This is a genomic window from Pontimicrobium sp. MEBiC06410, from assembly GCF_053601615.1.
Genome location: NZ_JBSHNT010000149.1, coordinates 57,672 through 173,014 on the forward strand (window position 1 = coordinate 57,672; position 115,343 = coordinate 173,014).

Annotated in this window: 94 protein-coding genes, 2 tRNA genes and 1 pseudogene (1 of these 97 only partly in view); 48 read left to right on the plus strand and 49 right to left on the minus strand. The window is 31.8% G+C overall.

Annotated elements, in window-relative coordinates; translation table 11 throughout:
* The 4 genes and pseudogenes from arsS to ACVC08_RS08760 form a co-directional block, all read right to left on the minus strand.
* On the minus strand, positions 1-489 hold the beginning of the coding sequence (gene arsS / locus ACVC08_RS08745) for an arsenosugar biosynthesis radical SAM (seleno)protein ArsS (protein ID WP_452601757.1). 576 nt of this gene lie to the left of the window's left edge; the window shows 489 of its 1,065 coding nt (coding positions 1-489); the start codon lies at positions 487-489; its stop codon lies off the left edge, out of view.
* The gene (locus ACVC08_RS08750; RefSeq protein ID WP_087492697.1) at positions 482-817 is read right to left on the minus strand and encodes an arsenosugar biosynthesis-associated peroxidase-like protein; all 336 of its coding nucleotides are present in this window, start codon (positions 815-817) and stop codon (positions 482-484) included. Before ACVC08_RS08750 ends, arsS begins: the two co-directional genes overlap by 8 nt.
* A 114-nt stretch (positions 818-931) precedes the next feature.
* On the minus strand, positions 932-1,327 hold the full coding sequence (locus ACVC08_RS08755; protein ID WP_452601758.1) for a helix-turn-helix domain-containing protein: 396 nt from the start codon (positions 1,325-1,327) through the stop codon (positions 932-934).
* Between the two features lie 252 nt (positions 1,328-1,579).
* A pseudogene (locus ACVC08_RS08760) lies at positions 1,580-1,708 on the minus strand (AraC family ligand binding domain-containing protein); the annotation flags it as partial.
* Between the two features lie 241 nt (positions 1,709-1,949).
* On the opposite strand from ACVC08_RS08760, the gene ACVC08_RS08765 reads away from it, so the two are divergent.
* Positions 1,950-2,327 (plus strand): DUF983 domain-containing protein, encoded by a 378-nt coding sequence (locus ACVC08_RS08765; protein ID WP_452601759.1) that lies wholly within the window; start codon positions 1,950-1,952, stop codon positions 2,325-2,327.
* A gap of 74 nt (positions 2,328-2,401) precedes the next feature.
* Here ACVC08_RS08765 and ACVC08_RS08770 read toward each other — a convergent pair whose 3' ends face one another.
* Positions 2,402-2,944, minus strand: a complete 543-nt coding sequence (locus tag ACVC08_RS08770) for a PepSY-associated TM helix domain-containing protein (RefSeq protein ID WP_452598879.1) — start codon at positions 2,942-2,944, stop codon at positions 2,402-2,404.
* Positions 2,945-3,078: 134 nt separating this feature from the next.
* Positions 3,079-3,648, minus strand: coding sequence for a YceI family protein (locus ACVC08_RS08775; protein WP_452598878.1), 570 nt, complete (start codon positions 3,646-3,648; stop codon positions 3,079-3,081).
* A gap of 124 nt (positions 3,649-3,772) precedes the next feature.
* Between ACVC08_RS08775 and ACVC08_RS08780 the strand changes: the two genes are divergently transcribed.
* The 4 genes from ACVC08_RS08780 (at position 3,773) to ACVC08_RS08795 (ending at position 13,235) form a co-directional block, all read left to right on the plus strand.
* Entirely contained in the window at positions 3,773-4,582 is an 810-nt protein-coding gene (locus tag ACVC08_RS08780) for an AraC family transcriptional regulator (protein WP_452598877.1), read from the plus strand.
* Positions 4,583-4,899: 317 nt separating this feature from the next.
* The gene (locus ACVC08_RS08785) at positions 4,900-6,906 is read left to right on the plus strand and encodes an MGH1-like glycoside hydrolase domain-containing protein (RefSeq protein ID WP_452601760.1); all 2,007 of its coding nucleotides are present in this window, start codon (positions 4,900-4,902) and stop codon (positions 6,904-6,906) included.
* Positions 6,899-10,195 carry a glycoside hydrolase family 2 TIM barrel-domain containing protein gene (locus ACVC08_RS08790; protein WP_452601761.1) on the plus strand — a complete coding sequence of 1,099 codons (3,297 nt, stop codon included), beginning with the start codon at positions 6,899-6,901 and terminating at the stop codon, positions 10,193-10,195. Before ACVC08_RS08785 ends, ACVC08_RS08790 begins: the two co-directional genes overlap by 8 nt.
* 13 nt (positions 10,196-10,208) lie before the next feature.
* Complete coding sequence (locus ACVC08_RS08795) at positions 10,209-13,235, plus strand: aminotransferase class III-fold pyridoxal phosphate-dependent enzyme (protein WP_452601762.1); 3,027 nt, start codon at positions 10,209-10,211, stop codon at positions 13,233-13,235.
* Positions 13,236-13,467: 232 nt separating this feature from the next.
* Here the strand turns inward: ACVC08_RS08795 and ACVC08_RS08800 are convergent, their stop codons facing one another.
* From ACVC08_RS08800 to ACVC08_RS08830, 7 genes are all read right to left on the minus strand, one after another.
* The gene (locus tag ACVC08_RS08800; protein WP_452601763.1) at positions 13,468-13,761 is read right to left on the minus strand and encodes a hypothetical protein; all 294 of its coding nucleotides are present in this window, start codon (positions 13,759-13,761) and stop codon (positions 13,468-13,470) included.
* 84 nt (positions 13,762-13,845) lie between these two features.
* A complete protein-coding gene (locus ACVC08_RS08805) occupies positions 13,846-14,115 on the minus strand; it encodes a hypothetical protein (RefSeq protein WP_452601764.1) in 270 nt (89 codons plus the stop codon).
* 4 nt (positions 14,116-14,119) lie between these two features.
* Positions 14,120-14,434: a hypothetical protein gene (locus ACVC08_RS08810; protein WP_452601765.1), complete on the minus strand. Its 315-nt coding sequence runs from the start codon at positions 14,432-14,434 to the stop codon at positions 14,120-14,122.
* A 2-nt stretch (positions 14,435-14,436) separates the two neighbouring features.
* The gene (locus tag ACVC08_RS08815) at positions 14,437-14,706 is read right to left on the minus strand and encodes a hypothetical protein (protein WP_452601766.1); all 270 of its coding nucleotides are present in this window, start codon (positions 14,704-14,706) and stop codon (positions 14,437-14,439) included.
* 1 nt (position 14,707) lies between these two features.
* Positions 14,708-17,317, minus strand: coding sequence for a zincin-like metallopeptidase toxin domain-containing protein (locus tag ACVC08_RS08820; RefSeq protein WP_452601767.1), 2,610 nt, complete (start codon positions 17,315-17,317; stop codon positions 14,708-14,710).
* A gap of 57 nt (positions 17,318-17,374) precedes the next feature.
* Positions 17,375-21,031 (minus strand): hypothetical protein, encoded by a 3,657-nt coding sequence (locus tag ACVC08_RS08825; RefSeq protein WP_452601768.1) that lies wholly within the window; start codon positions 21,029-21,031, stop codon positions 17,375-17,377.
* Positions 21,032-21,896: 865 nt separating this feature from the next.
* A tRNA-Phe gene (locus tag ACVC08_RS08830) sits at positions 21,897-21,972 on the minus strand.
* A gap of 100 nt (positions 21,973-22,072) precedes the next feature.
* Here ACVC08_RS08830 and ACVC08_RS08835 point away from each other — a divergent pair.
* The 6 genes from ACVC08_RS08835 to ACVC08_RS08860 all read left to right on the plus strand — a co-directional run bounded on the left by ACVC08_RS08835 (position 22,073) and on the right by ACVC08_RS08860 (position 29,904).
* Positions 22,073-22,801, plus strand: a complete 729-nt coding sequence (locus ACVC08_RS08835; protein WP_452598873.1) for a type III pantothenate kinase — start codon at positions 22,073-22,075, stop codon at positions 22,799-22,801.
* Positions 22,801-24,108, plus strand: coding sequence for a hypothetical protein (locus ACVC08_RS08840; RefSeq protein WP_452601769.1), 1,308 nt, complete (start codon positions 22,801-22,803; stop codon positions 24,106-24,108). The genes ACVC08_RS08835 and ACVC08_RS08840 overlap by 1 nt, the downstream gene beginning before the upstream one ends.
* A 29-nt stretch (positions 24,109-24,137) precedes the next feature.
* Positions 24,138-25,493: a tetratricopeptide repeat protein gene (locus tag ACVC08_RS08845; protein WP_452598871.1), complete on the plus strand. Its 1,356-nt coding sequence runs from the start codon at positions 24,138-24,140 to the stop codon at positions 25,491-25,493.
* Positions 25,493-26,047, plus strand: coding sequence for an LPS export ABC transporter periplasmic protein LptC (lptC, locus tag ACVC08_RS08850; protein ID WP_452598870.1), 555 nt, complete (start codon positions 25,493-25,495; stop codon positions 26,045-26,047). The genes ACVC08_RS08845 and lptC overlap by 1 nt, the downstream gene beginning before the upstream one ends.
* A 287-nt stretch (positions 26,048-26,334) precedes the next feature.
* Positions 26,335-27,633 carry a hemolysin family protein gene (locus ACVC08_RS08855; protein ID WP_452601770.1) on the plus strand — a complete coding sequence of 433 codons (1,299 nt, stop codon included), beginning with the start codon at positions 26,335-26,337 and terminating at the stop codon, positions 27,631-27,633.
* A gap of 147 nt (positions 27,634-27,780) precedes the next feature.
* Positions 27,781-29,904 (plus strand): peptidylprolyl isomerase, encoded by a 2,124-nt coding sequence (locus tag ACVC08_RS08860; protein WP_452601771.1) that lies wholly within the window; start codon positions 27,781-27,783, stop codon positions 29,902-29,904.
* 57 nt (positions 29,905-29,961) lie between these two features.
* Here ACVC08_RS08860 and ACVC08_RS08865 read toward each other — a convergent pair whose 3' ends face one another.
* On the minus strand, positions 29,962-30,876 hold the full coding sequence (locus ACVC08_RS08865; protein WP_452601772.1) for a GYDIA family GHMP kinase: 915 nt from the start codon (positions 30,874-30,876) through the stop codon (positions 29,962-29,964).
* 9 nt (positions 30,877-30,885) lie between these two features.
* Positions 30,886-32,184, minus strand: a complete 1,299-nt coding sequence (locus tag ACVC08_RS08870; RefSeq protein ID WP_452601773.1) for a hydroxymethylglutaryl-CoA reductase, degradative — start codon at positions 32,182-32,184, stop codon at positions 30,886-30,888.
* A 235-nt stretch (positions 32,185-32,419) separates the two neighbouring features.
* Between ACVC08_RS08870 and ACVC08_RS08875 the strand changes: the two genes are divergently transcribed.
* The 3 genes from ACVC08_RS08875 (at position 32,420) to ACVC08_RS08885 (ending at position 36,922) form a co-directional block, all read left to right on the plus strand.
* On the plus strand, positions 32,420-34,648 hold the full coding sequence (locus ACVC08_RS08875; RefSeq protein ID WP_452601774.1) for a S9 family peptidase: 2,229 nt from the start codon (positions 32,420-32,422) through the stop codon (positions 34,646-34,648).
* A gap of 31 nt (positions 34,649-34,679) precedes the next feature.
* Positions 34,680-36,269: a peptide MFS transporter gene (locus ACVC08_RS08880; RefSeq protein WP_452598864.1), complete on the plus strand. Its 1,590-nt coding sequence runs from the start codon at positions 34,680-34,682 to the stop codon at positions 36,267-36,269.
* Positions 36,270-36,373: 104 nt separating this feature from the next.
* Positions 36,374-36,922 carry a thioredoxin family protein gene (locus tag ACVC08_RS08885; protein WP_452601775.1) on the plus strand — a complete coding sequence of 183 codons (549 nt, stop codon included), beginning with the start codon at positions 36,374-36,376 and terminating at the stop codon, positions 36,920-36,922.
* Between the two features lie 25 nt (positions 36,923-36,947).
* Here ACVC08_RS08885 and ACVC08_RS08890 read toward each other — a convergent pair whose 3' ends face one another.
* The 5 genes from ACVC08_RS08890 to surE all read right to left on the minus strand — a co-directional run bounded on the left by ACVC08_RS08890 (position 36,948) and on the right by surE (position 41,868).
* On the minus strand, positions 36,948-38,969 hold the full coding sequence (locus tag ACVC08_RS08890; protein ID WP_452601776.1) for a ComEC/Rec2 family competence protein: 2,022 nt from the start codon (positions 38,967-38,969) through the stop codon (positions 36,948-36,950).
* A gap of 107 nt (positions 38,970-39,076) precedes the next feature.
* Entirely contained in the window at positions 39,077-39,646 is a 570-nt protein-coding gene (locus ACVC08_RS08895; protein WP_452601777.1) for a C40 family peptidase, read from the minus strand.
* 6 nt (positions 39,647-39,652) lie between these two features.
* Positions 39,653-40,774, minus strand: a complete 1,122-nt coding sequence (gene lpxB / locus ACVC08_RS08900) for a lipid-A-disaccharide synthase (RefSeq protein WP_452601778.1) — start codon at positions 40,772-40,774, stop codon at positions 39,653-39,655.
* A gap of 37 nt (positions 40,775-40,811) precedes the next feature.
* On the minus strand, positions 40,812-41,099 hold the full coding sequence (locus ACVC08_RS08905) for a hypothetical protein (protein WP_452600070.1): 288 nt from the start codon (positions 41,097-41,099) through the stop codon (positions 40,812-40,814).
* Entirely contained in the window at positions 41,092-41,868 is a 777-nt protein-coding gene (gene surE / locus ACVC08_RS08910) for a 5'/3'-nucleotidase SurE (RefSeq protein WP_452601779.1), read from the minus strand. The genes ACVC08_RS08905 and surE overlap by 8 nt, the downstream gene beginning before the upstream one ends.
* A gap of 215 nt (positions 41,869-42,083) precedes the next feature.
* Here surE and ACVC08_RS08915 point away from each other — a divergent pair, with 215 nt between their 5' ends.
* Complete coding sequence (locus ACVC08_RS08915) at positions 42,084-44,264, plus strand: carboxy terminal-processing peptidase (protein ID WP_452599173.1); 2,181 nt, start codon at positions 42,084-42,086, stop codon at positions 44,262-44,264.
* An 8-nt stretch (positions 44,265-44,272) separates the two neighbouring features.
* The gene (locus ACVC08_RS08920; protein ID WP_452601780.1) at positions 44,273-45,361 is read left to right on the plus strand and encodes an ABC transporter permease; all 1,089 of its coding nucleotides are present in this window, start codon (positions 44,273-44,275) and stop codon (positions 45,359-45,361) included.
* A gap of 11 nt (positions 45,362-45,372) precedes the next feature.
* Here the strand turns inward: ACVC08_RS08920 and ACVC08_RS08925 are convergent, their stop codons facing one another.
* From ACVC08_RS08925 to ACVC08_RS08935, 3 genes are all read right to left on the minus strand, one after another.
* Positions 45,373-45,624 carry a hypothetical protein gene (locus ACVC08_RS08925; RefSeq protein ID WP_452601781.1) on the minus strand — a complete coding sequence of 84 codons (252 nt, stop codon included), beginning with the start codon at positions 45,622-45,624 and terminating at the stop codon, positions 45,373-45,375.
* Positions 45,617-46,222, minus strand: a complete 606-nt coding sequence (gene yihA, locus ACVC08_RS08930) for a ribosome biogenesis GTP-binding protein YihA/YsxC (RefSeq protein WP_452599176.1) — start codon at positions 46,220-46,222, stop codon at positions 45,617-45,619. The genes ACVC08_RS08925 and yihA overlap by 8 nt, the downstream gene beginning before the upstream one ends.
* A 176-nt stretch (positions 46,223-46,398) precedes the next feature.
* The gene (locus ACVC08_RS08935) at positions 46,399-47,163 is read right to left on the minus strand and encodes an alpha/beta fold hydrolase (protein ID WP_452599177.1); all 765 of its coding nucleotides are present in this window, start codon (positions 47,161-47,163) and stop codon (positions 46,399-46,401) included.
* A 298-nt stretch (positions 47,164-47,461) separates the two neighbouring features.
* On the opposite strand from ACVC08_RS08935, the gene mraZ reads away from it, so the two are divergent.
* The 15 genes from mraZ (at position 47,462) to ACVC08_RS09010 (ending at position 64,355) form a co-directional block, all read left to right on the plus strand.
* Positions 47,462-47,932, plus strand: coding sequence for a division/cell wall cluster transcriptional repressor MraZ (gene mraZ, locus ACVC08_RS08940; protein WP_452601782.1), 471 nt, complete (start codon positions 47,462-47,464; stop codon positions 47,930-47,932).
* Positions 47,919-48,815: a 16S rRNA (cytosine(1402)-N(4))-methyltransferase RsmH gene (gene rsmH / locus ACVC08_RS08945; RefSeq protein WP_452601868.1), complete on the plus strand. Its 897-nt coding sequence runs from the start codon at positions 47,919-47,921 to the stop codon at positions 48,813-48,815. The genes mraZ and rsmH overlap by 14 nt, the downstream gene beginning before the upstream one ends.
* A 154-nt stretch (positions 48,816-48,969) precedes the next feature.
* Entirely contained in the window at positions 48,970-49,290 is a 321-nt protein-coding gene (locus ACVC08_RS08950; protein WP_452599179.1) for an FtsL-like putative cell division protein, read from the plus strand.
* 62 nt (positions 49,291-49,352) lie between these two features.
* Positions 49,353-51,302 carry a penicillin-binding protein gene (locus ACVC08_RS08955; RefSeq protein ID WP_452601869.1) on the plus strand — a complete coding sequence of 650 codons (1,950 nt, stop codon included), beginning with the start codon at positions 49,353-49,355 and terminating at the stop codon, positions 51,300-51,302.
* A complete protein-coding gene (locus ACVC08_RS08960) occupies positions 51,299-52,762 on the plus strand; it encodes a UDP-N-acetylmuramoyl-L-alanyl-D-glutamate--2,6-diaminopimelate ligase (RefSeq protein ID WP_452601783.1) in 1,464 nt (487 codons plus the stop codon). Before ACVC08_RS08955 ends, ACVC08_RS08960 begins: the two co-directional genes overlap by 4 nt.
* 4 nt (positions 52,763-52,766) lie before the next feature.
* On the plus strand, positions 52,767-53,999 hold the full coding sequence (gene mraY, locus ACVC08_RS08965; RefSeq protein ID WP_452601784.1) for a phospho-N-acetylmuramoyl-pentapeptide-transferase: 1,233 nt from the start codon (positions 52,767-52,769) through the stop codon (positions 53,997-53,999).
* 147 nt (positions 54,000-54,146) lie between these two features.
* A complete protein-coding gene (gene murD / locus ACVC08_RS08970) occupies positions 54,147-55,487 on the plus strand; it encodes a UDP-N-acetylmuramoyl-L-alanine--D-glutamate ligase (protein WP_452599182.1) in 1,341 nt (446 codons plus the stop codon).
* A 139-nt stretch (positions 55,488-55,626) separates the two neighbouring features.
* A complete protein-coding gene (locus ACVC08_RS08975) occupies positions 55,627-56,832 on the plus strand; it encodes an FtsW/RodA/SpoVE family cell cycle protein (RefSeq protein WP_452599183.1) in 1,206 nt (401 codons plus the stop codon).
* A 2-nt stretch (positions 56,833-56,834) separates the two neighbouring features.
* On the plus strand, positions 56,835-57,944 hold the full coding sequence (murG, locus tag ACVC08_RS08980; protein WP_452601785.1) for an undecaprenyldiphospho-muramoylpentapeptide beta-N-acetylglucosaminyltransferase: 1,110 nt from the start codon (positions 56,835-56,837) through the stop codon (positions 57,942-57,944).
* Between the two features lie 224 nt (positions 57,945-58,168).
* Entirely contained in the window at positions 58,169-59,521 is a 1,353-nt protein-coding gene (gene murC, locus ACVC08_RS08985) for a UDP-N-acetylmuramate--L-alanine ligase (RefSeq protein WP_452601786.1), read from the plus strand.
* The gene (locus tag ACVC08_RS08990) at positions 59,511-60,230 is read left to right on the plus strand and encodes a cell division protein FtsQ/DivIB (RefSeq protein ID WP_452601787.1); all 720 of its coding nucleotides are present in this window, start codon (positions 59,511-59,513) and stop codon (positions 60,228-60,230) included. Before murC ends, ACVC08_RS08990 begins: the two co-directional genes overlap by 11 nt.
* Before the next feature lie 3 nt (positions 60,231-60,233).
* On the plus strand, positions 60,234-61,565 hold the full coding sequence (gene ftsA, locus ACVC08_RS08995) for a cell division protein FtsA (RefSeq protein WP_452599187.1): 1,332 nt from the start codon (positions 60,234-60,236) through the stop codon (positions 61,563-61,565).
* A gap of 49 nt (positions 61,566-61,614) precedes the next feature.
* Entirely contained in the window at positions 61,615-63,618 is a 2,004-nt protein-coding gene (ftsZ, locus tag ACVC08_RS09000; RefSeq protein WP_452601788.1) for a cell division protein FtsZ, read from the plus strand.
* A gap of 157 nt (positions 63,619-63,775) precedes the next feature.
* Entirely contained in the window at positions 63,776-64,225 is a 450-nt protein-coding gene (locus ACVC08_RS09005) for a GatB/YqeY domain-containing protein (protein WP_452601789.1), read from the plus strand.
* Between the two features lie 56 nt (positions 64,226-64,281).
* Positions 64,282-64,355, plus strand: a tRNA-Arg gene (locus tag ACVC08_RS09010).
* 131 nt (positions 64,356-64,486) lie between these two features.
* Here ACVC08_RS09010 and ACVC08_RS09015 read toward each other — a convergent pair.
* The 3 genes from ACVC08_RS09015 to ACVC08_RS09025 all read right to left on the minus strand — a co-directional run bounded on the left by ACVC08_RS09015 (position 64,487) and on the right by ACVC08_RS09025 (position 70,736).
* Entirely contained in the window at positions 64,487-64,990 is a 504-nt protein-coding gene (locus tag ACVC08_RS09015) for a PA14 domain-containing protein (protein WP_452601870.1), read from the minus strand.
* Positions 64,991-65,487: 497 nt separating this feature from the next.
* Positions 65,488-69,036, minus strand: a complete 3,549-nt coding sequence (locus ACVC08_RS09020) for a LodA/GoxA family CTQ-dependent oxidase (RefSeq protein ID WP_452601790.1) — start codon at positions 69,034-69,036, stop codon at positions 65,488-65,490.
* A 32-nt stretch (positions 69,037-69,068) separates the two neighbouring features.
* Complete coding sequence (locus tag ACVC08_RS09025) at positions 69,069-70,736, minus strand: hypothetical protein (RefSeq protein WP_452601791.1); 1,668 nt, start codon at positions 70,734-70,736, stop codon at positions 69,069-69,071.
* 130 nt (positions 70,737-70,866) lie between these two features.
* On the opposite strand from ACVC08_RS09025, the gene ACVC08_RS09030 reads away from it, so the two are divergent.
* Positions 70,867-72,231, plus strand: a complete 1,365-nt coding sequence (locus tag ACVC08_RS09030; protein WP_452601792.1) for a tryptophan 7-halogenase — start codon at positions 70,867-70,869, stop codon at positions 72,229-72,231.
* A 93-nt stretch (positions 72,232-72,324) separates the two neighbouring features.
* Here ACVC08_RS09030 and ACVC08_RS09035 read toward each other — a convergent pair whose 3' ends face one another.
* From ACVC08_RS09035 to ACVC08_RS09060, 6 genes are all read right to left on the minus strand, one after another.
* The gene (locus ACVC08_RS09035) at positions 72,325-72,783 is read right to left on the minus strand and encodes an SRPBCC family protein (RefSeq protein WP_452601793.1); all 459 of its coding nucleotides are present in this window, start codon (positions 72,781-72,783) and stop codon (positions 72,325-72,327) included.
* A 157-nt stretch (positions 72,784-72,940) separates the two neighbouring features.
* Positions 72,941-73,567 (minus strand): carbonic anhydrase family protein, encoded by a 627-nt coding sequence (locus ACVC08_RS09040; RefSeq protein WP_452601794.1) that lies wholly within the window; start codon positions 73,565-73,567, stop codon positions 72,941-72,943.
* A gap of 13 nt (positions 73,568-73,580) precedes the next feature.
* Positions 73,581-74,381, minus strand: a complete 801-nt coding sequence (locus ACVC08_RS09045; protein ID WP_452601795.1) for a universal stress protein — start codon at positions 74,379-74,381, stop codon at positions 73,581-73,583.
* 13 nt (positions 74,382-74,394) lie between these two features.
* Positions 74,395-75,990, minus strand: coding sequence for a SulP family inorganic anion transporter (locus tag ACVC08_RS09050; protein ID WP_452601796.1), 1,596 nt, complete (start codon positions 75,988-75,990; stop codon positions 74,395-74,397).
* A 150-nt stretch (positions 75,991-76,140) separates the two neighbouring features.
* A complete protein-coding gene (locus tag ACVC08_RS09055; protein WP_452601797.1) occupies positions 76,141-76,491 on the minus strand; it encodes a hypothetical protein in 351 nt (116 codons plus the stop codon).
* Positions 76,491-77,159, minus strand: coding sequence for a TetR/AcrR family transcriptional regulator (locus ACVC08_RS09060; protein WP_452599406.1), 669 nt, complete (start codon positions 77,157-77,159; stop codon positions 76,491-76,493). The genes ACVC08_RS09055 and ACVC08_RS09060 overlap by 1 nt, the downstream gene beginning before the upstream one ends.
* Positions 77,160-77,403: 244 nt before the next feature.
* Here ACVC08_RS09060 and ACVC08_RS09065 point away from each other — a divergent pair, with 244 nt between their 5' ends.
* From ACVC08_RS09065 to ACVC08_RS09095, 7 genes are all read left to right on the plus strand, one after another.
* Positions 77,404-78,024, plus strand: coding sequence for a hypothetical protein (locus ACVC08_RS09065; RefSeq protein WP_452601798.1), 621 nt, complete (start codon positions 77,404-77,406; stop codon positions 78,022-78,024).
* Positions 78,025-78,037: 13 nt separating this feature from the next.
* Positions 78,038-80,119 (plus strand): cytochrome P450, encoded by a 2,082-nt coding sequence (locus ACVC08_RS09070; protein WP_452601799.1) that lies wholly within the window; start codon positions 78,038-78,040, stop codon positions 80,117-80,119.
* Positions 80,120-80,134: 15 nt separating this feature from the next.
* Positions 80,135-81,379 carry a hypothetical protein gene (locus ACVC08_RS09075; protein WP_452601800.1) on the plus strand — a complete coding sequence of 415 codons (1,245 nt, stop codon included), beginning with the start codon at positions 80,135-80,137 and terminating at the stop codon, positions 81,377-81,379.
* Positions 81,380-81,404: 25 nt separating this feature from the next.
* Entirely contained in the window at positions 81,405-82,826 is a 1,422-nt protein-coding gene (locus ACVC08_RS09080; RefSeq protein WP_452601801.1) for a Dyp-type peroxidase, read from the plus strand.
* Positions 82,827-82,829: 3 nt separating this feature from the next.
* A complete protein-coding gene (locus ACVC08_RS09085; protein ID WP_452601802.1) occupies positions 82,830-83,711 on the plus strand; it encodes a patatin-like phospholipase family protein in 882 nt (293 codons plus the stop codon).
* Positions 83,701-84,483: a fatty acid desaturase family protein gene (locus ACVC08_RS09090; RefSeq protein ID WP_452601803.1), complete on the plus strand. Its 783-nt coding sequence runs from the start codon at positions 83,701-83,703 to the stop codon at positions 84,481-84,483. The genes ACVC08_RS09085 and ACVC08_RS09090 overlap by 11 nt, the downstream gene beginning before the upstream one ends.
* A gap of 78 nt (positions 84,484-84,561) precedes the next feature.
* Positions 84,562-85,425, plus strand: a complete 864-nt coding sequence (locus tag ACVC08_RS09095) for a zinc-dependent peptidase (RefSeq protein WP_452601804.1) — start codon at positions 84,562-84,564, stop codon at positions 85,423-85,425.
* On the opposite strand, the gene rpe is transcribed toward ACVC08_RS09095, so the two are convergent.
* The 4 genes from rpe to ACVC08_RS09115 all read right to left on the minus strand — a co-directional run bounded on the left by rpe (position 85,422) and on the right by ACVC08_RS09115 (position 88,694).
* Positions 85,422-86,084, minus strand: a complete 663-nt coding sequence (gene rpe, locus ACVC08_RS09100; protein ID WP_452599806.1) for a ribulose-phosphate 3-epimerase — start codon at positions 86,082-86,084, stop codon at positions 85,422-85,424. The two genes, ACVC08_RS09095 and rpe, sit on opposite strands and share 4 nt — an antisense overlap.
* Positions 86,085-86,126: 42 nt before the next feature.
* On the minus strand, positions 86,127-86,549 hold the full coding sequence (locus tag ACVC08_RS09105) for a BLUF domain-containing protein (RefSeq protein WP_452601805.1): 423 nt from the start codon (positions 86,547-86,549) through the stop codon (positions 86,127-86,129).
* Positions 86,550-86,682: 133 nt separating this feature from the next.
* Positions 86,683-87,546 carry a sigma-70 family RNA polymerase sigma factor gene (locus ACVC08_RS09110; RefSeq protein ID WP_055435630.1) on the minus strand — a complete coding sequence of 288 codons (864 nt, stop codon included), beginning with the start codon at positions 87,544-87,546 and terminating at the stop codon, positions 86,683-86,685.
* A 179-nt stretch (positions 87,547-87,725) separates the two neighbouring features.
* Positions 87,726-88,694, minus strand: a complete 969-nt coding sequence (locus tag ACVC08_RS09115) for a hypothetical protein (protein WP_452599808.1) — start codon at positions 88,692-88,694, stop codon at positions 87,726-87,728.
* 119 nt (positions 88,695-88,813) lie between these two features.
* Here ACVC08_RS09115 and ACVC08_RS09120 point away from each other — a divergent pair, with 119 nt between their 5' ends.
* Together ACVC08_RS09120 and ACVC08_RS09125 are read left to right on the plus strand one after the other, a co-directional pair.
* The gene (locus ACVC08_RS09120; RefSeq protein ID WP_452601806.1) at positions 88,814-89,413 is read left to right on the plus strand and encodes a hypothetical protein; all 600 of its coding nucleotides are present in this window, start codon (positions 88,814-88,816) and stop codon (positions 89,411-89,413) included.
* Between the two features lie 10 nt (positions 89,414-89,423).
* Positions 89,424-90,047, plus strand: a complete 624-nt coding sequence (locus tag ACVC08_RS09125; protein WP_452601807.1) for a hypothetical protein — start codon at positions 89,424-89,426, stop codon at positions 90,045-90,047.
* Between the two features lie 30 nt (positions 90,048-90,077).
* Here ACVC08_RS09125 and ACVC08_RS09130 read toward each other — a convergent pair whose 3' ends face one another.
* From ACVC08_RS09130 to tamL, 7 genes are all read right to left on the minus strand, one after another.
* Positions 90,078-91,892 (minus strand): ATP-binding protein, encoded by a 1,815-nt coding sequence (locus tag ACVC08_RS09130; RefSeq protein WP_452601808.1) that lies wholly within the window; start codon positions 91,890-91,892, stop codon positions 90,078-90,080.
* A gap of 564 nt (positions 91,893-92,456) precedes the next feature.
* The gene (locus ACVC08_RS09135; RefSeq protein ID WP_452599812.1) at positions 92,457-94,700 is read right to left on the minus strand and encodes a polyribonucleotide nucleotidyltransferase; all 2,244 of its coding nucleotides are present in this window, start codon (positions 94,698-94,700) and stop codon (positions 92,457-92,459) included.
* Positions 94,701-94,871: 171 nt separating this feature from the next.
* A complete protein-coding gene (gene rpsO / locus ACVC08_RS09140; protein WP_452599813.1) occupies positions 94,872-95,141 on the minus strand; it encodes a 30S ribosomal protein S15 in 270 nt (89 codons plus the stop codon).
* 169 nt (positions 95,142-95,310) lie between these two features.
* The gene (locus tag ACVC08_RS09145; RefSeq protein WP_452601809.1) at positions 95,311-95,925 is read right to left on the minus strand and encodes a hypothetical protein; all 615 of its coding nucleotides are present in this window, start codon (positions 95,923-95,925) and stop codon (positions 95,311-95,313) included.
* A 144-nt stretch (positions 95,926-96,069) separates the two neighbouring features.
* The gene (gene accD, locus ACVC08_RS09150) at positions 96,070-96,927 is read right to left on the minus strand and encodes an acetyl-CoA carboxylase, carboxyltransferase subunit beta (protein WP_452599815.1); all 858 of its coding nucleotides are present in this window, start codon (positions 96,925-96,927) and stop codon (positions 96,070-96,072) included.
* A 170-nt stretch (positions 96,928-97,097) separates the two neighbouring features.
* Positions 97,098-98,165 (minus strand): class II fructose-bisphosphate aldolase, encoded by a 1,068-nt coding sequence (fbaA, locus tag ACVC08_RS09155; protein ID WP_452599816.1) that lies wholly within the window; start codon positions 98,163-98,165, stop codon positions 97,098-97,100.
* A 120-nt stretch (positions 98,166-98,285) separates the two neighbouring features.
* Entirely contained in the window at positions 98,286-100,814 is a 2,529-nt protein-coding gene (tamL, locus tag ACVC08_RS09160; protein ID WP_452601810.1) for a translocation and assembly module lipoprotein TamL, read from the minus strand.
* 90 nt (positions 100,815-100,904) lie between these two features.
* Between tamL and ACVC08_RS09165 the strand changes: the two genes are divergently transcribed.
* Positions 100,905-101,624 carry a TrmH family RNA methyltransferase gene (locus ACVC08_RS09165; RefSeq protein WP_452597520.1) on the plus strand — a complete coding sequence of 240 codons (720 nt, stop codon included), beginning with the start codon at positions 100,905-100,907 and terminating at the stop codon, positions 101,622-101,624.
* A gap of 29 nt (positions 101,625-101,653) precedes the next feature.
* Here the strand turns inward: ACVC08_RS09165 and porT are convergent, their stop codons facing one another.
* Both porT and ubiE read right to left on the minus strand, forming a co-directional pair.
* Positions 101,654-102,370 carry a type IX secretion/gliding motility protein PorT/SprT gene (gene porT, locus ACVC08_RS09170; RefSeq protein ID WP_452601811.1) on the minus strand — a complete coding sequence of 239 codons (717 nt, stop codon included), beginning with the start codon at positions 102,368-102,370 and terminating at the stop codon, positions 101,654-101,656.
* Positions 102,371-102,372: 2 nt separating this feature from the next.
* Positions 102,373-103,101, minus strand: coding sequence for a bifunctional demethylmenaquinone methyltransferase/2-methoxy-6-polyprenyl-1,4-benzoquinol methylase UbiE (gene ubiE, locus ACVC08_RS09175; RefSeq protein ID WP_452597522.1), 729 nt, complete (start codon positions 103,099-103,101; stop codon positions 102,373-102,375).
* Positions 103,102-103,392: 291 nt separating this feature from the next.
* Here ubiE and trkA point away from each other — a divergent pair, with 291 nt between their 5' ends.
* The 5 genes from trkA (at position 103,393) to ACVC08_RS09200 (ending at position 107,362) form a co-directional block, all read left to right on the plus strand.
* On the plus strand, positions 103,393-104,742 hold the full coding sequence (trkA, locus tag ACVC08_RS09180; RefSeq protein ID WP_452601812.1) for a Trk system potassium transporter TrkA: 1,350 nt from the start codon (positions 103,393-103,395) through the stop codon (positions 104,740-104,742).
* Between the two features lie 7 nt (positions 104,743-104,749).
* Positions 104,750-106,255, plus strand: coding sequence for a TrkH family potassium uptake protein (locus ACVC08_RS09185; RefSeq protein ID WP_452601813.1), 1,506 nt, complete (start codon positions 104,750-104,752; stop codon positions 106,253-106,255).
* 139 nt (positions 106,256-106,394) lie between these two features.
* Positions 106,395-106,649 (plus strand): hypothetical protein, encoded by a 255-nt coding sequence (locus ACVC08_RS09190; RefSeq protein WP_452601814.1) that lies wholly within the window; start codon positions 106,395-106,397, stop codon positions 106,647-106,649.
* 179 nt (positions 106,650-106,828) lie between these two features.
* Positions 106,829-107,095 carry a hypothetical protein gene (locus ACVC08_RS09195; RefSeq protein ID WP_452597526.1) on the plus strand — a complete coding sequence of 89 codons (267 nt, stop codon included), beginning with the start codon at positions 106,829-106,831 and terminating at the stop codon, positions 107,093-107,095.
* A 3-nt stretch (positions 107,096-107,098) separates the two neighbouring features.
* Positions 107,099-107,362, plus strand: coding sequence for a hypothetical protein (locus ACVC08_RS09200; RefSeq protein ID WP_452601815.1), 264 nt, complete (start codon positions 107,099-107,101; stop codon positions 107,360-107,362).
* A 60-nt stretch (positions 107,363-107,422) separates the two neighbouring features.
* On the opposite strand, the gene ACVC08_RS09205 is transcribed toward ACVC08_RS09200, so the two are convergent.
* Both ACVC08_RS09205 and ACVC08_RS09210 read right to left on the minus strand, forming a co-directional pair.
* Positions 107,423-108,613: a pyridoxal phosphate-dependent aminotransferase gene (locus ACVC08_RS09205; RefSeq protein ID WP_452601816.1), complete on the minus strand. Its 1,191-nt coding sequence runs from the start codon at positions 108,611-108,613 to the stop codon at positions 107,423-107,425.
* Positions 108,614-108,624: 11 nt separating this feature from the next.
* Positions 108,625-109,725, minus strand: a complete 1,101-nt coding sequence (locus ACVC08_RS09210) for a fatty acid desaturase family protein (protein WP_452597529.1) — start codon at positions 109,723-109,725, stop codon at positions 108,625-108,627.
* Between the two features lie 144 nt (positions 109,726-109,869).
* Between ACVC08_RS09210 and rsmG the strand changes: the two genes are divergently transcribed.
* A complete protein-coding gene (gene rsmG, locus ACVC08_RS09215) occupies positions 109,870-110,499 on the plus strand; it encodes a 16S rRNA (guanine(527)-N(7))-methyltransferase RsmG (RefSeq protein WP_452597530.1) in 630 nt (209 codons plus the stop codon).
* Between the two features lie 43 nt (positions 110,500-110,542).
* Here rsmG and ACVC08_RS09220 read toward each other — a convergent pair whose 3' ends face one another.
* On the minus strand, positions 110,543-113,443 hold the full coding sequence (locus tag ACVC08_RS09220; RefSeq protein ID WP_452601817.1) for an esterase/lipase family protein: 2,901 nt from the start codon (positions 113,441-113,443) through the stop codon (positions 110,543-110,545).
* Between the two features lie 179 nt (positions 113,444-113,622).
* A complete protein-coding gene (pruA, locus tag ACVC08_RS09225; RefSeq protein ID WP_452601818.1) occupies positions 113,623-115,251 on the minus strand; it encodes an L-glutamate gamma-semialdehyde dehydrogenase in 1,629 nt (542 codons plus the stop codon).
* Positions 115,252-115,343: the final 92 nt, after the last annotated feature.

The window sequence follows — 115,343 nt, forward strand, 5'->3', positions numbered from 1 at the left end:
AACATGTACATTATGTTTTTTAAAGAAATCTGGTAAATCGTAATACTTTTTGTTGGCTCTAATAATGGTTAGGTTAGAGCGTACAATAAAATCCTTAATACCTGCTTTAGAAGCCTCTTCAACAAACCAGCGAAATTCTGGATTCATTTCTGGTGCACCACCTGTAAAGTCTAAAGTGTGTGCGCCAGTTTTTTTTATAACATCCAAACATTGTTGCATGGTTTCCCGCGTCATAATTTCCTTTCGGTCTGGTCCTGCATCTACATGGCAGTGTTCGCACACTTGATTACACATGTAACCTAGGTTTATTTGAAGGATTTCTAGTTTTTTAGGGACTAAAGGGAATTGTCCTGTTTCTGCAATTTTATCTTTAAAAGTAGGTAATTCACCATCGGCAAAAATACCGTTAGACAGTATTTCTAATTGTCTATTACTACTTGCTAAATCGCTATCTCTTTTTTGAAGCGATTGTGTTTTTAATTTACCCATCTAATTTATTCACTTTATTCATCATTTGCACACCATGCACTAAGGTCGCTCCACTTTTTATGGCGGCTCCTACGTGTATGGCTTCCATCATTTCTTCTTTGGTTACGCCACGTTGTAAACCATCTTTTGTATAGGCATCTATACAATAAGGACATTGCTCTGTGTGTGCAACTGCTAATGCTATTAACGATTTTTCTCTTGCTGTTAAAGCTCCCTCTTCAAAGACTTTGCCGTAATATTCAAAAAATTTGTTGCCTAAATCTTCACTCCATTCTGTGATTTTTCCAAATTTCCTTAGGTCTGCTGGGTCGTAATATGTTTTTGACATTTTGTTATAACTTTTTTGCTAAGATATAAATCTAAATACTTCAGTCGGAAACTTAGTTATTACTTAACAAGAATTTGTTAAAAATAATATTAAAAAGTATTATTACGGTAGTTGTTAAAGTTGTTGATACTTCTTTTTGAATTGTATAGGAGTTATCTGTGTATGCTTTTTAAAGGTTTTTGAGAAATAGGCGTAGTCTTCATAACCTAATAATTCGGCAATGCTAGATAGAGAATTGTTTGAGTGAACAATTAAACGCTTGGCTTCTAGTAAAACGCGTTCTGTTATGAGTTCGGTTGTTGTTTTGTTTAAAGTAGATTTTGTTATTCTATTTAAATGTTTTGGAGTAATGCTTAATATATTTGCATAAAAAGCAGCCGATTTGCTTTCCTTATAATGGAATTCTATATTTTGTTCTAACTGCCGCAATGTTTTTAAATAACTAGGTGTTATTACGGTTTCAGATGGAGTGCTTTTTGTATAAACACGTGTTAAATCTATATACAGCATGTCTATAAGGCTAATTATTTTTTCTTTTGCATATTCTTTTTTTTGAGAATATTCTAGGTATAATTCTTTAAACTTTAGTTGAATCGTAAAAAGAGTGTCTGTATTTAAAATAATATGTGGTGGATTTTTATAGGAATAATAAAAAGGAAAATGAGTTACTTTTTTATTAGCGAAGTAAAACTCGTAAAAGTCTTGAGAATGAAAGAAAATATAGCCTTGTGGGGTACTATTAAATGTCCAATAATGCGTTTGCCCAGGTTTTAAGAAAAAGACACTGCCTGTTTTAATTGCATAGGTGTTAAAATCTATTTCGTGTTTACCAGTGCCAGAAGTGAATACAACACATAAAAAGAAATTGTGTTTATGCGGTTTGTGTACAATTGCTTTATTTTTTTATAAATGTTTACTTAAGTCGTTACAATAGAAGTCCTGTAAGGATTCCTCCTGCTTAAATTGTTTTATGTTTAAAATAGGTATGGTTTTCAATGTGGTGTAATTATGTCCTAAATGTACAAAAAATGGAGATAAATGTATGAGGTTTATTTACGGGTAAGGTTATAGTTTTGCAGAATGAAATATGTTACATATCGCATTTTGTGATTTGTAAATTAAAATAGAGGTTATGGCATTTTTTAAAAAAACAAAATTGTATAGTATTCTAACGGGTAATTGTCCGGTTTGTCATAATGAGAGTATGTACTCCGAAACTAATCCATATATTTTAAATAAAACATTAAAAATGCAAGAGCGTTGTAGCCATTGTAAAACTAAATACAAGATTGAGCCATCTTTCTTTTTTGGAGCTATGTATGTTAGTTATCCTGTAGGGTTGTTTTTTGCAGGGTTAGTTTTTGTGTTGTCTTACTTAGTTTTTAATTTTAGTTTAACAACTACTTACGTGTTAATTGTTTTATTGATGGTTGCTTTACAGCCTATAATAATGAGATTAGCGAGAAATATATGGATTAACTTTTTTATGAGTTATAAAGAAGGAAATTAATACATGATAGCAATGATATGAATTAAATATATAGCTGGTTTTAGAAAGCCCTGCTTAAATTAGTGCTTAATATTTTATGAAAATAATACAAGAAATATAATAGGGAAGAGCATGCCTGCGACAGCTAGCTTCCACCCTCTGCCTTTAAATCCTTTTTTTCCTAATGGTATTAAAACGCCTGTAATTGCAATGACTAACATTGCTATTCCAAAAATATCTGAATACCATACCCAAAAGCTATTAGTAGATTTATGTAAATACATAGTGTGGCCAATTATTGGCACTTTACGTTTGTATTCTATAGTACCTTTTCCTGTTTTTATATCTCCATCAAAAATGGCATTATTTTTAAAGTATATACGTAGCTTACCATCTCTTACTCTATGCCCATCGTATTCTCCTAAGGTCTCGGTTTTGCTTTTAAGATAATTGTTAGTAAGTTGCTGTTCTTTTAATAGATTTTTAAATTCAAATGGCTTGCTTTCGTATGTATAATTCATAGGATACCAATCTTCTCGATGATTTAATACAATTCCAGATATAGAGAAAGCAATAATTAATCCGACATAGAAAAAAGCCAAGTCTCTGTGTAAGCTTCTATTAGTTATTTTTGCCATTTATGGTCTTTTTAAGTGTTAATCACTTTATATAAGCATGTTTTAAATATGAAATTCCCAAGGCTAGAAATAAGCCTTGAGAAGTTCACTAAAATTAATTAGCTAAGGGGGAATTATGCGTTTTTTTGTGTGTATTATTGGGCATTCATCTCTATGTTTACTGTAACTTCAACTTCTTTCCCTATTGGACTCATACCATTCCCTAAGTTAAACGTTTCACGTTCTATAGTTGTTGTTAGTTTTAGACCAGCTTTATATTTTCCGCTGCGATCATCTTTTATAACTCCATTTAATTTGCCTGTAAAAACAATTGCTTTAGTTATACCATTTATTGTAATATTTCCTTTTGTTTCAAATTTGTTATTTTCTAACTGCTTAAACGAGCTGCTATTAAAGGTAATAGTTGGATGCTTTTCTACATTAAAGAAGTCTGGAGATTTTAAATGGTTATCTCTACTTTGTTGGTTTGTATTAATCGTAGTCGCCTCTATAGAAACCTTAAACATTGGTTTTTCAAATTGCTCATTTGTAGTTGTTGCGTCTATATTAAAAGCTTCAAAGTGCCCTGTTACTTCAGAAATAGCAAAATGAGATACTGAAAATGTAATTGAAGAATGAGAATTATCTACTTTCCAATTAGTTTGTGCATTTACAGATATAATTAGTACCATTAATGCAATACATGTTAAAACGGTTTTTTTCATTTTTTATGTTTAATTTTATAAGAGCAAAGATATTTTCTAACTGTATGTTTGCAGTTATTAAAAAAGGCGTTTTACTTATGAATTTGGGCTTGTGTTGAATAAAGAGAATATACCGTTATATAACTTGAATACCTTGTATGATATTAATATCGAGGATATTTCGCATAAAAATGATTATAATTTTAATGCTATTCATCGTCATAACTATTATGAAATCTTGTTCTTTGAAGAGGGTGGTGGTTTTCAAATTATAGACTTTAAAAAAGTGCCTATTAAGGCGAATAGCTGTTACGTTATTAAGCCTAAACAAATCCATTTGTTAAAACGAGACTCTAATGCAGATGGTTTACTGATTCAGTTTACAGATAAAATGATTTTGCCTGATGTTTTTTTAATGACATTATCTTCTTTAAAATTACACGTAGGAGTAACTTCTGTCTTTGAAGAGCATTTAGAGCACTCACGTTATTTTATGAGTCTATTAAAAACGATTAGAAATTTGCAGAAAAGTAAAGGTAGGTTTTATAAAGAACGATCTATACATTTATTATCTAGTTTTTTATATGCTTTAGAGGATGTTTCCGAAAATCAAAACAAGGAACACCTCTTAACCGATAAAAACATAATAAAGTTTATAGATTTAGTAGAGAAACACTTAAATACATATACAATTAACAGCTATGCAGAGTGTTTAAATATGTCTTCAAAAAAATTAAGCCTAATTGTAAAATCTCAGTTAGGTATGACGCCTTTAAAGTATATTCATAATATTCTATTACTAAATATAAAAAGAGATTTAGTTTTTAAGCAATTGAGTTTTAAAGAAATTGCTTATAACTATAACTTTGACAGTCCTTCAAATTTTAGCATCTTTATAAAGAAGCAGACTGGTAAAACACCTTCGCAACTGCAAGAAATGTTAAACTACTTTTAGTTTTAACCTTTATCTATACTAATTAGTTACAGTTAATACATTTTACATTAACAAGGATAATTCGAAAATAATAAAAGCTACTAGTCTCTACTAGTTTGTTTCGGGTAAAAAAAATACATTTGTTTTATAAGTATAATTCTTATTAAAGAAAATGGTATTACATTAAAAAATAAAATTAGCGACTTAGTTAATGACTTTTCTATAGAAAAGGTGGTGTTTTTTATTATTCCTGGTGACAGAAATTTAATAAGAGTTATAAAAAAGAAAGAATTAAAACTAAAAAGTAGCAAGCGTTCAATGGATAATTCAATTAAAAGATGATAAAAAACACTTATATTTTACTAATAATAACAGTATGTCTTTTTGCAAGCTGTAACGGCAAAAAAAACATTGACAACAATAAAACATCTTTTAAATACTTAGAAACACAAAATAACTTACTTAATTATAAAATAACACCTAAGCATAAGTTCGATAAAAATGGTTTAATGTTCTCCGATCAAGGCGCATGGTTTGCATATAGTTTTCCAGATTCAACAAACATAACGGGTTTTACGGGACCTTTTTTAATGACGCAACAAAATGGAATATGGAGTAGCAGTGCATTAACAAACTTAGTTATAGATAACACAAAATGGATTTCGCATAAAATAAAAAGTTATAACAGTCATTTAGAACAAACATACCACTCAAAAAAAATAGAGTTGCAACAACAACTAGTATTTATTTCGGGGCACACAGCAGCAATAAAAACGATTATAACTAATAAAAGTAAATCTATAATAGACTTAAAATATAGTTTTAGAAATAATAAGCTGTTAGCCGATTCATTAAAACTTTCAAAGCATAAGAATGAATTAATTACAAAATCGTCTAAAACGGAAGCTATTGGGCATGTTGTTTTTCCCGAAGAAATTAATATAAGTGTAACAGGTAGCGGTTATATCTCTAATAAAGTAACCGAAACATTAAAACCTAATACATCAAAAGAGTTTACTGTTTATCAGAGTTTTATTTTCCCAGAGTACTCTTGGCAAAAAGAACAGAAAACGAGTTTAACTCTAGATTTCGACACATTGTTATTAGAAAGGAGAATAGAAAAAAACAACCAGTTAAAAACCCTCATACAAAACAGAAAGAAGCAATTTCAAAATAATGAATACGCCCAAGTGCTATCTAAAGCACACGTAACTTTGCAAAATAATTGGCGTATTCCTACAGGAGAAATTAAATACGAAGGATTATTTCCTAGTTACCATTATACGTGGTTTAATGGTTTTTGGTCGTGGGATTCATGGAAGCATAGTGTGGGGCTATCTTATTACAATACAGATTTAGCAAAACAACAAATTAAATTAATGTTCGAGTTCCAAAACAAAGATGGTTTTGTTGTAGACTGTGTCTATAGAGATACTACTATAGAAGCACATAATTATAGAAATACCAAACCACCATTATCTGCATGGGCGGTTGCTAAAATTTATGAAAAAGATAAGGATATAGCTTTTGTACAAAACATATACCCTAAACTTATTAATTACCATAATTGGTGGTATAATAAGCGAGATCATGACCAAGATGGGCTATGCGAATATGGCTCTACAGATGGAAGCTTAATAGCTGCAAAATGGGAAAGTGGTATGGATAACGCTATTAGATTTGATAATTCTAAAATTCTTAAAAATAGTGAAGAAGCATATTCTCTAGATCAGGAATCTGTTGATTTAAATGCGTACTTATATGCAGAAAAATTGTATTTGGCACAATTAGCAACAGAACTAAAAAAAGAGGAAGAAGCCAAAAGATTAATAAACGAAGCAAGTATTTTAAAAACAAAAATTCAGAAACAATTTTACGATAAAAAAGACGGTTGGTTTTACGATACTAATTTACAAGGAACTCAATTTATAAAAGGAGAAGGAAGTGAAGGTTGGACAGTGCTTTGGGCTAAAGCAGCAACCAAAGAGCAAGCAGCAAAAGTGAGAATTAAAATGATGGATACTACAAAATTTTATACCAAAGTTCCTTTTCAAACAATGAGTGCAGACCATGCAAAATTCGACCCATTAAAAGGGTATTGGCGAGGTCCAAATTGGTTGGATCAAGCCTATTTTGGAGTAAAAGCATTACGTAATTACGGATACAATGAAGATGCAGATAAGGCTACAGTGCAAATTTTAAAAGGAGCAGAAGGACTACTGGAAAAAGGCACTGCTATTCGAGAAAATTACCACCCACTAACAGGAAAAGGATTACACGCGCACAATTTTAGCTGGAGTGCAGCCCATATTATTATGTTATTAATGAACGAAAACAATGGTTAAAACAACAGGATTTGTAATAACTCTTTTTTTATGCTTGATATCATTTAGTCAAGAAAAAGATCCTATAAAAAACTATAGATATTATATAGAAAACGAACAAGTTATTCAAGAAAATAAATTAGACGCTCACGCCTCTTTTAGCTCATATAACTCATACGAAAATCTATTTAATGCTAGACCAGAATATTACCAGATTTTAAACGGTGTTTGGAAATTTAATTGGGTAAGAAACCCCAAAGATAGGCCAACTGCTTTTATAGACCCTAAAATAGATGTCTCACATTGGGATGATATAAAAGTACCTTCAAACTGGGAAGTAGAAGGTTTTGGGATTCCTATTTATGTTAATCATCAATATGAGTTTGCAGACTATAAGGCGCCCGTTGCAGACGATATGGAGTTAGTAGATACCTATTACCCTAAAAAGCCTGGAGATGTGCCAAATAAGTATAACCCTGTAGGCTCTTACAGACGTAACTTTACCATAGATAAAAGTTGGAAAAATAAAGAAACCTTTTTACATATTGGAGCAATGAAATCGGGAGGGTTTGTGTGGCTTAATGGCCAATACATAGGCTACTCTCAAGGTAGTAAATTACCCTCAGAATTTAATATTACAAAAGCTATAAAAGAAGGCGAAAATAGTTTAGCTATTCAAATTTTTAGATGGACAGATGGTTCGTATTTAGAATGTCAAGACTTCTGGAGAATTAGCGGTATTGAACGCTCAGTATACATATATGCACAGCCTAAATTACGTATTCAGGATTTTGAAATAACATCTAGTTTAGATGGAAGCTATAAAAATGGCATTTTTGAACTTTCGGTAGCTTTAAAGAATCATTTGTTAAAAGCGCAAAAAGGAAAACTATCATATAAGTTATTAGACGAAAAACAAAATGAAATAACCTCAGAAGAAAAGAGCTTTTCTGCTAAGAAAAAGAGCAAACAAAGCGTTTCTTTTTTTAATAACATACCTAATGTAAAACAATGGAGTGCCGAGCATCCTAATTTATATACGCTAATTATAGCGTTAAAAGATAAAAACGGACAAGTACTAGAAGTAACAAAAAGAGAAATAGGATTTAGGTCGGTCGATATTAAAAACGGACTGCTTTTAGTAAACGGACAACGCATTACATTAAAAGGCGTAAACACTCAAGAAACAGACCCAGAAACAGGCCATGTAATGTCTGAAGCGCTTATTTTAAAAGACATAAAACTTTGGAAAGAAAATAATATTAATGCAGTACGGCTAAGTCATTACCCAAGAGGACGACGTTTTTACGAATTATGCGATAAATATGGTTTATATGTGGTAGATGAAGCTAATATAGAATCTCATGGCATGTATTATGGTAAATACTCTTTAGCAAAACAACCTAATTGGGAGAAAGCTCATGTAGACAGAATGGTACGTATGGTTAAGCGAGATAGAAATCACCCCTCAGTTATTATTTGGTCTATGGGTAATGAAGCAGGTAATGGTGTTAACTTTTTTAAAGGCTATGATGCTATAAAAGTAAACGATAATACTAAAAGGCCAGTGCAATACGAGCGCCCTTATAAGGATTACGATGGTAGTTTGTACGATATGGATAGTAATACAGATATAATAGTTCCGCAATACCCATCACCAGCAAGATTTAAGGAAATTGGGTGTTCTAAAACCGATCGTCCTTTTATACCTAGCGAATATGCACATGCAATGGGCAACAGCACAGGGAACTTTCAGGATTATTGGGACATTATTGAGCAATACGATAATTTACAAGGAGGCTTTATATGGGATTGGGTAGATCAATCCATTTGGAAAACTAATAAAAAAAGAGAGCGATTCTATGCCTATGGAGGAGATTACGGAAACAATATGCCTACCGATAATACTTTTTTAAATAACGGTATTGTGTTCCCAGACAGAACACCACAACCCGCGTTATACGAAGTTAAAAAGGTGCATGAATTTATTAATTTTAAACAAAAAGGAATTAATAAACATAACGAATTACGTGTGCTAGTAGAAAACTTATACGACTTCACTAATTTAAATCAATTTAACTTTTCTGCGAAAATAAAAGCAGACGGAAAAGTATTGCAGGAAATTAAAATTGAAGATATAAATGTAGAAACACATACAGGTAAACTTATTCGTATACCATTAAAAGCTATAGATTTTAAAGATAATACAGAGTATTTTGTAGAGATTTCAGCAAAAACTAAAAAGAAATGGGGATTACTATTAGAAAATTTTGAAGTAGCCCATGAGCAAATTGCCCTAACATCTAAATTTAAAGAAAAACGAAATAAATTACTTCCAGCAAAACAAGCACTTACTGTAAAAGAAGAAAATGATAACATCATTATTTCTAATGAAGATGTAAATATTGTGTTCTCTAAAAAAACAGGAATAATTAATACATATAAATTTCAAAAAACAGAGATTTTTAAAACGGGAAAAGCTCCCAAACCTAATTTTTGGCGAGCAGTAACAGATAATGATTTTGGTAATGCTATGGATAAAAATAACATAGCATGGAAAGCAGCTTCGCTTAATACTGTACTGGGTAAGCTAGAATATAAATACGATGATGCCTCAAATGTTATTGTGAATGTAATATATAAGCTGCCAGCTGTAGAAACGACATTTCAGTCGAGTTATACTATTCAAGGAAATGGTGTGGTTTATATAGAAAACAAGTTGAATAAAACTAATTATAAAGGAGATATACCTAGAATTGGTATGCGAATGCAAACTCCTAAAAACTACGGAAATTTAAGCTATTTTGGTCGTGGGCCATGGGAGAATTACCAAGACAGAAAAGTGTCTGCCTTTGTAGATCTGTACACTTCTAAAGTAAAAGAGCAATATGTGCCATACATTAGGCCACAAGATAATGGCTATAAAACAGATGTAAGATGGATAGCGGTTTCAAATAATGAAAATAATGGAGTGCTATTTGTAGCAGGCAATACAAACGTATTAAGTTTTAGTGCACTCCACATGGAAAATGAAGATTTTGATACTACTGCTGGACTAGATTATAAAAACTCTAATAAAAGCAAGCACACTACAGATATTAAGGAAAAAGATCTGGTGCAATTAAATATAGATTTAGGGCAGCGAGGTTTGGCGGGAGACGATAGTTGGTATTCTAAACCTCAAGAAAATTACCAGTTTAAAGGAAATAAAACGCATCAATATAGTTTTTACATAATTCCATTTAAAGACAAAACAGAAAAGCACTTTATTCAATTGAGTAAGTTGTACCGTTATAAAACTAAAGAGTAATACCGTATAAGTAATGAATTATAAAAATTTGCAAATAACAACAGCTCAAGCAGAAAATGTTCTTTACGAGCTTTTTAGTATAAAAGGAAAAGCTTTGGAACTTCTAGGAGAAGTAGATTTTAATTTTAGAATAAAAATTGAAAACGGAGACGGTTATATTTTAAAAATATCACGACCAGATGAAAACGAAAATTACCTAAACTTTCAACAACAGTTACTACAATTTGTTGAAAAAAATGGAAAAAAACTAATAGCACCAAAAGTAATAAAAGATAAAAACGGAAATACAATTTCTGAAATTCTGGATCATAAAGGACGTAAGCGAAAAGTTCGTTTATTAACTTGGGTATCAGGAAGGGTTTGGAGTAATGTAAATCCGCAACTAGACGACTTACGTTACAGTTTAGGTGAACAGTGTGGGTTACTTACAAAAGCATTACAAGGATTTAATCACGCAGAAGCACATCGTAATTTTGAGTGGGATATTGCACAATCGTTATGGACAAAAGAATATTTGAATTTATTCTCGCTAGAAGAAAAAAAGATGTTATCCTCTTTTCAAGAACAATTCGAGACAGTACAAGACACTTACTCTAAACTTAGAAAAGCAGTTGTTCATAATGATGCTAATGACAATAATATAATTGTATCTAATACATTAATAAACCCTGTCGTAAAAGCAGCTATAGATTATGGAGATGCTATACATACCCAAATTATAAACGATTTAGCTATTAGTTGTGCTTATTGTGTAATGCACCATAATAATCCGTTGCAAGCAGCACTACCTATTGTAAAAGGCTATCATTCTACTTTTTCATTACAAGAAGAAGAGTTGAAGTATTTATATATAACTATTGCAATGCGATTGGTTATTTCGGTTACAAAATCAGCTATAAATAAACAAAAAGAGCCAGATAACACTTACTTATTAATTTCAGAAAAGCCCGCTTGGGAAGTGTTAAAAAAATGGAGCAGAATACACCCAGAATTTGCAGAATACGCATTTAGAAACGCTTGTGGTTTTACTGCGCATCCAAAAGAAAAACAATTTCAAAAATGGGCGAGTGAGAATCAATTTAAACTTTCAAAACTGTTTCCTACAATTAATAATGATGAAGCTTTTCTTTTAGATTTAAGCGTATCTAGTAAATGGGTAGGACATCAAGAAGACTTTAATGATTTAGAGTTGTTTCAACTTAAAATAAATCAGCTTCAAAAAAAGATACCTAATAAAGTTATTGCAGGTGGTTACCTAGAACCTCGACCACTATACACTTCAACAGAATACGATACAATAGGAAATAATGGAAGAGAGAGTAGATCGATTCATTTAGGTGTAGATTATTGGTTGCCAGAATATACAGCAGTACATGCGCTTTTTGATGGAGAAGTCGTTATAGCAGTAGATAACTCTAAGTATAAAGAATATGGTGGATTGCTAGTTTTAAAACATGATATAGATAATTTAACATTTTATACATTATATGGGCATTTAACTGTAGCAAGCGCAACACAATATCAACTAGGTGACCATGTAAAAAAAGGAAATAAAATAGCTGAGTTGGGTAATACAATAGAAAATGGAAGTTGGGTACCACACTTACACTTTCAAATCATGCTTTCATTGTTTAATTATACAGATGATTATCCAGGTGTAACGTATTTAAGTGAGATAGAAATTTGGAAAAGTATTTGCCCTAACCCAAATCTGTTGTTTAAATTAGAGGCACTTCAACATCAAAAAACAACTAGTAATAAAGAATTAATAACTTACAGAAAACAACACCTAGGTAAGAGTTTAAGTTTACAGTATAAAAAACCAATAAAAATGGTACGAGGTGCTGGACAGTACTTAATGGACCAATATGGAAGAAAATATTTAGACACAGTAAATAATGTTGCACATGTAGGTCATGAACACGCTTCGGTAGTAAAAGCAGGACAGCAGCAAATGGCGCTTATAAATACAAATTCGCGCTATTTACATGAAAATATTAACGAATTAGCCAAAGAACTTATAGAAACCTTGCCGCCAGAACTTAATGTTTTGCATTTTGTTAATTCAGGTAGTGAAGCTAATGAATTAGCCATTAGAATGGTAAAAGCATCAACAGGGCAACGAGATATTATTGCATCAGAGGTAGGTTATCATGGAAATACAAATATGTGTATAGATATATCATCCTATAAATTTGATGGAAAAGGAGGGCAGGGAGCTCCAGAGCATACTCATATTTTTCCATTACCAGATACTTTTAGAGGAAAATATACAGGAGATGATGCTGCGAATAAATACGTAGAAGAAGTACAGAAACAGATAGATATAGTACATGCAAAAGGACGAGGAGTTGGAGCATTTATTATTGAGCCAATTATTTCGTGTGGAGGACAAATAGAACTACCAGAAGGGTTCTTAGCAAAAGCATACAAAAAAATAAGAGCAGTAGGCGGATTGTGTATATCAGACGAAGTGCAAACAGGATGCGGCCGAATGGGGAAAACATTTTGGGGGTTTCAATTGCATAATGTAACTCCAGATATTGTAACAATAGGAAAACCATTAGGAAACGGTCATCCTTTGGCAGCAGTTGCATGCACTAAAGAAGTGGCTAATGCTTTTGCAAACGGAATGGAGTACTTTAATACTTTTGGAGGTAATCCAGTATCTTGTGCCATAGGAACCGAAGTGTTGCGTACAGTAAAACGTGAAAAACTACAAAAGAATGCTTACGAAGTTGGTGAGTTTTTAAAATCTAAATTAAAGCAACTATCAAATGATTTTCCAATTATAGGAGACGTTCGTGGGCAAGGGCTATTTTTAGGAATAGAATTAGTAGACAGTAATAAGAAATCATTAGCATTACAAACAGAATATCTAGCAAATAGAATTAAAGATCATGGTATTTTAATGAGTACAGATGGGCCAGATCATAATGTATTAAAAATAAAACCACCAATTGTATTTACTAAACAAAATGCAGAAGAGTTGTTGTTTTATTTAGAAAAGATTTTAAACGAAGATTTTATGAAAATATAAATATTTTACGTTATAGTACCAGATTAATCATGTTGTTAAATAAAATTAAATATAAATTACTGAACACCTAACCTAAAGAAAATTGCCTAGATGAAATTTTTGATCTTTTTAGCATTGTAGCTATCAAAGTCCAATAGATAAACATTGTTATAGGTATAAGTTTAATAATACTAAAGAAGATAATAAGCAACTTTGGAAGCAAAATAGTAGTAGCTTTTAAATTTATGGAGGACTACTCTAACTGTATTTCAATCTTAATAAATTCTACTAATTCATCTACATTATCAAATTCTTTCTCGTAGGTTAACATACCTTCTGGAAAATAAGTTAACTTAATGTTTGATTCTACTTTTTTAATATAAAAAGGGTTGAAATCTTTAATAGGGATTGATTTATAAGGACTATCATCTACATGTTCTTCTAGGTCAGATGTGTCCTTGGTTTCTATTTGTAACCACTTGTTTTCTCTTTTAACTGATACGTAATACCCTAATTGTTCTAATTTTGATTTAATATTATTAATCATATATTTTTAGTTGCTCAGTCTTTTATAGGGGTACATTTTTTTCGATTCTAGCATAGCTTTTATCATCTAACAGCTCTGATGTATTTATTCACCTATTCTTTCAGTAGATTGAGGTCCTAAAATATAAACTAAATGATGTTTTGTTTCATCGAAATGGGCATAATAGAATCCGTCTCCATCATAAGGTTGGTCAGAAATAGAAACCATATATGAAACTATGTGAAGGTTTCTTATAATGCCTTCTGGAGTTCCTGATTTTCTTAAGGCTTTATATTTAATAGAGCCTTCATAATATTGCCTATTATTTTCTTTTAAAAATTGTTCTAATTGTTGTTCTAATTGTTGTTCTATCATAATTTTAAATTTTTGGTATAGGAATATTTCTTTTTTCTAATTGAAAAACTACATATGTATCAAAATACCCAAAAGCATGCCCAAAAGGAGGAGTTGCTAGTTCTTGTGGGTTTAATTTATAAGCTTTAGCATTTTCTACTAACTTATCATAAACGTATTTTTCTCTTTTATATAATCTAATCCAATTTTCTGGTGTATAGTCATCTATTTCAGTTCCTCTTAACGGAGCATCTTTAAGATACTCAGTTTTACCTATTTTAGACATTTCTTCTGTATGAAACAGTTCATGAGTCATTAAATAATAAAAAAGAAAAGCCACTTTTATTCTTCTATTTTATCCAAAATATTTTTAGATAAAATAAACTCCAATTTACCTGTTTCAACATCTAAAGTTACCATTGTTGGAAAATGTGATAATGAATCATTTTTAGTAGAGTATGAGTCATAAACAACCATATGTAAATCTTTGAATGTTCCATCAGATAATGGTGCATTTTTGCGAATTCCATTATATCGTAATTCTTGATTAGAATAACGGTTGGTAGCTATTAAATAATCTTTTACCTTATTTATTATTTCTGATTCAGTCATTTTATTTTGTGTTTGTTATGTTTATTTTTGAAATGTTTATATTTCTCTTTTCTAATTCTAGTATATAGAAGTAATCTAAATGCATAAAATTATGTTGCAATTCTTCAAGATTAATTCCGTGTCTTTTAGCCTCTTCAATAATTCTGTCGTGTACATATTTTTCTCTCTTATATGAACGAATTAAGTTTAAATCACTATACTCATTTGGAAATTTGACCCCTTCTAAGGCAGCATTATTCACATACTCTGTTTTACCTATTATAGACATTTCTTCTGCATGAAACGATTCATGTAACATAAAATATTCCGTAACATCATCTGTATATCTAATAGTATTCGTATTAGCATCAAATTGCGCTAATATACCTGGTTTATCAAAGTTATCAACTCTCTCTATTTTTGTGCCATATTTTTCTAATAAGTTTTTTGCCCATAAATCTAAATCTGCTTTCGATAATATTTTACCTCCATAGAGTCCTTTACCTTTTATGTTATCTAGTGCTACTTCAACAAGGTCATCTAGATACTTTTCTAAGGTTTTACCTCTAAGCTTTTTTATAGCAGTACTTAACTTTACTCCAACTTCTTTTATTTTACCGCTAACAATTGCGACATTCTTGTAAATAACTGCAACCGTATCATTCCCGCCTTTAGCAAATATAACACCTAATTCTTGTAATTTAATAGCGCCTCTTAACTCAGGGATAGAAGTAAAACCTTTTTTTAATATCTCTAACCCCGTTTTGTTAAAGTTAGATATTTCTATGCTATGTATAGCCTTAGTTGTTAAATCTTTTACCTTTTTATGAAGTTTAAGATCTACAATGGTTTTACCTGTTACTTGTAATAATTCTGCTCCCGAACTTAGCATTTTTGGCCCATAGATTGCCACTGCTTTTATAGCGACAGGACTAAAAGTAACTAAACCGCCTATATTATATATTTGTTCCCAATTATCTAAAAATTCTTTTCCTTTTTTAGATTTCTTTATAGTATCTTTTTCGCTTTGTATTATAATATCGGTAGTTGCTAAACCTAAGTCTGCTATAGTAGCATATAGCATAAGCGAACCAACTCCAGAAGCTAAGGTGGCTACGCCAGCAATAATCATTAATACATCAACTCCTAAGCGAATCCCTTCATTAACTTTCTCCCATTCTTTAACATCTGAAGCATATTTTACAAACAGTACAGGGACATTAATTGTTACGGCTTCACCTTTATCGTTATATTGTGTAAACTTTACAATGTCTAGTGGATTGTAATATTCTGGTATCTCATTATAACCTCTGCGCACATTATATACAGTGCTAACACTACCATCTTGATTAAATGCTTCGCCGTGGTCTTCTATAATTTTCCAATAGTTGGATAATTTTACTTTGTTTTTATTATCTCCAGAGTTGGAAAAGGCAATATTACTATCTAACTTATATTCTAATTCGTAGCTATAGTCATCATGATATCCTTTTGTAATGCCTTGGTGGAAATGTGCTCCAGAAGGTTCAAAAACAGCAATTTCAGAATCACCTTCGTATAATTGGATGTAAGCATTAATAAGTGTTACAAAAAGGTCTCTATTAGTTGGTTCTAATGTATTATTACCTATGCTAAATGTTTCAGACAATTTATAGACTCCAAAGAATTCGTTTATGGGTGTTCTGTCATCTAATCCATTGTACACTTTTATAACCAGAGCTTGGTCTTTTACAAATTTTGTTATACAAAATTTTGGAGTTATAAGCGACATGAGATACATGACATAATAACTTGCATCTTTATATCCTTTATCATAATCGACAAATAGTAAAAAATGCTTCCAGAGTAATTCGTCAGGAAGTTTATGCGGTTTTTTATCTTTATTATCTTCTGTGCTATAACCTTGTTTTATATAGTTAGGTAGGTTTTTATATAAAAACACTAATGTTTCTACATTTTTAGTGTTTTTAAGTTCTTTTATAAACGTATCGTATATAGCATCTTGAATTTTTTTAACTTCTTGTTGTCCATATACTTTTCCTATAAAGAAAGATAATACTGCTACGCTACTTGTTTTTAATAGTATTGCTTTACGTTTAGTACTTTGTTCGGAGGTTTTGTAATATATATTATAGCCATAGGTAATTGTTTTGTCTTTGTAGTCTATATATACTTTATGCTCGTTTTTACGTTTATCATTATCTATATAGCATACTGTTGTATTTAACGATAAGCTTTTAGATAAAATATTATAGTATAGATTTTCTATGGTTTTAGAGAGCTCTTTTTTTGTAACTGATGGTTGCTTTTTAAATATTTTATTTTGAGCAACTACAAGGTTGTCCTTTTTTACAGCTCTAGCTTCTATGATTTCTTCCCTATATTTTTTAGCGATAGCGGCATTATCTCGATAGTTTAACGCTTCGAATTTTTTCTCTTCAAAATAAGCGGAGCTTAAATGGCTTATCAATTTTTTTACATTAATAGGTGTGTTAGAAATAAAACTGTTTACATACTTGCAATCTGGAGTGTTAGACGAAATTCCTAATCTATTAACCTTGTGACTTTCTATATCTACATGATTTTTCTTTAACCCAGAATTAGGCGTTTTATGAAATTTTATAGTTGTCATATCTTATAGAGTTAATAAAAAGGTGGTGTAAAAGACACCACCTTTTTAATGGATTAATTAATTAGAGTTTAGTGTCGTGTCTCCTGTACCAGTAGATGATAACTGTACATCATCTAAAGTAAAAGAGGTTTCTGTTTCTAACAGCTCTGGATTTTCACAATTTTCAGGTTCATTTTCTGGGAATATTGGTAGTGCTTTGTCTACCTCTAATCCTGCGGATTTAGCCTGTAAAATGGTAAGTGTCGTTGGTATTCTAGTAATCCAGTAATTACCTTGTGGTACACCTGTTGGCTCTTGCATCTCTTGTGTAATACTCATGTATAATGGGTCGCCAATTACAGGGGTTTCACCACCAAGCCATACTTTTCCTGTTTCTAAGAAATACTGTACTGCTTCTTCAAAGCCTGGTTTTACAGTAACGACAACTCTAGCCATCCCTGCCTGTAAAAAGCTTCTAAACAAGGGGTCTGTGTTTTCAGATAAATACATGTCTTGCCACTGCTTGCGGTCTGCCCAGAAATAAGGGTAGAATGTATAATCCATAATAGTCCACTCGAAAGCTTGCTCTAAAAATTTGGCTTTGGCAGTATATTCATCTAAGCCTTCGCTAAGATTAACTTTAAAATTAAGCATTTTATCGCCATCTGTAAAGTCTTGTCCTAAGGTGGTTAAATAATTTTGCAATAAGTAAGCAATACAATTATGTTTAATAATATTAGCTTCTGTTATGCGGTAAAAATTACCTAAAGCATCTTTTTGCTCTGCTGCTTTGGCTGCTTGTTCAGCTTCAATTCTAGCTACTTCTTCATTATGTGCATTTAAAGCGGTTTGATACGCTTCAATAATGGTATTAAAGTTTTCTAATTTCCAAGCATTTACTAAAGCTTGAGAGGGTTCGCAATTTAATTTTATAGTAACATTAAAGTTTTTTACATTTCTTCCGCTTACTTTATAGTTGTATGTATTGGCAACATTTAAACCTGTGGTTGTATTTGCTCCGCTTTTAGATCGGTCTTTAGTGTTACTATTAAAGAATCCGCCTTTAAGGTTAGAAAAGTTAAAATGTGCTCGTCTTTTTCTAAAGCCTTTTCTATGTTGTTCTTTACTATAATTCCATTCTAAAATAGCAGATTTACCTGTATAATCTTGTAAAATTTCTATGTCTGCATTATGATGAAAATCATGTTTGTTATGCGGAGCTCCTGGTACATTATGTGTTTGTTGCTTATTTTTAGGTTCTGCTGTTAATTGCACACCATACTTATCTGCCCAATACGCTAACAATTGTTTTGTAGCTGTTGTGGCATTGCTCATGTTGTGTGGAGCAGGTGCTTTTCTAGGATCTACGGGAGCTGTTAGTGTATGTTCTGATGTTGCAACAGCTAAACGATGTAGTTTTGCAGGTTCAGGTATCATAAATTCAAACATGGCACGTTTACCATAGTTGTAAATTTGATTTTTCATTTTTTTATCTACCCATCTATAGACACCTGTAATGTGCTTAGGTGTAACACCTTCCTTACCTCTATTATCGTACTCGTGTACATTAGTTAGAGATACTTCCTGAATAATTTTACTTATTCGCTCTTCAGAAATTTTTGATTGTACACGCTCCATAGCTCTTTCTGTAACTTCTTGCGATTTTGTTACTGCTTGTCTGTTACTTGTGTATTGAGAATTAGTACTTGCATAAGCCGCACCAGTATCAAACCTGTAAACTCCAGAATTGTATGAGAAGTTAGCATGTGCTTGAAAACTACGTTGTTTATCTAATTCCTTAATAACTTCGGATTGCATTTCTGCTCGATTTACTTTAGTGGTGTCTGATACTTTTTCTACTTCTTGAGATTTTGTAGTAGTAAGCGTGTCTTCCGTACGTGTTAATTCGTTAATAGACTTATGTCTTAGCTCACTAGCCATTACGTTTTCTATATTAGAAACTTCTCCGGGTACATAAGCGTGCACACTTTGTGTAACTTTCATATACTCAGCAACACCTAAGCGTTTTAATCCAAAATGTTCTCTAGTACCAGATGCTGGTTCGTTTGGATTATCTGATATTTCAATTGGTTTTAATCTAAGGATTCCTGTGTACGGTCTATTAATTGCAATGGCATTTAATTGTAAGGTTGCTTCTCTACCATTAGAAAAGAAAATCTGAATACTTAGATTGCTAATGCCTTGTATTTTATTTCTAAAAAAACGAGGTAAATTAATCTTGTTATTAATTACGGATACTGCGCTAATATTTTCGGTATGAGAACCTGAACTTGTTGTTCCGGAAATAATAGCGTTAGTTAAAGTCCATGATGTATTTTCTACATGTATTTGAAATGAAACATACCCTCTGTTTAAGCCGAAAAAACCTTGTTTTCTAGCTCTTAATACATAAGACAGGTGTGTTGTTTGCGGATTTGTAGTATTAGATATCGGTACAATAACACCGCCAACATTAACATATTCATTTTCTGAAAGATTGGCTTGGTTTAAAGCAATAGTGGTAAATGTATCTGTCTTGGTATTAATCTCTGAAATAATAGCGTCAAAACTATTGTGTTTAAAAGAAAATGAATTTGTGTCTATAGTTAGTTTACTATCATCTTTTACTTCTACTGTAGACTTGTTAAGATCGATTTCTTTTCTAACGTTCTGTTCTGCATTTGCAAAGTTCTCTAAGAAATATTCTAACGATTCTTCGCTTAACTGCCCATAAATATCGCTCCAGTTTAATTCGTTTTTGTAAGAGAATTCAAAATCTGGGTAATCATAACTATCTAATATTTCGTAAGCCTTTTTTATTTCTTCTTCAGTGGCTTTAGATTCTTCTAGTTCATCAATAATATCTGTCTGGTCGTCATAAGCTTGTATGTTTGCTCCATGCTCTTTTTCATAATTATCTCTTGCGTTTTTAAGTGCTTTCTCGTAATTAGTCCAGTAGTTATTTTTTATAGTTTCTATTTCAGATTTTAACTGTTCAAGGCTTTCGTTTTCTTCTAAAGCATTTTGCTCTTTTTCAAGATGTTCTAATTCTATGTTTAGTAAGCTAGTATCTTTACTTGATAATCGAACACTTGTGTCTGGCAATAGTGTTGAAGTTGATATTCTTTCCGTTTCTGAGCTTTCTCTTGTTGGTGTTACAGTAATAGGCGTTTTTTCTAAAATAGAAGATGGGATAACTATTGTTGCATTTAAGGCAACTTTTATAAAATCATCTCCATTAAGTTGTTTTAATTCTGTGCTTGGTGTTAATGTTTGCACATAGCCTACATGTAACGCTTTTAAAATAAATGCTAATGCTTCTTTAATATAAAAATCGTTTTGGGTAAGGTATTGGTAGATAAAATTGTCCCAAATAGTATTTACCTCAGTAGCGCCTTTATATTTCGTATATATGTCCTTGCAAACAGTTAGTTCTTTAGTAGATAAAGGGGTTTGATTAGAAATAGATTTCCCTATTTTTATTAAACCACTAAAAACACCTTTTTCTAATGTTTCTACCGTCTTTATGGTTGTAGCTTTGAAGCTAGAAGTTTCATTTAACAGCGCTCGTAATTTTGTTTGTGTGCCTGTTACTGTAACTTGGTCGAAAGTACCTTTTAGAGCTTCGTCTCTATGTATAAAAGCAAGATTCGTTTTTTTTGTTTCTGCTAAATTAGGGTTTCTTAAACTTACAAACCTAAATAAGGTTTGTTTGTTGTTGTTTTTTTCATTCATAATTTAAAAATTTAATTGTTAATAGTGTTTTTTACTTTTTATTTAAACTCAACTTGCTTGTAGTTTATTTCCTATATATTGATATATAACAAATAATTAACAGGTGTTGAATTTTGCTTTTATTTAATTGTTTAAAATAAATATAGACCGATACCTAGTGTTTAATCTAGCAACAATGAGTGAACTCTGTATTCTGTTGAGAGAACTACTATTTTTAGTTATTCTGTATTTATCTATATTTCTACTACGAATTAAAACATTTGTTTGCTTTATTCATTTTTTGTGTAATATTACAATGCAAATATAGATAAAATTTAATCATTTGTTTGATTTTGTTATGTTTTTTTACAAAAAAATATGAAAATTGCTGATTTTCAGTAGTATGTGAATAATGCGTGTTTCAGTGTAATTTGTAAAAGCAAAAACTTTCGTTTTCCGTAGCTGAAAATTGATAGGAAAACAAACGTTGTAAAAGAAAATGTTAATGCTTTCATTTATAACGAAAAGATTATGTTTGATTTTTTTAATCAAAAATTTTGCCAAGAATGACTAATTAGAGATTAATTATTCTGTTTAGAGGTGGTTAATTTATAGTAGGTGTATAGCTTGTCTCTTTTTTTGTTATTGAAATGAAAATAAAGGTGGTGTAGTAGAGTTTGTTGAACTGGAAATTGTTCTTTTGTTATTACTTCGGGGATGAAAACTAGCTTTGTTGAGAGTTATTCTATTTCAATACGTCTTTAAAAGCTTGGAGTTTATGAAGTTACAAAGAATTTCAAGGGCATGAAATTTTACAGCTCACTTTCCGTCCTTAAAATAAAAAACCCTTGATAAAACATTGTTTATCAAGGGTTAACAAATTTCTTGGTGGTGCCTCCAGGAATCGAACCAGGGACACAAGGATTTTCAGTCCTTTGCTCTACCAACTGAGCTAAGGCACCAGTGCTAAATGCGGATGCAAATATATAACGTATTTTAGTTTCTGCAAAGGAAAATTAATAAAAAATCGTTTTGTAAATTAGCTTTTTTTAAAATTGAACCATGAATTTAATTATAGATATAGGTAATACGTATACTAAACTAGCTGTTTTTGAGTTGGATAAGATGCAAGAGAAAGTTGTTGTAGAAACTGTAGATATTTTAAAAAAAATTAAAAAAATTAAAAAAAAATATCGTGAAATAGAAAAAGCGATACTTTCATCTGTAGGAAAAATCAACGAAAATGATTTTAAATTTCTTAAAAAGGAGTTTAAATTAGAAGTTTTAAATCATAAAACAAAGGTGCCATTTAAAAATCTATATTCTACGCCAGAGACATTAGGAATAGATAGAATTGCATTGGTTTGTGCATCGGTAGAGAAATATCCAGATCGTAATGTCTTAATAATTGATGCGGGCACATGTATAACATTCGATTTTATTAACTCTAAAAACGAATATTTAGGAGGTGCCATTTCGCCAGGTATAAATATGAGATATAAAGCATTACATAATCAAACAGCTAATTTACCGTTACTAGATATAGAAGTACCAAAAAGCATTATTGGGACATCTACAAATACAGCAATACATTCTGGCGTAATTAATGGTGTTTTAAACGAAATTGAAGGAAATGTTAATGTTTATAGAGAAAAATACCCAGATTTAACAGTTATTTTAACAGGAGGAAATACTAAAATGTTGTCTAAACAATTAAAAAGTAGCATATTTGCCAACTCGAATTTCCTTTTAGAAGGATTAAATTTTATTTTACAATATAATTCATACTAATGATTAAAAAACTTCTATTAGTTTTTATTGCATGTTCTGCAATTCAAAGTTACGCCCAAGAAGGGACAGCATCTCCTTATTCCTTCTTTGGAATAGGTAGTTTAAAATTTAAAGGTACTGTTGAAAACAGAAGTATGGGGGGCTTAAGTATTTATAAAGATAGTATTCATATAAACTTAAGAAATCCAGCAACCTATGGTGGGAATAATATTGCATTTTATCAAAACGAAAGTAGACCTGTAAAATTTTCAGTAGGAGGAAGCCACACAACTACAAAACTTAAAAGTGATAATAGTAGTGATAGAGTACAATCTTCTACATTCGATTATTTAGCACTATCTGTACCTATCGGCAAATTAGGAATAGGTTTTGGGTTATTACCATACACATCTGTAGGATATAAATTAGAAAATAATAATGCAGACGGAAATTTAAATACTCGATTTAATGGAGAAGGAGGCTTAAATAAAGCCTATTTTTCTGTAGGATATCAAATAACTAAAGGGTTAAGTGTTGGTGTAGATGCTAATTATAACTTTGGAAAAATAGAGAATAGTACTATAGAATATAGCTATAATAATGAAGGAGAACTATTACAAACACAATCTAAAGAATCTAATAGGTCAGATTTAAGTGGGTTAAATTTTAATATAGGGCTACATTATCAAACCATGATAAGCGATAAATTAGAATTACAATCTGCTCTTACGTATTCGCCTACCAGTGACATTACGTCTAACAACGAGCGTTTTTTTAATAGTTTAACTATAAATCCTAATACTGGAGCAGAATTTATTGTTAATACAATAGAAGCAGACCTAGAATCATCAGGTTTAGACAGAACAATATTAACATTACCCTCTAAATTTACTATAGGAGCCGGAATAGGACAGCCTAGAAAATGGTTTGCAGGTATAGACTATACCTCTCAAAAAACAAGCGAATTTTCTAATCCACTATATGCAAATCAAGGAGCAACTTACGAAGACGCTTCTACACTATCTATAGGAGGATTTTTTATTCCAAAATACAATTCGTTTACAAGTTATTGGGATAGAGTGGTTTATAGAGCAGGTATGCGCTTTGAAAAGACAGGTTTGAATATAAATAATGAGTCTATTAAAGAGTTTGGCATGTCTTTTGGAGTAGGTATACCAGTTGGAACAGTATTCTCTAATGCTAATCTAGGAGTAGAAATAGGACAAAGAGGTACAACAAACGCAAATTTAATAAAAGAAAACTTTGTTAACTTCCAATTAAGTCTATCTCTAAACGATAGATGGTTTAAAAGAAGAAAATATAACTAACGACAGCTAATAGCACAAATATTAAGATTATGAAGAATAAGATTACATTATTAATAACGGTATTGTTTTTAGGTCTTAACCTAAGTTTTGCCCAGAGTCAAGAGGAATGTTTAACTAAGCTTTCTATAATGAGAGAGTATGCTAAAGCAAAAGATTACGAAGCAGCATATAAGCCATTTATGGAATTAAGAGAAACATGTCCTAAATATAACAGAGCAATTTATTCCGATGGAGAGAAAATTTTAGAAAACAAAATTGAAAAATCTACAGGAGCAGAAAAAATAGCTTTTATAAACGATCTTATTAAAATGTGGGATCAAAGAGCAATGCACTTTGCAAGTAAAACACCAAAAGGAGAGTATGATGCTAAAAAGGCTCAATTAAAATACGATAACAGAAAAGAATTAGGTTTAAGCGACATGCAATTATATGATGCTTTCGATAAGCCTTTTAACGAAGATATTAAGTCTTTTAAAAATGCAAAAAGCTTATACATTTACTTTAAGTTAATGGTAAAGTTGTATGATGCTAAACAAAAAACAGCTCAACAATTATTTGATAAGTATGATGATATTGTAGATAAAATTGAAGTAGAAGTTAAAGATAATTCAGATAAGTTAAATAAACTTTTAGCAAAGGAAGAAGCTGGAACATCATTAACTAAAAAAGAAGCTAGGTATAAAAAATACTACACACAAATATTAGCAGCATTCGATAAAATTTCTGGAAGTGTAGATAGAGAGTTAGGAGATAGAGCAAACTGTTCAAACTTAATACCATTATACCAAAAAGATTTTGAAGCTAACAAAACTAACGAGGTTTGGTTAAGAAGAGCGGCAGGAAAAATGTCTGATAAAGACTGTACAGGAGATCCATTATTCTTTAAATTAGTAAATGCATTACACAAATTAAACCCGTCTGCAAGTTCAGCATATTATTTAGGGATATTAAAGGACAAAGAAGGAGCTACAAATGAAGCGCTTAAATATTATGAGCAATCATTATCATTACAAGAAGACCCTTTTAAGAAAGCTAAATTATACAAAAGAATAGCAAGCAAGCTTAAAAAGAAAGGAAACTATGGTAAAGCAAGAACGTATTTCCAGAATGCGTTACAACTTAACCCATCAGATAAAAGCCCTCACTCTTTTATAGCAGCAATGTATGCTAGTAGTGCTAAAAACTGTGGAGACTCTGCATTTAACAAAAGAGCAGTATACTGGTTAGCAGAAAGCGAAGCTAGAAAAGCAGGAAACACTAAAGCAGTTGCAAGATATAAAGCATTAGCCCCTTCAAAATCTGAAATCTTTACAGCAGGTAATGCTGGAACAACAATTAAAATTGGGTGTTGGATAGGAAGAAGTGTAACAGTACCAAGTATTTAATGCATAAAGTAGTAAAACATATTATAAAAACAGGAGTCATGGCAATAGCCATGACTCTGTTTTTTTCATGTAAAAACAACTTTAAAGAAGTACAAAAAATTGGTATATCTGCAAATGAACCTCAAGGAGAAGCAGAAGGAATCAATGCAAAGCGTACAGATTCAGGAAGAGTTTCGGCCAATTTAATAAGTCCAAAAATGTTAGATTTTGGAAATAGATCCTTTGGTTATTCCGAATTTCCTAAGGGAATTACATTGCATGTCTACGATAATAATAACCAAAAGAGTACTATTGTATCAGACTATGCTATTTTATATACACAAACAGACTTGATTGACTTACAAGGTAATGTGGTTATTTCTACCCCCGCAAAAGATACTTTATATGCAGAACAATTGTATTTCGATCAAAAAAAGAAATGGATGTTCACGAACCTTCCCGTTACTTATAAATCTGAAGGAATTATTACACATGGTGCTGGCTTTGATTCAGATAAAGACTTTACACTTACAGAAGTATTAGAAATAAGTGGGCAATTTGCCGTTTCAGAATAAAATATTTTTTACTTTTTTTAAAAAGAAGTATCGCGTAAACGCTTCAAAAATTTGCATATCTTTACCGTATTAAAATTTTTATAAAGTGAAATACTTAAAATTTACACAGTACATCTACCTAATTGCATCGTTTTATTTTCTTTATGAAGTTATAACGAATTGGAATGCAGATAGAAGTCATGCATACTTATCCTTATTTCTATGCGCATTAGCCGTATTTATGTTTTTTTTTAGAAGAAAATTTCATAAAAAATTTAATGATAGAAACTAATTTAATCTACTAGTAAATGTCAATAACACTTATTGTAATCATAATTATAGTATCGTTATTGCTTTCTGCTTTTTTTTCGGGAATGGAAATTGCTTATGTGTCTTCTAATAAAATTCACATAGAAATTGAAAAAAAGCAAGATGGATTTTTAGCTAAAATATTATCTAAACTAACCGCTAAACCTTCAAAATTTATAGCCACAATGCTTATTGGAAACAATATAGCATTAGTAGTTTATGGTTTTTTCATGGGAGATCTTCTTATGAATTGGTTTGCTGTACAGTTATCCAATACAAGTTCGCCATTAGTAAAACTTGCACTAGGTGATTTTAATCTATTAACACAGACCATTATTTCTACTTTAGTAATATTATTCACCGCAGAATTTTTACCTAAAGTATTCTTTCAAATCTACTCCAACACTTTAATTAAAGCATTAGCCTTTCCAGCCTATCTGTTTTATCTTTTATTTACATTTATCTCAGATTTTGTTATTTGGATTTCAGATTTTGTATTAAAACGCTTTTTTAAAACCGAAGGCGATCAAGTTCAATTAGCCTTTACAAAAGTAGAATTAGGTAATTATATAAGCGAGCAAATGGAATCTGTAGAAGCACATGATGATGTGGATAGTGAAATTCAGATTTTTCAAAATGCATTAGAATTTGCCGAGGTAAAAGCACGGGAAGTTATGGTGCCAAGAACAGAAATTGTTGCTTTAGAAATTAAAGACTCAATAGAAGAGTTGAAAACAGTATTTATAGAAACAGGGTATTCTAAAATTATAATATATAAAGACACCATAGACGATATTATAGGTTATGTACATGCTTTTGAGCTTTTTAAAAAGCCAAAATCTATAAAAGCAATGGTTTTAGCTGTTGAATATGTTCCAGAAACCATGCTAATTAATGAGATACTTAATGTTCTTATTAAAAAACGAAAAAGTATAGCAGTGGTATTAGACGAATACGGTGGAACATCTGGTATTATGACCGTGGAGGATATTGTAGAAGAATTATTTGGTGAAATAGAAGATGAGCATGATACAGTAATACTAACAGAAGAAAAAATAGATGCATCAAATTATTTATTTTCAGCTCGTTTAGACGTTGACTATATCAATGAAACATATAAACTTAATTTGCCAGAAGGAGAAAACTACGAGACTCTTGGAGGATTAATTGTAGACCATACAGAAGAAATTCCGCAACAAAAAGATTTAGTAGACACAGAAAAATTTCAATTTGAAATATTAGAGGTTTCCGATACTAAAATAGATCTAGTAAAATTAAAAGTTAAAGAAGAAGATTAATCTTTAAGTAATGCCATTTTTCACCTTCATTTAAAGAAAAATAGCCCACATTTTTAAATTATTAGAATTAATGATAAAATCTACTTTTATTATTAAATAGAAAATGGTATTTTCGCCCACTATATTTCATAAAATCTATTTCAACAGATGGCAATTTTAAATAAGATAAGACAGAAAACATTCGTACTAATATTAGTAATAGCATTAGCATTATTTGCTTTTATATTATCAGGCGTTTTTAGTTCAGATGTGAGCTTAACAGGAAAATCTCCTAATGTAGTCGCTACAGTTAACGGTAAGGATATTTCAAGAGAAGCATTTATGGCTAAAGTAGAAGCTAGAAAAAATCCAAATGCAACTAATACACAGATAATGAATCAAGTGTATAACTATGAGGTTAATAGAATGGTAATGGAGACTGAGTATGACGCTTTAGGCTTAAGCATTAGTAGAGAGCAAATGATAGAGTTATTAAAGCCTAACTTACAGAATAGTCCAGAATTTCAAAATGAAGCAGGAGTATTCGATGTTGCAAAATTAAACACATACATTGCCAATTTAAAAGCAGCACCTAATAAAGCGGCTTACCAACAATGGGTAGATTATGAAGCATCTGTATCTGCAAACGGATTACAAGATACTTACATGAATTTAGTTAAAGCTGGAACAACTGCAACTTTAGCAGAAGGTGCTTTAGAACATAAACTAGAAGGCGATAAAGTAGATATTAAATATGTGCAAATTCCTTTTGCGTCTATTCCAGACAGCACAGTAGAAGTATCTAAATCTGAAATAACAGCTTACATAAACAAGAATAAAAAGAAATACGAAGTTGAAGATTCAAGAAATATACAATATGTAAAGTTTGAAGAAGTTGCATCTGTAGATGATGAAAAGGTAATAAAAACAGAATTAAACAAATTACTTAAAGATAGAAAAGAAGGAGCAGATTCTAAAGTAGTAAAAGGTTTTGAAAATATTTCTGAAGATGAAATTGCAGAATATGTAAACATACATTCAGAAGGAGCAGTTAAGTATCAAGATAGATACAGTTTTCCAAACACAATACCTGCAGCAATAAAAGATACAATTACAAAACTAAAAATAGGAGGCGTATATGGTCCATACAAAGAGGGTACAAGTTTTAAACTATCTAAATTAGTAGACGTTAAAAAACAATACGATTCATTAAAGGTTAGACATATTTTAATTCCATTTAAAGATTCTTTAAACGTTTCTTCAACAGCGACAAAAACAGAAGCAGAAGCTAAAAAAACGGCAGATAGTGTTTTGTCTATTATAAAGAGCGATAAATCGAAATTTGCAGAATTAGTAAAATCCTTATCTTCAGATCAAGGAAGTCTTGCAACAGATGGTGTATACGATTGGCATGCAGAAGGCACTATGGTGAAAGAATTTAATGAATTTGAAATTAGCAAGAACGTTGGAGATATGGGAGTTGTGAAAACACAATATGGTTTTCACGTTATGGAGTTAATGGGTAGAAAAAGCCAAAAAGAAGCCTATAAAATAGCAACAATAGAAAAGAAAATAATAGCTTCTTTAGATACAGAAGATAAATTATTTAGAGAAGCCTCTAATTTTGAATTAGCAACAGCTAAAAAATCATTTCAAGACGTTGCCAAAGAAACAAACAAAACAGTTAAACCTGTAAACACAATAAAGGCATTAGACGAAAACATCCCAGGCGTAGGAAACCAAAGAGAAATAGTACGTTGGGCTTTTGAAGAAGGTAGAGAAGTAGGAGACGTTAAACGTTTTAATGTAGCAGGAGGCGATTATGTTATTGTACAAGTAACCGCTAAAAATGAAGCAGGTTTAATGAATGTAACAGATGCATCAATTACAGCATTACCAGAAATAAGAAAAGAAAAGAAAGCAAAATTAATTAAAGATAGAATCACTGCTACTACATTACAAGAGGTCGCTACTGCAGAAAAACAAACAATAAAATCTGCATCTGCAATTAATATGAAAAACCCAACTATTGCTGGAGCAGGAAGAGAACCTTTAGTTGTAGGTACTGCTTTTGGACTTAAAGAAGGTGCGACATCTAAACTAATAACTGGAGAAAATGGAGTATATATGGTTCAAGTAACTAAAAAAACACCAGCCGTTGAGTTAGATAATTATCAGTCTTTTGCAAATAGATTAGAAACAGAAAAAGCAAATGCAGTAACTGCTAGATTATTAAAAGCATTAAAAGATGCAGCAGAAATTGAAGATAACAGAGCAAAAACTGTTCAGTAAAAAATAAAATAAACAAAAATAGTTTTAAGCCTTTTGCATTTATGTAAAAGGCTTTTTTTATAAAACCATTTTAGAGTAAGAAATAATAGTATTGTAACCTTTAGACTTAAAATAAGTACTTACATAGTCTAAAGAGCCAGTAGCCAATATAAAATCTCCTCCCCAGCCACCAAGGCTTTTAATCGCATTATTAAAATCATTAAATAAGCGAGATTTAATAGGTGTTTGGTTTGTTATTTCTCCAATTAAGGACTCATGAGAAGTTATTAAAAACTCAAAATCCTCTATAGTTTCGCAAACATTTAATTTATTAGTAATAATATTTACTTTACTAATCGTTTCAGAAATATGCTTTTTGTTGTTTTGGTATGTTTTAATAGCATCTCGGCTATTTTGTTTCTGGTTTAAGTGAACAAAATGAAGCTTATCTTTAAAGTTAGGATTAAAACAGACCTGTTCTATATTTGGTGCTTGGTTAGCCTCTAAATAATATAAAATAGGACTATCGTTAAAAGCGCAAGCAATATCGTAACCACTACCACCAAAAGTAGCATCAGATAATTTAAAAGGATCTACAGTTGCCCACTGCGCAATATTATTTAATAAAGTAGAAGAAGAACCTAAGCCCCAATCCCTTGGAAAATCTAATTTTGAAAAAACAGAATATCCTGTTTTTTCTGTTAAAAAATTTGGATTGAGTGTTTTTGCTGCTCTTAAAATTTGAAACAATCGTTTAGAAATAGCATCATTAGGAATATAATTGTCATTGATGAGTTCCGTTAAAAGAAAAGACGTCTCAAACCACACCACATTATTATTATCTATACTTTTCCATGTAATTTGCGGACTAGTTGTATTTTCTACAGATAGTGTTTGTCCATATTTAGTTGGTACAGCAAGAGCTTTAGCGCCGTCTAAAACAACATACTCCCCTGTAAGTAATAATTTCCCATTGCTATAGAAGTTCTGCATTTATAGACGCTATTTTCTTAAGTTAGTTAAAGCTTCAACAACAGCACTATGCGTTACAGTGTGTGTTTTAAAATAATTAACAATAGACTCTTTTTCTTCTTTATTGGCATCAAATTGATTTAATATATTCATTAAATGCATTTTCATATGCCCTTCCTGTATACCAGTAGTTGTTAAAGATTTTATGGCAGCAAAATTTTGGGCTAACCCAGCTACAGCAATAATTTGCATTAGCTCAGTAGCTTTAGGCTTATCTAAAATTTCTAGAGCTACTTTAACCAAAGGATGTAAGCTCGTTAAACCTCCAACAGTACCAAGCGCTAAAGGAATTTCTATCCAAAAACTAAAAACACCATTTTCTATTTTGGCATGTGTTAAACTACTATATTGCCCATTTCTAGCAGCATAAGCATGAACACCAGCTTCAACAGCTCTAAAATCATTGCCAGTAGCTAAAACTACTGCATCAATGCCATTCATAATCCCTTTATTGTGTGTTACAGCTCTGTAAGGCTCAACTTCAGCAATAGCGACAGCTTGTACAAATTTTTCGGCAAATAGTTTTGGATTGATATCGCCTTCAGCTAAAGCTTCAACATTACAAGACACCTCTGCTTTAACTAAACAATCTGGGACATAATTAGAAAGAATACTCATAACAATTTCTACAGGCGAATTAAGGTGGTTTTTAGCTTCAGCCTTAAATGTCTTTGCAAATTGCTCTAAACAAGAGTTTATAAAATTAGCACCCATAGCATCCAAGGTCTCAAAAGTAGCATGCAATTGGTAATAACCTTTTATATCCTGAGTTTTATCTTTTAATTCAATATCTAAGATACCACCACCACGTTTTTCCATGTTTTTGGTAATAGGCTTAGTATCTGTAATAAGTTTAGGTTTTATAGTATTAAAAAACTGTTCTAATAACTTAAAATCTCCATGAAACATAAAATGAACTTGTCCAATTTTAGTTGTAGAAAGCACAGTAGCTTTAAAACCACCACGACTCATCCAAAATTTTGCAGCTTTACTAGCAGCAGCAACAACAGAACTTTCTTCAATAGCCATGGGGATGGCATATGTTTTTCCATTTATTAAAAAGTTTGGAGCAACACCAAAAGGCAAATAATAGTTAGAAATTGTGTTTTCTATAAACTCATCATGCAACTGTTGTAACTTACTATTAGTATTAAAATATTGAGTAATAGTCTCTTTTGCAGTATTAGAGTTAGATAGATAAGTACTTACAATCCAATCTATTTTTTCAGATTTTGATAGTTTAGAAAAACCAGAAATCGATTTATTCATCAGGAAAAATTTAATGCAGCAAATATACCACTCTAAAAGCAAAGTCTATGGTTTTGTATTAAAGTTGAAGGAATTATAAAAAGAAACTATAAAATAATCTTATATAACATGGTTAAGCCTAAGTAAGTAAATACCGTATATTATACGCTATTAGGAAGAAATAACTGTTAATAGTTAGGGTTTTTTGCATATTTTTTAGTAAACTTGACATTATTTTGTTTAAAAATCATTCTTAATGAAAATTTGTAAATTTTTACTGTTAACTTTCCTTTTTGCAACTACTTTAACATCAGCTCAAACCCAAAATATAACTCTAGATGAAATATGGGGTGGGGAATTTAGAACAGAACGAATGGATGCTCTGCATTCTATGAATAACGGACAACAATATTCGGTTTTAAATTTTGATAGGAAAAATGGAAAAACCACAATAGACATATACGATTATAAAACCTTGAAAAAGGTTAAAACATTAGTAACATCTTCAGATATTGAAGAACTACAATATTTCTCCGATTATAAATTTAGTGATGACGAAAGCCAAGTGCTTTTAGCAACTAATGAAGTCTCTATTTTTAGGCGTTCATCTTTAGGTAACTACTATGTATTAGATACGAAAACTAAAAAAGTAACAGCAGTTTCAGATCAAAAAATTCAAGAGCCAACCTTTTCTCCTAACGGAAAAAAGGTTGCCTTTGGTTTAAATAATAATCTTTACATAAAGGATTTAATAACAGGTAAGACCACACAGATTACTTTTGATGGAGTAAAAAATAAAATTATCAACGGAATTACAGATTGGGTATATGAAGAAGAATTTGCTTTTGTAAGAGCTTTTGAGTGGAATGCAAATAGTGATAAAATTGCATTTATTCGTTTTGATGAAACTAATGTGCCAGAATTTTCAATGGATGTATACGGGCAAAACCTTTACCAAACACAAACGGTATTTAAATACCCTAAAGCAGGAGAAGCTAATGCTATTGTGTCTTTACATATTTATGATTTAAAAGCAGATAAAACACAAGAAGTAAAAGTAGATAAAACATACACAGATTTTTATATACCAAGAATTAAATGGACAAATGACGCTAATATTTTAAGTGCTCATTACATGAACCGTCACCAAAATGAACTAGACCTTTGGATGATAGATGCTAAAAAGAACAAAGCATTTATAGCAATAGAAGAAAAAGATAAAGCATATATAGACGTAACAGATAATTTAACCTTTTTAAAAGATGATAGTTTTATTTGGACTAGCGAAAAAGATGGATACAATCATATCTATCATTACGGGAAAAAAGGAAAGCTAATAAACCAGATAACAAAAGGAAATTGGGAAGTAACAAACTATTATGGTTACGATGCCAAAAATGAAAAAATATATTACCAATCTGTAGAAAATGGGTCTATAGATAGAGATGTATATTCTATTGACCTTGATGGAACTAATAAAAAACGTTTAACCAAAACAGATGGGACAAATAATGCAGCATTTAGTGCAGACTTTACTTATTTTATAAATACATTCTCTAGCGCAACGACACCACCAGAATATACTTTAAATAACTCTAAAACAGGAAATGTTGTTAAAAGCATAAAAGACAACGACAAATTAGCAGAAAAATTAACCAATTATACAACTTCTAAGAAAGAGTTTAGTACAATAAGCGTTAATGGAAACGATTTAAATATGTGGATGATAAAGCCTGCAAATTTCGATCCAGCAAAACAATATCCATTATTTATGTATCAATACTCAGGACCAGGATCTCAACAAGTTGCTAACAAATGGAATAGTGCTAATGACTATTGGTATCAAATGCTAGCCCAAAAAGGCTATATAGTAGCTTGCGTAGATGGTAGAGGAACAGGTTTAAAAGGTGCTGACTTTAAAAAAGTAACACAAAAAGAATTAGGTAAATACGAAGTAGAAGACCAGATTGAAGCAGCTAAATTATTAGGAGCTCGACCGTATATAGATGCAGAACGCATTGGTATTTGGGGATGGAGTTACGGAGGATTTATGAGTAGTAATGCTTTGTTTAAAGGCAACGATGTATTTAAAATGGCAATAGCGGTTGCACCAGTAACAAGTTGGAGATTTTACGATTCTATTTATACAGAACGTTACATGACAACACCTCAGGAAAACCCTAGTGGTTATGATGATAATTCTCCAATAAATCATGTAGATAAATTAAAAGGAGATTTTCTATTAATTCATGGAACAGGAGACGATAATGTACATGTGCAAAATACGATGAGAATGGTAGAAGCATTAATTCAAGCCGATAAGCAATTTGAATGGATGATTTACCCAGACAAAAACCATGGTATTTATGGAGGAAACACAAGATTGCATTTGTACAAAAAAATGACAAACTTTATCGATAGAACTTTAGGAGATAAAATAAAAGCCCCTAAAGCAACTAAAGAAGAAGTAAAGATTAAAGGATAATATTATACTAACTAATAAATAATTTATTTATATGGAATTTAAATTTGGAGGTTCAGAAACCAATCAAAAAACGGTGCTAGGCCATCCGTCTGGTTTATTTGTGCTGTTCTTTACAGAAATGTGGGAACGCTTTTCATACTACGGTATGCGAGCATTATTAGTGCTATTTTTAGTTGCTACATTAATAGATGGAGGCTGGGCTTGGGAAAGAGCAGATGCACTTAAATTATACGGTTTATATACAGGGCTGGTATATATAACTCCAATACTTGGAGGGCTTATAGCAGATAAAATAATGGGGTATAGAAAAGCAATAGTTCTTGGTGCATTATTAATGACATTGGGGCATGCTTCTATGGCATTAGAAGGAACAACGTCTATGTTTTTCTATTTAGGATTATTTCTTCTAATTATTGGGAATGGACTGTTTAAACCAAATATTTCTTCAATGGTTGGTCAGCTATACAAAAACCAAGGAAAAGAAAAAGATGCAGGTTATACTATTTTTTACATGGGTATAAATGCAGGAGCATTTTTAGGAATTTTATTATGTGGATACATTGGTGAAAAAATTGGATGGCATTATGGATTTGGTTTAGCTGGAATTTTTATGTTCTTCGGAATGTTACAATTCTATTTCGCGCAAAAAATATTTGCAAACATAGGACTATCTCCAAAGCAGTCAGACGACCTAGATGATGTAATTGAAGATTCAATTGAAAAAATTGAGGACGATATTGAAGAAGTTATCGATGATGCGAAAAAATCTAAGGTAACAAAAGATAGATTAATTGTTATTGGAGTTCTAGCATTCTTTACAGTATTCTTTTGGTGGGCTTTTGAACAAGCAGGTGGATCTATGACGATATTTGCATCAGATTATACAGATAGAGTGTTAACAGGAAACGGAGCCTATACCTTTAAAATAGTTAATACATTATTAACGGTAGTCCCTATGTTAATTATTACATGGGTATTAGGGATGTTATTTAAACAAACATTTTCTAAGTTCTCCTTATCAAACATATTATTAGGAACAAGTTTTGTTATAATATGGGCTATAGTTATATGGATGTTAGTAAGAGAATTTCAATCAGATAAAGCAGAAGTAGCTGCCTCTTGGTTTGGAATATTAAACTCTTTCTTTATTATTGCGTTTGCGCCATTATTTTCTAAAATTTGGCAAAGTAAATACAATCCTACAGGTCCAGTTAAATTTGCTTTGGGATTAATATTACTAGGAGTAGGTTTTGGAATATTAGCATTTGGTTCTATGGGAATACCATTAGGAGCTAAAACGGCTTCTGTAAGTATGATTTTCCTAATCTTAGCATATCTTTTCCACACACTAGGAGAATTATGTGTGTCTCCAGTAGGACTGTCTTATGTAAGTAAATTAGCTCCAGTTAAATTAGTAGGTTTAATGTTTGGAGTATGGTTTGTTGCTAACTTTATAGCAAATACCTTAGCAGGTATTACAGGTAGTTATATAGATCCTATAGTAGAAGAGTATGGAATGTCTACATTCTTCTTAATATTTACATTAATTCCTATTGGTGCTGGTATTGTTATGATTATCTTAAACAAAACATTATTAAGAATGATGCACGGCATTAGATAAAAAATAAATATTATATACTAAAACGCCTCGTTGAGGCGTTTTTTATTTTTTGTAACTTTGGAATGCTATTTGCGACTACACATAAAGAATTAAAAAGATTTAAAATGAAGAAGACCATTGTTTTAGCACTATTTGCACTATTTGCTACAGTATCAATATCTGCGCAAGAAATTAATTGGGTAACACTAGAGGAAGCAGTAGCGCTTCAAAAGAAAGAACCAAGGAAAATTATGATGGATGTATATACATCATGGTGTGGACCATGTAAAGCTCTAGACCGTAATACATTTAAAAATAAAGATGTTGCAGACTATGTAAATAAAAACTATTATGCCGTAAAGTTTAACGCAGAAGGTAATGACGTTATAAAATTTAGAGGAGAAACATTTACAAACCCTAATTATAACCCGGCAAAAGCAAGTAGAAGAAATTCAGTGCATCAATTATCAAGATTCTTCAGTATACGCTCGTATCCAACAATTGTATTTTTAGATGAAGAAGCAGAGTTTTTAGCTCCAATAGTAGGTTATAAAAAGCCTCAGCAACTAGAGTTATACTTAAAAATGTTTAAAAAAGACGAGCATAAAGGCATGGATACACAAAAGGCATTTAATGACTATTATAAAAAATTTAAAGCCGAATTTAAAGAGTAAATAAACGTCTAAATTATATAGATATTTAATTTAGAGTTATAATAAAAGCTCCTTTTTCATTAGTGTTATGGAAAGGGAGTTTTGCTTTTTTACAAACCTGTTTCCATTGCTTTATATACGATTTGTAATTACTACCATCTGCAATAATATACTTTGGTTGCAAAGTATTAATTAATCGTTCTAAGTTAACTTTTGGAGATTGCCTTAGCAGAACATAGGTTGGTTTAATAGTCTTTAAATTATATGTCCCAATACTATCTATAACTAACAAATAATTGGCATTTACATTATATATAGTCTGCAAGCTATTAGACTTTAATGTATTGATATTGTTAAACACTTTATAGTTAGAAATAATATCATTATTTAACGAATCTAAATCTGAATAAAGTTCAAGCTTTGTATTGCTTTTGTAGCCAATAACAGTATGCTTGCTTTTGTGGAAAATAGTGAATTGAGAATTGTTTGAATTGTACTTACTAACAATGAGAGTACCTTGAAAACAAATTATAACAATTAATACTATATAAATACGGCTGTAACTTGGTTTAGTAACCCATTTTACTATTGTAAATAGTAAAAAGTATGCAAAAAATACCTGAACAGCATTAAATGAAATTTCAGTAAAAATAAACTGCTCTTGTAGTGCTATCCATTTTACTAAACTATTCATTGCAGAAATAACAAAACCATAAAATGTTACCAAAAAGTTTGGTAAGCCATTTAAAAGCGCCAGAACTATAATTAATATACCTAAAGCTAGTATGAAACCAAGAAATGGGATGATAATTAAATTAGAAATGAAAAATAAACCAGGAAACTGGTGAAAGTAAAATAGACTAATAGGAACAACCCCAAATTGAGCAGCCAAAGTTACTGTAAAAATATCCCATAACCATTTTAATATTTTATACTTAGGATGCCATAATTTAACTATTAATGGTTGTATCGCTACAATAGCTATTACAGCTAAATAACTTAATTGAAAACCGACATCGAAAATAAAAAGTGGTTTAAAAAGCAGTAAAATAAGTATTGAGAGTGCTAATGTATTATAGATATTAGTAGAGCGTTTTAAATGCAAAGCAATTGTAACAATACTAAACATAGTAACCGCCCTAATTATTGAAGCCGATAAACCAGCAATAATAGCAAAACCCCATAGAGAAGTAAGTATAAATATTACCTTTATCATTCTCCCATGTTTTAAATAAATTAATGGATGAAATAAACCATTTAATAAAAGTAATAGAATTCCAACATGCAGGCCAGAAACAGCTAGAATATGAATAGCACCGGCATTAGTATAATTATTTTGGATAGTTTTACTAACACCCTGTCTTTGTCCCAGTATTAGAGCATTAATAATAGCAAGTTCATCAGGATTAAAGTGATGAGTTTTTAGCCTATTATTAATAGTTCTCCGCAGTAAATCTGCATAACCGTATAGCGTATGTGGTTTAGAGTTGATATTAAGCAGTTGCTTTTTTGAACTGTAAATTTGGTGGTATATATATTGTTTTTCCAAGTAATGCTTATAATCAAATTGATTAGGATTTAATGGGCTATTAATGGTTTTAAAGGGCTGGTAGGTAGTATAAATATCATCTACATGTAAAGAAGAGTTTATACTATCTTTAGTAACATATAATAAAGCTATTCCCGATACAGGTTGCTCTCCAATTTTTAAGACATCTATAGTATACTTTTTGTTGTAATTATTAGGTTTTAAAATACTGTTAACTCTAAAAGTAATCGATTGGTTAGATAAATCTACTTTAGAGTAATGCCGAGGATTTAGTTTTTTATTGTTTAAATTGGTTATAAGTATTCCAATAGATACAGTAGTAATAAAAGATAGTATACTAAAACTAACAGATGTATTATAAGTGTTTTTTAAAACAAGAAGTAAACAGCCTAAACCAATTAAAAAAACAATAGTTATATAGAGGGAGAGATTAGTAGGAATAGAAAAATAGTAGGCAGCTAATATGCCTACGACTAAACAAATAGTTAGTTGTATTATGGTGAAGTTAAGGGCTTTCAATTACCCTAAATTAATAAAAATATTACTATATATAAAGTGTTTTTTTATTTTTTAAACCTAATAAATAGAGTTTGATTTATATAAGGTTATAAGTTTAAAAAACAATTTTATTTAAGCAAACGCCTGGCTTGCACAAATGCAAAATACCAATAACGTTCGGCTAAATTAGAAACGATAACACCTTTGCTTGTAGATGAATGAATAAATTCTACGTTTCCTACACGTGAAGACGTAACAATGCCAACATGATTTACTTTACGATTATTTTTTTTGGTTGCAAAAAACAATAAATCTCCAGGCTTTACTTCTTTTAAATCAATCCAATTTCCGTAAGTAGCCATAGCGCTTGAAACCCTAGGTATTTTTATATTTTCTTTTTTAAAAGCGGTGTAAACTAATCCAGAACAATCCATACCAGCTTTAGTAGTACCACCATACTTATAACGCGTGCCTTTATAATACTTTGCATTATTAACAATAGCTTGGGCAAGAGCATTAGTAGTTTTTGGTTTTGCAGTTGTATTTCGCGTAGGTCTAGGTCTAGGTCTAGGTCTAGACTTTTTTATGGTTTTTGTTGTTCTTGTTTTTTTGGTAACAACACGTCTGTTTTTAGAGGAACCACAAGACGTTAATGTTAAAGCGAGAATTAAAAGTAGAATTAGGGCTTTTTTATGCATTAATATTTAGATGTTATTAATAATAGAATTATAAATTAGTTTTGAGGTGTTTTCACTAGCACCTTTTCCTCCAAGAGCTTTTTCTAACTCGTAATAATGAATAAAGAATTTAGTACGTTCGTAAGGGTCTAAAAGTTTATCAAGTTCTTTTTTTAAACGATTAGTATTAAAATCATTCTGTATTAATTCTGTTACAGCTTCTTTATTTAAAATTAAATTAACTAAAGAAATGTAGTCTAAATTAACCAAGCGTTTTCCAATCTGGTAAGATAGCCAACTCCCCTTATAACAGACTACTTGAGGAACTTTAAAAAGAGCGGTTTCAAGAGTAGCTGTACCAGAAGTAACCAAAGCAGCAGTAGAAACACTTAATAAGTCGTATGTTTTATTAGAAATAAAATGAACATTATTCTTTTTAATAAATTGCTTGTAGAAACTATAATCCTGTCCTGGAGCACCAGCAATAACAAACTGATAGTTTTTGTAATTATCTACAATACTTAGCATTATAGATAATATTTTGGTGATTTCTTGCTTTCTACTTCCGGGTAATAAGGCAATAATAGGCTTATTGCTTAAACCATTTTGAGTTCTAAATTCAAATTCGTCGACCTGCACTCGTCCAGCAATTGCATCAATTAGAGGGTGGCCAACAAAATGTACAGGGAAATTATGCTTATCTTCATAAAAAGGCTTTTCAAAAGGAAGAATAACATACATCTCATCAATGTCGTTTTTTATAGCTTTAATTCTATTTTCTTTCCAAGCCCATATTTGCGGAGAAATATAATAATGAGTTTTAAACTGTTTCTGCCTAGCCCATTTAGCAATGCGTAAATTAAAGCCAGGATAATCAATAAAAATAATAACATCAGGATTATAGTCTTCAATATCTTTTTTGCAGAATGCTAAATTTCGAGTTATGGTTCTTAAATTCATAACAACCTCTAAAAACCCCATAAAAGCGAGGTCTTTGTAATGTTTTACGAGAGTTCCTCCTACACTTTGCATAAGGTCTCCTCCCCAAAACCTAAAATGGGCATCGACATCTTGAAGTAATAGAGATTTCATTAGATTAGAACCATGTAAATCTCCCGAAGCCTCTCCCGAAATAATATAATACTTCATCTGCTTGTATTAATAGTTTTGTTATTGATATAATTCTCTAAAACTTATTTACTAAAAAGATAATAGCAACTATTATAATAGCTAAAATTAATCCTTTGGCATAATCCTCTTTTTTTCTACTCAAAAAGTAATAAAAAACAGGAAGATTTAAAAGGATGCCAATACCAGCATAGTTTTTAATAGTAGAAAAAGATACTATTTTTTGTATAATTTCTTTAGATTCTAAGCCTAAACTAGCATTTAAATAAAGCACATAAATAGTTATGCCTATAAAAGTAACCGCTAACCCAGTTATAAAACCAGTAATAATTGCTTTTTTATTCATTAAAACGCCATGTGTTTAATTCTTGAATACATTGATGAGCTGTTAAATCGAATTGCACAGGAACTACAGAAATGTAACCATTCTCTAAAGCCCATTCATCGGTATCCTCACCATCATCATAATTTTCAAATACTCCAGAAAGCCAATAATAATCTTTACCCTGTGGTGTCTGTCTTTTGTCGAAAGCCTCTTTCCAATTAGCTTTGGCTTGTCTACATATTTTAACACCTTTAATTTTAGAATCTTCTAAGTCAGGAATGTTTACATTTAAAACAACACCTTTTTTTAAACCATGAACTAAAACATTTTTAGCAATAATTTTTGCATATTTTTTTGAAGCTTCAAAATTAGTTTCCCAACTATGGTTTAAATTAGAAAAACCAATAGCGGGAATGCCTTCAATACCAGCTTCAATAGCAGCACTCATAGTGCCAGAATAAATAACATTAATAGAGGAGTTCGAGCCATGGTTTATTCCAGAAACGCAGAGGTCGGGTTTTCTATCTAAAATTTCATTTATTGCAATTTTTACACAATCTGCAGGTGTGCCAGAACAACTGTACTCTTCATCAATACTCTCATCAATATTTATTTTTTGTAAATGTAAAGTAGAGTTTATGGTAATTGCATGCCCCATTCCACTCTGTGGACTATCTGGAGCAACAACAATAACTTCACCAATAGTTTTCATAACAGCAATCAAAGCTCTTATGCCAGGTGCAGTTACGCCATCGTCATTGGTAACTAAAATAAGTGGTTTTTTCGTCATTATCCCTCGAATTTACCCGCTAAAATACACAAAATCTTATGTATTTAAGCTTTTTAACTCGTTTAACAAAAAATTAGCTTCAATTGCATTTATTGGCACGGTTTTTTCTTTATTTTAGTGGAATAATATAAGTTTTATTTTATTGAGAGAAAGTTACTTGAATAAGCGAGCGAAAAATAAAATGAATACAATTAAAAATACTAAAAAAAGATTAGATGAAAAAGAAGTATAATGTATTAATGTTAGTGCTGTTATTAGCATTTGGATCATGTAGTTTTACAGCAAAAGTTAATAATGACCCAGATAAAGATAAATTACTAATTCAGATAATAACACTTGCCTTAGAGCAATTGCATTTTCAGCCTAAAGACTTTAACGATGAATTCTCTATGGATGTTTACGACACCTATTTAAAAAGGGTAGATCCATTAAAACGTTATTTTTTAAAATCTGATGTAGAGGAATTTTCTAAATATAAATCTGAAATAGATAATCAATTAATGAATTATGATATTTCATTTTTTAATTTAACAAATGAGCGTTTAGTAAAGCGTATTAATGAAACAAAAGCGATTTATAAAGACATTTTAAATAAACCTTTCGATTTTACTATAGATGAAAATATAGATACCGATTACGAGAAGCATGATTATGTAAAAAACAAAAAGAAATTGAAAGAACGTTGGAGACAACAACTTAAGTTTAGAACAATTGCTACTTATGATGCTTTAATGGCTGAAAAAGAAGAGCAAGCAAAAATGGATCCAGAAACATTGGAGAAATTAAAAAGCGATGTTAAAAAAGAAGATAAAAAGATTTCTTTATATAAAACACCAGCTGAGTTAGAAGAAGAAGCAAGAAAAGAAACATTAAAAAACCTAGATGTTTATTACACAGACTTTATTGATGATATGGAGCGTAAAGACTGGTTTGCTATGTATATAAACTCAATAGTAGAAGAATTCGATCCGCATACGTCGTACATGGCACCAACCGATAAAGATCGTTTCGATCAGCAAATTTCTGGACAATTAGAAGGTATAGGAGCACGTTTGCAAAAGCGTATGGATTATACTAAAATAACAGAACTTATTTCTGGAGGACCAGCTTGGAGAGGAAAAGAATTAGAAGTAGGAGACGTTATTTTAAAAGTGCGTCAGGAAGACGAAGAGGAGTCAGTGAGTATTGTAGGCATGCGAATTGATGATGCCATTAAATTAATAAAAGGTCCAAAAGGAACTAACGTTTATTTAACCTTAAAAAAGGTAGATGGAACCATAGAGGAAATATCTATAACAAGAGATATAGTAGAGCTAGAAGAAACGTATGCTAAGTCATCAACAGTTAAGAAAAATGATAAAATATATGGAGTTATAAACCTTCCAAAATTTTATATAGATTTTAAAGACTACGATAATAGAAATGCAGCATCAGATATTAAGAAAGAAATAGAAAGGCTTAAAGAAGAAGGCATGGAAGGACTTGTTTTAGACCTACGTAACAATGGCGGAGGTTCTTTAAAAACAGTAGTAGATATAGCAGGATTGTTTATAAAAGAAGGCCCTATAGTACAAGTGCGTTCAACAGGAGAACCAAAAGAAGTTTTAAAAGATAAAGACAAATCTATAATTTGGGATGGCCCTCTTGTAATAATGGTAAATGAACTCTCTGCCTCTGCATCAGAGATATTAGCTGCAGCTATGCAAGATTATAAAAGAGCAATTGTAATAGGAAGTAAGCAAACGTACGGAAAAGGAACAGTACAAAACATCTTAGACCTAAATAGAATGGTAAGAAACAGCTCTCATGGAGATTTAGGCGCTATAAAAATTACAAGACAAAAATTTTATCGTATAAACGGAGGCTCTACACAATTAGAAGGAGTAAAGAGTGATGTAGTCGTTCCAGACCGTTACAGCTTTGTAGATATAGGAGAAAGAGATCAAGAAAACCCATTAGAATGGGATAAAATAGATGCTGTAGATTATGAGTTTTGGGGTAATTATTATGATTACGACGCGACAATTAGCAACAGTAAAGCGCGTATGGAAAACAATAAGCAATTAACACTTATTGAGAAAAATGCAAAGTGGATTAAAGAGCAAATGGACGATAATACGTTCTCTTTAAATTACGAAAAATATAAAGCAGAATTAAAAGAAGATGAAGAAATAGCGAAACAATTTAAAGCACTTTCAGATTATAAAACAGATCTAACATTTTCATCTTTACCATACGAGGAAGCATTATTTGAAAAAGATACAGTGCTAAAAGAAAAACGTAAACGTTGGCACGAAAGTTTAAGTCAAGATGTATATGTAGAAGAAGCATTAAATGTGCTAGAAGACTTAAAAATGACATACGAAATTAAAAAGGTAGCTACCGTAAAAGATTAAAAAAATCAATGAGTACAAAAACAAACTCATTAAGTAAGTTAGCGCTCCAAAAGTTTAAAAAGAACTTTTGGGGCGTTTTCAGTTTCTATTTTATTGTATTAATAGGTATACTATCTGTATTTGCTTATGTGTTTGCGCCAGACAATTCACAGAATGCAAATCAAATGCATTTATCTATACACTCTAAGAAACCCGGTTTTAAAGCAAAACTATTAACATTGCCCTCAGCAATTGAAAAAAAACAAGGTTTTTTTAATAAGTTATTCTTTGGAGAAATTATTGTTAAAACAGAAATACCAATTACAGACTATACTATTACAGGAAATACAATGAGTTATACGGAGTATGCCTCGGATGGTTTGGAAGGTTTAAAGAAAACAATAAACCTTAAAAACGGTAGTTCTGCAGAAACCTTAATAAAAGAAAAAACATTTTATTTAGGAACCGATAAATATGGAAGAGATTTATTAAGTCGTGTGCTAGTAGGCGCGCGAATTTCATTTTTTATTGGGTTTGTAGCAGTGTTTATTTCTTTAATAATAGGAGTGTTTATGGGAAGTGTAGCAGGCTATTTTGGTGGAAAAGTAGATGCAGTAATTATGTGGATTATTAACGTAACATGGTCCATACCAACATTGCTATTAGTAATAGCGATTACGCTAGCCTTAGGAAAAGGGTTTTGGCAAGTATTTATAGCAGTAGGTTTAACGATGTGGGTAGAAGTCGCACGTGTAGTTAGAGGGCAAATTATAGGAGCAAAAGAGCTGCAGTATGTTACCGCAGCAAGAGCATTGGGGTATAATCATTTTCGTATAATAACTAAGCATATTTTACCAAATATTATGGCGCCTGTAATAGTTATTTGTGCGGCAAATTTTGCGGCGGCAATTTTAATAGAAAGCGGATTAAGTTTTTTAGGTATTGGGGCACAGCCGCCAATGGCAAGCTGGGGAGCCATGATAAAAGACCATTACAACTATATCATTTTAGGAAAACCTTATTTAGCTGTAATCCCAGGATTATGTATCATGACTTTGGTAATGGCATTTATGTTAATAGGTAATGCCTTGCGAGATGCGTTGGATGTTAAAAACTAATAAATATTCTGTTATAACAAACGAGTTACTTGATATATAGCTACGTTTTTAGCAGCTAAATCTCGTACTATTTCTGGAATATGTTGGTTACATATTAATATTTTATAACCATAGGACTCTTCAATTAAAGAAGCGGGTGTAACAAACTGTAGTGTACTTATATAATTTTTAAAACTGTTTTTGTCTGCTACTTCAAAATAAACCCAAATTTTATTTTCTGTATAATCAAAAGGAGTGTTTTCCTTTTCAGAATTATTAATCATGGTTCATATTCTCATTCAACCCATCAATATATCCTAAAACATCATCCTTGCCAATATTTTTAGAACTAGACGTAATAAAATAATTAGGCATAGCTTCCCAAGTCTCTAAAAGAATAGCTTTGTAAGCCTCAACATGATTTTCTATAGCTTTTGGCTTTAGCTTATCGGCTTTAGTAAAAATAATAGAGAACGGAATACCACCTTCACCTAAATACTGCATAAACTCTAAATCTATAGGCTGTGGTTTATGGCGAATATCTACCAAAACAAAAGCAGAAACCAATTGCTGTCGCTGTTCAAAATATTGTGTAATAAACTTCTGAAAAACCTTTTTAGTAGTTTTAGAAACACGAGCATAACCGTACCCTGGTAAATCTACCAAAAACCATTCTTTATTAATAATAAAGTGGTTAATAAGCTGGGTTTTACCCGGACGACCAGAAGTTTTAGCTAAGCTTTTTCTGCTGGTTAACATATTTATGAGCGAAGACTTTCCTACATTACTTCGTCCTATAAAAGCATATTCAGGTATCATTCCTTTTGGGCATTTTGCCACATCGGAATTACTCATTACAAATTCAGCAGATTTTATTTTCATATTTATTTCCCGCGTAAGTGGGAATCTTTAGTTGGTTACAGCGAAAGCAGAAAAGTTTGCCATTCTCACAAAGGTGAGAATCTATATATTTAACTTCTAATATTTAAAGTCGTAAAAGTAATAAATTTATTGCTGTTTGGTTGGGGGTGCTGAAACCTTTTTTCAAGTGTATTAACCTAAAATCCTCTTTTTTGCAACCAATTAAACAAAATAGTATTAAAAGTTTCAGGATGTTCCATCATAGCAGCGTGACCACATTTGTCTATCCAAAACAAATCAGAATCTGGAAGTAAAGTGTTAAACTCTTCTGCAACTTCAGGAGGTGTAACAATATCATTTTTACCCCAAATAATACACACAGGAGTATGCATATTTGGTAAATCTGTTGCCATATTATGTCTTATGGCACTTTTAGCAATAGCTAGTGTTTTAATAAGTTTATTTCTGTCGTTAACAGTTTCGTAAACTTCATCTACGACTTCTTTAGTAGCTACATCAGGATCGTAAAAAACCTCTTGAGCTTTCTTTTTAATAACCTCATAATCCCTTCTCTTTGTATAACCACCACCCATAGCACTTTCATACAAACCAGAGCTACCCGTAATAACCAGTGCTTTTACCGTTTTTGGGTGTAATTTTGTATGGTATAATCCTATGTGGCCACCTAGAGAGTTGCCAAGTAAAATAACATCCTTTAACCCTTTAAATTCAATAAATTCATTAAGGTATTTTGCAAATGCTTTTACATTTGTCTTAATAAGAGACATGGTGTAAACAGGAAGTTCGGGAATAATGACTTTGTATCCATTTTCACTAAAGTGAGAAGTGACACTATCAAAGTTACTTAACCCTCCCATAAGTCCATGAAGCACTATAATTGGCGTGCCTTCTCCAACTTCAATATAGTTAAATTTTCCTTCTTTTTTTAAAGTATGCGTCATTAAACGTTAGTCGATTCGTTGAAAGCAAATATAGGTATTTCAATCAAAAAAATAACATAATCTCTACAGAGTTAATTCATCCAAATAAAATAGAAAAGGAGAAATTTAATGTAAAGCTTTCTGTTTGTGTAATTAAACGCTTGATACATAGTGTTTAAAGGGGTTTTGGAGTGTTGTGTTTTGAAACAAATAAAGTGAAATAAAGAATAGTTATTAACAAAGTGGTAAAATGTGGTAAAATGTGGTAAAATTTTCAATATATTTGAATCTTAAAAGACTGACTCCAAGTTAAAACGTTTTGAACTCATTAATAGGAACATACGAATGTAAAGCGGATGCCAAAGGAAGGCTAATGCTACCTGCTGCGCTTAAAAAACAGCTTGCTCCTGTGCTTCAAAATGGTTTCGTACTTAAAAGAGCGGTTTTTCAACAATGTTTAGAATTGTATCCTATGGAAGAATGGGAGCAATTAATGCAGAAAATGAACAAGCTAAATCGTTTCAAGAAAAAGAATAACGACTTTATACGTCGCTTTACAGCAGGAGTAAAAATGGTTGAGGTGGATAGTAACGGAAGACTGTTAATACCAAAAGATTTAGTAGTGTTTGCAAATATTTCTAAAAACATTGTAGTATCCTCAGCAATTAACATTGTTGAAATATGGGACAAAGATAATTATGAACAAGCCATAGATGATGCTGCAGTCGATTTTGCTGACTTGGCAGAAGAAGTTATGGGACAAGACGATGAAGAAGATGGAATATCATAACCCAGTATTATTAAAAGAAACCGTAGATGGTTTAAATATAAAAGAAGATGGGGTCTATGTAGATGTTACTTTTGGAGGTGGTGGACATAGTAGAGAAATATTAAAACGACTTGGACCAAAAGGAAAACTATTTGCATTCGATCAAGACGCAGATGCATTAGAAAACACAATTGACGATGAGCGTTTTACATTAATACATGAAAATTTTAGATATATCAAGCGATTTTTAAGATTTCATGGAACTAGGCAAGTCGATGGGATTTTGGCAGATTTTGGAGTGTCTTCACATCAATTTGATGTAGCCGAACGCGGATTCTCTACACGATTTGAAGCAGATTTAGATATGCGAATGAATCAAAACAATGAATTGTCGGCCTATCATGTAATAAATGAATATGAAGAAGAGCAAATAAAACAAGTATTGTTGCAATATGGAGAACTAAGAGCGGCACCAGCAATGGCGCGTTTAATAATTACAGCAAGACAACAAGAACCAATAATAACAAGCGAACAATTAAAAACAATATTAAAAAAGTTCTTGTCGCCAAAACATGAAAATAAAATACTAGCACAAATCTATCAAGCCATTCGTATAGAAGTAAATCAGGAAATAGAAGTGTTAAAAGAATTTTTAGAACAAACACCAGAACTATTAAAGCCAGAAGGGCGTTTGAGTTTTATAAGTTACCATTCGTTAGAAGATAGGCTAGTGAAACGATACATAAGAAATGGAATGTTTGAAGGAGAGCCAGAAAGAGATGTATTTGGGAATTTTGAAGTGCCGCTTAAAAAAGTGGGCAAATTAATAATACCAAGTCAAAAAGAAATAGAAGAAAATAATAGAGCAAGAAGTGCAAAACTACGAATAGCCCAAAAAGCATAGAATATATTTTGCACTACTTACAATAAGCTTTAAAAGGGAATATCACTTCGAGTGATTTTGTAAGGAATAAGCAAATCGTATCGAGAAGTTTTAGAACGAGTTAAAGAATTAAAGTAGATTAAAAAAGAGATTCCTGCCTTCGCAGGAGTAAGAGATGAAAAAGAATATATATAGCATATTACGAGGAACGTTTTTAGTAAGCGACGACTCCTTTAAGAACTGGAGAATGATACTCTTTATTTCTGTGTTAGCTATAGTAATGATTGCAAGCTCGCACAGTGCAGATAAAAAAGTACACGAAATAGCGCGGCTAGGAAATCAAGCAAAAGAACTACGATCGGCCTTTATAGATGGGAGAGGGAAGCTAATGGAAATGAAAAAGCAATCCGTAGTTACACAAAAAATGAAAGAAAGAGGTTTGAAAACCTCAGAGGTGCCACCTCAAAAAATAAAAGTTAAACCACAACAAAATTAAGTTCTATCGTGGCAACAAACGAAACGAACATATTAAACCGATTGTATTTTGTAGCAGGATGTATGTTCATCTTCGGGCTGGCTGTGGTTTTTAAACTCTTAAGTATTCAGTATATAAACGGAGATAAATACAGAGAATTAGCAGAAAAAAGAACTGTAGATAGAGTAGATATACCTGCAAATAGAGGAAATGTATACTCTATAAATGGTAATTTATTGGCAACATCAATACCAAAATACGATATACGTATAGACGCATTAACGCCATCTCAAAAAACATTCGAGAAATATATAAAACCACTAAGCGATTCTTTAGCAAAATACAAAGGCAAAAAATCTAGCTATTACCAGAAAGCACTTAGAAAGGCGAGAGCAAATAAAAATAGATATTACCTGTTAGCCAGAGACATTGGCTACTCAGACTATATACGCATACGTAACTTTCCAATGTTAAACCTTGGGGCATATAAAGGAGGACTAATAGTAGAGCAAAATACCAAAAGAGAACACCCTATGGGAGGTATTGCTCAACGAACCATAGGTTACGAGCGTATAGATGATAACGGCAATGTAACACGACCAGGAATAGATGGAGCCTTTGGGTTAAAATATTTACGAGGGAAAAATGGAAGTAGATTAAAACAAAAAATAGGAAAAGGACAATGGAAGCCTATTAGAGATGCAAACGAAATAGAACCTCTAGATGGGTACGATGTATATACAACCATAGATGTAAACATACAAGATATAGCACATCATGCCTTATTAGAACAGCTGGAAATTTATGAAGCAGAACACGGTTCTGTAGTAGTAATGGAGGTAAAAACAGGAGAAATAAGAGCAATCTCTAACTTAGGAAGAACCTCTAAAGGAAACTATTACGAAAAACTAAACTATGCCGTAGGAGAATCTCACGAGCCAGGATCTACCTTTAAACTCATGGCAATTATGGCGGCGTTAGAAGATAAAGTAATAGATACCGCTACCGTAATAAACACAGGAAATGGAGCTAAACGATTCTATGGGAGAACAATAACAGATACGCGAGGGCATGGAAAGGTTTCAGCGGCAAGAACATTCGAGTTATCTTCAAACATAGGTTTGGCTACTATAGTAGACGAACACTATTCTAAGAAGCCTTTGAAGTTTATTAAAAGGCTAGACTCTTGGGGGCTTAACGAAGTGCTGGATTTACCTATAGTAGGAGAAGGAAAACCAAATATACCAAGACCAGGAGATGATAACTGGAGTAAAAATGCATTGCCATCTATGGCGTATGGGTATAATTTAAAAATGACACCATTGCAAACCTTAACATTTTACAATGCAGTAGCTAACGATGGAGAAATGGTGAAACCGCATTTTATTAAGCAGGTAAAAGATTTAGATAAAGAAATAGAAACGTTTGAAAAAGAAGTGATAAACCCTCAAATATGTTCTAAAGAAACGATAAAAGCAGCGCAGAAAATGCTTGAAAATGTTGTAATAAAAGGAACAGGAAGAAAGTTGTATTCTAAATATTTCTCTATGGCAGGAAAAACAGGAACTGCTAGAACCGATTACAGCAATTTTGAAGAATGGAATAAAAATAAAAAATACATTTCTTCTTTCGCTGGATACTTTCCAGTAGAAAGCCCCAAGTATTCCTGCATTGTAGTTATTCATAAACCAAGTGCTAAAAAAGGAATATATGGAGCAGATGTGTCAGGTCCAGTATTTAAAAAAATAGCACAAAAAATATTTACAGATACACCAATAATAGATGAAGTAGAATCTTTAGAAGTGCAAAACACTTCAGTAGAAAAAGAATACCAAAACTATTACGATGTATCCAATACCTATTTAACCATTATGCCTAGCGTAACAGGATTGCCATTAATGGATGCGGTTGCATTATGTGAAAATATGGGACTAAAAGTGAAAACAAAAGGGACTGGAACAGTAAAAACGCAATCTATTCCTAAAGGACAAAAAGTAAAGAAAAACCAAACCATTGTTTTAGAAGTATCGTGAATTCTTTAAAAGACATATTATATAAAGTAAGTATTAATGCTGTAGTAGGAAGTACTAATGTGCATGTAAATGCTATTCAGTTTAATTCTAGAGCGATAGAAAAGAATGATGTGTTTGTTGCTATTAAAGGAAGTACTACAGATGGACATCAATATATAGAAAAAGCTATAACACAAGGAGCAGCCGTTGTCGTTTGCGAGAAATTACCAGAAACAAAAGAACAAGGAGTTACCTATTTAGAAGTAGAAAACTCGAGTGTAGCATTAGCCGTAATGGCATCTAACTATTATGGGAATCCTTCAGAAAACCTAAAATTAGTAGGCGTTACAGGAACCAACGGTAAAACAACAATAGCAACACTATTATACCAATTATTTAAAAATGCAGGGTATAAAGTTGGTTTGTTGTCTACTGTGGTTATAAAAGTTGATGATATAGATTATAAAGCAACCCATACCACTCCAGACTCATTAACCATAAATCGTTATTTAAAAGAAATGAACGATAAAGGTGTTGAGTTTTGTTTTATGGAAGTAAGTTCTCATGGAATTCATCAAAAAAGAACCGAAGGTTTGCATTTTGAAGGAGGGATTTTTACAAACCTAACACATGACCATTTAGACTATCACGACACATTTGCAGAATACAGAGACGTTAAAAAATCATTTTTCGATAACTTAAGTAAAAACGCCTTTGCATTAACCAATGCTGATGATAAAAATGGAGCAATCATGCTTCAAAACACAAAAGCAAAACAATATAAATATGCACTTAAAAGCTATGCAGATTATAAAGCACAGATTTTAGAAAACCAATTTGGAGGCTTACTGTTAAAGCTGAATGATAGTGAGGTCTGGACAAGACTAATAGGGAACTTTAATGCCTATAATGTACTAGCTATTTTTGCTACTGCCGAATTGCTTGGACTTGAAAAGCAGGAAATTTTAAGGTTAATAAGTGAATTAGAAAGTGTAAGCGGACGTTTTCAATACCTAATCTCTAAACAAAAAATAACAGCAATAGTAGATTATGCACACACACCAGATGCACTTAAAAATGTGCTAGAAACTATAAATAGTATTCGTACTAAAAACGAAGAGTTAATTACAGTTGTAGGTTGTGGAGGAGATAGAGATGCAACCAAGCGCCCTAAAATGGGACATATAGCATCGGTTTTAAGTACTAAGGTAATCTTTACAAGCGATAATCCAAGAAGCGAACAGCCAGAAACTATAATAGAAGACATAGAAAAAGGAGTAGAGCCACAGCACTTTAAAAAAGTACTGTCTATAACCGATAGAAAACAAGCTATTAAAACAGCATGTCAAATGGCACAGTCAGGAGATATTATTTTAATAGCAGGAAAAGGACATGAAACCTACCAAGAAATAAAAGGAGAGCGTTTCGATTTTGATGATTACAAAACAGTAGAAACACTTTTAAACCAACTAGAAAAATAATAATATGTTATACTACTTATTCGAATATTTAGAAAAACAATACCAGTTAACAGGAGCAAGTGTGTTTCAATTTATCACATTTAGAGCCGCTTTAGCTATCATTCTGTCGTTACTGTTTTCTACAATATTTGGTAAAAAAATAATAAGACTATTGCAAAAAAAGCAAGTAGGAGAATCTGTTAGAGACTTAGGTTTAGAAGGGCAAGTAGAAAAAGCAGGAACACCTACAATGGGAGGTTTAATAATTATTTTTTCTACCCTAATACCGGTGTTATTACTTGCAAAATTAGATAATATCTATGTTATTATGCTAATTGTAACCACAATATGGATGGGTTTAGTTGGCTTTACAGACGATTATATAAAAGTATTTAAAAAAGATAAAGCAGGATTAAGTGGTAAATTTAAAGTATTAGGCCAAGTAGGATTAGGAATATTTGTAGGGGCAATTATGTATTTCCATCCAGGTGTAACAATAAGGCAAGAAAAAGTTAATCCAGTATATGAAACAGAGTTAATAACGCAAAACTCAAAGCGAGAATTCTACCCAGAAGAGCAGTCCCTTAAAACAACTATTCCTTTTGTAAAAGATAACGAATTCGATTACTTAAATTTAGTAACGTGGTTAGGCGATGATTACGCAAAATATGCATGGATATTATTTATTCCAATAGTTATTTTTATAATTACAGCAGTCTCAAATGGAGCTAATTTAACAGATGGAATAGATGGATTGGCCGCAGGAAGTTCGGCAATAATAGTATTTGTATTGGCAGCCTTTGCCTTTATTTCAGGCAATATTGTGTTTTCAGATTATCTCAACGTCATGTTTATTCCCCGGCTTGGAGAATTAGTAGTCTTTATAGCCGCGTTTATTGGTGCACTTATTGGGTTTTTGTGGTATAACACCTATCCAGCACAAGTATTTATGGGAGATACAGGAAGTTTAACCATAGGAGGAATTATAGCAGTAATAGCCATAGCAGTTAGAAAAGAGTTGCTAATACCATTACTATGCGGAATTTTCTTTGCAGAATCCTTGTCGGTAATCATGCAAGTCAGCTGGTTTAAATACACTAGAAAAAAATATGGAGAAGGACGGCGTATTTTTAAAATGTCGCCATTGCATCATCATTATCAAAAATCAGGATACCATGAAAGTAAAATAGTAACACGATTTTGGATTGTCGGTATATTTCTGGCAATACTTTCAATAGTAACCTTGAAATTAAGATAAACAGAATTACGATATACGATTCAAGAATGAAAGAAGTGAGTAATAAAGAACATGGCGAAATTAAAAGATTATATGTTGAAGGAAACGAATTATTATCAATAGTAGTAGCGTCCATTAAAACGTTACGCAATCGTAAATCGTAAATCCATGAATCGTAAATCTAAACTAGTCATATTAGGAGGAGGAGAAAGCGGAGTAGGTACTGCGCTTTTAGGTCAGGCCAAAGGCTATGATGTGTTTGTTTCAGATAAAGGAAAAATAAAAGAAAAGTACAAAAACGTTCTTATAAATAATATCATTGAATGGGAAGAAGAGAAGCATACAGAAGCTAAAATTCTAAATGCAGATGTTGTAATGAAAAGCCCTGGAATACCAGATAAAGTTGCTTTAGTAAAAAAGCTAGTAGAAAAAGGAGTTCCAGTTATTTCTGAAATAGAATTTGCTTCAAAATATACCAATGCAACCATAGTTGGAATAACAGGAAGTAATGGTAAAACAACAACAGCATCGTTAACACATCATGTCTTAAAACAAGAATTAAATGTAGGATTAGCTGGGAACATAGGAGATAGTTTTGCTAAACAAGTTTTAGAAAAAGATTTTGAAAATTATGTATTAGAAATTAGCAGCTTTCAATTAGATGGAATAGTAGATTTTAAACCAAATATTGCCGTATTAACAAATATAACACCAGATCATTTAGATCGCTACGAGTATAAGTTTGAAAATTACATCAATTCTAAATTTAGAATAGCATTAAATCAAACAAAAGAAGACTATTTAATATACGATGCAGATGATGAAGTTATTGTTAATTGGTTAGAGAATAATGCTGTTCAGTCGACATTATTACCATTCTCATTAACAAAAACAGTAGAAAACGGAGCGTATTTAAAAGACGAAAATATAATAACAACAATAAATAACAACACTATAATTATGCCAACAAAAAACTTAGCTTTAGAAGGAAAGCACAATATTAAAAATGCAATGGCTGCATCAACAGTATCGCATTTATTAAAAATAAGAAAGCAAACTATACGTGAAAGCTTAGAAAACTTTCATGGTGTAGAACACCGTTTAGAACAAGTGCTTAAAATAAATAAAGTACAATACATAAACGATTCTAAAGCAACTAACGTTAATGCAACATACTATGCTTTAGAAAGTATGGAGGCACCAACCGTTTGGATTGTTGGGGGAACAGATAAAGGAAACGATTATACAGAGCTATTCTCTTTTGTAAACGAAAAAGTAAAAGCTATCATTTGTTTGGGCATAGACAATGAAAAGCTTATAGAAAACTTTGGAGGTATGGTAGATGTTATTGTTGAAACACAATTTATGAAAGAAGCAGTAAAAATTGCATATAAAATAGCAGAAGCAGGAGACAATGTATTATTATCACCAGCATGCGCAAGCTTCGATTTGTTCGAGAATTACGAAGACAGAGGACGACAATTTAAAGATGCAGTAAGAAACCTGTAACGAATTACGATTGTAGATTTAAGATTTACGATTGATGAAGTTAAAGTGAAACAATTGTTATTCCTGCGAAAGCAGGAATCCACAAGGGAACATAAAAAATAAAATAGTAGAAAAATAACACTCTAAAGAGTGATTAATAATGCAACAATTATTTAAAAATATAAAAGGAGATAGGTTAATATGGGCTATTGCAGCATTGCTAGCAATATTCTCATTTTTGCCTGTTTATAGTGCTGCAAGTAATTTGGCGTATGTAGGAAACAACACTAATACCTTTTCGTTTTTTGTAAAGCACTTTATGCACTTATTTTTAGGCTTTACTATTATGTATGGAGTACATAAAGTGCCCTATCGTTATTTTAGAGGCTTGTCTATGATTATGATACCAATAGTATTTGTGCTGTTGGTGTTAACAATAATGCAAGGAACAACAATTGCAGGAGCAAATGCTAGTCGTTGGATTAGGATTCCAATAGTAGGGATGTCTTTCCAAACGTCTACATTAGCAGCGGTAGTGTTAATGGTGTATGTGGCAAGATATATGTCTAAAATAAAAGATAAAAAAATTACGTTTAAAGAATCGCTTTTACCGCTTTGGGCACCAGTTTTTATTATACTAGCATTAATTTTACCTTCTAATTTTTCAACTACAGCAATTATCTTTTTAATGGTAGTATTGTTGGTGTTTTTAGGCGGTTATCCTATTCGGTATTTAGGAGTTATAATTGGTTCTGGAATTTTAGGGTTAATTCTATTTATTTTAGTAGCAAAAGCATTTCCAGATGCAATGCCAAATAGAGTAGATACATGGATAAGTAGAATTGAAAATTTTGCTAATGGAGAAGACACCGAAGCAGATTATCAGATAGAAAAAGCTAAAATAGCAATAGCCTCTGGACAATTAACAGGAGTTGGCCCAGGGAAAAGCACACAAAAAAACTTTTTACCGCAATCATCTTCAGATTTTATTTTTGCCATAATTGTTGAAGAATATGGACTTCTTGGAGGATTGCTATTAATGGTATTATACATGTGGTTGTTATTTCGTATAGTTATTGTCTCTCAAAAATCAGACACTATGTTTGGTAAACTGTTAGTATTAGGTGTCGGTCTACCCATAGTGTTTCAAGCCATGATAAATATGGCGGTAGCTGTAGAGTTATTTCCTGTTACAGGACAAACACTGCCATTAATAAGTAGTGGAGGAACCTCTATTTGGATGACCTGTTTAGCTATAGGAATAATACTAAGTGTGAGCTCTAAACGAGAAGAAATAAAAGAACAAGAACATAAAGAAGAAGAGGAAGAAATAAATCCGTTAGAAGTTTTATCGGAAACTGTATAAAAGTGAGTAAAAAAGAGAAAACATATAAAATCATACTCTCTGGAGGAGGAACAGGAGGGCATATCTATCCTGCAATAGCAATAGCTAACGAATTAAAATTACGTTTTCCAGACGCATCCTTTTTATTTGTAGGAGCCAAAGACAGAATGGAGATGGAAAAAGTGCCACAAGCAGGTTACAGTATAAAAGGGCTATGGATAACGGGGATACAAAGAAAGTTAACAGCAGATAATTTAATGTTTCCATTTAAGCTTATAAATAGCCTATGGAATGCTCGAAAAATAGTTAATGAGTTTAAGCCAGATGTCGTTATAGGAACAGGAGGTTTTGCAAGTGGGCCATTATTACAAGTGGCAGCATCAAAAGGAATACCAACACTAATACAAGAACAAAACTCGTATCCAGGAATTACTAATAAATTATTAGCTAAAAAAGCAAAGAAAATCTGTGTAGCTTACGATGGTCTAGAGCGCTTTTTTCCTAAAGATAAAATTATAAAAACAGGAAACCCAGTAAGGCAAGATTTGTTAAGCATAAATAGCTCTAAGGAAGAAGCTATATCAGAATTCAATTTGGTTGAAGGCAAACAAACGCTTTTAGTATTAGGAGGGAGTTTAGGAGCTAAAGCTATAAATGAGTTATTGGAAAGAGAATTAGATTTTTTGCAAATGCAAAACCTGCAAATTATCTGGCAATGCGGAAAACTGTATTACGAACAGTATAAAATATATAATAATACCAAACACGTACAAGTACATGCCTTTATTAATAAAATGAATTGTGCTTATGCAGCGGCAGATTTTATTATATCTAGAGCAGGAGCAGGTTCGGTTTCAGAATTGTGTATTGTAGGTAAGCCAGTTGTTTTTGTGCCATCTCCTTATGTGGCAGAAGACCATCAAACAAAAAATGCAAAAGCAGTTGTAGAGAAGGATGCGGCAATATTAATTGCTCAAGAAGACTTAGAAGTTGATTTTAAAAATAAGTTTTCGCAATTAATAGCCTCTACAGAACGACAAGAACAACTTGGAGAAAACATTAAAAAACTAGCATTAATAAATGCAACAAAAGAAATAGCAGACGAGGTTGAAAAACTTCTGAATAAGAAATAATAGAAGTTAAAATTGAAATTGAATATAAAATTGAAAAAAACTAAAATATTAGTCTGAGTACAGTTAAAGACCCTTTTGAAAATAAAAATTAACGTCAGTTCGAGTGATTTTAAGGAACGAAAATTGTATCGAGAATTATTTTGAAATATAAATTTTACTAGAACACACGAACTTTATATAAACGAGTAAATAATAAAAAGAGTTCTGCCTTTGCAGAAAATAATATGAACTTAAATAATATACATAACATCTATTTTGTAGGCATTGGAGGTATAGGTATGAGCGCTATTGCACGCTACTTTAAAGCTAATGACAAGAATGTGGCTGGTTACGATAAAACGCAAACGGAGATAACAGACGCATTAGAAGATTTGGATATTGCAGTTCATTATAAAGATTCTATAGCAAACGTAGGAATGCGTTTTTTAAATCCAGAAACCACGTTAGTTGTCTATACGCCTGCGATACCTAAAGACCACAAGGAGCTAGCCTATTTTAGAAACAATGGCTATACAGTATTAAAACGTTCAGAAATTTTAGGAGCAATTACTAAAAACACATTCTGTTTGGCAGTAGCAGGAACACATGGTAAAACCACGACCACAAGTATTTTAGGACACTTATTGTACGAATGTAAAGTTCCTTTAACCGCATTTTTGGGTGGGATAAGTGAAAATTATAACTCTAATTTAATACAAAATGGTGCAGAAGTTAGTGTTGTAGAAGCAGACGAGTTTGATCGTTCGTTTTTAACACTGTCTCCAGATTTAGCATGCATAACATCTATGGATGCAGATCATTTAGATATATATGGAGACGCATCAACGTTAACTAAAACATTCGAGGATTTTTCGAAAAAGTTAAAGCCGAATGGTAAATTATTTGTTAGAAACGGATTGCCAATAGACGGTATAACATACGGTATAGAAGATAATTCTGATTATTCAGTTCAAAATATAACAATACAAAACGGTACTTATATATTTGATGTGAAAACACCAAAAAAAGTACTAAAACAAGTGCAATTTAACCTACCAGGTAGACACAATTTGTCGAATGCATTAATAGCCTTAGCGATGGCTGTAGAATACGGTGTGCCCCACCAACAGCTTGTTGAGGCTTTAGCAACTTATAAAGGTGTTAAGCGTAGATTTACCTATCAAATTAAAAGTGATGCTTTAGTGTACATAGATGATTATGCACATCATCCAGAAGAAATTAATGCAGTACACCAAGCAGTTAGAGAAATGTATCCAGAAGATGAAGTGTTGGCAATATTTCAGCCACATTTATTCTCTAGAACAAGAGATTTTGCCAGTGGCTTTGCAAAAAGCTTATCGCAATTTGATGAAGTTTTGTTGTTAGATATTTATCCAGCAAGAGAGTTGCCAATAGAAGGTGTAACATCTCATTGGTTATTACAACAAATTAATAACCCTAAAAAAGAGCTTATAGAAAAGTCAGAAATTGTAACCAAAATAAAAGACAGTAAAGCAAGAATAATATTAACTATTGGAGCAGGAGATATAGGAGCAGAAGTAAAACAAATTAAAAAAGCATTGTTAAATGAAAGTTAACTGGAACCACATAAAAATGATTGGGTTATGTGTTGTAACGGTGTTTTTATATGCATTTGCAACAGTAAAAAATAACAGTAGAAAAGTCTCTAAACCAGTCATAGAATTTTTAGGAGAACAAAATCTTTTTATTACGCATGAGGCTGTTAGTAAATTGTTAATACAAAATCAAACAAGTGCTACGAGTGTGCGCAAAGAAACTTTAGATTTGAATATTCTAGAGGCGTCCCTAAACGCTAACCCAATGATAGAATCTGCTGAAGTGTTTGTAGGAGTAAATGGTGCATTTTCAGCAAGAATTAAACAAAAGAGACCTATAGCAAGAGTAAGTAGTGCTCAGTCGTATTATATTGATAGTCAAGGAGGTTTTATGCCGTTGTCTAAAAATTATACAGAACGTGTGCCATTAGTTACTGGCGAAATAAATAAAAAAGAATTAGCAAATGTATTTACAATTGCTAATAAAATATATAATGATAAATTCTTGAAAACAAACGTTGTCGAGATTCATCAGAATGCAAATAATTCTATTTATTTAAAATTGCGTCAATGTAAATTTAAGGTACAATTGGGGCAGCTTAAACATTTAGACAAAAAAATTAATAACCTAAAAGCATTTTATCAAAAAGCAATTAAAGATAAAATGCTAAACAAGTATAGCAAAGTAAATTTGCAATTTGAAAACCAAGTTGTATGTACCAAAGTATAAGTTATGGAGCATAATATAGCAGTTGGATTAGACATAGGAACCACAAAAATTGTGGCTATGATTGGTCGTAAAAATGAATATAATAAAGTCGAGATTTTAGGCATAGGTAAGTCTAAAAGCTTAGGTGTGCATCGTGGTGTAGTAAATAATATTACACAAACTATACAATCTATTCAATTAGCCATTCAAGAAGCTGAAGCTGCAGCAGCAACAAAAATAGAAGCCGTAACCGTAGGTATCGCTGGGCAACATATACGTAGTTTACAGCATAGTGATTATATAACAAGGCCAAACTCTGAAACCGTTATAGATGATGATGATATAGAACGTTTAATAAACCAGGTGCATAAATTAGTAATGCTACCAGGAGAAGAAATTATTCATGTCTTGCCACAAGAATATAAAATAGACGGACAAGGAGAAATAAAAGAACCAATAGGGATGTATGGCGGACGTTTAGAAGCAAACTTTCATGTTGTTGTTGGGCAAGTATCGTCAATTAGAAACATTGGACGTTGTGTAAAAAGTGCAGGGTTAGATTTAGAAGGTATTACACTAGAGCCTTTAGCATCTGCAAATGCAGTATTAAGTCAAGAAGAAAAAGAAGCAGGAGTTGCTTTAATAGATATAGGAGGAGGAACAACAGATTTAGCCATTTTTAGAGACGGTATTATTCGCCATACGGCAGTAATCCCTTTTGGAGGAAACGTTATTACAGAAGATATAAAAGAAGGTTGTTCTATTATAGAAAAGCAAGCTGAACTACTAAAAATTAAGTTTGGTTCTGCATGGCCAGGAGAAAATAAAGACAACGAAATAGTCTCAATACCAGGCCTAAGAGGGCGTGACCCAAAAGAGATAACGCTTAAAAATTTATCTAAAATTATCCATGCAAGAGTTGTGGAGATTATAGAGCAAGTATATGTAGAAATTAAAAACTACGGACACGAAGAACAAAAAAAGAAATTAATAGCAGGAATTGTATTAACAGGAGGCGGAAGCCAGTTAAAACACCTAAAGCAATTAGTAGAATACATAACAGGTATGGATACACGTATTGGGTATCCAAACGAACACTTAGCAGGCAATAGCGATGATACAATAACAAGTCCGTTATTTGCAACAGCAGTAGGTTTAGTTATGGATGGTTTAAAACGACAAGAGCGTCAAAAAGCAGAAACAATTGTAGAAGAAGCTCCAGTAGAAAACGAACCAGAAGTAATAGAAGACCACATAGAAGACGAACCAGTAGTTGAAGCGCCTAAAAAACAAAAACGATCATTTTTAGATGCCTTAACAGAACGCGTTAAAGATTTTTTAGATAACGCGGAATAGAAATTATAATAAAGAATAAAAAAAGAATAGATCCAGTAAAGAAGAATTTATGAGCAACAAAGAATTCGAAAGCATTTCATTTGATTTACCAAAGAACCAGTCAAATGTCATTAAAGTTATTGGTGTTGGAGGCGGTGGTAGTAACGCTATTAACCACATGTTTCAACAAGGCATAAAAGGAGTAGACTTCGTAATCTGTAACACAGATGCGCAAGCACTACAAAATAGTGGGGTGCCAAATAAAATTCAGTTAGGAGTTAACTTAACCGAAGGATTAGGGGCAGGAGCAAACCCAGATGTAGGCGAGCAGTCGGCAGTAGAGAGTTACGAAGAAATAAAAAATATGCTGGGAGCCAATACCAAAATGGTGTTTATTACAGCAGGAATGGGTGGCGGAACCGGAACAGGAGCAGCGCCTATTATAGCTAAAATGGCAAGAGAATTGGAAATTCTTACTGTAGGTATTGTAACAATGCCGTTTCAGTTTGAAGGAAAAATGCGTAACGAACAAGCCCAAAAAGGAATAGAAAAACTAAGAGCAGAAGTAGATTCGCTAATAGTAATAAACAACAATAAATTACGAGAAGTATATGGTAATTTAGGATTTAAAGCAGGGTTCTCTAAAGCAGACGAAGTATTATCTACGGCATCTAGAGGTATAGCAGAAGTAATAACACACCACTATACACAAAATATAGATTTACGTGATGCTAAAACAGTATTAAGCAATAGTGGAACAGCCATTATGGGGTCGTCTACAGCAGCAGGTCAAAATCGTGCACACGAAGCCATTACTAAAGCATTAGACTCCCCTTTATTAAACGATAATAAAATTACAGGAGCTAAAAATGTACTATTACTTATAGTGTCTGGATCGCAAGAAATTACTATTGATGAAATAGGAGAAATCAACGACCATATACAAAACGAAGCAGGCCATGGAGCAAACATAATAATGGGGGTTGGAGAAGACGAATCTTTAGAAGAATCTATCGCCGTAACTATAATTGCAACAGGGTTTAATATAGAACAACAAGATGAAATCTCTAATACAGAAACTAAAAAAGTAATTCATGCATTAGAAGATGAGCAAACTATAGCGCAAAACTTAAGTACAACCAAGGAAGCTGTATTAACGCCGCCAGAACCTAAAGAGGAGCAACAGCCTAAAAAAGTGGCGCCACCAATAGTAAAACATACTTTAGACGTAGAGGCACAGCCAGAAGATGCGCTTAGTAAGTTTGAAATGGATCAAGTAAATAAGCAAAAAGCTGTAACTTTTGAAGAGTTGGGGATAATACCTACATCAGAAGTTATTAAAAATATAGATGTAGTATATGAAGAAGTTGTTGCTAATTTTACAGACGAAGACGATTTTGTAATTACATCTACAGCACCACAGGTAGAAGCAGTAAAACCTTCTGAAATAGAAGAAGAAAACGAGCAGCAAATAACGTTAACGTTCGATATGCCTTTAAGTGAACCTTCGGTAGAAGAAGTAGTAGAAGAAACTATTGTTCATGATTTAACAAGCGAGATTAAAAATATAGAAGTTAAAGATGCCGAAGAAGTAAAACCAGTTGCTGAAATTTCTGAAACAGGAGAAATACGTCACACTTTAGAATTAGATGATTATGTAGAAGTAGACTCTGCAATGAATTCTAAAAAAGAAGCCGTTGTAGAAGAACCGAAAGTAATAGAAGAAATAGATGTTGTTTTTGAAAAGAAAGTGGTTGAAGAAGATGTCTTAGAAGAAAAAGAAGTTTCGACTACAAATGGCGATTTAGATCCTATGAATAGTTCTATATCTGATATTTTAAAGGAAAGAGCAGATACACGTAGAAAGAAAATGAAAACGTTTAATCATAAATTCAATAACTCTAAAATAGATGATATTGAAAAGATTCCTGCTTATAAAAGACAAGGGTTAAATTTAGAAGAAGCACAACACTCTTCAGAAATTAATGCCTCTAGAACAAGTTTAGGAGTAGATGATAATGACGAAATACAATTACGTAACAATAATTCTTTTTTGCACGATAACGTAGATTAAGAGTTGTTTTAATGTTAGTTTAATTTAACTTCTATGGTATGAGAAATTGTATCAAGAACGAATTTATAAAAGAACAACAAATTAAATAAAATGAACCCGAAAAGCCTATATAAGCTTTTCGGGTTTTTCTTTATCTTCGTAGTCTAAATTATTTAAAATGGGTTTACAACAAGATCTAATGACTGCGTTAAAAGCAGCAATGAAAGCAAAAGATCAAACAGCATTAACAGCTTTAAGAGCTGTTAAATCTGCTATATTATTAGCAAAAACAGAAAGTGGAGCACAAGAAGAATTAACAGAAGCACAAGAGCTTAAAATTCTTCAAAAACAAGTAAAACAACGTAAAGATAGTGCTGCAGTATTTTTAGAGCAAGGACGTGAAGACTTAGCAAAGCCAGAATTGGCAGAAGCTGAGGTTATTGCACAGTTTTTACCAGAAGCTATGAGCGAGGAAGAGATTACAAAAGTGGTAGAAGAAACTATAGCAAAAATAGGAGCAGAAGGTATGAAAGATATGGGGAAAGTTATGGGTATAGTTAATGGACAGTTAGCTGGTAAAGCAGATGGTAAAACCATATCTACCATTGTAAAAGCTAAATTAGCTTAGCATTTAAAAATAATATAACTCTTTATTGAGAGATTCCTGCCTATGCAGGAATTTATGGCTGCGTAGTTCAACTGGATAGAATATCAGATTTCGGCTCTGAGGGTTGGGGGTTCGAATCCCTTCGCGGTCACGAATGAAAAGAAAACCTTTAAAAAAAATAATCAAGTTCACTTGAAATTATTTTTTTAAAGGTTTTCTTTTATCAAAGCTGAGCTTTGGGGATGGAGAAGCAATCCCTTTTATATTAGAAAAATAATTACATCATTTAATAATAAACTGTGATGAATCTATAACACTTCCAACAGTGTACCCATTAGGATTAGCTCCCCATTGAAAACTCATGAAATCACCTCCTGAGTTTTCATAATAGAAAAACTCTATTTTATGTTCTCCTTTAGCTAAGAAAATATTTCCTGTACGAGTTGTAGGTGATTGTTGAAACCAGTTTTCTAGAACAAGGACATCATCTATATAAATTCTACTTCCATCATCAGATGTTGCGCTAAAATTAAAAAGTCCTGTATTGTTAACTTTTAATGTACCTATAAAGCGTATAATATATCCATTCGAATCAGGGGCTAAAGAAGCTCTTGCTGTATCATCTAGATTACTTGTCCATAACCCAGAGCTGGTTGAAACTCCTAAGTTTTTAACGTTAGATACATCTGGTGTGCTTACATTTGCTGTATTCCATGTATAATATTGTAATCCACTTGAATTAGTCTCTACTTCTACAATATCCCCGTCGTTATCTACACCGAGAATATATGCCTCATTTTGAAGATAAGTCCCAGAACCATAATCTGAGAATCTTACATTACCACCTGTAACATCTAATTGAGCTTGTGGATTTGTAGTTCATATACCTACTTGAGCAATCATTTTAGACACGCAAAAAAACAATAACAATAATATAATTAGTCTTTTCATTTTTATTTTAAATTGATGACAAAACTAAAAATAAATGATGCGTTTCAAGGAGTGTGTTGAATTGTATTATTTAAATAATCGATAAAGTGCATAGATGTTAAGATAAAGCGTTTTTGTTGTTTGGTATTATTATGGCTGTTATAAAAATTGACAGAAAATACATAGGATGATTATAAATAGTCTAACAGTGATTATTATGTTAATTAACTTCAAAGCTTGCAATAAAAATTTTGAACTTAGACTATTTGGAGTGCAAAAAAATAAAAAGCTGTATTTACAAATCAAGATTACTTGAATTTATAATACAGCTTTTACTTTTAATTATTTAATTTCTATTTATAGGTTAACCAAAAATCTGATGCGCTGTTAGAACCTTGGTATAGATCTATATATTCAATAGTAATAGTAACTATCTTTCCTGTATATGGTTTAACACTATCTGTAATATCTTGTGGAGAAATAGGCGTTATTCTACCACTATTTCCATTACTGTAATCATGAGAGAACACTTGATTTCCATTAATAGAAATTACGCATTTGTCATCTACAAAAGTATTACCAGTTCCATCTACATTACTACTAAGTATTGCACTGTTAGCAGCAGGAATTATAATGTTAAACGATTTAGTATAAAATGTATGCGGTAAGTTAGGGTTAGAAGGCCTTGCAGATTGCGCAATTCCTAAATGAACAGGTTCAGCAGGATTAACCGGTGTACAAGGCGCGTCTGTATCGTCTAAACAAGCAGCTCTTTCTGTTTCTCCCATAACAAACATGCCTAAATCTGTATCTGGCTGGCCAGTAGTTGGATCTATTGTTGGAACTACAAAGCCAAAGTGAGACCAATAACGTACCATATGCTCATATCCGCCTTCATAATCTGGAATATTATCAGCATTTGGTGGGATACCTACAGCTACCCCTCTAAACCATGGTGTTTTGTTTAATTTTGGAGGATCGTATTTTTTATCTAAAGTTACCACTATGTCTGGTCTCATAGCTGCCCACCACGAAATATTACAAGACCAGAAATCACCTTGCCATGGAATAGACATATAGCCAGACACAGAGCCAGGTGTAATGGCTTGAATGATATTTCCTTCATCATCTGTAATATTATCTGCAAAACGAAAAGCTTCTACGAAATATCCCGGCTCTTTCATATTATAAGTTAATTCAATACCTGGGTGGAATCCGCCACCAACAGTAGGCTCTAAAGCGCTAAAGTTTAAGGCAGCAGGTTGATCTTTTAAGGGAATAGAACTAAACGTTTTGGTGCTTGGTGTTAAAGAAGGTTTAGTCCCCATTTTGAAATTGCCATTAACCCATTCCTGAATTTTCCATAATTGATGAGGTGTTAAACTTAGCCATTGGTTCGGGAAGTTAGTTTTGTTAAACGTATTTTCTGAAGTAGAGCCTCCTTCTCCGAACAAGTGTGGCATTAACCTTCCAGATTGTACTCCTCCATCTGGTATTGCACCTGCAGGTATAGCTTTTGGAGGTGGCGGAACAAGAGGTGTTAATTGTTCTGCAGGCCTAATAACACGGAATACAAAGGTTCTATGTGCACTGCTGGTTTCATCTGGTCCAGACTGGTTAATATATTTGTCTAGTAAAAGGTCACCTAGACTACCTGGTGCATGCCCTATAAAAGCAGGTTCATTTACCCAGGCATAATCTGTTACTGTTTTTAGAATAGGGTAGATATCTCTATAAAAAGTTAAATTGTTAAAGTTTGCAACTGCTGGAGCACAATGCGTTGTAACATTGCTCTGTTTTACAAAACTTAAATCTGTAAAACCAGGTTTCCCTACAGCGACATATACATTAGCATCTGTTCCAATTAATGCATAATATAATTTTCCATGCGATCCAGATATTGCTGGAGCTAATGATGTGGTTTGTGAGCCGCCAACTTGTGTAAACTTAAACTTGATTACTGGAGGTGTTGGCGCTGGAGAATAATTGTTATACGAGCCTATATAACACTTGTTGTCGGTTCCTGTGTAGGCATAATATAGCTCTCCAAAAAAGACTCCTATAGATGGGGCTACATGCGCTAAACTTTTTTCAGGGAAGCCAGTGTAAGTATATTTTTCTTCGTCTATAGCACCAAGTTGCGCAATTACTAATCCGTTATCTTGACCAGTATAAGCAATGTATAAACTTCCATTATATGCAGCTACGCTTGGGCTAGATGATGCTAATAAAGGAGTAGAACCTTCAGAAGCTTTTGCTTGTTGAAATGTAAAGCTGCTTCCATCTGTAGAAGTGCCTATGTTTAAATGGCCGCTGTCTCCTACTACTACATAAATTAATAAGTCGTTAAATACACAAATAGAAGGTGCGTGCGATGTGGTGCTTGTACCTATTTGATTTTCTGTCCATGTCGTACCGCCATCATTAGAAACCGCTAACAAGTTATTGCCATTATTTCCTGTATAGGCTAAGTAATCTTTTTCTTGAAAACTTGCTATAGATGGTGCGCTTTTACCAATAGTATTTACTCCAGAAAGCGGTGCGAAATTTAATGTAGAACTACCTGTGGCTATATTAGGGTAACCATTAGAATCTAATATAGCAAAATTTAAAGTTCCAGATGTTGGGTCTACTTCTGGAAACATATCTAATTGCAAGTCTAATAATGAGACCACATTGTTCATTGATGGTACATACTTTGGAGGGGATACAGCTATCCAACCTCTTTTTTTAGGATCGTTCCCTGTATTAAAAACCATACCATTAATAGTCACTTTTGCATTAATGCTTCCTCCCGAAGTATCATCATACCATCCTGGGTTATTAAAATATGAGTTTCCATTGGATGTTGGGTCTATATTTGTATATACTAACCAAAACTCAGAGGCGCCTTTAGAACCAGGATATAAATCGACATACTCAATAGTAATACTTACATCGTTTCCTAGGTAAGGTTTTATGTTTTCTGTAATATCTATAGGAGCTAAAGGTGTTATTTTACCACTATTTCCATTACTAAAATCGTGAGAATAGATTATAGTGCCATTGACTTTTATAAGCACTTTATCGTCAACATATACGTCTCCTGATCCATCTTGTTTTCCTGCTAGTAAAACCTGTTGTACTTCGCTTGATAATGGTAAATGGATAGTATTTGTGTAAAATGCATCTGGAAAAGAACCTGTAGATGGTGTTGCGGGTTGTGCTTCGCCTAATTGTACATATAGATTCCCAGAGCCTTTTTGTAAAATAATAGGAGGTTCTACCAAACAACCAGCATCTCCTTTGCCTCCAACAACAATTAACCTACCAGAATCATCTGTTTCTAACCTCCCTAAGCTAACCTCTTTTTCTGTATATGTAACAGTTGTTGTGCCTTCTTCCCCTTTATTAAATAGGCTAGAAGGAATTTCTGCAGACCCAATGCCTGAGAAAATTTTACCACCATCTAACTGAATTGCACTTGCGCCTTGTTGGGTAATTCCTGAAATTGATTTTGCTCCTGGATCAATAATTAAACTTGTTCTAGAGTTTGGATCTGTGCCTGGAGCATTTGGTGTTACTCCTGGGTTTCTATATTGGTCTGGATTAAATCCAAATTTTCCTTGAAAAGCATAGTTTGCAGCTTTTAAGTTTCTCATGTGTACATCCCATTCTAATGAAATACCATTGTCTGGATCATGTGTAATTTCTGTTACTATATTGTCTTCGGCATCATAACCGTACACTCTAAATTTAGCAGCTTGTGGTTTTAAAAGCCCATTATCGTCCTTGTAATTTTTGTTTAAATTAGGAATGTCTCCTGGAAATTCTGGTCCAATAAAATAATCTGGGCTATTACCTACTCTTGCCGTACCTATTCCTGGAAATACTTTTATATATGCTATTGTATCTAATGACATAGTTTTAGTTTTTTTAATTGAAAAATGATTGTTTAGTTACCTTCAGGGTCTTCTATTAATGGTTGATTAATAAAATCTGGTTCGCCATCAAAAGGCGCATTTTTAGTAATGAAACTAAAATCTGCATCTTGTGCATTTCCATGACAGCCTTTACAGCCTCCTTGAACAAAAACTTTTTTTCCTTGATATAAATTAATTGCTGTTAGGTCTGGTAATCCTGTATTGTTATTTAAAGTTCCTGCAAAATTTCTAAGTGTCTGGTTAGTTTCTGTTACAATATTCGATAAAAAATAATCTGTTGTATTAGCGTTGTTTTGTGGATGTCCTTGTACACCAATAAGCTTATAATATTGCCATACAGAATTTGGAGCTAATGCTCTTATTTGTTTATGTACTTCTGCGTTTACTTGTTTAGTGCCCTCTAAAATGGGCTTAGATCTATCAAATACATATTGTTTATTTGTATTTAAATCATTATTTCTATTGTAAAAGAATAATGTATTTAATGGTTCTACAGTTGTGCTTAAATTATCAACTTGCTCAAAAGTGGCAAAAACATAACTTGGAAATGTTTTAGTTTTATGTATAATATGTAATCCAACGAGACCATAAGGAAGTGTTTTTAATGTATTGTTTGTGTCGTAAGTTGGTTCCCCAGGAACAATGTCGTAGTATGCCACAGATTTTCCGTTTTTTGGTACATTTCTGTAATAAATAATAGGAGCTGTTAGGTATCTTTTACTGTTGTATTCTTTTAAAGTTAATTGTCTCCATGTCGCTTTTACTTCAATGGATCCTTCTACTCCGTTATTATCTCCAAAAGGAAATACAATTAGGGTAGAATCTGCATTTTTATTAGGGTATACAGCTCCTTTACCATCATTTTTAATGGCTTTTTCTGTGTTTTTAATTTTTGTTACTCTAGTAAGACTATCATATAATTTATAGTTTTTAACATAATCAAACATGTCTCGATTTCCTTTAGCTTCATAAATCATTCTTCTAGGAGCTCCAGGTAATCCACTAGCAGTATCAGGGTTTTTATATTTGCTGGCTCCAGGAGCTAGAGAGTCGCCTTCTACAAAAAGCGTACATAAATTAATCTCGGACGTTTCATCTAGATTGTTAAATATAGTTGTTATTGTACTTAAAGGTTTTGTTGAGTTTAAACCAAGAATGGATTTTTGACCACTTTCTAAATCATAAAAATATTGAGGAGCGCTATCAAAAGTATTAACAAACTTAGTTGTGTCTCTAGGATACATTTCTACTCTGTGTTTATAGGTTTGCCAGACTAATTGTCCTGTGCTAGGCGGAGATAAGAAATCTGCTATAGATTTTGTAAGATCTGGTTTTCCTCTCTCATGAGAAGTTGTATTATATGTAGAGGGCCAGTTTAATGCAATAAACTCTTGCCAAGCAAAAGTTGATAGTGCAACTTGAGTGCTATCGGCTATAGTTGGAACGTCATGTGGTACTTGAGCAGCGTTTGTGCCAAAAAAATTATTGGTAGTGCTATTTTCGTTTACAAGTTCAATAGACCCTATTTCTGGTTGAGGTTCGCTTTCGCCTTCGTTTTTAGTTCCCTTTTTTTCTCCAGATAAACAACTATTAAAAGACAATAGTAATATACCTATAAAAGCTACTAAAAAGAGCTGTTTAATGGGGAATGTTTTTTGAATTAATAATGATTTTTTCATTTTTTATGGTATTGGTTAGGTTTTAAGTACTTAAAATTAGAGTTTTATAAAAAGACTGGTTAGCGTATAAATACCTGTTTTTGGTTTTTCGTACTTCTACGGATGGTTAAGAATAGTATATTTTGTACGTTTGAATTTAAACTTAAAAACTAAAAGTATCTCTTCTCTTTCAATAGGAATTATCGGTGGAGGCCCTGCTGGAATTGCAGCGGCAATTAAGTTAAAACTATATGGTTTTAAAGTTGTATTGCTTAATGCTGGTAAGTCTAATCAAATTACAGTAGGAGAGCATTTAGCAGCCGAAGCATTCCATGAATTAAAAAAACTAAATATTCCTGAAACTATTTTAAACAATTATAGTATTCCATGTACCGAAGTGCAAAATGCATGGGGAAATACAGAAATACACCATAACGAATCTATTTTTAATCCTTTTGGAGAGAGTTATATTTTGTCTAGACCTAATTTTGATAATGAGCTACTGAAGCATTGTGAAAAGATAGGGGTAACAGTTTTTTTAGAAAGTAGAGTTTCAAAAATTATAAAGAATGAAACAAATTGGACATTATTTTTTAATAAAGAGAATATAGAGGTAGATTTTGTTATTGACGCAAGTGGTAGAACAAGTAAGTTTAATTTTGGTGTTGTTGAGCAAAAAAAGAAGAAAAAAGATACTTTAGTTGGTGTTACAAAACATTTAATAAATAAGCAAGTTGGGAAAGTGTGTAAAAGTCACTTGCTTGTAGAGTCTACCTCTAATGGATGGTGGTATACTGTAGAGGTGGCGACAGGTGAAACAGTTAGTACCTTTATGACAGATCCTAAAATTTTAACAACGTCTGGAGTTTCTCATTCAGAGTTTTGGAAAGAACAACTTAATGATAGTATTCATACTAAAGCTAGATTAAATTTGAAACAAGTGCCAGATGGTGTATATATACAATCTGCACATTCTCAAATTGCGTCTCAGATTTATGGAGAAGGGTGGTTAAAAGTAGGTGATGCGGCTCAAAGTTTTGATCCGTTATCTTCTGCGGGGATTATTAAGGGTTTTAAAATGGGGCAAACGGCAGCTGAAGCTCTGTTTAATTTTATTAAAGGTAATACAAATGCGCTTCAAGTTTACGAGAGTGATATTAAACAACAATACAAGGATTATCTTATTAAACGTGAGGCGTATTATAGGCAAGAAAAAAGATGGATCTATAAACCATTTTGGTATGAGCGAACGTTGTTAGTAAAAGAAATTAAAAAATTCACTATTACTCCAATCTGTTATTTAAAGATAAGTAATGACGCTATAGATCAAAAGATAACTTTTTTAAGTAATCAAATTCCTAGTATAGATTTTCTAAAGTTAATAGCATGTATAGAAAATTTCCCTATTGTTAAAGATGCTATTGGGAATTACCTAAAAAGCCAGAGACAAATAAAAATGGATCCTTGGTTATTACATGTTTTAGAGGCTATGAAAATTATAAGACTTATAGTATAATAATTTTGTGAGGTTTAATTGACTTTGAAGGCTCTGCTTTTTTATTAAATTGTTTTTAAAACTTAATGTTGTAATTTTTAAATAATAAAAAAACTATAGGCTGCTAGTTAAATGCGTTTCAGATTCAATATTAGTTTTAAGATCAAAAAGCCTCTGTTTTACGTTAGTTCTTAAATGATTTTTAATAAATCTTTTAAAAAGATTGAATGGAAATTGAAGTTTAAATGAATATAGAAAAATAACTTCTGTTAAGTTAGTTTGCAAGCTTTTAAATGACCACGACCCTAAGAAGGTTTTAAACATAAATGGTCCCTTAATCATTTTAATGGCTGTTGCTTTGGGTTTGTTAAAGGTAATATATTCTGTAGTCATTGCTAATCCATTTTTAGCAACACAGTATGCTTTAACGCCTTTGTTAGCTTCTGAGGCTCCTTCTATTAAATCTGCTTGTTTTAGAAAAGTATCCCAAGTTAATCTTTTATTATAATCTTGAGTATAATTAAAAGCAAACTCAGGAGTACATTTAATTTCTATTGTCTCTATAAATTTCATACTTTTCATTGTTGTGGGTTTTATAAAAATATAATTTAATAATAAAACTCTTGTCATAAAACGAAAAAATAGAGGTAAAAAAGCCCTATAAGTTTGTCTTATAGGGCTTAATTTTTATAAATCAATTACACTTAAAAATTGATATGTTATTTACAAATTAAAAGAAGTTTACATCTCCTGTTTTAATGTCGTACATTCCTCCAATAATTTTGATTTCTCCATTATTTTCCATTTCGGCTAAAACCGAACTAGAAGAGCGAATGTTATCTATAGTCATCAATACATTTTTCTTTGCTACTTCATTAACAAAATCAATGTTTTTTGAGTTTCTTAAAGACTCGTCTTTAGGTTCTGTAACAGCTTCTACAGCTGGTTCAATTTTGTTTATTAAAGCTGTTAGGTTTCCTAATCTAGCATGGTCACACGCACCTTTTACAGCGCCACAAGCTGTGTGTCCTAAAACAACAACTAATTTTGTTCCTGCTAATTTGCAAGCAAACTCCATGCTTCCTAAAATATCTTCGTTAACAAAGTTTCCAGCGATACGTATACTAAATAAATCGCCTATACCTTGATCGAAAATAAGTTCTGATGAGACACGAGAATCAATACAACTTAATACAGTAGCAAAAGGGAACTGCCCGGTGCTAGTGTCTTCAACTTGTTGTAGTAAATCTCTATTTGCTTTTTCGTTAGCTTTAAAACGAGTGTTACCTTCTTTTAATGCTTCCAATGCTAATGCTGGAGTCATTTTGTCTTGTGTTTCTTTTGTATGAGCTTTCATAAATTAATATATTTTAATTAGCTAGTACCAAAATTGGCACTTCAGTTTTAACTATTTGAGTGTTTATATGTTTTAGTGATTGTGCTATATTACGAGTTATACATAATAAATTTACTTTATTTTTATGTATGTAATTAGGAATGTTTGAACTGGATTTTGCAGAATCATCAAATTCAAAAACAATAGTTTTTTGTAGTTTAGAATTTGAGGTTTTAGAAGCTGTATTTTCTATAGCTTTACTAACCGTTTTAAAAACTTTAAAAGGTTTGTTTGTTTTGTTCTTTAAATTTTCTGCGATACTTAGCTTGTTTTTAAGCGTAATCTCTTCAATAAAACCTATGGAAGGGTCATTAAATGTGGCTAAAGTTGTTTCGGTACCAGAAATTAAAAGTTCTATGTTATGGTTTTTTAATAAATGCTTAGTAAGCCCGTCACCTAAAGCATTAATAAGCTTTGGTTTTCTTTTACCAATAACCACAATGTCTGGTTGTATGTTATTTATGTAGCTTTTAACTTCATTAATGACATTTCCAAAAGTAAAATGATGCTTTATAGATAGATTTGTAGTATTAGAAAAAGAAGCAATACGTTTTTTTATTTCCTTTTTACTATCACGCTCTATATCGCTCATGTCTCTCATTACCGCTAATTGGTTGCTAGATTTGGTAGCATCTGTAGGGGTTTTTATATGTAAAATATCTACAGAGCCATTTATAGTTTGGGCTAAATTAATAGCATTATTTAAGGCTATATCTGCAGCTTTACTCTCATTAAATAAAACAAGTAGTTTATATTTTGAATTTGGTTTATGCATAGTGCTAAATAGTTTAAGCGCTTTTTGGACGCAGTTTAAAAAATTGAATAAAGCTTTCTGGGTTTTCTACAATGCCTCTTTCTGAAATTAATTGAATATCGATATTTCTATTTCTAGCCTTTTCAGAGAAATCTTCTAAAATTTCTATAATATCATTATCTAGATATCTTGTTTTTCTAACATCTAACTCTAAATAAGTGTCTCTAGGAAGGCTATCTAACTCTTTTAAAATAGCACCTTTGTTGAAAAAAGTTACTTCTTCTGCAAGGGTCATTTTTATTTTGTGCTTTCCGTTACTTTTATCTTCAATATGTAAAAAGTGAGAGTTTTGGAAACTTTTAATTAGTACAACCACAATACCTACAGCTAAACCAACAGCGATACCTAATAGTAGGTTTGTAAATACAATACCAATAACAGTAACAACAAAAGGTACAAATTGTTTCCAACCTTTATTATACATAATTTTAAATAAGGCAGGTTTTGCTAATTTATATCCAACAATTAATAATATAGCAGCTAAAACAGCTAAAGGAATTTTATTTAATAATCTAGGAATTAATATAACAGAAATTAATAATAAGAAACCGTGAATAATAGCAGACATTTTTGTTTTTCCTCCAGATTGTATGTTAGCAGAACTACGAACAATAACTTGAGTAATAGGTAAACCTCCAATTAAACCAGAAATAATATTACCAGAACCTTGTGCTAATAATTCTCGGTTTGTTGGCGTAACACGTTTTCTTGGATCTAACTTATCTGTAGCCTCAACGCATAGTAAGGTTTCAAGACTTGCAACCAAAGCAATAGTAAAAGCAGTAACCCATATCTCTGGGTTTGTTATAGCTTTAAAATTTGGAAAGCTAAATTGTGCTAAAAATGAACTGGCATCTCCAGGAACAGGAACACTAACTAAATGACTTTCAGAAATTCCCCATGTGCTGTTACCAGAAGTTATAATATAGTATATAATACCAATTGCTACTGCTACTAATGGGCCTTGAATGATTTGAAATATTTTTCCTTTTTTAGAAAGAACATTACTCCATACTATTAAAATAATTAATCCAATTATACCAATAGTAGTGGCTCCAGGACTAATAAAATTAATGGCATTAATAATTTCTGAAAAAGTATTTTCTCCGTCTACTTGAAAAAAGGCAAAGTCTCCTTCTGGGTCAGCGTCGTAGCCAAAAAAGTGAGGAATTTGCTTTAATATAATAATAATACCTATACCAGTTAGCATTCCTTTAATAACTGAAGAAGGGAAATAATAAGCTATAACACCTAGTCTAAGTAACCCAAAAAGAAGTTGTATAATACCTCCTAAAACAACAGCTAATAAGAAATTTTCATAACCACCTAAAGAACCGATGGCTACTAGAACAATAGCGGCTAAACCTGCAGCTGGTCCACTAACCCCTACAGAAGAGCCACTTAGTGCTCCTACAACAACACCTCCTACAATTCCCGCAATTAAACCTGAGAATAAAGGAGCTCCACTAGCTAATGCTATACCTAGACATAATGGAAGTGCGACAAAAAATACAACAATACTAGCCGGGATATCGGCTTTAAAATTTTTAAAGGGGTTTGAACTATTCATAATTTTAATAATTTAAAGGCAAGTGTTACCGTATTTTTAAATGGGGTAATCCTTTAATTGATAATTTAATTTGATTGGTTCCTATATTAGGAAAAGTAATCAGTAGCTTCTAGAGTTAAAAAGTACTGAAAATAAAAGAGTATAAATAATTTAGGCGTGCTTTGGGGGTGGTATTACAATGTCTAAATTAAAATCTAACATAAATTCTAAAACATTGTAATTAGGAGCTATAGATACAAAAACATAAGATTGTTTTTGTGAGCTTAAAAACTGAGGCTCAGTTTTTTTCTCATCTTCTTTGCTATTCTCATCCTTTTTATCTTCTTTTTTCTCATCAGTATCCGTAGTGTCCTCTAACCAGTTTAGAGAAACTAACTCAACAGTATCGTCGCTAAAAATTGAAATAACTTTTGCTATAGGCTGCAATAATATACTAAATAGCACAAGAGTAGAAACGCCGTATTTTAAACTGTTTAATATGTTATGCTTTAACAAATTCATTATGCAATAGTTTTTTGTACTAAATCTGTATAAAACCTAACAATGTTATTTTTTCCTTCTTCTACGTCTGTTAAAGCGGGTAAGTGTTTAGAAAAATATCTTTGGTGGTGTGCGCCTTCTATAACTGTAGATATAAGCATGTGCGGAAACTCGAATTTCGGGTTTATTTCTATAACAATTTCGCTCACGCGTTGTACAACTCTTTTGTATGTTTTATAGAACCCTTTTTCGTTTTCTTTATCTACGTCTTTTGTGTAGTATGCTTTTGCAGACTCAGAAATAATAATTTTATTTAATAATATTTCATTTATAAACGTAAAAGCATTGTCTTTTTCTACATGCTCTGTTAAAAGCTTTATAGCATTATTTAATCTATCGTGCGGAGACGGAACATTGGTTGTAGTAAAAACTAATTTATATTCTATCCAGCTCCAATACCAATTTATTAGGTAAACTAACAAGGCATGTTTACTTTCAAAGTATCTATAAATAGAACTTTCGTTAGAGCCTATGGCAATTCCTAGTTTCTTAAAAGTAAAAGTTTCAAAACCTAATTCATCTATCATTTCTATACTTTTGCTTACTATTTTTTTTCCTAAATCTGAGGACTCAGGGTTTTTAGTATATAAATCTGGATTTATAGCAATATGTATATGTAGGTTTTCCATAGTTAAATAACAAATATATAATAGTATTACTATTAAAACAAAACTGTTTAACTTTTGTTTAAGAAAGTATTGATTTTGTGGTTGTTAAGTTTGGTTTAGGTTTGTTGTATTTAATATTTTAAGGTGTTATTAGGTAATAGTAGTACTACTATTGCTATAGTATTTGATATAAATTAGGTATTTATACCTGTAAAAAGGTAAACCTTATAAAGTATATTCGTATTACTATAAAAAACCCTCAATAATGCCAAGTAAAATAACGAATACACTTTTAGATACATTAGGTATTATAAAAGCCCTTTCCTACAGGACCTTTACAGAAAAAAATTGGTCTAAACCTCAACCCATGTTTAATATTCTTCAAGTTAAAGAAGGAGATGAAGCTTTGTTTGAAAGCTTTCTTAAAAAAAGCTTAGCAGTAAGTATAAAATATAATACACCTTTATCTTTAGGTCCTTTTAAAACAAGAGATAGAACTTACATATACATTACTCATTATGCCTCTTCTAAAGCATATATGAAGGTAATGAATGGATTGTTGTTTGGAGGAGAAGCAGCAATGCGAGCCAAAGCTACCCTACAAACGAGTTGGACATATTGTAATCCAAGTCAATTAGAACGTTTGCAAAAAACAAGTGCTATTATAATGGTAGGAATACAGGGTAACCCTGAAGATTTTATAGATCATTTACAAAAAACAAACATAACTCCATTAGCAGTAATTAAAAAAATAAAAGATGTAAGAGGACATGCTTTAGGTACATATTTGCTATTTAAAAAAGAACTAGAGGTAGAAGAATATATTAAAAAACGTATAGAGTTAGGAGACGATATCTGTACTTATTATGCAACCAAATTAAATTAAAACTACAGCTATTATGAATCCTATAAAATTTTATAAATCCTTTAGTTACTCTAAACGTGTGCCAACATTAGTTAGCATTAACACCTCTGGTCATACAGAAATTGCAAAATGGGTTTTAGACATAAACCAAATTCAGTATATAGAAAAAAACTATCCACCAGTAATTGGTGAGCGTAAAGCTGGACGTATTATTAACTCTCAAGAAGTAAATAATATGCCTGTTTATTTACAAACAGACCGTTTAATTTATTCTTCCGAGAATATTATTCATGATTTTGATGCTAATTTACCAGAAGGAAAACAATTATTTCCTTCAGATATAGATTTGCAGAATGAAGTTTACGAATTATACAAATTATTTACAACTACATTTTATACTGCGGTAGAACGCTACCGTTATTCTGAGTTGTTTAAATCTAAAAAGAATGCACTTACGTTACTAAAAAAGAATATTACTTTCCTGAATCGATTAAAATACAGATTAAGTTATGGTAATTATAAAAAAAGAATTTCAAAAAAAATAAATCTTAATAATGAAGATTCAATTGTTTTTTTAGCAGAAGTAAAAAACATTTTTTCTCATGTAGATAAATTGTTAAGCGATAATTGTAAATATTTAGTAGGCAACAAATTTACAGCAGCAGATTTAGCATTTGCTGCCATTGCAGCTCCCGTAATTTTGCCTATAGAATATGGAGGAGCACAAACGAAATTCAATGAAATATCAGAAGCGTTTCGTCACGAAGTCATGTTATTAAGACGTTCTCCCGCTGGACAATTTGTTTTAAAAATGTATCAAGAAGAACGCCCCATAAATTTAAACCTAGGCGCTATACCAAAAACACCTAATATAATCAAGCGAGTACTTAATAGATGTATTGGAAAGCTAACAAATAATCAATGGCGTATATTTTATTTTTTACAAAAAAGATGGCCCTTAATTAATATAGGATTGGCAAAAATAGCGATAGTTAGCAGGCATGATTTAGTGGTAAATGTTCTTAATAGAGATGAAGATTTCACGATTAAGGAAATTAATGCTAAAAAAATGGCAGACCAAAAAGGAACATTTTTTTTAGGAATGGATAGAAATAATCCACAATTTAATAGGGAACGAAACTATGTTAGAAAAGCAACGCATAAAGGCGATTTAGATAGAATTAGAACTTATGTTCGTAATCATGCAGATAGTATATGTAAACAAATGCAACCTCATGAGAAGTTAGATGTTGTGCAAACCTTAAATTATAATGTACTACTAGGTGTATTAGAAGATTATTTTGGAGTACCTGCACCAGTGAAATCACAAATGAAAAGGTGGCAACGTACTATGTTTTACGATTTGTTTCTTAACTTCACAGGAAACAAAGAGAAGCATTTAGCTGCTGTAAACTCAGGAAAAGAGAGGACAGCCTGGGTAAGAAGTCTTATAGATAAAAGTAAAAAGAACCTGGCAGAAGGAAAAACACTAAATGATAATTTGTTAAATAGATTAATTATATTACAACAGCAACCCGAATATCTATGGGTAGATGATGATATTATTAGAAGAAATATTGGAGGGTTGTTAACTGGCTTACAAGAAACAACAAGTAAAGCTGTAGTTTATGCATTAGAAGAATTATTTAAAAGGCCTAAAGAGTTAAAAGGAGCCATTGCAGCTGCAAAAGCATATAATATGGATGTGGTTAAAGGATATGTATACGAGGCATTACGTTTTAACCCAGTACAGCCCGGAGTATTACGTTTTAATGAAACGAAGCAATTTATTAAAGGAAGCGGAAATAAAACATATAAAATAAAAGGAAATAGAAAAATTATGGCTCTAACATCTGGAGCAATGTTTGACCCTGTTACTTTTCCTGAACCAAAAAAATTTAAATATAATAGAGACTCAAGATATATGAATTGGGGGTTTGCATTGCATGAATGTTATGGGAAATATATAAATTCGGTTACAATTCCAGAATTGGTGGCAGCGGTATTACGCTTAGAAAATGTTACAAATGCTAAAGGTAGCATTGGTAGAGGTTCTGGGCTAACTATAGGCCCTTTCCCAAATAATTATGTTGTAACTTTCAGTTCTTCTAACTAACTAATAAAATATAATATGACAAGGCAAAACGCAGTTTCATTACAAATTCCTATTATTCCTAGTCAAATAGAAGCCGTAACCACTTTATTAAATACAGGTGGTAATCCTTCAAAAGAAGACAGCTTTTTTTCTTTTGGAAAAATACCCACAGTACATTTTGCGAGATGGATAATAGCTCCTAAAACAGATAAGTATCCAGCTAGTTTAATATATGCAGCTAATATAGATGGTAGCGAGAAGCAACACCTTATAGATTTGGTAAATATATTACCTTCCGATCTAGATCAAATTTTCGCAAACTGTGTTGGTTATCCTGAAGAGGCAGAAAGAAACGATAAAAATAGGTTAGCATATTTACAAAAATATAAAATAAAAACACCAGGGTTTTATGTAGGCGCCCCTAATAGAACGGTACAACAAGTACATAAAGAAGCAGAGTTGCATAATACTGTAAGAGACTATGTAAAAGATAATGGCAAAGATTGGTCTAATAGAAAAGAAGCATATAAAGCAATACAAGCATTTTTAGCTAAAGACTCTAAATGGGATTGGGCTAGAGAATATTATCACTTACCCCAAAAAAACTATATAAAAACAATACTATTAGCCCTACTATTAATTGTAATACTACCATTCCTTCTAATTTTTATAATAATAATTCATTTTTTCTATGAGTTAAGAGCAAAACCATTTGGTAAAACACAAAACCAAATACCATTAGAACATTTGGCTCAATTAAAATCACAAGAAGATATCATTTATCAAAACCAACTATCCCAAGTATTTGAAACTAAAGGAGGTTTAAGAAAATTAGGTTTAAAGTTCTTTTTGTGGGCTACAAGTTATGCCGCGCGATCTTGGTTTGTAGAAGGGCAGCTCATGGGAACACCAACAATACATTTTGCGCGTTGGGTATTAATAGATGGAGGAAACCGTTTTGTGTTTTTTAGTAATTTCGATGGAAGTTTTGATGAATATTTAGGAGATTTTGTAGATAATAATGGTTGGGGGCTAAATGCTATATATGGCGCAGCTAAAGGTTACCCTAGAACTTTTTTTATGTTTGGAGGCGGCTCTTACAAAGTGTTAGAATTTATGGGTTGGGGGCGCTTAACACAAGTGCCAACACCTATCTGGTATTCTGCTTACCCTTGGTATGGACTGCAGCAAATTGTAGACAAATCTAAATTAAGAGTAGAGCTTTTTAATTCGGGAGAATTAAATGATCAAGAAATAAAAACCATGCTAAGTAGAATATAACGAAAATTTTAAAAGACATATTATAATGGGAATAATTAGTAATCCAAGAACATTAGATTTAAACGATATACAAGGTATGGTTACTCGTGGCTATGGGAAACTATATGAAACAGCTTATTTTTTACTACAAATTACAGATGCAACTAAAGCAAAAGCATGGATTAAAGACATTTTTCCATTAATAGACTCTGGAGACATTTCAACTCATCCAGAAAAAACCTTGCATTTAGCCTTTACTCCAAAGGGATTAGGGGCATTAGGGTTAGCAGATAAAAATGTAGCAAGTTTTCCTGTGCCTTTTATAGAAGGTGTTGTAACAGAAGATAGAAGCAGGATTTTAGGAGATTATGGTGAAAACGACCCAAGTAAATGGAGATGGGGAGCAAATGATGAGGCATTGCACATGACTTTAATTTTTCATGCTAAAGATGAGCAAGCATTAACTAATTTTTTAAAAGAAGAAAAACAACGTATAGCGACTATAGGCGGTATAACTATAACAAAGGAAATAAAAGCACATTTAAGAAAAGATAATAAAGAACCTTTTGGATTTCATGATGGCATTTCGGAACCAGTTATTAAAGGATCGGGAAAGCCAAGTCCAGAAAACGATTTAATAAAAACGGGGGAATTTTTAATGGGTTATTTAAATGAACATGACCAATACCCATATTCACCTTTGCTAGAAGTAAACCAAGGCAATAGTAATTTGCTAAAAGACGATGTTATGGGCTCTGGAAAAAAAGATTTAGGACATAATGGAACCTTTATGGTGTTTAGGCAAATGGAACAGCATGTTGAGGAGTTTTGGGAGTTCATGGAAGACAAAACAAGAAAAGAAAATGGAGATATAGATAAAGAGGCTAGTGTTAAATTGGCGGCGAAATGCGTTGGCAGATGGCCAAATGGCGCTTCATTAGTTTTATACCCAGATAAGCAGCCTGAAGGTGATTTTAATAATGATGATTTTGGTTATGCAGATAAAGATCCAGATGGATTAAAATGCCCCTTTGGCTCTCATTTAAGGCGAAATAATCCTAGAGATACCTTTAGATGGTATGATAAAAAACAGTCTTTAAAAGTAACCAGGAGACACCGCATAATTAGAAGAGGTAGAAATTATGAAATACCAGCGGTAGATGGAAGCGATAAAACAGAAAAGGGATTATGTTTTATATGTTTTAATGCTAATTTAGAATTGCAGTTTGAATTTATCCAACATGCATGGTCTAATAATAATCAATTACGTCATTTAAGTAATGATATTGATGTTATTATTGGTGTGCCACCAGAAGGAGACCCTAATAATAGTAAAGGGCAATTTACTATACAAGCAGAGCCGGTAAATCAATATATAGATAATTGGAAACGCTTTGTAACAATAAAAGGAGGCGGGTATTTCTTTTTCCCTTCGTTAACCGTTATTAATTATTTAACAACCATTTAAATTATGAATAATATAGAGAATCTTGTTTTTGAAGGTGGAGGTGTAAGAGGTATCGCTTATGCAGGAGCCATAGAGGTATTGGAGGCAAAAAACATATTGCAAAGTGTAAAGCGAGTAGCTGGGACATCTGCGGGAGCGATAACAGCAGCTTTAGTGAGTTTAAATTATGATGCGGCAACCATAACTAAGGTCGTAAGAGCTACAGATTTTAAAGGCTTTGAAGACCACTGGAATCCACTTCGTATACCTATACATTATGGATTGTATGAAGGTGATTTTTTATTAGGGTTTATTCAATCATTTATAGAAAAAAAAATAGGAAATAAAAATGCAACATTTGAAGATTTAAAAAATTTGGGGTGTAAAGATTTAAGAGTATTTTCTTCCGATTTAAATATGCAACAAGCCCGAGAGTTCTCTTATGAGAAAACACCAAAAACAATAGTAGCCGAAGCTGTGAGAGCCTCAATGTCTATTCCATTGTTTTTTAAAGCTTGGTCTTTTACTAATAATATACCAGACAATCATATTTATGTAGATGGTGGGTTAACTTATAATTATCCAATTACTGCTTTTGATCAAGAAGAAGCGAATATGCAAACATTAGGCTTTCATTTTGGAGATTTGGGTAGACCAGCAACAAATAATAATTTAGAATACGATCATTTATTAGGGTACGTTAAAGCTGTATTTGGAATGTTATTAGATACCCAAAAAATTGATTTCGAAAGAGATTCAACAGATAAAGAAAGAACAGTTAATGTTGACGACTTAGGTATTTCTGCTACCGATTTTAACTTAACCGAAGAACAGAAAACCAATTTATATAATTCGGGGAAACATGCAACAACAGCTTTTTTTGATAATTTAATATATGACGCATAAAGAAATATTAAATAGTGTTGAGTGGAAAGATTTAAGGCGTTTAACACTCAAAGAGATGTTAATAGAAAATAACCTTACCATTCCGTGGTTTGTTATTTCTATTGTGTTAGCCTACTATGGTTATTATTGGGCAGCATTACCTTTTTCTGGATTTTTTTTCTTAACAGGATTGCGGCAGGTGCATAATGGATTCCATAATGCATTAGGAACAAATAAGTTTTTAACTTGGCTCTCTTTATACATTAACAGTATTTTAATGGTAGCCTCCATTCATGCTATAAAATTTAATCATATAAGGCATCATAAATACTGTTTAACAGATAAGGATTACGAAGGGAAATCCGCAGGGATGACTTGGTATGGGGCAATATTATATGGGCCGGTACATATGTTTTTAATTCATAAGGTTGCTTTACAAATTGGTAATAAAAAGTATGTACGTAATGTATTGCTAGAATTAGTTTCTATAGCAATAATGTTAACGCTAATATTTTATTTTAAAATAGATTTTCTAATTTATCATGTATCTGTAATGATTGTTGGAGAGTTTTTAATGGCCTTTTTTGCTGTTTGGACAGTACATCATGATACAGAAGAAAATCCAAATTTTGCAAGAACCCAACGAAAAGGGTGGAAAAATAAAATTACATTTAGTATGTTTTATCATTTAGAGCATCATTTATTTCCCGCAATCCCCACAATAAAATTACCAGAGCTAGCTAAAAGAATAGATCAAGTATTACCAGAACTTGAGAAGAAGTCTACTTTTTAATGTTTGTTTTCATATTTTAGCTTACATAAAAACTTAAAATAGTTGTAACCTAAACAGGATTTTCCCTACTTATATTATATGAATCGCCTCTTAATTTTTGCCCAAGAAGAATTTGAAAATCCATTAGTAACTAAATATGTTTTATTATTTGCGACCATATTTTTAATACTTTTAGTGTTTTACAGAATATATTTAAGTTTAGAATATAGATATGCTTCAATACATAAAAGGCCATTTTTTAATCACGTGTATTTAAAGTTAAAATCATTGCCAAAAGCGCAATTAAGTGTGTTAAAAAAAGAATTTAAATTCTATCAAAAATTACCTCCCAAATACCAGCGTTATTTTGAGCATCGAGTAAATAAATTTATTAATAATAAAACATTTATTGGTAAAGATAATTTGGAAGTTACCGATAGAATGAAGGTGCTTGTGGCTGCAACGGCAACAATGGTTACTTTTGGTTATAGAGATTATAAAATAAGATTAATAGATAAGGTTTTATTATACCCTAAAGTGTTTTTTTCTAATACAAATAAAGAATACCATAAAGGGGAGTTTAACCCTGCTTTTAAAGCTATTGTGTTTTCTTGGGAAGATTTTTTACATGGTTACGAGATAGATAACGATAATTTAAACCTCGGTATACATGAGTTTATACACGCACTGCATATAAGCTGTTTAAAGAAAAAAGGAATTACAGCTATTATCTTTTTTAATACTTTTTTAGAGATTACAGAGTTTCTTGAAAAAAATGGAGATTATAAAGAGCGGTTGGTAACATCAAAATATTTAAGAGATTATGCGTATACCAACCACTTTGAATTTATATCTGTAATAATAGAGACATTTATAGAAACGCCTCACGAATTTAAAAGCCAGTTTCCAGAGGTTTATACAAAAGTTAAGGAAATGCTTAACTTTAATTTTAATGGCTATTAACTATTAGCTATAGCTTTTAAGCCTTTAATAGTTTCTGCAGGAGTGTCGCTTTTAAAAACATAACTACCAGCAACTAAAACATCTGCTCCAGCATCTACTAATGCTTTTGCATTTTTATTTGTAACCCCTCCATCTATTTCAATTTTGGTGCTAGCTCCTTTTTTAGCAATAAGTTCTTTTAATTGCTTTACTTTATTATAGGTGTTTTCAATAAAACTTTGTCCTCCAAAACCAGGGTTTACACTCATTATACATACTAGGTCTATATCGTTTATAGTATCTTCTAGGACATTTACATTAGTATGTGGGTTTAATGCAACACCAGCTTGCATGCCTTCAGCCTTAATAGCTTGTAGCGTTCTGTGTAGATGTGTACATGCTTCGTAATGCACTGTAAGCACATTACTACCTAACTGTGCAAAGGTTTTAATATAACGATCTGGATCTACAATCATTAAATGTACATCTATGGTTTTTGTAGCATGCTTTGATATCGCTTTTAAAACAGGCATACCAAATGAGATATTCGGTACAAAAACACCATCCATAATATCTATATGAAACCAGTCTGCATCACTGCTGTTAACCATTTCTATGTCACGTTGAAGGTTTGCGAAATCTGCCGCAAGTACCGAAGGGGCAATTAACTTTGAAGCCATTGTAGTATTGTTGAGTTGTTTGTTTCAGCAAAAATAATAGAATTATATTGCTGTCAATACTTTTATTTCAATAAAGTTTTCTATTATTCTAATAAGTTTGTTAACCTTATGTAGTTCTGCTTCTTTGAGCCAATTAAGATAATGTTTTAGTTTTAACATTTGCTTATTGTTATTAATTATAGGAAACTCAGTACTATAATTATCAAAAACACGATCACATATTTTTGTTTCAATAATTAAAATGGTGCCATGATGTCTAGCATCTAAACATATTTTTGTGTAAAGTTTATCTATCTGGTTTTCCTCGCCTTCAATAATTTGTAAAAAATTACCGTTTTTATAGATTAGGATACCCGAAATCTTTGAATGGGTATTGTTTTTTATAGTAGTTTTAAATAATTCATTTAAATCACTGATATTTAAATCCATATCAGAACTACTAACATAGCATATTGTTTTTAGCATAGCTTATTGTTTTAGAGGGGAGCTATACTTATTTATAAAAAATGAACCCACGGTAATCAGCCGTGGGTTCTTTCATCAATCAAAAAACGAACAGTTATGAATAACTGTTTGTTACTGTTATTAGGATATTATTTTATCCTAAATAAGTTTTTAATATTTTACTTCTAGATGTATGTTTTAACCTACGAATTGCTTTTTCTTTAATTTGTCTTACACGCTCACGCGTTAAGTCGAAAGTCTCTCCAATTTCCTCTAATGTCATTGGGTGTTGGTTTCCTAAACCAAAGTAAAGTCTAATAACATCTGCTTCTCGCGGAGTTAATGTCTCTAAAGCTCTTTCTATTTCAGTACGTAGTGACTCGTGTAATAATTCTCTGTCTGGATTTGGAGATTCTCCACTATTTAATACATCGTATAAATTAGAATCTTCACCTTCTACTAAAGGCGCATCCATACTAACATGACGTCCAGAATTCTTCATAGATTCTTTAACATCGTTAATTGTCATATCTAATTCTTTTGCAATTTCTTCTGCACTTGGCGGACGCTCATGTGCTTGCTCTAAAAAGGCAAAAGTTTTATTTATTTTATTAATAGAACCAATCTTGTTAAGCGGTAAACGAACAATACGAGATTGCTCAGCTAACGCTTGCAATATAGATTGACGAATCCACCAAACAGCATAAGAGATAAATTTAAATCCACGAGTTTCATCGAAACGTTGTGCGGCTTTAATTAATCCTAAATTACCTTCGTTAATTAAATCTGGTAATGTTAACCCTTGATTTTGATATTGCTTAGCAACAGATACAACGAAACGTAAGTTTGCTTTAGTTAATTTCTCTAAAGCGATTTGATCGCCAGCTTTAATACGCTGAGCTAATTCTACTTCTTCGTCTGCTGTAATAAGATCAACCTTTCCTATTTCTTGTAAGTATTTGTCTAAAGAAGCGGTCTCTCTATTGGTTACCTGCTTGGTAATTTTAAGTTGTCTCATCTAAAATATGTGTGATTTTTTTGTAGGTAAATAATTTGCTGTCAATGGTTATACGTATAAAGATTACATTTTGTTACAAAAAGTTTTAAATTATTTTTATTTAAGGCTTTTTTTTATGTTTAAATTATTTCATTATATAGTTCGGTTTAGAGCAATATTATTTTATTTTAAATGTTAACTTATTCAAAATCTAATACTTGTGTGGCTTCTATTAGTTTTTGTAAAGCATTTATTTTAGAATGAATTTTATTAAAAAATAAATTGCGTTCTTTTTCTCCAGCAGTATTTAATAGCTTAGAATTTTGTAATTGTTTACTTAAAAATACTTCGGCCTCTTTACAGGTTTGTTTGTCGCTTGTTTTGTAGTATGATAATAAAGTAAAGGGAACATATAATGATTGTATCTCTGGGGTACTCACTAATACATTATTATTCATTAAGTGTAACTCGTTATAGTATAGTTGAAATTTTTCATTACTTGAAGTTATTTTTTTTGCTACGTTTTGTATTAGTAGTTTTAACAATTCGCACATGTTTAAGGCTGTTGTTGTTTCTATTTGTCCAGCTTCAAAATAAAAATGAATTTGTTTTAAGGTGCTATTAACTGTTGTTATATCCCAAATTTCGCTAGTGTTTAAGTTTTGATATAAGCTCCCTAATTCTTTGCCAGCTTTAATAAGAGAAAGGCTTGGAGTGAAAGATTCAAAGCTTTTATTTGTAAATGTTGGATCTAATAATTTAAGCCATACATAATATTTAAAGCGACTTAATAAATCTCCATTTAAATTATAAAATAAAGGAATGTCTTTAGCAGAATATAGAATTCTGCTATTGTGTTGTTTTAATAGCGGAAATAGAGAGTTATACGACTCTTCAAAATATAATTGTAACTCTTTTTCATGTTCTATATGCTTTGTTTTTTCTACTGAAACAAATTGAGCTCCTGTAGTTTCATATAAGCGATCTAACGATAAATGGTAATAATTAGCTAACATTACACTTTCATCTAAAGAGAGTTTGCTTTTTAAACTCGTTCTTCTATGTGCGGCATCATAACTTATTTGTAAGGCAGTTGCAACCGCTTCTATAATAGAAGTGTTTTCGGGTAATTCATTTTTTAAATGCAGAAGAAAAGTGGCTTGAAACATGTTTTAAAAATATATATTATTTGTGATTATCACAAATAATATATACATGATTGGTGATTATAATCATTAGTTGTGTGATTATAGCAATAATTTTGAATTAAATTTAAAACTGAATTATTATGAAAGCAAAATTTATTTTACCAGTAGGTATACTAATAATGACAATATTTACTAGTTGTGCGTCATTTTCTAAGCGGGAATTCTCAAAAGATTACAGCAAGCTTTCTGAAGGGAATTTGTCTATAATAAGTGGAAAATATAAAATTTATCCGAGTAAAAGGTTTGGTAAGAATTTTAAAAATGTAGATAAAGATTCATTAAAGTATACTAACATATATAGAGAGATTGTTAATGAGTATTGGAAAGAAAAAAACAAGTCGTCTAATTTAACTTATAATCAAAATGATTATTTCGTTCAATTAGAATTAATTAAAAATAACTTATCTGTAAAGTTATTTGAAAATAATATTTTAATAAAAGAAGCTCAATTAGCTGGTAAGTTAAGAAAAGGGATGTTCTATTTAGATAATAAACAACTTGATTGTTATGGTATACCATATATTTTTGGTGGTTGTTTAAATAATAAGAGAAGATTGGCCATTTCAAATAATAATAATTTAATTGTTAATGAGGCTGTAAGTAATGAGGGTGCATTTTTATTACTAATGGGATCTGGACATAGATATAATTCATCTTTTGAATTTGAAAGAATACAATAAAAATTTGAAGATGAAAAAGATAACTTTTATACTTGGTATGTTTATGTTTAGCATAACAAGTTCTGCGCAAAATATAGATACAGATAATTATAATTGGGAATTAGCTAGTGCCTATACTTTAGAGTTAAACACTTTTATTCCCGTAGGCAATTTATCTAACACATTGCAGCAAAGCATAGGGTTTGGGTTTTATATTGGGTTTCCAGTAGACAAAAAGTTACGAATAGATATAGGAACCTCTTTATTTATTCCAAAAGAAGAAAAAAGGATTGTATATTTTACTGATAACGAAAAGCTAGAAGGAGGAACTGCTTTAAGTGGCGTATTGGGTGTATGGCTTACCAAAGTTAAAAGAATAAATAAGAAAATTTATTGGGATGTTAAATCTGGTTTAGGCGTTGGATTTTTTCAAACCGATATTGAAACAGGGAAGCCTAAGGAGGAAAATGATAGTGTGTATGGAGCTGAGACAATTTTTGTTAATATAGGAACGGCCATAAGAACCTCTATTTTTAAGAGTAATATAGGGTTGAAATTAGATTATTTCTTTGTACCCTATAACTTATTTAAAAAGAGATTTCCTTCTAATTTTGGTATGAATTACCTAACTCTTGGATTAACTTATGGATTATAAAACAATGAACCTTATATCTGCTAGATGTATTTATAGAAACTTCTTTATCACATTAAAGAAATTCTCAGTTACAAATGGTTTGGTAATAATACTATCAATACCAGATTCTGTAATTTTATTTTTACTATTATCTAAAGTTTCAGCTGTTAACGCTATAACTGGGGTTGTCGTATTAAAGCGTTTTATTTCTTTGGTCGTTGCATAGCCATTCATCTTGGGCATATGCAGATCCATTAATATAATATCAAAAATATGTTCTTTTGCTTTTTTTATTGCTTCAAAACCATTTTCTGCAACTGTTACTTTTGCGTTTTTAGATTCTAAAATACGTTTAGTTATCATTAGGTTTATAGCATTATCATCGACTACTAGAAAATGTTTGCCTTCTAAATTTATGTGTTCTTTTAATTTACGATCTACGACAGTGTTTTTCTGTTTTATATTTAACGTTAAATCAAAATAAAATGTAGAACCTTCTAAAGGAGTACTATTTACGTTTATATCACTTCCCATAGCATTAAGAAGACGTTTAACAATGGCTAGACCAAGTCCTGTACCTTCGTAGTTTCTGTCTAACCTCATAGATTCTTGATAAAAATCCTCGAAAATTTGGGCTTGCATGTCTTTAGAGATTCCTATACCATCATCTTTAACCTTTATATTTAAATTAACAGTACTTTCTGTTTTTTCAATACATTTAATAATAATCCAAATATTACCATTTTTAGTAAATTTTAATGCATTATTTAAAAGGTTTACTATTATTTGTGCAATTTTTAAAGAGTCTCCTTGCAATGCGCTTGGAATTGCTTCATCGATATCTATATGTATCTGATTATTGTTTTCTGTTTTTAAATAACTTAAAGACTCTTTAATATTACTAATGAGCGATCGGATATTAAAATCTATAGTATTAATTTCAATTTTATTAGCATCAAACTTATTAATTTGTAGAATATTATTTATTAAACCTAGTAAGTGCTCTCCAGAAGATTTTAATGTTTTTAGGTAATGTATATGCTCTTCCTTTGGGTTGTCATCGATTAAAATATCTGTAATTCCCGTAACAGCATATAAAGGTGTTCTTAACTCATGACTTATAGTAGAGAAAAAATTCTCTTTTAGTTTTGAAGCATATTCCGTTTTTTCTTTAGCTTCAGATAATACTTTGTTTTTAGCGATTAAATCATCGTTTAGTTTTTTTCGAGAGGAATTACTGCGTTGTAATAAATACAATATTATTGATGTTAAACCTAAAAATACTAATACAATATATGTGAAAAGGCGGGTCTTTCTTAGCGTCTCTTTTTGAGTGTTATTAAGTTTAGTTGTAAATTCAAGCGTTCTTTCTTTATCTAATAGTTTTTGTTCTAGCTTGCTGTTTTTAATTAGTTTGTTTTGTTGTATGTCTTTACTAACACTAATATATTCAATTTGCTTTTGTAAAGATTCTTTAGCTTTTAGAGGTTGATTTGTTTGGTTGTATATATTATAACGAATTTTTTCTGAGTTAAATAATTCTTCATATTTATTAAGTGTTAAAGACAAAGAGTCTGCTTTATTTAAGTAAGAATGCGCTACATTATATTTTTTATCCCTTGTATTTATTTCTGCGAGATAGAGATTAGAGTCTATAAAAATTTGGGGTTGATGTAATGAGTTTGGAACAAAATTATCCAATACTTCTTTAAAATAAAAAGTAGCCTCATTGTATTTTTTTTGATTATGTTTAATTAGAGCTAAGTTTATAGCTGGCCATATTATTTTAAAAGAATCTTTATTTTTAATGCATAGCTTTCTAGAAAGTTTGTAATATTTAATAGCGCTAACGCTGTCTTTTTTCAATTCAAACAAATTCGCAATATTATTGTAATCTGCGGATGTTATAGTTTCTGGACTTATGTTTAGAGCTATATTATAGTAGGTGTTGGCTTTCTTTAAATTATCTAAAGCTATATATGCAGCTCCAAGTCCTGTAGCAGAATTTTTGATGATTTGATTATCGTTATTAGCCTTACCATACTCTAAGCTTATATTAAGTTCATAAATAGCTTTATCTATTTATCAATACCAATGTTTTTAAAACCAGAATTTATTACAGATAAGATGCTGTCTCTACTTATTTTGCTTGTTTGCGCTATTAAAATTGTATTAAATAACAATAATAGCAATGCAATTATGTTCTTTTTGGTCATTTTAAGTAGAGGATTTAGGGAATTCTTTACTATTATTTTTTATTTAGGAGCGATGAATCCTGCTATAAAAAACAGTTTATAAGTAACATACCCTACTAATTTGAATGTTTTTTATATGGGGGCGTTAATATACTGCTTTTTTAAATACATGAAGCCGTTTAAAATTATTTTAAACGGCTTCATGTGTAATTAGTTATAAAGAGTTTTACTCTTTTTAATTTTCTCTAGGCTTTTTATCGTCACGACGATTATCACGTCCGCCTCTATTATCTCTTCCTTTATTATCACGTCCACCACGATCGTTATTTTCTCTTGGCGGTCTAGGTTTGTAGCCTTCAGGTTTTGGTAAAATTGCTTTACGAGAGACCTTCTCTTTACGTGTTCTAGAATCTATACCAAAGTACTTAACGTCAAAAACATCACCCATGTTTACAACATCGGATACATTTTCTGTACGTTCCCATGCTAATTCACTTACGTGTAATAACACTTCGTTTCCTGGAGCTTCTGTATATTCTACTACAGCACCAAAGTCAAGCATTTTAATAACTTTTACTTCGTAAATGCTACCAACTTGAGGTTTAAACAATAAGGCATCAATTTTTGCTAATACAGCATTAATACCATCTTGTCCAGTACCTAATATTTCTACAATACCTTCTTCTGTTACAGGATCTTCGTTTATTACGATAGTTGTATTAGTCTCTTTTTGAAGTTCTTGAATTACTTTTCCTCCTGGCCCAATTAAAGCACCAATAAATTCGTTAGGAATAACTCTAGTAACCATTTTAGGTGCATGAGACTTAACATCTTCATTAGGTGTTTCAATAGTATCTGTTAATTTACCTAAAATATGTAAACGACCATCACGCGCTTGTTTTAAAGCATTTACAAGAATTTCATAAGACAATCCTTTTACTTTAATATCCATTTGGCAAGCTGTAATACCGTCTGCAGTACCAGTAACTTTAAAGTCCATATCACCTAAGTGATCTTCATCTCCTAAAATATCAGATAGTACTGCGTATTTTCCAGAATCTGCATCAGAGATTAACCCCATAGCAATACCAGAAACTGGTTTTTTCATTTGTACACCTGCGTCCATCATTGCCATTGTACCTGCACAAACTGTAGCCATCGAAGACGAACCGTTAGATTCTAATACTTCAGAGACTACTCTTACAGTATATGGGCAATCTTCTGGAACCATTCCTTTTAAAGCACGTTGTGCTAAATTTCCGTGTCCTACCTCACGACGAGATGTTCCACGAATTGGTCTCGCTTCTCCAGTAGAGAAAGGAGGGAAGTTATAGTGTAAATAGAAACGCTCTTCTCCTTCGTAAGATGGCATGTCTATTTGGTTAGCTTCTCTAGATGTTCCTAAAGTAACTGTTGCTAATGCTTGCGTTTCTCCACGTGTAAATATAGACGATCCGTGTGTAGATGGTAAGTAATCTACCTCACACCAAATTGGTCTAATTTCATCTGTTTTACGTCCATCTAAACGTAAACCTTCATTTAATGTTAAATCTCTAACAGCAGCTTTTTCTGCTTTAGAGTAGTATTTAGAAACTAACCCTCCAAAGTCTTCTAATTCTTCTTCAGAAAAAGTAGCTTTAATTTCTTCCTTTATTTCTCCAAAGGCAGCACCTCTTTCTTTTTTAGAAGAACCTGCTTTTGCTACAGCATACACTTTGTCGTATGCCATATCATGAATTTTCTTTGCTAAATCGGCATCTTCTCTTTCTGGTTCGTATTCACGAGTTTCTTTTTTACCAAAGGCTTCAGCTAATTTTACTTGAGCAGCACATTGTACTTTAATAGCTTCGTGAGCAAACTTAATAGCTTCTGTCATTTCTTCTTCAGAAATCTCATCCATTTCACCTTCAACCATCATTACAGAATCGGCAGAAGCACCAATCATCATATCGATGTCAGATTCTTCTAATTGTGCTCTGGTTGGGTTGATAATAAATTCGCCATTAATACGGCCAACTCTAGCTTCAGAAATTGGGCACTCAAATGGAAAATCTGATAATTGAATTGCAGCAGAAGCTGCTAATCCTGCCATAGCATCTGGCATAACATCATCATCATGAGACATTAACTGAATCATTACTTGAGTTTCAGAATGGTAGTCTTTTGGGAATAATGGACGTAATACACGATCCACTAAACGCATCGTTAATACTTCACCATCACTAGGTCTTGCTTCTCTTTTGAAGAAACCACCAGGATAACGACCTGCTGCTGCAAACTTTTCTCTGTAATCTACCGTTAATGGTAAAAAGTCTACATCTGCTTGTTTGTAATTTGAAACAACCGTACATAATAACATACAGTTTCCTGACTGAACAACAACAGAACCATGAGCCTGCTTTGCTAATTTTCCGGTTTCGATAGAAATTTCTCTTCCATCTCCAAGGTCTATGACCTCTCTAAAAACTTTTGGAATCATAAATATTTTTTAATTCTAATTAAACAATGGTCGTTGTGTTGTTGTGTAGTAGTAGTTGTGTGACCAATGAAAAACTATAATTAGCTTCTTCAATTTTGGAGTTTAAACTCTTCCAAAACGAGTTATTATATAAGAAAAAACCACGCTCGAAGGCGTGGTCTTTTATTTAGATTATTTTCTTAATCCTAATTCTTTTACTATCGCACGATATCTTAAGACATCCTTCTTAGTTAAGTAATCTAGTAAAGCTCTTCTTTTACCTACTAGTTTTACTAATGAACGCTCTGTATTATAATCTTTACGATTGTTTTTTAAGTGTTCTGTTAAGTGGTTAATTCTGTAAGTGAATAATGCAATTTGTCCTTCTGCAGTACCAGTATCGTTTGCTCCTTTACCGTGTTTTGCGAAGATTTCTTCTTTTGCTTCTTTTGATAAATACATTCTAATATTGTTGTAAATGATTGTTATGTATATGAAAGTTTTTCTTTCAAGCGGCAAATATAATCATTTTTATTTAATAGTATATCTCTATTTAATAAATTAAGTATAGAATTCTGTTTAAGTTTGTTTGTGGTTATCTCTTCACGTATTTCTTACTTTTTATTATAATTTAATTTGGTGTTATGGTCCAGGTATTATCTGGATTAAGTGTCGCTGTCATTTTATACACATTAGCAGGGAATACAATTGATGCGGATTGAGCGTAAATAATAGTAGTATCTATAACTTGTCCTTGTGTATACTTTCCAAAAGTAATCCAGTATTTTGGAGGAGTACTAGGTATAAAGCTAAAATTGATATTGGGTTGCGCTTGCCTGAGTAAAATTGGAGCTCCCGACATGCCAATACCTACAGCTGCTTTTTTATTAGGAATAGTACCATCGCAATTTATAATAAAAGCATCGTCTTTTGCTGCCTTTTTTTGATTAATGAATTGGTAGGCTCCATCTCTTTTAGTAAACATTATTTCGTTATTATCTTTTAAACTAGCTGGTACTACTTGCGAAGCGTTAAAAGTAACGCCAGGTTCTAGGTTACCAGTTTCATCCCAAACAAGATTGTAGTCTTGCTCCCAAATAAATTGTAAGGTAGTATTAGGGTTGACTAATTTTGTTAACCAAGCTGTAGACATTAGGTCTAGAGAATCATCTGGAGGTGATTGAAAAAGAGCTATGTCTCCTGTGTTTACGCTATTGTTTACTACTTTTAAGCTATATGTTGCCATAATTTTAAGTTTTAATTGTTTTGAATGTTCTAAATTAAATATTATGGCTTGTTAATTATTAGGTATATATACGTGATTTAATAACGTATTTATAAAGTAATGAAAATAAAAAAAGCGACCATTGGTCGCTTTTTTTTATTGTAGTTATGCTCTTAGTGGTCGATTCATTATTAAATCGATATATAAATTTATCTTATTTTTTAGATTTTTTCTATGCGATATAAAATCTAGGAATCCATGGTCTAATAAAAACTCCGAAGTTTGGAAACCTTCTGGTAATTCTTTTCCAGTAGTGTCTTTTACAACTCTTGGGCCTGCAAAACCTATTAAAGCACCTGGTTCTGCAATATTTATATCTCCTAACATAGCAAAAGATGCTGTTGTACCTCCAGTTGTTGGGTCTGTACATAATGAAATATATGGTAGTCCAGCTTCTGCTAATTGAGCTAATTTAGAAGATGTTTTTGCTAATTGCATTAATGATAAGGCTGCTTCCATCATACGTGCTCCTCCAGATTTAGAGATAATCATGAATGGAAGTTTATTTTTTAAAGCGTAATCTGCAGCTCTAGCAATTTTTTCTCCTACAACACTACCCATAGAACCTCCAATAAAGCTAAAATCCATTGCTGCAATAACCAAGTCTTCTCCTTTAGATTTACCAACGGCTGTACGTACGGCATCTATTAGATTTGTTTTTTCTTGAGCAGCTTTTAAACGGTCTGGATATTTTTTAGTATCCTCAAATTTAAGTGGATCTTTCGAAGTTAATTTAGCGTCTAGCTCTTTGAATTTGTTATCATCAAATAATATTTCGAAATATTCTTTACTTCCTATTCTTACGTGGTAACCATCTTCAGGACTCACATAAAAGTTTTTTTCTAGTTCTTTAGAGTCTATTACTTTTCCAGTAGGAGATTTATACCATAATCCTTTAGGAATGTCTTTTTTCTCTTCTGTGGTGGTTTGTATACCTTTTTCTTTTCTTTTGAACCAAGCCATAATATCTATTTACGGTTTAATGTTTTAAGGATATAAATGATAGCTGTATCAACCTATATCGTTTTATTAAAAGACATCATTTATTTAATATTTAACAAATGAAAATAAATAAAGCCTAACTGCAAAATTAAAGTTTTGTTTTTAATTAAGTGGTAAGGCTTTAAATTATTTTATAAAGTATTCACATTGTTAAGGTCTTCAAAAGACTTTTTTAGTCTTTCTACAAAAGTACTTTCACCTTTACGTAACCATACTCTTGGATCGTAATGTTTTTTATTTGGGACTTCTTCTCCTTCTGGGTTTCCTATTTGAGATTGTAAATAGGCTTCTTTATCTTTCATATAATCACGAACTCCAGTCATAAATGCATATTGCATGTCTGTATCAATATTCATTTTTATTACCCCATATCCAATAGCCTCACGGATTTCTTCTACTGTAGAGCCAGATCCGCCATGGAATACAAAATCGATATGATTGTGTGGCACTCCATACTTTTCAGAAATATGTTCTTGAGAGTTCTTTAATATTTTTGGTGTTAATTTTACATTACCTGGTTTGTAAACACCATGTACATTTCCAAATGCTGCTGCAATTGTGAATTGATCACTTATTTTACTTAACTCTTCGTATGCATAAGCAACTTCTTCTGGTTGTGTGTATAACTTAGACTCATCTACATCACTATTGTCTACGCCATCTTCTTCTCCTCCAGTAATACCTAATTCTATTTCTAGAGTCATCCCCATTTTACTCATGCGCTCAAGGTAGGTTTTACATATTTCTATGTTTTCTTCAATAGGCTCCTCACTTAAGTCAATCATGTGAGAACTGTATAATGATTTCCCTGTTTCTGCAAAGTGTTTTTCGCTGGCGTCTAGTAATCCATCTATCCATGGTAGTAATTTCTTAGCACAGTGATCTGTATGTAAAATAACAGGAACTCCGTAAGCTTCTGCCATTAAGTGTACATGCTTTGCTCCTGCAATACATCCAGCAATTGCCGCTTTTTGGTTTTCGTTACTTAGGCTTTTTCCTGCATTAAAAACGCCACCACCATTAGAAAACTGAATAATTACTGGGGCATTTAAAGCTGCAGCGGTTTCTAAAACACCGTTAATAGAATTGGACCCTACCACATTTACTGCTGGTAAAGCGAATCCTTTTTCTTTTGCTAGTTTAAATATAGCTTGAACTTCTTTTCCTGTTGCTACTCCTGGTTTTATTTGGTGTGACATGTTTTAGTTTTTAATTGAAAAAAATTGAAGCCCAAAAGTAAACATTTTTTTGATTATTAGTCGCCAAAAGTAGATATAAAACGCCGAAAACGTTGTAGTTGTATATGTTAATTTTATAGGTTAAAAAGGGTAGTTTATACCTATATTATATACTGCCTTAGAAAAATTATAGTCGTTAAACCACCTGTTTCTGTCTCTGTAAGATGGATCGTAGGTTTTAAAGCCAATATCTCCTCTAAGAACAAAAAAGTTAAAATCCCAACGTAAGCCAAATCCTGTTCCTATTGCAATGTCCTTTAGTGATTTAAAAGAATTAAAGGTTGCTGCATTGTCTTCTACATCGTCTAGAGCATTCCAAATATTACCAGCGTCTATAAAAAAGGCACCATTTAAGTCTCCAAAAATATTAAATCTGTTTTCTGCGCTTAATGCAATTTTTAAGTTGGCTTCATTAAACTCATTTGTAGTTTCTGAACTTCCTGGACCTAAGTTGTATGCCGTCCATGCACGATTATCGTTTGCGCCACCTGCAAAGAAACTTTTAGAGAATGGAATGTTAGAGGAGTTACCATAAGGGATTGCTATACCAAAAAAGGTGCGAATAGCAAATACATTTTTGTTGCCTAGATCCCAGTATTTTATATAATCTAATTCTGTTTTTACATATTGTGAGTAGGCTACATTAAATAGCTCATATTTACCATTCTCATTTTTTTCTAGATTTAAGATCCTAGATGTTGCAGCAAAAAGGTTTCCTGCTAATTCTAATTTTGCTCTAAAAATTGAAAAATCATTATCAAATAAATTGTCTCTTTTGTCTTTAACATAGTTAAAGTTAGATGAGAAAATAAGGTTGTCTTCTGTTAGTCTGTTTTTTCTTTCATTTATAGAATTTACCGTTTGTAAATCGCTAGGTGTAATTGTTGTTCCTAATGTACCATTACTTGCATCTTCAATAAACTGGTTTGCTTGATTGGGTATAGATAAAGATTCTCCAGAATTAATATAACCCGAATTTATTGCTATAGTATTTAATGTATTATATGAGTTTTGATAGACTCCAAAATAATTGGAAGTATTTAAGTTTTTTACAAACTGTACATTAAATAAATCAAACCTATTAGTTACGCGACTATTGGGGTACCATCTATAATTAAAGGTACCAGTAAAAGTTTGTTTGTCTAAACCAATATTAGTTTGGCTGGTAGCTGCCATGCTAATTCTAGTAGTAGGAAACATGTAACCAGGTATTATTTTTTCGGTATTAAAAGGAGAAAATAATCTTGGGATAGATAGGTTTAAATTGGCACCAATCTCATTAATATCAAAAAACTGATCTCTATCATTCGCTCCATCTTTTGAAGCACCAATAGACCCTATTCCCGAAATTTCTAATGTTTCTGCACCCTTAAATAGGTTACGTATTATTAAACTTGGGTTTAGTGAAAAACCTACAGATTGAATATTACTTTGCGAAGCCTCGGCACTAAAACCTAAAGAAAACCGTTTTAATGGTGTTAAATAAATATTAGCAGTAAGCGTTGTGTCTGGGTTTTCTATATAATCTATTCGAGGGTATCTAAATGTTTTTAAATTACTTAATTTTCTAGATGTTCTAGGTCTAGCAATATCTCTAAAAACACTATTTGGTTTAATAAAAACAGCATTGGTTAACGTTTTTGGAGTGTAACGTAATTTTTCGGTGCTGTATATGTTAAAACCATCGTACTTAGTGGTATCTATTATAGGTTTGTCTTTGTTTTCAAAAGAACTATTTGTATAAATATTAACGTCTTTTATATTATAAATATTAAAAGGTTGGTATCTTGTAGTATCTCCTCTAATAGCTCTGTTTTTTATTTGAAGGTCAATTTTTACCGTTTTGGTTTTTCCAAAAGTATCTACTTCAAAATAAAAATAATCTTGAGAAAAATGATAAACACCAGAGTTACGCATAAGGTTTGTAATGCGTTCCTTTTCTGCTAAAACAGATTGTGTTTTATATCGTTCTTTTAATTTTATATATGATTCTTTTTCTGCTGTTTTATAAATAGAATCTACAACAGGGGAGGCAATAGATGTTGAAAGAGAGTCTATTGTATAGGGTTTGCCCGTTTCAATTTTGTAATCTACACTAGCTCTTTGGTTACTGTCTCTTTTGGTTTGAGAAGATAGTTTTACATCAAACCATCCATTGTTCCAATAATAGCTTTCTAAACGGTTTAAAGATTTTTTGGTAAGTGTATCGTTAACAATAACAGGAGCTTCGCCAGTTCTTTTAATCCAATTATTAAACTTTTTTCTAGATTCTAAATATTTATCCAACTGTTTTTTAGATAAAAATCGCTCTAACTTTTTTCTTTTTTTTGAATTTTTTTCTAATCTCGCGTTTAAAATAGAATCTATATTAGGTCTTGCCGTATTGTAGATGTATAGTCTTAAAGGAAGGTTTAAAAAAGGAAGTTTTTTATTAGGTGTTTGGTACAGTAAATTATTAGTTATTTCGTTATTAACCGTTTCATCATTAACAGTAATTGTCGTTTTAGTTAATAAGTGCTCATCAGATGCCACTCGTTTCACAGAATTACAAGCTGTGAAAAAACTAATAATTATAATAAATAGTAGTATTTTTGAATGCTGTTGTTTCAAATAGCTAAACCTTAAAATGATTAATTAATAGTACTAATTCTCGTTTTTTTATAATTTGAATTACTACCGATTCAAAAATACATTTTTTAAATGCTATCAAAAAACCAAATAAAACTAATAACGCGTTTAAAGCAAAAAAAGTATAGATTACAAGATGGTCTTTTTGTAGCTGAGGGCGTAAAAGTTATTAATGAGCTTTTACAATCTTCATTAACATTAAATCATGTATTTAGTACAACACCTTTCAATATTGATGCCAATCTTGAAACTTTAATAACAGAAAACGAATTAAAAAAAATAAGTTTTTTAACAACACCAAATAAAGCGCTAGCACTTTTTGAAATTCCTGAGGTAAAAGCTGTTAATTTTAATACGTTAGTTGTGGCTTTAGATGCTGTGAGAGATCCTGGTAATCTGGGGACTATTATTAGACTTTGCGATTGGTTTGGTATCGATAATTTAGTGTGTAGTGAAGACACTGTAGATTGTTATAATCCTAAAGTTATACAAGCTACTATGGGGTCTATTACTAGGGTAAATATAAAGTATGTAAACTTAGCAGATTTTTTAAAAGAAGTTAAAACTTCGGTTTATGGTGCTTTTATGGATGGAGATAATGTTTATAGTGCTACATTACCAAACACAGGTGTTTTGGTGATGGGGAATGAAGCTAATGGTATATCTAAAACTATAGAGACTTTAATAACTAAAAGAATTGCTATTCCTCGTTTTGGTGCTTTACAAGCTACCGAAAGCCTAAATGTAGCGACTGCTACTGCTATTTTGTTGAGCGAATTTAAAAGAAGTTAAATAATAAAAACTAAAAACACTCTGATTAATTACCTGAATGTAAGGTTTATAAAAACGCCGCGAGTTTTCATAGAGGTAATATTACTAGTCCAAGGACTGTTAGGGTCTGCATCTCTTATCAATTCATCATTAATAGCAAATACTCCACGAATAGAAGGGGTAAATTTAAACCAGTATAAGTAAAAGTCAATACCAAAACCAATATCGTAAAACATTACATTTTTTTTGGTTCTAAATTCACCGTTGCTATTATCATCAGGGTTTTTTTCATTACTAGATAAGTTTAAAGATGTAGCTAACCCAAATGTTACAAAAGGTTTAAAGTTGTTATGTCTTTTAGTAGATAGCCTTAAAAGTAGAGGGACATATACGTAAGTCGATTTTACTTCTCTTAAAAAATCTGAATCATTAGTATCTGGAACACCTTCAAGATAATTTTCTGGATACATTAAGGTTCTGGTTGTTATGGCTAATCCAGGCTCTAATCTTATATTTATAAAATCATTTACACGTAAATCTCCAACTAAACCTACGTTAAATCCTGCAGATTTTACATTAGTAATGTCTCCTTTATTATCATTATAATCAAACTTATAATCAAGATTATTAATCCCAAAGTAATAGCCCCAGCTTAATAATTTTTTATCCATGTTTTGGTTGTTCTGCACTTTCTCTTTAGTAAAAAGCTGTGCCGAACTAGTATTCACTACAAATAAAAGGGTAAAAAATATAAGTATATGTCTCATTATTACTGTTTTGATGCTGTATAAATGGTAGCCACGCCAAAAGTTTGTGGCAAGTCTTTAACATTTATAAACCCAATATTACGTAAAATATTGTTTAAAGCTTCACCATAAGGAAAAACAGATGCCGATTCGCATAAATATTTATAGGCACTTCTGTCTTTAGAAAACGTTTTTCCTATTAACGGTAATATGTTTTTTGTATAAAAATTATAACCTTGTTTGTAAGGTGTTTTATCTGGCATAGAAGTTTCTAAAATAACAAAAGTACCTCCAGGTTTTAACACACGAAGAATTTCTTTTAACCCGTTATCTAATGTTTCAAAATTACGAACACCGAAAGCAACAGTAATAGCATCGAAAGTATTGTCTTCAAAAGGCATGTTTTCAGAATCACCTAAAATCATTTCAATTCTAGAATCTAATTTTTTAGATTTTATTTTGTCTTTACCTATTTCAAGCATGCCAGGGCTAATATCCAAGCCAACAATTTTACTAGCATTGGTTTCTGCTAAATTAATGGCTAAATCACCAGTTCCGGTTGCGATATCTAATATAGATTCAGGCTGTCCTTTTTTTACAATTTTTACAACCTTTTTACGCCATTTAATATCTATTCCAAAAGAGATAACACGATTTAAGCCATCGTAATCTTTAGAAATAGTGTCAAACATTTTGGTAACTTGTTCTTTTTTACCTAGGTCGCTATTTTTATAAGGCTTTACTTTTGTCAAAATTTAATTTTTTACAAAATTACAATGTTTTTAATAAAGTATACACTATTTATATAAATAAGGTTTATTATGTCGTTTTTAGTTGCTTTTGCGTGATATGTTTAATCTGTATGTGTATTTAAGAAACTTTAAAACAAATAATTAATTATGATTAAAATAGTTAATTTAACTATCTTTGTTATCCTTTTTACATTAAATAAAAGAATGAATTGTTCATGTTATAACCTACGCCATTCGCAAGTAATGGATATTAGGTTCCCTTTCTTACTATTAAAAATAACAGAAAATTAGATGAAAATAATTATTGCTGGAGCTGGAGAAGTAGGTTTTCATTTAGCTAAACTATTATCTTATGAGTCTCAAGAGATTACTTTAATAGATACAAATAAAGCCAGTCTTGCTTATGCCGAAAACCATCTAGACATAAAAGTTTTAAAAGGAGATGCAACTTCTATAGCTATATTAAAGGAAGCTAAAGTAAATAATAGCGATTTGCTAATAGCTGTAACGGCTTCTGAAACAACTAATATTACAGTATGTGTGTTAGCTAAGCAGTTAGGGAGTAAGAGAACAATTGCAAGAATCTCTAATACAGAATTTATTACACATAAAGATGAGGTAGGTTTCACGCGTTTTGGAATAGATGAATTAATTTCACCAGAATCTTTAGCTGCTTCAGAAATAGAATTATTACTTAACCAATCTGCATTTAAAGATAGTTATCAGTTTGAAGATGGTGCGTTAACAATGGTAAGTTTAAATTTATCACGAACAGCATCATTTGTAGGTAAATCTGTAAAAGAGGCTGCACAATTATTTTCAGAAATTCATTTTGTACCAATTGCAATACAGCGTTTTGGTACACAATATACCATAATACCTAGAGGAGATACTCAATTTAAAGAAGGTGATACAGTTGTTTTTATAACCAGCGAAGGTGGAGGAGAAGAGTTATGTAAAATGACAGGTAAAACTAATGAGCCTATTAAAGATGTAATGATTCTTGGGGGAAGTAAAATTGGTTATAAAACGTCTAGAGATTTAAGCTCTAGGAATTTTAATGTTAAGCTTATTGAAAAAGATAAAAATGTAGCTTTTGATTTAGCCGATGAACTAGAAAATGTACTAGTAATAAATGGAGATGGAAGAAATGTTGAACTTTTAGATGAAGAAAATATAGAGGACATGGATGCTTTTATTTCTGTAACAGGAAACTCTGAAACAAACATTATGTCTTGCTTAGTTGCAAAATCTAAAGGAGTTAGAAAAACGATTGCATTGGTTGAGAATATGGATTATTTTGAACTTTCTCAATCTATAGGTATCGACACTTTAATTAATAAAAAATTATTAGCTGCAAATAATATATTCAGATATATCCGTAAAGGAGAAGTTATTGCTATGACGAAACTGAATAATATGAATGCAGAACTTCTAGAATTTAGAGTAAAACCAACCTCTAAAATAGCTAATAAACTTATAAAAGATATAGAATTTCCTCGCTCTGCAATAATAGGTGGTGTTATAAGAAATGGAGAAGGACTTATTGCCTTAGGAGGATTTAAAATCGAGGAAGGAGATTATATAGTAGTCTGTTGCTTACCTCGATCTATAAAACAAGTAGAAAAATTATTTTTATAATATAAACATGGGTAAGCGCTTAAAACTTAACTATAAAATAATATTTCACTTTTTTGGATTATTACTCTTGTTTAACGGTGGCTTTATGCTTTTGGCCGCCCTTGTAAGTTTAATATATAAAGATGGGGTAACCTTTGAGTTAACTTTATCTGGACTCGTCATTTTACTATTAGGTGTTTTTGCAATGTATTATACAAGAGAGCACAAAAAGGAAATGAATAAACGCGAAGGCTACATTATAGTTTCTTTTGGGTGGATTGTTATGGCACTTTCGGGGTCTTTACCCTATATACTTACAGAGGCAATACCTGGGTTAACGGAAGCTTTTTTTGAAACCATGTCTGGATATACAACGACAGGGGCTTCCATTTTAAACGATATAGAAGCAGTGCCTAAAGGTGTTTTGTTTTGGAGGAGTTTAACGCATTGGATTGGTGGTATGGGTATTATTGTTTTAGCAGTTGCCATTTTACCCTTATTAGGTATTGGAGGAATGCAGTTATTTGCAGCAGAAGCTCCAGGACCAAGTGCCGATAAATTGCACCCGCGTATTACAGATACAGCAAAGCGTTTATGGCTTATTTATTTTGGGTATACAGCTGCCGAAACTATTTTGTTACAAGTTGCTGGAATGTCTTTTTTTGATGCTATCAACCATTCTATGTGTACGCTATCTACAGGAGGATTTTCTACAAAAAATGCGAGTTTAGCGTATTGGAATAATAAACCGATTATACAATATATTGTTATCCTGTTTATGTTTTTAGCAGGTACAAACTTTGTATTAAGTTATTTTGCTTTTAAAGGAAAAGTAAAAAAAATTATACATGATGAAGAGTTTAAACTGTATTTTAAGTTTATAGCCTTATTTACAATAATAGCGGCATTAATAATTTATTTTAGAGCAGATTTAAGCACTTCTACAGTAGAACACCCAATGGTTTGGGGGAAGGCAGAAAGTGCATTTCGTCATTCATTATTTCAAGTACTAGCAATAATTACAACAACAGGTTTTGTGTCTGCAGACTATACTTTATGGACACCTTTTTTAACAGTATTCTTTTTTGGTTTAATGTTTTTAGGGGGGTCTGCGGGTAGTACTTCTGGAGGAGTAAAAGTAGTACGACATTTAATAACTATAAAAAATGGGTTTTTAGAATTTAAACGTACATTACACCCAAACGCTGTATTACCTGTGCGTTATAATAAAAGGGCAGTTTCTGGAGATATTGTATTTAATATATTAGGCTTTTTTATTTTGTACATGTTATCTTTTATTGTTGGCGCTCTAGTATTTTCTATGATGCAAATAGATTTTGAATCTGCAATAGGTTTAGCGGCGTCTAGTTTAGGTAATGTTGGACCAGCTCTTGGAGACTTTGGCCCTGTAAATAATTATTCTGGACTACCGGCAATTGGTAAATGGTGGGCATCGTTTTTAATGCTTATTGGTAGACTGGAGTTATTTACTGTTTTAATATTATTGACACCTTTTTTCTGGAGAAACAGGTAATTCTATATTTTTTTTAGTATTCAAAAAGCTTTGTTTTTAGTAGTGTTTTGCTATTTTTTAGTGTTATAAATTAAAACTAATGTGTTACATTTTTATGGCTTAGTCGTTATAATAATATAACCACATAACATCAATCATTATGAAATCATTAGTAATATCTCAAAACGCCGAATCTTTTTATCAACAACACGTATTTAGTCATAATTCACCTTCAGGTATTTTAAATTCAAAATATAAGGCTATTGTACAGTATAATTTTGAAGCTTTAAAAAAAACATCATTATTTAGTATTAAACAACGCATAAAAAGCAAACAATATAATACGGGCTATGCAGTAGTTGGAGCGCTTAAAGTAGCCATATTTGTAGTCGGTTTATTAATAGCTTTTAATTAATTTAAAAACCACCACGTATTTATATGCTTTCTTAAAAGTGTAACATTTTTATAATTTATACTACATATTATATAAAGCCGCTTTTTTATTGGAATATTAATTAGGAGTTAGGAAACCTACTCCTGATATAGGTTTTCTATTCCAAAATTATATTTGTTTCACTTTAAAATCTAGAAATTATGGGAGGAGAAGGCGCAATGATGGCGGCAATACATGCTATACGTAATAATAAAAACTTAAGATCTAAACGTAAATCTAAAGGGATTAGTTTTGTTACTAATTCTAATGAAAAAACAGAATACAATTTACCAAAAGCAACTCCTGAGAAATTACAGGAGATTAAAATGCGAATGCAAAAGGAGAATAAACAACGCAGAGTAAAACAGCTTTTATTACTAGTTATTTCCTTGGTAAGTATTGTGTCTGTTTTAATTTATTTTACTTAACGTATGAGTTTTGGAGTTGTACAAAATGCTATTGCTACAATTAAAGCTAATAGAGTGTTATTGTCTAAGCGTAATAGGTTGAAAAATACATTAAGCGGTTCTGGAGAAAATACAACAGAATACAACCTTCCAAAAGCGACAGTTAAACAGTTATTAGGTATAAAAAAACGCATGCAATTAGAGCATAGAAAACGTCGTATAAAAGAAATCACTTTACTAATTATTTTTGTAATCGCTGTGATTTCGCTACTACTATACATAACATAAAAAAATCCGCAAAATATTATTTTGCGGATTTTTTTATGTTATGTATGTATTGAGGTTGTTTTAACTAACAACTGCTTTAATTCTTTTTATTGCTTCTATAATTTGTTCTTGCGATGCGGCATAAGATATTCTTATGCAATTTGGGTTTCCAAAAGCATCACCAGTAACAGTTGCTACAAGTGCTTCTTCTAATAAATATAAAGAAAAATCGGTAGCATTATTTATAGTTTTTCCGCGTAATGTTTTTCCGAAGAAATGAGAAATATCTGGAAATACATAAAAAGCACCCTCTGGTGTATTGGTTTTAAAACCTTCTATGTTATTAAGTAAATCGAGTACTAAATCACGACGTATTTTAAACTCGTCTATCATATATTTTACAACACTAGGATCTGCATTTAAAGCTGTTATTACTGCGCGTTGTGCAATACAATTTGCGCCACTAGTAACTTGCCCTTGCATTTTATTGCAGGCACGAGCAATCCAATCTGGTGCGCCAATAAAACCTATTCTCCAACCTGTCATAGCAAAGGCTTTAGAAACACCATTTACAGTAATAGTACGGTCTTGCATACCTTCTACACCTGCCATGCTAGCATGAGGCTTTCCTGTATAATTTATATGTTCGTATATCTCATCGGAAACAACATAAATATTTGGATATTTCTTTATTACGTTTGCTAAAGCTTCTAATTCTTTTTTACTGTATAAAGAGCCGCTTGGGTTGCATGGAGAACTAAACCAAAGCATTTTTGTTTTTGGTGTAATAGCAGCTTCAAGTTGATCTGCTGTCATTTTAAAGTCGGTATCAATAGATGTTTTTACTTCTACGGGTACACCTCCTGCTACTTTAACAATATCACTATAACTTACCCAGTATGGGCAAGGTACAACAACCTCGTCTCCTTTGTTTAGCATAACCATTGCTACATTGTATAGCGATTGTTTGGCTCCAGTTGAGACAACAATTTGTGGTAAGGTATACTCTAACCCGTTATCACGTTTAAACTTAGTTATTATAGCCTCTTTTAATTCGCCATAACCATCTACAGGTGTGTACGAATTATAATCATCGTTTACTGCTTGTATGGCAGCATCTTTAATAAAATCTGGAGTGTTAAAATCTGGTTCTCCTAAACTTAATCCGATAATGTCTTTGCCTTCGCTTCTTAATTCTCTGGCTTTAGCTGCCATAGCTAAAGTTGCAGAAGTGGCCATGTTTAAAATGCGTTCTGAAAGTTGTTGACTCATTAATTGTGTTGTTAAGCTTGTAAAGCAGGCTTCATTCCCATTTCGCGTAAATATCTAAAATGGGCAGCAATGGCTTTACGTGTAGTTTTATATTCGTTGTATGGTAAGTTAAATTCTAGTGCTGTTGCTTTTACAATTTCTGCTATTTTACCATAATGGATATGGCTAATATGAGGGAAAATATGGTGTTCTACTTGATGATTTAAACCACCAGTAAACCAGTTTGCAATTTTACTTTTACGACCAAAATTAACAGTCGTTTTAAGTTGGTGTATAGCCCAAGTGTTTTTCATAGTGCCATTTTCTGCTGGTAAAGGCATTTCTGCTTCTTCCATAACATGAGCTAATTGAAATACAACACTTAAAATTAAACCAGCTGTATAGTGCATGATAAAGAATCCTAATAGAATTTTCCACCAAGCTTCGTCTAAAATTAACATTGGTAATACAATCCACATTGCTATGTAAATTAGTTTTGAAATTACTAGCTTACTCCAGTTTGCAACAGGATTAGGGAATTCACCGTAAGATAATTTACGTTTCATGTAACGTTTCATTTGCTGGAAATCTGTTGTAATTGCCCAGTTAATTGTTAGTAATCCATATAATAATATAGAATAATAGTGTTGAAATTTATGGTGCCAATGCCATTTTGTATGCTTTGAAAAACGTAGAATACGACCAGCTTCTAAATCTTCATCATGACCATGAATATTAGTATATGTGTGGTGTAGTACATTGTGTTGTACTTTCCAATTGTATACATTTCCTGCTAAAATATATATGCTGCTTCCCATTAAACGGTTAATCCATGTTTTGTTAGAGAAAGAGCCATGATTACCGTCGTGCATAACATTCATGCCTACTCCAGCCATACCAATTCCCATAACAACAGTTAATAGTAATTTTGCCCAACCTGGCATATCTAATGTTAATAATAAAAAGTACGGTGTTAAAAATATGGAAAACATGATAACTGTTTTTACCCATAATTTCCAGTTTCCAGTACGTTTAATATTGTTGTCTTTAAAGTAAGAATTTACTCGTTTATTTAATGTTCTAAAGAACTTAGCAGAATCTGTTCTTGAAAATGATAATGATTGTTCTGTCATAATATGCTTTTTTTAATATGATAACGTTTAAATTTCAGAAATCATATTTTGGGGCAAATATAATTAATTAAAGCATCTTAACTAATATTCAAAATCATAAAATTATGACTATAAAATTTATACTTTTGCAAAAATTTTACAACTATGGAACTCATCTTAAAATACTTTCCTAATCTTACTAAAGATCAAATAGAGAAATTCTCAAGATTAGAGGCGTTATACCAAGATTGGAACCTTAAAATTAATGTAGTATCAAGAAAAGATATAGATGAATTATATATAAGGCATGTATTACATTCATTAGCTATAGCCAAAGTTGTTGAGTTTAAAAATGGGAGTAGTATAATGGATGTTGGTACAGGTGGAGGCTTTCCTGGTGTGCCATTAGCAATTTTGTTTCCAGAATGTCAATTTCATTTAGTAGATAGTATCGCAAAAAAACTTAAAGTTGTTAATGAAGTTGTTGAAGGTTTAGGACTAAAAAATGTTAAGACAACACATACAAGGGTAGAAGAGGTAGACGAAACTTACGACTTTATTGTAAGCAGAGCGGTTGCAGCCATGCCTACTTTTGTACATTGGGTTAAAGGTAAGGTGAAAAAAACAAGCAATCATGACTTAAAAAACGGAATACTATATTTAAAGGGTGGTGACTTAAGTGAGGAATTAAAAGATTACAAATCGACTACACTATATAATTTAAGCGATTTTTATACAGAGGATTTTTATGAGACTAAAAAAGTCGTGCATTTGCCTCTAAAATATAAGAAATAATAAAAAGCAGCTATTAGCTGCTTTTTATTATTTCTTAATTCTATTAATTATTAGCACCTTCTGGTAATTGTTGTGTAAAAATAAAAGTAGCTACAGGAGGTCCACCAAAGACTGAGTTAGATGGGTTGTTGAAAATATTATTTCGTACTATCAATACATCGCTTGCTCCTCCAGAATAATAGCTTACACCATCTCTATTTGCGTCTGTATTATTGTAACCTAAAGACCCATAAGTTGCAATGGGAGGTCCGCCAAAAACTGAATTATTGGGGTCGTTGAACACTTGACTTCTAATGTTAGGAATGTCGCTAAGTCCCCCTAAGTAGTTTAAACGGCCATCACCATTTGTATCTCCAGCCCACATAGCAACTGTATTTGCTGGTGTACCAAACGTAGTTTGCGCATTTGTACCAAACGTAATTTGATTAGTTGCATCTGTAAAATCTACAGCGGTAGTAATTCTTGATAAAGGAATTGTTGAGTTAGACATAATGCCTAAATGGTTTTTATGCTTTATAGCTACATAGTAGTTGTTGGCTGGAATATTGTTAAAAGGAAGGTTAAAACTTCCATCTGTATTTACAATATCTCCATCTCTTTGAACTAATGCAGATTGGCTAGCAATTACATTAGTATTATTAGTTGCATCTCTAAGTTCCACAAAAACCCAGTCTACAATAGCATCATTGCCTGTTGTTGTTAGCAGAGCAGCATCAAAAGTTAATGCATCGCTAAAAGGGCTTGTTGTTGGTAAAATACCTGCAGTACGTAAATCATCTCTCATTAAATTATCTGTACTACCTAATAAAGAGCCTTGTAAATAGACTTTAGCCGCCAAGCTAGATCGTATTATAATTTCATCTAAAGCAAAATTTACATTGGCGTTAGTTAAAGTTACGTGTTCTTCATTATTATCTGGCATATACCATGCGTCAAAAGGCGTAATGTTGTTAACTGTAAGTGATGATGTTGTTAAATTATTAGGAATGTGAAACCAATCTATATCTCCATCATTTTCCAGAGCTAAAGCACTAACAGTTGGGATAAAGTTAAAGTAATCGGTTTGTAGCGCATTAAAAAACGAATTAATTAAAGGGTCTGTTCCTAGGCTTCCAGCTAGAGCACCTATATTAAATAATCCGCCAGAAGCAGCATCTACACCATTAGAAAAAGATTCAGATTCTACAGTTGCACTGGCAGTTAAATCACAAAAACAAAAGAAAAAAGAGTCTATAAAAAGGTAACTTGCTTGATTTTGTTGGCCAGCAAGAGGCGTGTATCTTACTCTAAAAGTAGCGTCTGTTTGAAAAGAAACATCTTCTATTGTGGTATTTAATATTTCTCTGTCTGGTAAAATGTCATTACCTGTTTTATCTTGATATGGATTACCTATACCACTACCATTTATCATTGCTACGTTCCTTGTGTTTTCAGGAAAGCCAGATGTAGTTAAATTATTTAATCCTGTATAAAAAATACTATTCCATGGGTGCTTCATTGGTAGTTTTAAATTAGGATCAAAATCAACGATACTTCCACTTGCAAGATGAGGTTCGAAATGATCTATTAACATTTGTCTTGCAGCAGGAGACTTTAGCATACCATCTACTATTGGTCTTAAAGCAACGATACTTTGGTCTCCTCCAAGACCACCTAAATCTAAACCGTAAGCCATATAGTTGAATAAGTGCTGAAACCCTATAGGAACATTGGCTCCATGATGAGGTGAATCGAAAGATAACCATAATCGTGTATCATGATCTAAATTTTGGTTTTCCATAAAGTTTAAGGCGTAGCGCGAAATTAGGCCACCCATACTTGGTCCAATAATTACGTTTTCATCAGCTCCAGCGATCTTACTTGTATTAATAATACTTAATAATTCTACTAAAAGCATGGCATTACGCTCAATAAAATCGGCACCTCCATCTACTATAACCCCATCAGAAAGTCTAGTGTATACAGGAAAGTTTAAAATAATAATATCGAACCCTTCTGCTCTTACTCTATCTGCTAGATTAGATGTCGTACCGTTATCGTTATAATCTAATAAAGAATATAGTCCAGTAATATCTCTGGTATCTCCTGGGTCGAAACCGTCAATTAAAAAAATAGGTTTGTCCAGAATATTATCTGCACTTAAAAATATTTCATACTCACCAGTCCCTATATTATTGGCTTCTCCATAAGGTGTTAAGTTTGGGACAGGAGTGTTTGAAGATTCAAATGTGTTAACAACACGATTAAAAAGTGTATTTAAATCTGTGTTAGAATATTTAATATCTATTGTAGACTTACTAGTTATAATTGTATCATCAGAAAAAGTTAATTCTGAGATTAAGGTTTTTGGACCCTCTTCGGTATAGTTAATAGTAATATTGCTGTTTTTAGAAATTGTTTTAAACCCCTCTCCATTTCCAAAATCTATTTTTACGCTTGTTATTGTTTTTTGAGTTGTATTAAAAATATTGCTTTCATGAAGGTCGAAATTTACTTTTAGCCCTTTGTGCTTTGGTTGCAAAGGAGTAATAATAGCTAGTTTATGTTTATTATATATTGATGCGTTAGTTGTTTTTGTTAAATAACCTTCAGAGTCAATAATTAAATTGCCATTCTCGTAAGCTTCAGGTTTTATAACTTTAAAACTGGTGTTTAAAATACCTAAAGAAACGGTGTTATTTAAAAAGTCTTCCTTAGCATCGCTCATTAAGCTCTCTAAGTTAGGTAGTCTGTTTTGTAGGTCGTTTTCAGCTATAGCTTTATATGCTTGATAAAAAGAATATGTAGAATTTATGTTAGATTGATAATCGTTAATATTTATAACAGGGAACGATGTAAATAAAATAGAAGTTTCCATGTCTGAAATATCTAATTTACTGATTTTGTTTTGAGCAAATAGGGATGTACTCGCTATAAAACAGATTAGGAGGTAGATTTTTTTCATATAAAAGTGATTTTGCTAAATATAAGTTTTTTTCAGGTTTTTCTGACGATTACATATTTAAACCCATAAAAAACTAAGTTTAACTTATTTATTTAGTGCTTTTTTTGTCACTTTATCGATTAAAATGAAAAAGCCTCAAGTGTAATACTTGAGGCTTTTGTGTTTATATGGACTAATAATTATTCTCCTAGAAAAGGATAGCGATAATCTGTAGGGGTTACAAATGTTTCTTTTATCATTCTTGGTGATACCCAGCGTAATAAGTTTAATGCGCTACCAGCTTTGTCGTTAGTTCCCGAACCTCTTGCGCCTCCAAATGGTTGTTGTCCTACAACAGCACCTGTTGGTTTGTCGTTAATGTAGAAGTTTCCAGCACTGTTTTCTAAAGCTTTTGTTGCTTCAACAATAGCGTAGCGGTCTTGAGCTAAGATAGCTCCTGTTAATGCATAATCGCTAGTTGAGTCTACAATTTTTAATGTTTCAGAGAAGTTGTCATCCTCAAATACATAAATAGTAATTACAGGACCAAATAACTCATCGCACATTGTTGTATATTTTGGGTCGTTAGTTACTATTACAGTAGGTTCTATAAAATAACCTTTACTCTTGTCGTAACCACCACCAACAATAATTTCTGCATTGCTATCTGCTTTGGCTTGATCTAAATATTTTGCTAATTTATCAAAAGACCCTTCATGTATAACTGCAGTTATAAAGTTGCTCATGTCTTCAGGAGAGCCCATTTTAAATGAGTTTACATCTTCTATAACATAGTTTTTAACTTGTTCCCAAATGCTTTTAGAAATATAAGCACGAGACGCTGCGCTACATTTTTGACCTTGGAACTCAAAAGCTCCACGCGAAATTGCTGTTGCTACTTGTTTTGGGTTAGCAGATTTATGTGCTACTATAAAATCCTTACCACCAGTTTCTCCAACTATTTTTGGGTAAGTTTTATAATTGTGAATGTTGTTTCCAATTTGTTTCCAAAGTTCTTTAAATATATAAGTAGAACCTGTAAAATGTAATCCAGAAAAATCTGGGCTAGCTAATACTGTTTCTGTAATCATTACTGGATCACCAAAAACAACATTTATGACTCCTGGAGGAACTCCTGCTTCTTCAAAAACATCCATAACAACTTTTGCAGAATAGATTTGAGAATCACTAGGCTTCCATACAACAACATTACCCATCATTGCCATACAAGCAGGTAGGTTTCCTGCAATAGCTGTAAAGTTAAATGGTGTAACTGCGTACACGAAACCTTCTAATGGGCGATACTCTAATCTGTTCCATGCTCCACTAGTACTTTCTGGTTGTTCATGATAGATATCTGTCATGTACTGAACGTTAAAACGTAAAAAGTCTATTAATTCGCAAGCAGCATCAATTTCTGCTTGGTGAATTGTTTTAGACTGTGCCATCATTGTAGCAGCGTTTATTTTTGCTCTGTATGGTCCAGCAATTAATTCTGCTGCTTTTAAAAAGATTCCTGCTCTGTGTTCCCAAGGCATCTGCGACCATGTTTTTCTAGCTTCAAGTGCTGTGGAAATGGCATCATCAACATGAGATTTTTCAGCCAAGTGGTATTGACCAACGACATGTTGGTGATCGTGTGGTGGAGACATTGTTCTTGTGTTTCCAGTAGTAACATTTTTACCATTAATGTACATTGGTACATCTAGGTTACTGTTATACATTTCCTTATAGGCTTTTGCTATGGCTTCTCTGTGTTCGCATCCTGGAGCATAAGCTCTAACGGGCTCGTTTACTGCAACTGGTACATTGAAAAATCCTTTTCCCATGATTATTTTAATTTTTTTGTTTTAAAATTTTGAAGTTCAAAGTTACAACTTTTTTTAGTGATTATTTAAGCTATAAAGGAATACTAACAGTA

Bases quoted from the DNA above. Each gene is read 5' to 3' on its own strand.
- fbaA (WP_452599816.1), bottom strand. From the start codon at position 98,165: ATGTCACACCAAATAAAACCAGGAGTAGCAACAGGAAAAGAAGTTCAA.
- ACVC08_RS08925 (WP_452601781.1), bottom strand. From the start codon at position 45,624: ATGATTAATAATTCTGAAAAGGAAAACACTCCTTTTGATTATACAGAA.
- accD (WP_452599815.1), bottom strand. From the start codon at position 96,927: ATGGCTTGGTTCAAAAGAAAAGAAAAAGGTATACAAACCACCACAGAA.
- rpe (WP_452599806.1), bottom strand. From the start codon at position 86,084: ATGGCTTCAAAGTTAATTGCCCCTTCGGTACTTGCGGCAGATTTCGCA.
- ACVC08_RS09125 (WP_452601807.1), top strand. From the start codon at position 89,424: ATGAAAAAGATAACTTTTATACTTGGTATGTTTATGTTTAGCATAACA.
- pruA (WP_452601818.1), bottom strand. From the start codon at position 115,251: ATGGGAAAAGGATTTTTCAATGTACCAGTTGCAGTAAACGAGCCCGTT.
- ACVC08_RS08845 (WP_452598871.1), top strand. From the start codon at position 24,138: ATGAAGAATAAGATTACATTATTAATAACGGTATTGTTTTTAGGTCTT.
- ACVC08_RS08895 (WP_452601777.1), bottom strand. From the start codon at position 39,646: ATGCATAAAAAAGCCCTAATTCTACTTTTAATTCTCGCTTTAACATTA.
- ACVC08_RS09115 (WP_452599808.1), bottom strand. From the start codon at position 88,694: ATGTTTCAAGCCACTTTTCTTCTGCATTTAAAAAATGAATTACCCGAA.
- ACVC08_RS09200 (WP_452601815.1), top strand. From the start codon at position 107,099: ATGAGTTTTGGAGTTGTACAAAATGCTATTGCTACAATTAAAGCTAAT.
- ACVC08_RS08855 (WP_452601770.1), top strand. From the start codon at position 26,335: ATGTCAATAACACTTATTGTAATCATAATTATAGTATCGTTATTGCTT.
- trkA (WP_452601812.1), top strand. From the start codon at position 103,393: ATGAAAATAATTATTGCTGGAGCTGGAGAAGTAGGTTTTCATTTAGCT.
- ACVC08_RS09120 (WP_452601806.1), top strand. From the start codon at position 88,814: ATGAAAGCAAAATTTATTTTACCAGTAGGTATACTAATAATGACAATA.
- rsmH (WP_452601868.1), top strand. From the start codon at position 47,919: ATGGAATATCATAACCCAGTATTATTAAAAGAAACCGTAGATGGTTTA.
- ACVC08_RS08825 (WP_452601768.1), bottom strand. From the start codon at position 21,031: ATGAATGAAAAAAACAACAACAAACAAACCTTATTTAGGTTTGTAAGT.
- ACVC08_RS08920 (WP_452601780.1), top strand. From the start codon at position 44,273: ATGAGTACAAAAACAAACTCATTAAGTAAGTTAGCGCTCCAAAAGTTT.
- ftsZ (WP_452601788.1), top strand. From the start codon at position 61,615: ATGAGCAACAAAGAATTCGAAAGCATTTCATTTGATTTACCAAAGAAC.
- ACVC08_RS08765 (WP_452601759.1), top strand. From the start codon at position 1,950: ATGGCATTTTTTAAAAAAACAAAATTGTATAGTATTCTAACGGGTAAT.
- ACVC08_RS09020 (WP_452601790.1), bottom strand. From the start codon at position 69,036: ATGTCATTAGATACAATAGCATATATAAAAGTATTTCCAGGAATAGGT.
- lptC (WP_452598870.1), top strand. From the start codon at position 25,493: ATGCATAAAGTAGTAAAACATATTATAAAAACAGGAGTCATGGCAATA.
- ACVC08_RS09005 (WP_452601789.1), top strand. From the start codon at position 63,776: ATGGGTTTACAACAAGATCTAATGACTGCGTTAAAAGCAGCAATGAAA.
- ACVC08_RS09080 (WP_452601801.1), top strand. From the start codon at position 81,405: ATGGGAATAATTAGTAATCCAAGAACATTAGATTTAAACGATATACAA.
- ACVC08_RS08800 (WP_452601763.1), bottom strand. From the start codon at position 13,761: ATGATTAATAATATTAAATCAAAATTAGAACAATTAGGGTATTACGTA.
- ACVC08_RS08880 (WP_452598864.1), top strand. From the start codon at position 34,680: ATGGAATTTAAATTTGGAGGTTCAGAAACCAATCAAAAAACGGTGCTA.
- ACVC08_RS08975 (WP_452599183.1), top strand. From the start codon at position 55,627: ATGCAACAATTATTTAAAAATATAAAAGGAGATAGGTTAATATGGGCT.
- ACVC08_RS08785 (WP_452601760.1), top strand. From the start codon at position 4,900: ATGATAAAAAACACTTATATTTTACTAATAATAACAGTATGTCTTTTT.
- ACVC08_RS09210 (WP_452597529.1), bottom strand. From the start codon at position 109,725: ATGACAGAACAATCATTATCATTTTCAAGAACAGATTCTGCTAAGTTC.
- ACVC08_RS09050 (WP_452601796.1), bottom strand. From the start codon at position 75,990: ATGAATAGTTCAAACCCCTTTAAAAATTTTAAAGCCGATATCCCGGCT.
- ACVC08_RS09060 (WP_452599406.1), bottom strand. From the start codon at position 77,159: ATGGAAAACCTACATATACATATTGCTATAAATCCAGATTTATATACT.
- ACVC08_RS08770 (WP_452598879.1), bottom strand. From the start codon at position 2,944: ATGGCAAAAATAACTAATAGAAGCTTACACAGAGACTTGGCTTTTTTC.
- ACVC08_RS09085 (WP_452601802.1), top strand. From the start codon at position 82,830: ATGAATAATATAGAGAATCTTGTTTTTGAAGGTGGAGGTGTAAGAGGT.
- porT (WP_452601811.1), bottom strand. From the start codon at position 102,370: ATGAGACATATACTTATATTTTTTACCCTTTTATTTGTAGTGAATACT.
- ACVC08_RS08875 (WP_452601774.1), top strand. From the start codon at position 32,420: ATGAAAATTTGTAAATTTTTACTGTTAACTTTCCTTTTTGCAACTACT.
- ACVC08_RS09090 (WP_452601803.1), top strand. From the start codon at position 83,701: ATGACGCATAAAGAAATATTAAATAGTGTTGAGTGGAAAGATTTAAGG.
- surE (WP_452601779.1), bottom strand. From the start codon at position 41,868: ATGACGAAAAAACCACTTATTTTAGTTACCAATGACGATGGCGTAACT.
- ACVC08_RS08820 (WP_452601767.1), bottom strand. From the start codon at position 17,317: ATGACAACTATAAAATTTCATAAAACGCCTAATTCTGGGTTAAAGAAA.
- ACVC08_RS09110 (WP_055435630.1), bottom strand. From the start codon at position 87,546: ATGAGACAACTTAAAATTACCAAGCAGGTAACCAATAGAGAGACCGCT.
- ACVC08_RS08805 (WP_452601764.1), bottom strand. From the start codon at position 14,115: ATGATAGAACAACAATTAGAACAACAATTAGAACAATTTTTAAAAGAA.
- ACVC08_RS08905 (WP_452600070.1), bottom strand. From the start codon at position 41,099: ATGAATAAAAAAGCAATTATTACTGGTTTTATAACTGGGTTAGCGGTT.
- rpsO (WP_452599813.1), bottom strand. From the start codon at position 95,141: ATGTATTTATCAAAAGAAGCAAAAGAAGAAATCTTCGCAAAACACGGT.
- ACVC08_RS09135 (WP_452599812.1), bottom strand. From the start codon at position 94,700: ATGATTCCAAAAGTTTTTAGAGAGGTCATAGACCTTGGAGATGGAAGA.
- ACVC08_RS08990 (WP_452601787.1), top strand. From the start codon at position 59,511: ATGAAAGTTAACTGGAACCACATAAAAATGATTGGGTTATGTGTTGTA.
- ACVC08_RS09220 (WP_452601817.1), bottom strand. From the start codon at position 113,443: ATGAAAAAAATCTACCTCCTAATCTGTTTTATAGCGAGTACATCCCTA.
- ACVC08_RS08885 (WP_452601775.1), top strand. From the start codon at position 36,374: ATGAAGAAGACCATTGTTTTAGCACTATTTGCACTATTTGCTACAGTA.
- ACVC08_RS08865 (WP_452601772.1), bottom strand. From the start codon at position 30,876: ATGCAGAACTTCTATAGCAATGGGAAATTATTACTTACAGGGGAGTAT.
- ACVC08_RS08790 (WP_452601761.1), top strand. From the start codon at position 6,899: ATGGTTAAAACAACAGGATTTGTAATAACTCTTTTTTTATGCTTGATA.
- ACVC08_RS09070 (WP_452601799.1), top strand. From the start codon at position 78,038: ATGAATCCTATAAAATTTTATAAATCCTTTAGTTACTCTAAACGTGTG.
- ACVC08_RS09195 (WP_452597526.1), top strand. From the start codon at position 106,829: ATGGGAGGAGAAGGCGCAATGATGGCGGCAATACATGCTATACGTAAT.
- mraY (WP_452601784.1), top strand. From the start codon at position 52,767: ATGTTATACTACTTATTCGAATATTTAGAAAAACAATACCAGTTAACA.
- ACVC08_RS09025 (WP_452601791.1), bottom strand. From the start codon at position 70,736: ATGAAAAAATCATTATTAATTCAAAAAACATTCCCCATTAAACAGCTC.
- ACVC08_RS09205 (WP_452601816.1), bottom strand. From the start codon at position 108,613: ATGAGTCAACAACTTTCAGAACGCATTTTAAACATGGCCACTTCTGCA.
- ACVC08_RS09190 (WP_452601814.1), top strand. From the start codon at position 106,395: ATGAAATCATTAGTAATATCTCAAAACGCCGAATCTTTTTATCAACAA.
- ACVC08_RS09040 (WP_452601794.1), bottom strand. From the start codon at position 73,567: ATGAAAGCTCATACAAAAGAAACACAAGACAAAATGACTCCAGCATTA.
- ACVC08_RS08775 (WP_452598878.1), bottom strand. From the start codon at position 3,648: ATGAAAAAAACCGTTTTAACATGTATTGCATTAATGGTACTAATTATA.
- murC (WP_452601786.1), top strand. From the start codon at position 58,169: ATGAACTTAAATAATATACATAACATCTATTTTGTAGGCATTGGAGGT.
- ACVC08_RS09185 (WP_452601813.1), top strand. From the start codon at position 104,750: ATGGGTAAGCGCTTAAAACTTAACTATAAAATAATATTTCACTTTTTT.
- ACVC08_RS09145 (WP_452601809.1), bottom strand. From the start codon at position 95,925: ATGGCAACATATAGCTTAAAAGTAGTAAACAATAGCGTAAACACAGGA.
- ACVC08_RS08935 (WP_452599177.1), bottom strand. From the start codon at position 47,163: ATGACGCATACTTTAAAAAAAGAAGGAAAATTTAACTATATTGAAGTT.
- ACVC08_RS08860 (WP_452601771.1), top strand. From the start codon at position 27,781: ATGGCAATTTTAAATAAGATAAGACAGAAAACATTCGTACTAATATTA.
- ACVC08_RS08750 (WP_087492697.1), bottom strand. From the start codon at position 817: ATGTCAAAAACATATTACGACCCAGCAGACCTAAGGAAATTTGGAAAA.
- ACVC08_RS09055 (WP_452601797.1), bottom strand. From the start codon at position 76,491: ATGAATTTGTTAAAGCATAACATATTAAACAGTTTAAAATACGGCGTT.
- murD (WP_452599182.1), top strand. From the start codon at position 54,147: ATGAATCGTAAATCTAAACTAGTCATATTAGGAGGAGGAGAAAGCGGA.
- ACVC08_RS08840 (WP_452601769.1), top strand. From the start codon at position 22,801: ATGATTAAAAAACTTCTATTAGTTTTTATTGCATGTTCTGCAATTCAA.
- yihA (WP_452599176.1), bottom strand. From the start codon at position 46,222: ATGAAAATAAAATCTGCTGAATTTGTAATGAGTAATTCCGATGTGGCA.
- ftsA (WP_452599187.1), top strand. From the start codon at position 60,234: ATGGAGCATAATATAGCAGTTGGATTAGACATAGGAACCACAAAAATT.
- ACVC08_RS09045 (WP_452601795.1), bottom strand. From the start codon at position 74,381: ATGCATAAACCAAATTCAAAATATAAACTACTTGTTTTATTTAATGAG.
- ACVC08_RS09075 (WP_452601800.1), top strand. From the start codon at position 80,135: ATGACAAGGCAAAACGCAGTTTCATTACAAATTCCTATTATTCCTAGT.
- ACVC08_RS08795 (WP_452601762.1), top strand. From the start codon at position 10,209: ATGAATTATAAAAATTTGCAAATAACAACAGCTCAAGCAGAAAATGTT.
- ACVC08_RS08835 (WP_452598873.1), top strand. From the start codon at position 22,073: ATGAATTTAATTATAGATATAGGTAATACGTATACTAAACTAGCTGTT.
- ACVC08_RS08915 (WP_452599173.1), top strand. From the start codon at position 42,084: ATGAAAAAGAAGTATAATGTATTAATGTTAGTGCTGTTATTAGCATTT.
- ACVC08_RS09105 (WP_452601805.1), bottom strand. From the start codon at position 86,549: ATGCTAAAAACAATATGCTATGTTAGTAGTTCTGATATGGATTTAAAT.
- ACVC08_RS09095 (WP_452601804.1), top strand. From the start codon at position 84,562: ATGAATCGCCTCTTAATTTTTGCCCAAGAAGAATTTGAAAATCCATTA.
- ACVC08_RS08870 (WP_452601773.1), bottom strand. From the start codon at position 32,184: ATGAATAAATCGATTTCTGGTTTTTCTAAACTATCAAAATCTGAAAAA.
- ACVC08_RS09165 (WP_452597520.1), top strand. From the start codon at position 100,905: ATGCTATCAAAAAACCAAATAAAACTAATAACGCGTTTAAAGCAAAAA.
- ACVC08_RS08950 (WP_452599179.1), top strand. From the start codon at position 48,970: ATGAAAAAGAATATATATAGCATATTACGAGGAACGTTTTTAGTAAGC.
- ACVC08_RS08815 (WP_452601766.1), bottom strand. From the start codon at position 14,706: ATGACTGAATCAGAAATAATAAATAAGGTAAAAGATTATTTAATAGCT.
- lpxB (WP_452601778.1), bottom strand. From the start codon at position 40,774: ATGAAGTATTATATTATTTCGGGAGAGGCTTCGGGAGATTTACATGGT.
- ACVC08_RS08955 (WP_452601869.1), top strand. From the start codon at position 49,353: ATGTTCATCTTCGGGCTGGCTGTGGTTTTTAAACTCTTAAGTATTCAG.
- rsmG (WP_452597530.1), top strand. From the start codon at position 109,870: ATGGAACTCATCTTAAAATACTTTCCTAATCTTACTAAAGATCAAATA.
- ACVC08_RS08755 (WP_452601758.1), bottom strand. From the start codon at position 1,327: ATGCTGTATATAGATTTAACACGTGTTTATACAAAAAGCACTCCATCT.
- ACVC08_RS09035 (WP_452601793.1), bottom strand. From the start codon at position 72,783: ATGAAATTTATAGAGACAATAGAAATTAAATGTACTCCTGAGTTTGCT.
- ACVC08_RS09065 (WP_452601798.1), top strand. From the start codon at position 77,404: ATGCCAAGTAAAATAACGAATACACTTTTAGATACATTAGGTATTATA.